This is a genomic window from Streptomyces sp. NPDC019531, from assembly GCF_044903305.1.
Classification (GTDB): domain Bacteria; phylum Actinomycetota; class Actinomycetes; order Streptomycetales; family Streptomycetaceae; genus Streptomyces.
Genome location: NZ_JBJDQL010000035.1, coordinates 1 through 104412, shown reverse-complemented (window position 1 = coordinate 104412; position 104412 = coordinate 1). Strand labels below are relative to the sequence as shown.

93 protein-coding genes and 8 pseudogenes are annotated in these 104412 nt (G+C 70.6%); 43 read left to right on the top strand and 58 right to left on the bottom strand.

The features are described from left to right. Positions 1 to 191 (top strand): formate dehydrogenase accessory sulfurtransferase FdhD (locus ACI2L1_RS32570; protein WP_404742999.1); only part of this gene is annotated, 191 nt, incomplete at its 5' end. On the opposite strand, the gene ACI2L1_RS32565 is transcribed toward ACI2L1_RS32570, so the two are convergent. Both ACI2L1_RS32565 and ACI2L1_RS32560 read right to left on the bottom strand, forming a co-directional pair. After that, complete coding sequence (locus ACI2L1_RS32565) at positions 167 to 694, bottom strand: isochorismatase family protein (protein ID WP_404742998.1); 528 nt, start codon at positions 692 to 694, stop codon at positions 167 to 169. The genes ACI2L1_RS32570 and ACI2L1_RS32565 overlap by 25 nt on opposite strands. Before the next feature lie 19 nt (positions 695 to 713). Beyond that, complete coding sequence (locus tag ACI2L1_RS32560; protein ID WP_404742997.1) at positions 714 to 1151, bottom strand: MarR family winged helix-turn-helix transcriptional regulator; 438 nt, start codon at positions 1149 to 1151, stop codon at positions 714 to 716. An 89-nt stretch (positions 1152 to 1240) separates the two neighbouring features. Here ACI2L1_RS32560 and ACI2L1_RS32555 point away from each other — a divergent pair, with 89 nt between their 5' ends. From ACI2L1_RS32555 to ACI2L1_RS32540, 4 genes are all read left to right on the top strand, one after another. Next, a complete protein-coding gene (locus tag ACI2L1_RS32555; protein WP_404742996.1) occupies positions 1241 to 2158 on the top strand; it encodes a zinc-binding alcohol dehydrogenase family protein in 918 nt (305 codons plus the stop codon). 157 nt (positions 2159 to 2315) lie between these two features. After that, positions 2316 to 2588, top strand: coding sequence for a hypothetical protein (locus ACI2L1_RS32550; protein ID WP_404742995.1), 273 nt, complete (start codon positions 2316 to 2318; stop codon positions 2586 to 2588). Continuing rightward, on the top strand, positions 2585 to 3373 hold the full coding sequence (locus ACI2L1_RS32545) for a collagen-like protein (protein ID WP_404742994.1): 789 nt from the start codon (positions 2585 to 2587) through the stop codon (positions 3371 to 3373). Before ACI2L1_RS32550 ends, ACI2L1_RS32545 begins: the two co-directional genes overlap by 4 nt. Before the next feature lie 480 nt (positions 3374 to 3853). Continuing rightward, the gene (locus ACI2L1_RS32540) at positions 3854 to 5080 is read left to right on the top strand and encodes a DUF4185 domain-containing protein (RefSeq protein ID WP_404742993.1); all 1227 of its coding nucleotides are present in this window, start codon (positions 3854 to 3856) and stop codon (positions 5078 to 5080) included. On the opposite strand, the gene ACI2L1_RS32535 is transcribed toward ACI2L1_RS32540, so the two are convergent. Next, a complete protein-coding gene (locus ACI2L1_RS32535; RefSeq protein WP_404743003.1) occupies positions 5016 to 6032 on the bottom strand; it encodes a bile acid:sodium symporter family protein in 1017 nt (338 codons plus the stop codon). The genes ACI2L1_RS32540 and ACI2L1_RS32535 overlap by 65 nt on opposite strands. Before the next feature lie 184 nt (positions 6033 to 6216). Between ACI2L1_RS32535 and ACI2L1_RS32530 the strand changes: the two genes are divergently transcribed. After that, complete coding sequence (locus ACI2L1_RS32530; RefSeq protein ID WP_404742992.1) at positions 6217 to 7080, top strand: LysR substrate-binding domain-containing protein; 864 nt, start codon at positions 6217 to 6219, stop codon at positions 7078 to 7080. 65 nt (positions 7081 to 7145) lie between these two features. On the opposite strand, the pseudogene ACI2L1_RS32525 reads toward ACI2L1_RS32530, so the two are convergent. Continuing rightward, positions 7146 to 7319 (bottom strand): annotated as a pseudogene (locus tag ACI2L1_RS32525) (AsnC family protein); the annotation flags it as partial. On the opposite strand from ACI2L1_RS32525, the pseudogene ACI2L1_RS32520 reads away from it, so the two are divergent. Both ACI2L1_RS32520 and ACI2L1_RS32515 read left to right on the top strand, forming a co-directional pair. Next, a pseudogene (locus ACI2L1_RS32520) lies at positions 7319 to 7855 on the top strand (MFS transporter); the annotation flags it as partial. The pseudogenes ACI2L1_RS32525 and ACI2L1_RS32520 sit on opposite strands and share 1 nt — an antisense overlap. 247 nt (positions 7856 to 8102) lie before the next feature. Beyond that, positions 8103 to 9929, top strand: a complete 1827-nt coding sequence (locus tag ACI2L1_RS32515; protein ID WP_404742991.1) for an AMP-dependent synthetase/ligase — start codon at positions 8103 to 8105, stop codon at positions 9927 to 9929. A gap of 8 nt (positions 9930 to 9937) precedes the next feature. Here ACI2L1_RS32515 and ACI2L1_RS32510 read toward each other — a convergent pair. Beyond that, positions 9938 to 10066: pseudogene (locus ACI2L1_RS32510) on the bottom strand (Tat pathway signal sequence domain protein); the annotation flags it as partial. A gap of 223 nt (positions 10067 to 10289) precedes the next feature. On the opposite strand from ACI2L1_RS32510, the gene ACI2L1_RS32505 reads away from it, so the two are divergent. Beyond that, the gene (locus ACI2L1_RS32505; RefSeq protein ID WP_404742990.1) at positions 10290 to 11126 is read left to right on the top strand and encodes an aldo/keto reductase; all 837 of its coding nucleotides are present in this window, start codon (positions 10290 to 10292) and stop codon (positions 11124 to 11126) included. 61 nt (positions 11127 to 11187) lie between these two features. On the opposite strand, the gene ACI2L1_RS32500 is transcribed toward ACI2L1_RS32505, so the two are convergent. Continuing rightward, positions 11188 to 11889: an SDR family oxidoreductase gene (locus ACI2L1_RS32500; protein ID WP_404742989.1), complete on the bottom strand. Its 702-nt coding sequence runs from the start codon at positions 11887 to 11889 to the stop codon at positions 11188 to 11190. A 69-nt stretch (positions 11890 to 11958) separates the two neighbouring features. After that, positions 11959 to 15381: a hypothetical protein gene (locus ACI2L1_RS32495; RefSeq protein ID WP_404742988.1), complete on the bottom strand. Its 3423-nt coding sequence runs from the start codon at positions 15379 to 15381 to the stop codon at positions 11959 to 11961. Positions 15382 to 15644: 263 nt separating this feature from the next. Between ACI2L1_RS32495 and ACI2L1_RS32490 the strand changes: the two genes are divergently transcribed. Further along, positions 15645 to 17129: a glycosyltransferase family 39 protein gene (locus ACI2L1_RS32490; RefSeq protein WP_404742987.1), complete on the top strand. Its 1485-nt coding sequence runs from the start codon at positions 15645 to 15647 to the stop codon at positions 17127 to 17129. On the opposite strand, the gene ACI2L1_RS32485 is transcribed toward ACI2L1_RS32490, so the two are convergent. Then, a complete protein-coding gene (locus ACI2L1_RS32485; RefSeq protein WP_404742986.1) occupies positions 17034 to 17909 on the bottom strand; it encodes a class I SAM-dependent methyltransferase in 876 nt (291 codons plus the stop codon). The genes ACI2L1_RS32490 and ACI2L1_RS32485 overlap by 96 nt on opposite strands. Before the next feature lie 112 nt (positions 17910 to 18021). On the opposite strand from ACI2L1_RS32485, the gene ACI2L1_RS32480 reads away from it, so the two are divergent. After that, on the top strand, positions 18022 to 18834 hold the full coding sequence (locus ACI2L1_RS32480) for a phytanoyl-CoA dioxygenase family protein (protein WP_404742985.1): 813 nt from the start codon (positions 18022 to 18024) through the stop codon (positions 18832 to 18834). Between the two features lie 127 nt (positions 18835 to 18961). Here ACI2L1_RS32480 and ACI2L1_RS32475 read toward each other — a convergent pair whose 3' ends face one another. Continuing rightward, entirely contained in the window at positions 18962 to 20680 is a 1719-nt protein-coding gene (locus ACI2L1_RS32475; protein ID WP_404742984.1) for a glycoside hydrolase family 6 protein, read from the bottom strand. An 83-nt stretch (positions 20681 to 20763) separates the two neighbouring features. Further along, positions 20764 to 22179 carry a cellulase family glycosylhydrolase gene (locus ACI2L1_RS32470; protein WP_404742983.1) on the bottom strand — a complete coding sequence of 472 codons (1416 nt, stop codon included), beginning with the start codon at positions 22177 to 22179 and terminating at the stop codon, positions 20764 to 20766. Between the two features lie 408 nt (positions 22180 to 22587). Here ACI2L1_RS32470 and ACI2L1_RS32465 point away from each other — a divergent pair, with 408 nt between their 5' ends. Next, positions 22588 to 25503, top strand: a complete 2916-nt coding sequence (locus ACI2L1_RS32465; protein WP_404742982.1) for a glycoside hydrolase family 48 protein — start codon at positions 22588 to 22590, stop codon at positions 25501 to 25503. 301 nt (positions 25504 to 25804) lie between these two features. Next, entirely contained in the window at positions 25805 to 28474 is a 2670-nt protein-coding gene (locus tag ACI2L1_RS32460) for a cellulose binding domain-containing protein (protein WP_404742981.1), read from the top strand. A 37-nt stretch (positions 28475 to 28511) separates the two neighbouring features. On the opposite strand, the gene ACI2L1_RS32455 is transcribed toward ACI2L1_RS32460, so the two are convergent. The 6 genes from ACI2L1_RS32455 to ACI2L1_RS32430 all read right to left on the bottom strand — a co-directional run bounded on the left by ACI2L1_RS32455 (position 28512) and on the right by ACI2L1_RS32430 (position 33960). Next, the gene (locus ACI2L1_RS32455; protein WP_404742980.1) at positions 28512 to 28862 is read right to left on the bottom strand and encodes a hypothetical protein; all 351 of its coding nucleotides are present in this window, start codon (positions 28860 to 28862) and stop codon (positions 28512 to 28514) included. 1 nt (position 28863) lies between these two features. Beyond that, a complete protein-coding gene (locus tag ACI2L1_RS32450; RefSeq protein WP_404743002.1) occupies positions 28864 to 29412 on the bottom strand; it encodes a DUF6313 family protein in 549 nt (182 codons plus the stop codon). A gap of 275 nt (positions 29413 to 29687) precedes the next feature. After that, positions 29688 to 31583: a rhamnogalacturonan lyase gene (locus ACI2L1_RS32445; RefSeq protein WP_404742979.1), complete on the bottom strand. Its 1896-nt coding sequence runs from the start codon at positions 31581 to 31583 to the stop codon at positions 29688 to 29690. Positions 31584 to 31710: 127 nt separating this feature from the next. Continuing rightward, positions 31711 to 32454 (bottom strand): class I SAM-dependent methyltransferase, encoded by a 744-nt coding sequence (locus tag ACI2L1_RS32440; RefSeq protein ID WP_404742978.1) that lies wholly within the window; start codon positions 32452 to 32454, stop codon positions 31711 to 31713. Between the two features lie 4 nt (positions 32455 to 32458). Then, positions 32459 to 32764, bottom strand: coding sequence for a 4a-hydroxytetrahydrobiopterin dehydratase (locus ACI2L1_RS32435; RefSeq protein ID WP_404742977.1), 306 nt, complete (start codon positions 32762 to 32764; stop codon positions 32459 to 32461). 68 nt (positions 32765 to 32832) lie between these two features. Then, positions 32833 to 33960, bottom strand: a complete 1128-nt coding sequence (locus ACI2L1_RS32430; RefSeq protein WP_404742976.1) for an ADP-ribosylglycohydrolase family protein — start codon at positions 33958 to 33960, stop codon at positions 32833 to 32835. A gap of 29 nt (positions 33961 to 33989) precedes the next feature. Here ACI2L1_RS32430 and ACI2L1_RS32425 point away from each other — a divergent pair, with 29 nt between their 5' ends. Beyond that, complete coding sequence (locus ACI2L1_RS32425; RefSeq protein ID WP_404742975.1) at positions 33990 to 34811, top strand: helix-turn-helix domain-containing protein; 822 nt, start codon at positions 33990 to 33992, stop codon at positions 34809 to 34811. On the opposite strand, the pseudogene ACI2L1_RS32420 reads toward ACI2L1_RS32425, so the two are convergent. Continuing rightward, positions 34793 to 35220, bottom strand: a pseudogene (locus ACI2L1_RS32420) (hypothetical protein). The gene ACI2L1_RS32425 and the pseudogene ACI2L1_RS32420 overlap by 19 nt on opposite strands. A 244-nt stretch (positions 35221 to 35464) precedes the next feature. Between ACI2L1_RS32420 and ACI2L1_RS32415 the strand changes: the two are divergent. The 6 genes and pseudogenes from ACI2L1_RS32415 to ACI2L1_RS32390 all read left to right on the top strand — a co-directional run. Further along, a complete protein-coding gene (locus tag ACI2L1_RS32415) occupies positions 35465 to 36328 on the top strand; it encodes a helix-turn-helix domain-containing protein (RefSeq protein ID WP_404742974.1) in 864 nt (287 codons plus the stop codon). A 36-nt stretch (positions 36329 to 36364) separates the two neighbouring features. Further along, positions 36365 to 37159: an SAM-dependent methyltransferase gene (locus tag ACI2L1_RS32410; RefSeq protein ID WP_404742973.1), complete on the top strand. Its 795-nt coding sequence runs from the start codon at positions 36365 to 36367 to the stop codon at positions 37157 to 37159. 81 nt (positions 37160 to 37240) lie between these two features. After that, positions 37241 to 37807, top strand: a pseudogene (locus tag ACI2L1_RS32405) (nitrate reductase subunit alpha); the annotation flags it as partial. Positions 37808 to 37809: 2 nt separating this feature from the next. Further along, positions 37810 to 38172, top strand: a pseudogene (gene narY, locus ACI2L1_RS32400) (nitrate reductase subunit beta); the annotation flags it as partial. 6 nt (positions 38173 to 38178) lie between these two features. Continuing rightward, positions 38179 to 38664, top strand: coding sequence for a nitrate reductase molybdenum cofactor assembly chaperone (gene narJ / locus ACI2L1_RS32395; RefSeq protein WP_404743001.1), 486 nt, complete (start codon positions 38179 to 38181; stop codon positions 38662 to 38664). 1 nt (position 38665) lies between these two features. Then, positions 38666 to 38884 (top strand): annotated as a pseudogene (locus tag ACI2L1_RS32390) (respiratory nitrate reductase subunit gamma); the annotation flags it as partial. Between the two features lie 50 nt (positions 38885 to 38934). Here ACI2L1_RS32390 and dnaK read toward each other — a convergent pair. The 6 genes from dnaK to ACI2L1_RS32360 all read right to left on the bottom strand — a co-directional run bounded on the left by dnaK (position 38935) and on the right by ACI2L1_RS32360 (position 46160). Then, positions 38935 to 40800, bottom strand: a complete 1866-nt coding sequence (gene dnaK / locus ACI2L1_RS32385; protein WP_404742972.1) for a molecular chaperone DnaK — start codon at positions 40798 to 40800, stop codon at positions 38935 to 38937. Positions 40801 to 40861: 61 nt separating this feature from the next. Further along, entirely contained in the window at positions 40862 to 41620 is a 759-nt protein-coding gene (locus ACI2L1_RS32380; RefSeq protein ID WP_404742971.1) for a glycerophosphodiester phosphodiesterase family protein, read from the bottom strand. Between the two features lie 7 nt (positions 41621 to 41627). Further along, positions 41628 to 42968, bottom strand: coding sequence for a hypothetical protein (locus tag ACI2L1_RS32375; protein WP_404742970.1), 1341 nt, complete (start codon positions 42966 to 42968; stop codon positions 41628 to 41630). A 94-nt stretch (positions 42969 to 43062) separates the two neighbouring features. Continuing rightward, positions 43063 to 43491 (bottom strand): OsmC family protein, encoded by a 429-nt coding sequence (locus ACI2L1_RS32370; protein WP_404742969.1) that lies wholly within the window; start codon positions 43489 to 43491, stop codon positions 43063 to 43065. Positions 43492 to 43609: 118 nt separating this feature from the next. Beyond that, a complete protein-coding gene (locus ACI2L1_RS32365) occupies positions 43610 to 45607 on the bottom strand; it encodes a phage holin family protein (RefSeq protein ID WP_404743000.1) in 1998 nt (665 codons plus the stop codon). A 151-nt stretch (positions 45608 to 45758) separates the two neighbouring features. Then, positions 45759 to 46160, bottom strand: coding sequence for a hypothetical protein (locus tag ACI2L1_RS32360; RefSeq protein ID WP_404742968.1), 402 nt, complete (start codon positions 46158 to 46160; stop codon positions 45759 to 45761). Positions 46161 to 46243: 83 nt separating this feature from the next. On the opposite strand from ACI2L1_RS32360, the gene ACI2L1_RS32355 reads away from it, so the two are divergent. Together ACI2L1_RS32355 and ACI2L1_RS32350 are read left to right on the top strand one after the other, a co-directional pair. Further along, positions 46244 to 47017, top strand: coding sequence for an MBL fold metallo-hydrolase (locus ACI2L1_RS32355; protein WP_404742967.1), 774 nt, complete (start codon positions 46244 to 46246; stop codon positions 47015 to 47017). Beyond that, positions 47014 to 47634: a DedA family protein gene (locus tag ACI2L1_RS32350; RefSeq protein ID WP_404742966.1), complete on the top strand. Its 621-nt coding sequence runs from the start codon at positions 47014 to 47016 to the stop codon at positions 47632 to 47634. The genes ACI2L1_RS32355 and ACI2L1_RS32350 overlap by 4 nt, the downstream gene beginning before the upstream one ends. Positions 47635 to 47708: 74 nt before the next feature. Here the strand turns inward: ACI2L1_RS32350 and ACI2L1_RS32345 are convergent, their stop codons facing one another. The 4 genes from ACI2L1_RS32345 to ACI2L1_RS32330 form a co-directional block, all read right to left on the bottom strand. Beyond that, positions 47709 to 48773: an MBL fold metallo-hydrolase gene (locus ACI2L1_RS32345; protein ID WP_404742965.1), complete on the bottom strand. Its 1065-nt coding sequence runs from the start codon at positions 48771 to 48773 to the stop codon at positions 47709 to 47711. Continuing rightward, positions 48770 to 50014 carry an aminotransferase class I/II-fold pyridoxal phosphate-dependent enzyme gene (locus tag ACI2L1_RS32340; protein WP_404742964.1) on the bottom strand — a complete coding sequence of 415 codons (1245 nt, stop codon included), beginning with the start codon at positions 50012 to 50014 and terminating at the stop codon, positions 48770 to 48772. Before ACI2L1_RS32340 ends, ACI2L1_RS32345 begins: the two co-directional genes overlap by 4 nt. 156 nt (positions 50015 to 50170) lie before the next feature. Further along, a complete protein-coding gene (locus ACI2L1_RS32335; protein ID WP_404742963.1) occupies positions 50171 to 51001 on the bottom strand; it encodes a hypothetical protein in 831 nt (276 codons plus the stop codon). Between the two features lie 849 nt (positions 51002 to 51850). Beyond that, entirely contained in the window at positions 51851 to 52648 is a 798-nt protein-coding gene (locus ACI2L1_RS32330) for an RNA polymerase sigma factor SigF (protein WP_404742962.1), read from the bottom strand. Positions 52649 to 52895: 247 nt separating this feature from the next. Between ACI2L1_RS32330 and ACI2L1_RS32325 the strand changes: the two genes are divergently transcribed. Continuing rightward, positions 52896 to 54692, top strand: a complete 1797-nt coding sequence (locus ACI2L1_RS32325) for a thiamine pyrophosphate-requiring protein (RefSeq protein ID WP_404742961.1) — start codon at positions 52896 to 52898, stop codon at positions 54690 to 54692. Here ACI2L1_RS32325 and ACI2L1_RS32320 read toward each other — a convergent pair. Further along, on the bottom strand, positions 54646 to 54819 hold the full coding sequence (locus tag ACI2L1_RS32320; RefSeq protein WP_404742960.1) for a hypothetical protein: 174 nt from the start codon (positions 54817 to 54819) through the stop codon (positions 54646 to 54648). The genes ACI2L1_RS32325 and ACI2L1_RS32320 overlap by 47 nt on opposite strands. A gap of 149 nt (positions 54820 to 54968) precedes the next feature. On the opposite strand from ACI2L1_RS32320, the gene ACI2L1_RS32315 reads away from it, so the two are divergent. From ACI2L1_RS32315 to ACI2L1_RS32295, 5 genes are read left to right on the top strand one after another with little or no spacing between them, the layout of a single operon-like run. Beyond that, positions 54969 to 55355, top strand: coding sequence for a DUF2795 domain-containing protein (locus ACI2L1_RS32315; protein WP_404742959.1), 387 nt, complete (start codon positions 54969 to 54971; stop codon positions 55353 to 55355). Beyond that, positions 55352 to 55786, top strand: coding sequence for a CBS domain-containing protein (locus ACI2L1_RS32310; RefSeq protein ID WP_404742958.1), 435 nt, complete (start codon positions 55352 to 55354; stop codon positions 55784 to 55786). The genes ACI2L1_RS32315 and ACI2L1_RS32310 overlap by 4 nt, the downstream gene beginning before the upstream one ends. After that, positions 55783 to 56412: a diguanylate cyclase gene (locus ACI2L1_RS32305; RefSeq protein WP_404742957.1), complete on the top strand. Its 630-nt coding sequence runs from the start codon at positions 55783 to 55785 to the stop codon at positions 56410 to 56412. Before ACI2L1_RS32310 ends, ACI2L1_RS32305 begins: the two co-directional genes overlap by 4 nt. A gap of 6 nt (positions 56413 to 56418) precedes the next feature. Beyond that, positions 56419 to 56961 carry a type 1 glutamine amidotransferase domain-containing protein gene (locus ACI2L1_RS32300; protein WP_404742956.1) on the top strand — a complete coding sequence of 181 codons (543 nt, stop codon included), beginning with the start codon at positions 56419 to 56421 and terminating at the stop codon, positions 56959 to 56961. Then, positions 56961 to 59090, top strand: a complete 2130-nt coding sequence (locus tag ACI2L1_RS32295; RefSeq protein ID WP_404742955.1) for a catalase — start codon at positions 56961 to 56963, stop codon at positions 59088 to 59090. The genes ACI2L1_RS32300 and ACI2L1_RS32295 overlap by 1 nt, the downstream gene beginning before the upstream one ends. A 68-nt stretch (positions 59091 to 59158) precedes the next feature. Here the strand turns inward: ACI2L1_RS32295 and ACI2L1_RS32290 are convergent, their stop codons facing one another. After that, positions 59159 to 59440 carry a DUF6158 family protein gene (locus ACI2L1_RS32290; RefSeq protein WP_404742954.1) on the bottom strand — a complete coding sequence of 94 codons (282 nt, stop codon included), beginning with the start codon at positions 59438 to 59440 and terminating at the stop codon, positions 59159 to 59161. A 65-nt stretch (positions 59441 to 59505) separates the two neighbouring features. Between ACI2L1_RS32290 and ACI2L1_RS32285 the strand changes: the two genes are divergently transcribed. After that, on the top strand, positions 59506 to 60612 hold the full coding sequence (locus ACI2L1_RS32285) for a Vms1/Ankzf1 family peptidyl-tRNA hydrolase (protein WP_404742953.1): 1107 nt from the start codon (positions 59506 to 59508) through the stop codon (positions 60610 to 60612). 32 nt (positions 60613 to 60644) lie between these two features. Here the strand turns inward: ACI2L1_RS32285 and ACI2L1_RS32280 are convergent, their stop codons facing one another. After that, the gene (locus ACI2L1_RS32280; RefSeq protein WP_404742952.1) at positions 60645 to 62267 is read right to left on the bottom strand and encodes an ABC-F family ATP-binding cassette domain-containing protein; all 1623 of its coding nucleotides are present in this window, start codon (positions 62265 to 62267) and stop codon (positions 60645 to 60647) included. A gap of 175 nt (positions 62268 to 62442) precedes the next feature. On the opposite strand from ACI2L1_RS32280, the gene ACI2L1_RS32275 reads away from it, so the two are divergent. From ACI2L1_RS32275 to ACI2L1_RS32265, 3 genes are all read left to right on the top strand, one after another. Continuing rightward, the gene (locus tag ACI2L1_RS32275) at positions 62443 to 63930 is read left to right on the top strand and encodes a bifunctional phosphatase PAP2/diacylglycerol kinase family protein (protein WP_404742951.1); all 1488 of its coding nucleotides are present in this window, start codon (positions 62443 to 62445) and stop codon (positions 63928 to 63930) included. 100 nt (positions 63931 to 64030) lie between these two features. Further along, the gene (locus ACI2L1_RS32270; RefSeq protein WP_404742950.1) at positions 64031 to 64864 is read left to right on the top strand and encodes a class I SAM-dependent methyltransferase; all 834 of its coding nucleotides are present in this window, start codon (positions 64031 to 64033) and stop codon (positions 64862 to 64864) included. 41 nt (positions 64865 to 64905) lie between these two features. Then, positions 64906 to 65076 carry a hydrophobic protein gene (locus tag ACI2L1_RS32265; protein ID WP_404742949.1) on the top strand — a complete coding sequence of 57 codons (171 nt, stop codon included), beginning with the start codon at positions 64906 to 64908 and terminating at the stop codon, positions 65074 to 65076. Positions 65077 to 65089: 13 nt separating this feature from the next. Here the strand turns inward: ACI2L1_RS32265 and ACI2L1_RS32260 are convergent, their stop codons facing one another. The 13 genes from ACI2L1_RS32260 to ACI2L1_RS32200 are packed head-to-tail and all read right to left on the bottom strand — an operon-like array spanning position 65090 to position 74942. Beyond that, complete coding sequence (locus ACI2L1_RS32260) at positions 65090 to 65374, bottom strand: gas vesicle protein K (protein WP_306974249.1); 285 nt, start codon at positions 65372 to 65374, stop codon at positions 65090 to 65092. After that, positions 65371 to 65559, bottom strand: coding sequence for a gas vesicle protein (locus tag ACI2L1_RS32255; RefSeq protein ID WP_007385868.1), 189 nt, complete (start codon positions 65557 to 65559; stop codon positions 65371 to 65373). The genes ACI2L1_RS32260 and ACI2L1_RS32255 overlap by 4 nt, the downstream gene beginning before the upstream one ends. Next, positions 65556 to 66356: a GvpL/GvpF family gas vesicle protein gene (locus ACI2L1_RS32250; RefSeq protein ID WP_404742948.1), complete on the bottom strand. Its 801-nt coding sequence runs from the start codon at positions 66354 to 66356 to the stop codon at positions 65556 to 65558. Before ACI2L1_RS32250 ends, ACI2L1_RS32255 begins: the two co-directional genes overlap by 4 nt. Further along, the gene (locus ACI2L1_RS32245; protein WP_404742947.1) at positions 66353 to 66688 is read right to left on the bottom strand and encodes a gas vesicle protein; all 336 of its coding nucleotides are present in this window, start codon (positions 66686 to 66688) and stop codon (positions 66353 to 66355) included. The genes ACI2L1_RS32250 and ACI2L1_RS32245 overlap by 4 nt, the downstream gene beginning before the upstream one ends. Further along, complete coding sequence (locus ACI2L1_RS32240) at positions 66685 to 67803, bottom strand: SRPBCC family protein (protein ID WP_404742946.1); 1119 nt, start codon at positions 67801 to 67803, stop codon at positions 66685 to 66687. Before ACI2L1_RS32240 ends, ACI2L1_RS32245 begins: the two co-directional genes overlap by 4 nt. Then, positions 67800 to 68525 (bottom strand): DNA primase, encoded by a 726-nt coding sequence (locus ACI2L1_RS32235; RefSeq protein WP_404742945.1) that lies wholly within the window; start codon positions 68523 to 68525, stop codon positions 67800 to 67802. Before ACI2L1_RS32235 ends, ACI2L1_RS32240 begins: the two co-directional genes overlap by 4 nt. After that, entirely contained in the window at positions 68522 to 68785 is a 264-nt protein-coding gene (locus tag ACI2L1_RS32230; protein ID WP_404742944.1) for a gas vesicle protein GvpG, read from the bottom strand. Before ACI2L1_RS32230 ends, ACI2L1_RS32235 begins: the two co-directional genes overlap by 4 nt. A gap of 6 nt (positions 68786 to 68791) precedes the next feature. After that, positions 68792 to 69562 carry a GvpL/GvpF family gas vesicle protein gene (locus tag ACI2L1_RS32225; RefSeq protein WP_404742943.1) on the bottom strand — a complete coding sequence of 257 codons (771 nt, stop codon included), beginning with the start codon at positions 69560 to 69562 and terminating at the stop codon, positions 68792 to 68794. Continuing rightward, complete coding sequence (locus ACI2L1_RS32220) at positions 69559 to 69984, bottom strand: gas vesicle structural protein GvpA (RefSeq protein WP_404742942.1); 426 nt, start codon at positions 69982 to 69984, stop codon at positions 69559 to 69561. The genes ACI2L1_RS32225 and ACI2L1_RS32220 overlap by 4 nt, the downstream gene beginning before the upstream one ends. Before the next feature lie 55 nt (positions 69985 to 70039). Next, positions 70040 to 70408, bottom strand: coding sequence for a gas vesicle protein (locus ACI2L1_RS32215; RefSeq protein WP_404742941.1), 369 nt, complete (start codon positions 70406 to 70408; stop codon positions 70040 to 70042). 45 nt (positions 70409 to 70453) lie between these two features. Beyond that, on the bottom strand, positions 70454 to 71386 hold the full coding sequence (gene ligD / locus ACI2L1_RS32210; protein WP_404742940.1) for a non-homologous end-joining DNA ligase: 933 nt from the start codon (positions 71384 to 71386) through the stop codon (positions 70454 to 70456). Then, positions 71383 to 73230: a transketolase gene (locus ACI2L1_RS32205; protein ID WP_404742939.1), complete on the bottom strand. Its 1848-nt coding sequence runs from the start codon at positions 73228 to 73230 to the stop codon at positions 71383 to 71385. Before ACI2L1_RS32205 ends, ligD begins: the two co-directional genes overlap by 4 nt. Beyond that, positions 73227 to 74942, bottom strand: coding sequence for an FAD-dependent oxidoreductase (locus ACI2L1_RS32200; RefSeq protein ID WP_404742938.1), 1716 nt, complete (start codon positions 74940 to 74942; stop codon positions 73227 to 73229). Before ACI2L1_RS32200 ends, ACI2L1_RS32205 begins: the two co-directional genes overlap by 4 nt. A gap of 138 nt (positions 74943 to 75080) precedes the next feature. Between ACI2L1_RS32200 and ACI2L1_RS32195 the strand changes: the two genes are divergently transcribed. Continuing rightward, on the top strand, positions 75081 to 76040 hold the full coding sequence (locus ACI2L1_RS32195; RefSeq protein WP_404742937.1) for an LLM class F420-dependent oxidoreductase: 960 nt from the start codon (positions 75081 to 75083) through the stop codon (positions 76038 to 76040). 3 nt (positions 76041 to 76043) lie between these two features. Then, the gene (locus ACI2L1_RS32190) at positions 76044 to 77135 is read left to right on the top strand and encodes an enolase C-terminal domain-like protein (protein WP_404742936.1); all 1092 of its coding nucleotides are present in this window, start codon (positions 76044 to 76046) and stop codon (positions 77133 to 77135) included. Positions 77136 to 77190: 55 nt separating this feature from the next. Here the strand turns inward: ACI2L1_RS32190 and ACI2L1_RS32185 are convergent, their stop codons facing one another. Both ACI2L1_RS32185 and ACI2L1_RS32180 read right to left on the bottom strand, forming a co-directional pair. Further along, positions 77191 to 78207, bottom strand: coding sequence for an SDR family oxidoreductase (locus ACI2L1_RS32185; RefSeq protein WP_404742935.1), 1017 nt, complete (start codon positions 78205 to 78207; stop codon positions 77191 to 77193). Between the two features lie 33 nt (positions 78208 to 78240). Next, positions 78241 to 78747 carry a phage holin family protein gene (locus tag ACI2L1_RS32180; protein ID WP_404742934.1) on the bottom strand — a complete coding sequence of 169 codons (507 nt, stop codon included), beginning with the start codon at positions 78745 to 78747 and terminating at the stop codon, positions 78241 to 78243. 129 nt (positions 78748 to 78876) lie between these two features. Here ACI2L1_RS32180 and ACI2L1_RS32175 point away from each other — a divergent pair, with 129 nt between their 5' ends. Both ACI2L1_RS32175 and ACI2L1_RS32170 read left to right on the top strand, forming a co-directional pair. Continuing rightward, positions 78877 to 79227: a VOC family protein gene (locus ACI2L1_RS32175; RefSeq protein WP_404742933.1), complete on the top strand. Its 351-nt coding sequence runs from the start codon at positions 78877 to 78879 to the stop codon at positions 79225 to 79227. 212 nt (positions 79228 to 79439) lie between these two features. After that, positions 79440 to 79727 carry a hypothetical protein gene (locus ACI2L1_RS32170; RefSeq protein WP_404742932.1) on the top strand — a complete coding sequence of 96 codons (288 nt, stop codon included), beginning with the start codon at positions 79440 to 79442 and terminating at the stop codon, positions 79725 to 79727. Here the strand turns inward: ACI2L1_RS32170 and ACI2L1_RS32165 are convergent. The 6 genes from ACI2L1_RS32165 to ACI2L1_RS32140 form a co-directional block, all read right to left on the bottom strand. Further along, the gene (locus tag ACI2L1_RS32165; RefSeq protein ID WP_404742931.1) at positions 79699 to 80262 is read right to left on the bottom strand and encodes a GNAT family N-acetyltransferase; all 564 of its coding nucleotides are present in this window, start codon (positions 80260 to 80262) and stop codon (positions 79699 to 79701) included. The genes ACI2L1_RS32170 and ACI2L1_RS32165 overlap by 29 nt on opposite strands. 116 nt (positions 80263 to 80378) lie before the next feature. After that, positions 80379 to 82127 carry a CocE/NonD family hydrolase gene (locus tag ACI2L1_RS32160; RefSeq protein WP_404742930.1) on the bottom strand — a complete coding sequence of 583 codons (1749 nt, stop codon included), beginning with the start codon at positions 82125 to 82127 and terminating at the stop codon, positions 80379 to 80381. Between the two features lie 117 nt (positions 82128 to 82244). Next, on the bottom strand, positions 82245 to 83168 hold the full coding sequence (locus tag ACI2L1_RS32155; RefSeq protein ID WP_404742929.1) for an LD-carboxypeptidase: 924 nt from the start codon (positions 83166 to 83168) through the stop codon (positions 82245 to 82247). Beyond that, positions 83165 to 85114: an LpqB family beta-propeller domain-containing protein gene (locus ACI2L1_RS32150; RefSeq protein ID WP_404742928.1), complete on the bottom strand. Its 1950-nt coding sequence runs from the start codon at positions 85112 to 85114 to the stop codon at positions 83165 to 83167. The genes ACI2L1_RS32155 and ACI2L1_RS32150 overlap by 4 nt, the downstream gene beginning before the upstream one ends. A 16-nt stretch (positions 85115 to 85130) precedes the next feature. Then, entirely contained in the window at positions 85131 to 86435 is a 1305-nt protein-coding gene (locus ACI2L1_RS32145; protein ID WP_404742927.1) for a M20/M25/M40 family metallo-hydrolase, read from the bottom strand. Continuing rightward, positions 86428 to 87261, bottom strand: a complete 834-nt coding sequence (locus ACI2L1_RS32140; RefSeq protein ID WP_404742926.1) for a M55 family metallopeptidase — start codon at positions 87259 to 87261, stop codon at positions 86428 to 86430. The genes ACI2L1_RS32145 and ACI2L1_RS32140 overlap by 8 nt, the downstream gene beginning before the upstream one ends. Positions 87262 to 87407: 146 nt before the next feature. On the opposite strand from ACI2L1_RS32140, the gene ACI2L1_RS32135 reads away from it, so the two are divergent. Further along, the gene (locus ACI2L1_RS32135; RefSeq protein WP_404742925.1) at positions 87408 to 88535 is read left to right on the top strand and encodes an acyltransferase family protein; all 1128 of its coding nucleotides are present in this window, start codon (positions 87408 to 87410) and stop codon (positions 88533 to 88535) included. 6 nt (positions 88536 to 88541) lie between these two features. On the opposite strand, the gene ACI2L1_RS32130 is transcribed toward ACI2L1_RS32135, so the two are convergent. Then, complete coding sequence (locus ACI2L1_RS32130) at positions 88542 to 89597, bottom strand: hemin ABC transporter substrate-binding protein (protein ID WP_404742924.1); 1056 nt, start codon at positions 89595 to 89597, stop codon at positions 88542 to 88544. 126 nt (positions 89598 to 89723) lie between these two features. Here ACI2L1_RS32130 and ACI2L1_RS32125 point away from each other — a divergent pair, with 126 nt between their 5' ends. From ACI2L1_RS32125 to ACI2L1_RS32110, 4 genes are all read left to right on the top strand, one after another. Beyond that, the gene (locus ACI2L1_RS32125) at positions 89724 to 90446 is read left to right on the top strand and encodes an LPXTG cell wall anchor domain-containing protein (protein WP_404742923.1); all 723 of its coding nucleotides are present in this window, start codon (positions 89724 to 89726) and stop codon (positions 90444 to 90446) included. Between the two features lie 28 nt (positions 90447 to 90474). Beyond that, on the top strand, positions 90475 to 91413 hold the full coding sequence (locus ACI2L1_RS32120; RefSeq protein WP_404742922.1) for a hypothetical protein: 939 nt from the start codon (positions 90475 to 90477) through the stop codon (positions 91411 to 91413). Positions 91414 to 91478: 65 nt separating this feature from the next. Further along, positions 91479 to 91997 carry a hypothetical protein gene (locus tag ACI2L1_RS32115; protein ID WP_404742921.1) on the top strand — a complete coding sequence of 173 codons (519 nt, stop codon included), beginning with the start codon at positions 91479 to 91481 and terminating at the stop codon, positions 91995 to 91997. Between the two features lie 80 nt (positions 91998 to 92077). After that, positions 92078 to 94657, top strand: coding sequence for an immunoglobulin I-set domain protein (locus ACI2L1_RS32110; RefSeq protein WP_404742920.1), 2580 nt, complete (start codon positions 92078 to 92080; stop codon positions 94655 to 94657). Between the two features lie 49 nt (positions 94658 to 94706). Here the strand turns inward: ACI2L1_RS32110 and ACI2L1_RS32105 are convergent, their stop codons facing one another. The 5 genes from ACI2L1_RS32105 to ACI2L1_RS32085 all read right to left on the bottom strand — a co-directional run bounded on the left by ACI2L1_RS32105 (position 94707) and on the right by ACI2L1_RS32085 (position 102207). Continuing rightward, positions 94707 to 95663 (bottom strand): SMP-30/gluconolactonase/LRE family protein, encoded by a 957-nt coding sequence (locus tag ACI2L1_RS32105; protein ID WP_404742919.1) that lies wholly within the window; start codon positions 95661 to 95663, stop codon positions 94707 to 94709. Between the two features lie 124 nt (positions 95664 to 95787). Beyond that, positions 95788 to 96513, bottom strand: coding sequence for a class I SAM-dependent methyltransferase (locus ACI2L1_RS32100; RefSeq protein ID WP_404742918.1), 726 nt, complete (start codon positions 96511 to 96513; stop codon positions 95788 to 95790). A 140-nt stretch (positions 96514 to 96653) separates the two neighbouring features. Continuing rightward, positions 96654 to 99122 (bottom strand): SpoIIE family protein phosphatase, encoded by a 2469-nt coding sequence (locus tag ACI2L1_RS32095; RefSeq protein ID WP_404742917.1) that lies wholly within the window; start codon positions 99120 to 99122, stop codon positions 96654 to 96656. Positions 99123 to 99254: 132 nt separating this feature from the next. Next, positions 99255 to 101615, bottom strand: a complete 2361-nt coding sequence (locus ACI2L1_RS32090; protein ID WP_404742916.1) for an MFS transporter — start codon at positions 101613 to 101615, stop codon at positions 99255 to 99257. 148 nt (positions 101616 to 101763) lie between these two features. Further along, positions 101764 to 102207, bottom strand: a complete 444-nt coding sequence (locus ACI2L1_RS32085; RefSeq protein ID WP_266509966.1) for an SRPBCC family protein — start codon at positions 102205 to 102207, stop codon at positions 101764 to 101766. A gap of 134 nt (positions 102208 to 102341) precedes the next feature. Here ACI2L1_RS32085 and ACI2L1_RS32080 point away from each other — a divergent pair. Both ACI2L1_RS32080 and ACI2L1_RS32075 read left to right on the top strand, forming a co-directional pair. Continuing rightward, a pseudogene (locus ACI2L1_RS32080) lies at positions 102342 to 102467 on the top strand (radical SAM protein); the annotation flags it as partial. Between the two features lie 32 nt (positions 102468 to 102499). Next, the gene (locus ACI2L1_RS32075; RefSeq protein ID WP_404742915.1) at positions 102500 to 102706 is read left to right on the top strand and encodes a hypothetical protein; all 207 of its coding nucleotides are present in this window, start codon (positions 102500 to 102502) and stop codon (positions 102704 to 102706) included. A gap of 532 nt (positions 102707 to 103238) precedes the next feature. On the opposite strand, the gene ACI2L1_RS32070 is transcribed toward ACI2L1_RS32075, so the two are convergent. After that, positions 103239 to 103943, bottom strand: a complete 705-nt coding sequence (locus ACI2L1_RS32070) for a PE-PGRS family protein (RefSeq protein WP_404742914.1) — start codon at positions 103941 to 103943, stop codon at positions 103239 to 103241. Between the last annotated feature and the right edge of the window lie 469 nt (positions 103944 to 104412).

Below are 104412 nucleotides of genomic sequence, written 5' to 3'. Positions count from 1 at the left end.
AGAAAGCCGTCATGGCCGGGATTCCGATACTGGCAGCCGTATCCGCACCCTCCTCCCTGGCCGTCGACCTCGCCGCCGAAACCGGCCTCACCCTGGTCGGCTTCCTACGCGGCCACTCCATGAACGTGTACGCGGGGGAGGACCGTATCGCCCTGGAGGCTCCGGCTCAGCCGCTCGTGAAGCGCACCTGATCCACCGTCACCACCGTGCCGAGGCGCGGAAAGTCGAGCCGCGTCGAGGCCTCGTGTTCGGCGATGGTGAGAGCGGCCATGGCGTCCTCGACGAAGACGAGGTCGTAGCCGAGGTCGCCTGCGGCGCGGGCAGTGGACTCGACGCCGAGGTTGGTGGCGATCCCGCCGAACACCAGCGCGGTGACGCCGCGTTCACGTAGCCGCGGGTCCAGGTCGGTGCCCTGGAAGGCGCCGATGGTCCGCTTCACGATCTCGACGTCGCCGTCCCGGGCGAGCCCGGCCACGAGCCCGCTGCCGGGCGGCTGGTCGGTGACGCCGGGCCGTTCGACGCGCACGAGCACGACGGGCGCGCCGGCCGAGCGGAAGGCGGTGGCCAGTTTCTCGGATGCGGCGAGGACTTCGGTGCCTTTGCGGGGTTCCAGGGGCAGCGCGACGATCCGGTCCATCAGATCGACGAGTACGAGGGCGCTGCGGGTGGGATCGAGCGCGAGGGGTGCGGTCATGACGGAACGTTATCCGTCATCAGCCCTCCGTACCGGAGATCCGGATCAACAGGCCCATGAACTGGGCGCGTTCGGCTGCCGAGAGCGGGGCCAGGAGTTCGGCGTTGGCCACCTGGGCCGCTCTTTCGCAGCGCTTCAGCAGTCGCGCTCCCTCGCCGGTGAGGGACACCGCGTTCTTGCGGCGGTCCCTGGGGTCGGGTTCGCGCAGGACGAGGTCCGCGGACTGCAGGTCGTTGAGGATGCCGACCAGGTCCTTGGGGTCGAGGTGCACGCTCCGGCCGAGGTCGGCCTGGGCGACGGGGGCAAGGTCGCGGACGGCGGACAGCACCACGTGGTGCCACATCTTCACACCCTCCGCAGCCAGCGCCTCGGCCACCAGGGCACGGCCGCGGGCGGCGGCGCGGCCGAGAAGCCAGCTGGGGAGGGAGCGGATCGCGGGGAGGGGCGCGTCGGGCATGCGGTCAGCCTAGCGGCTATTCGTTGGACTTCCCAACGATCTACGACCTACCGTTGGGAAGTCCAACGAGTTTTCGGGAGGTCGGGCCGATGCGTCGTGTCCGTTACGAGTCCATGGGTGGACCACTGTTCCTGGAGCAGGCGCCGGTTCCCGAACCGGGTCCGGGCGAGCTCCTCGTGCGCTGCGAAGCGGTCGGCGTGACCCTTCCTGTCGTCCGCAAGGTCACCGAGTCCGCGGAACCCGTGCCGCTCGGGGGAGAACTCGCCGGTGAGGTGGTGTCCGTCGGTGTCGGAGTCAGCCGCTTCCGTCCGGGCGAGCGGGTCACGGGCCTGTGCTTCGGCCATGGTTACGCCGACTTCGCGCTGCTGCACGAGGCCATGGCCTCCCCCGTGCCCGAATGCGCGTCGGCCGTTGACGCGGTCGCACTGGTCCGCAGCGGACTGGTCGCGCTCGGTGCGCTGGAAGCGGCGCGCCCCGAACCGGGGGAGACAGCGCTGGTCACGGCGGCGGCGAGCGGGGTCGGCCACCTCGCCGTGCAGCTGGCGCGGGCCCGGGGCGCGTCCCGGGTGGTGGGCGCGGTCTCCGACGCGGCCAAGGCGGACTTCGTGCGCTCGCTCGGCGCCGACACCATCGCCCTGTACACGGACGGCAGTTGGGGGGACCCCGTCGACTACGCCCTCGACGCGGTCGGCGGCGAGCTGCTCACTCCCTCGGTCGCCGCACTCGTCCCGGGCGGGCGGCTCGTGGCGTACAGCTCGGGCGGCGGGACGATCCGGGCGTACGACCTCCTCGTCGGCGCCAAGTCCGTGACGGGGTTTCAGATGGCGCGGATCGCCCGGGAGCGGCCGGAGTTGTACGAGCGGTGGCGACGGGAGCTGTGGCGGATGTTCACGGACGGCTCTCTCCGGCCTGTGGTGCACGGGGAGTTCGCTCTGGCGGATGCGGCGAAGGCGCATGACGTGATCGAGTCGCGGAGCAACCTCGGGAAGGTCGTGCTGCGACCCTGAGACCCCGCCCCGACCGGGCGTCAGCTCTGGCGCTCCGTCAACACCCATCTGGGGTAGGCAGGGTCGGCCGCACATCCCGACGCACCCCTGGCTCGTTGGTCCGGCCGTGCAGTGGGCCGCGCGAGGTACGGCCCGTCGGCCAGTAGGAGGCAGTCACTTGGATGCCGGGACCACCCTGCTCGGCTCGTTACTCGCCTGCGTCGGCGTACTCGGCGCGGCCGTGGTGGCGTACTTGGGCAAACGGGGGGAGAACGCCGTGAACGGATACGCCGGACTGACCGAGAAGCTCCAGTCGGAGCGTGATCGTCTGGAACGTCAGGTCGCCGAACGGGACACCCGAATCGGCGAGTTGTCCACGTTGCGTGCCGCGGACCAGTCCGAGATCGCGCGGCTGCGGCTCGACAACCACCGGCTGGGAGGTGCGTCGTGACATCCCGCTTCGAGCGGTTGCTGGCGCCGCGGTGGCGCAGTGTCTTCCTCGTCTGCGTGCTGATCGCGCTCTCGGGCGTGGCGGTGATCCTGTGGGCGCGGATCGACGCCGGGGACGATCGTGCCGACCAGATGCGCACCGAGGCCGACCGGCGCGGCAAGGCGCTCTCCACGCTGGCGCAGGACGTCCGGGATCTGCGCGCGCAGGTCGAGGCGCAGGGCGGCACTCCGGCGGCGCCGGACCCCTCCGAGGCGGTGGACAACCTCCTCGACCGCGTCCGGGTGCCCACGTCGCTGCCCGGGGAACGCGGTGAGAAGGGAGAGCGGGGGGCGACCGGAGCGGGCGGGGTGCCCGGCGCGAAGGGCTCGGCCGGCGCGAACGGCGTCAACGGCTCGGAAGGGCCGCCCGGTCCCTCCGGACCGCCGGGGCCGACGGGACCCGAGGGACGGGAGGGTCCGGCGGGCCCCGAGGGATCCCCCGGCCCCTCCGGACCGGCCGGCGACCCGGGACCAGCAGGATCGGACGGCTCGGCGGGTTCGAACGGCCCCGCGGGCCCCTCGGGCAACGAGGGAGTCCAGGGCGCCCAGGGCCCCAAGGGCGACCCCGGCCCGAAGGGCGACCCCGGCCCCACCTGCCCGCAGGGCTACACCCTGCAGGCTCCCGCCGACGACCCGGACGCCCTGATCTGCCGCAGAACGGGAACGACGTCCCCGGCCCCCATTCCGGGCCCCGCCGCCGCACTTCCGGCCCTGCTGTTCCACCGGCACCGCCGAAAGCCCAGCTGACGACTACCGGCCACAGCGCGAAAAGCCGCCGTCCGCCACACGCTCCGTGAGGAACACAAACACGCTTTCGCCCCGAACACCCGCGCCGCAACGGGGATCTGCGCGGGCCCCATCACAACAACCGACGTACCGCGAGCGAGGCGAGCACGCCGCCACGACATGCGCCCGGCACGGCGACCGAGCGCCGTACACGGAGCCAGGACCGCCCCGGACGCTCCGTGAGCGCGGCGAGCCACCCCAGCCGCGTGACAAGCGCTCGACTTCGCATCCGGCATGCGCTCGGGCCACCACGCCCGGCGCCGACAGCCACGAACCGCGGGCCGCGAGAGCCGACGCCGACCAGGCCACCAGGGATGCCACCTCGGTCGACGGCAGCCGCCGCGTCACCGACGGCGGCCGACCGTACCTGGTGCCCCCGACGCACTCCACCCACCCACGCCCCATGGACCCGCGGCTCCCCACCCACTAACGTCCCGACCCGTGCCCGAGGACACGCGAGCGCGCCAGTGGACCGGCACCAGCGTCGGCCTGTTGTTGACGCTGGTGCTCGCGGCCGTTGTGGTGACCGTTCTGCCCGACGGCGGAGAGAGGGACGGCGGGGGCTGCGCACCGCGGACCGTCGGGTCCTGGGCCGAAGACGACCGGCTCACCGCCGAGTTCACCCGCTACGGCGACGACGCCGGCCGGGCCGACGACTGGACCGGCGGTGACGGCACGCACTCGGTGCGGTTGCCGGACGGACGGCTGCTGTGGCTGTTCTCCGACACCTACCTGGGCCAGGTGTACGGCCCGCCCAACCCGGTCGGCGAGTCGTACGCCTGGCGTGACACCACCGCACCCCTGGTGCGCAACTCGGCGGTGCTGATGCGTGACGGCCGCCTGGAGACCACCCTCCCCGCACCGCTGTTCCCCGACCCGGCACCGAACCAGTGGCGCTGGCCGGTCGCGGCCCGCGTCGAGCCCCGCTCCCCCGGCTCCGACGAACAGGTCGTACGCGTGTTGCTGTGGGTGCGGACGGCCGGGCAATACCCCTGGATCTACGGCGTTCCCACCGCGACCGAGGTCGCCACGCTCTCCCTGCCCGACCTGCGCGTCGAGTCGGTCACGAAGGTTCTCGACGAGCAACGGGTCCAGGACCCGTCCCGGCGGGTGCTGTTCGGGACCACGCTGGTCGAGGACGGCGAGTGGACGTACGTCTTCGGGGGCGACGACGGCCAGGCCGCGTCCCGGTCCGCCTCGTCGGCGTACGTGGCCCGGGTGCCGGAGGGCGGACTCGCGGAGCCGGGCGCCTGGGAGTACTGGGACGGCTCGGCGTGGACGACCGGTGCCCGTCCGCGCCCGGTGCTCGGGGACGGGCGGCGCACAGGGGTGGGCAGCGCCTTCTCCGTCGTACGCCGGGACGGGACGTACGTGCTGTTCACCATGGCCGCGGGGGCGAAGGGACTCGCGGCCGTGACCTCGTACTGGGCCTGCTCCCCCACCGGGCCCTGGCACGGCCCGGCGAAGGACTTCACCGCGCCCCTGCCCCAGGGCCAGGTCGCCGCCTACAACCCCCAGGCGCATCCCGAACTCGGCGACGACGGACGGCTGGTGCTCAGCTACGACGTCAACTGGCTGGAGACGGCGGGCGCTTCGACGCAGCTCAACCGGAACGTGTCGCTGTACCGACCGCGGTTCGTGACGCTGCGGCTCGTTCCGGGGCGCTGATCTCTTCCGGGACCGGGTCGTGCGCGCGGCGCTTCGCGATCACCGCGCAGACCATGAGCTGCATCTGGTGGAAGAGCATCAGCGGCAGCACGGCGAGCGAGGCGTGCGCCCCGAACAGGACGCTGGCCATGGGGAGTCCGGAGGCGAGGGACTTCTTGGAGCCCGCGAACTGGATGGCGATGCGGTCCTCGCGGCCGAAGCGGAGCGCCTTGGCGCCGTACCAGGTCAGGGCGAGCATCACGGCCAGCACGACGGCCTCGACGACCAGCAGGCCGGCAAGGCGCAGCGGGCTCACCTGGTGCCAGATGCCCTGGACCATGCCTTCGCTGAACGCGGTGTAGACGACCAGCAGGATCGAGCCGCGGTCGACGAGGCCGAGGACCTTCTTGTGGCGGGTGACGAAGCCGCCGATCCAGCGGCGCAGCAACTGGCCCGCCAGGAACGGCACGAGAAGCTGCAGCACGATCTTCAGGAGCGAGTCGGCCGAGAACCCTCCGCCGCTGTTGCCGAGCAGGGCGGCGGCGAGCAGCGGGGTGAGGACGATGCCGACCAGGGAGGAGAAGGAGCCGGCGCAGATCGCGGCGGGCACGTTGCCGCGGGCGATCGAGGTGAAGGCGATCGAGGACTGGATGGTGGAGGGGACCAGGGTGAGGAAGAGCAGTCCCTGGTAGAGCGGATCCGTCAGGAAGACCGGCACGAGTCCGCGGGCGGCCAGGCCCAGCAGCGGGAAGATCACGAACGTACAGGCGAGGACCGTGACGTGCAGCCGCCAGTGCTTGAGGCCGTCCAGCGCCTCACGGGTGGACAGGCGGGCGCCGTACAGGAAGAAGAGGAAGGCGATCGCCGCCGTGGAGGCTCCGGAGGCCACGTCCGCGGTGGTCCCGCGTGCCGGTACGAGGGCCGCGAGGCCCACCGTGCCGAGCAACAGCAGGATGTACGGGTCGACCGGCATCCAGGCAGGCCACTTCAGGCGCTTCACGGTGCTCCACTTGCTCGTGTCCGACTGCGGATACGACGACATGGCTGTCGCCTACCCCAGGACGGGGGGTCCCCCTCCATCGTCCTCTTCCACGCCTTGATCGGGAATCCCACATACCACTCTGACTGTCATCACGTTCCGCGATAGCCTTGCGCTCATGTACGACCCGTCGCAGTTGCGTACGTTCCTGGCGGTGGCGCAGACGCTGAGCTTCACGCAGGCCGCCCGCCGGCTGGGGCTGCGGCAGTCGACCGTGAGCCAGCACGTACGGCGTCTGGAGGACGCCGCCGGGCGGCAGCTGTTCAGCCGGGACACCCACTCCGTGGAGCTGACGGAGGACGGCGAGGCGATGCTCGGCTTCGCGCGCCGGATCCTGGAGGTGCACGACCAGGCGACGGCGTTCTTCACGGGCACGCGCGTGCGTGGGCGGCTGCGGTTCGGGGCGTCGGAGGACTTCGTGCTGACCCGGCTGCCGGAGATCCTGGAGGGTTTCCGGTACGACCATCCCGAGGTCGACCTCGAACTGACCGTCGAGCTGTCCGGGACGCTGCACGAACAGCTCGCCGCCGGAAAGCTGGATCTGGTGCTGGCCAAGCGGCGACCGGAGGACCCCCGGGGAGAACTGGTCTGGCACGACCGGCTGGTGTGGATCGGGGCGGAGCGGCTCCGTCTGGAGGCGGATCGTCCGGTGCCGTTGATTGTCTATCCGCCGCCGGGGATCACCCGGGCGCTGGCTCTGGAGGCGCTGGAGCGGCAGGGGCGGGAGTGGCGGATCGTGTGCACGAGCGGGAGTCTCAACGGGTTGATCGCGGCGGCTCGTGCGGGGCTGGGGGCGATGGCGCACTCCCGGGGCCTGGTGCCGCCCGGTCTGGTGCGGGTGCCCGAGCGGTTCGGGCTGCCGGAGTTGGGGCGGGTGGACTTCGTGCTGGTGCACGGGCCGCGGCGGACGGCAGCGCAAGGGGCGGCGGATGCGCTTGCCTCGGCGATTCTGGCGGGTGGGGATCGGTTGCATCGGCGGTGACGGTCGTATCGACAGTGCGGGTCGTCTGTGGCTTGTCGCGCAGTTCCCCGCGCCCCCTGGGTGGGTCACCTGTGAGCACGTTGATATGTGAGCTGCTTGACCCGCCGTAGAAACGGTGTCGCCTCCACATGGCGCACGCCCTCCAGCCGGCCCAGCGGACCGCTCAGGTAGGCGTACAGCGCCGCCGTGTCCTTCACCACCGCCGTCACCACGATGTTGGACTCACCGGCCGTAGCACTCCCGGCCGACCATCGGGGGCGGGCTGCTGCTCGTCGGCACCGGCTCCTACTGTCAGGCCGTCCTCGGCGCGGGCTCGACCTGGACGGCCCTGGCCCCGGGGCTGGTTCTGGTCGGGGCGGGCACCGGTCTGGTGGCGCCGGCGATCGCCGGTGCCGCGCTCGCGGCGGTGCCCGCGGAGCGGTCTGGCATGGCGGGCGGGGCGGTGAACACGTTCCGGCAGCTCGGGTACGCGCTCGGGGTCGCGGTCTGCGGCACCCTACTGACGTCTGGGATGCGGGACACACTGCCGCATGACGCGGCGCACACGCTGGCGGGCGGCGGGGCGGCGGCCCTGCGCGGCACGTTCGGGGAGCACGCGCTGCGCTCCGCGTTCGCCTCGGGGCTGAACACGACGTATCTGGTGATGGGGGCGGTCGCAGTCGCCGCGGCGGCGCTGGTGATCGTCCTGGTGCGGACGGACCGGGCGGCTGGGCAAGGAGTGACAAATTCCGAACCGGGCACGCTGAAGGAGGAGAGGACCGCGCCCCGTGCATGACCGTTTCGCCGAGGTCGCGAGCCGTAGTCGGTCGTACAGATTCGGTGGAGATTACGGCTCCGAAGCTTACTCAACCGTCAGTTTTCTGTCCGACCCTTCCCCATGTGAGCGCATTTTCCGGTACTGACCAGGCCATACATGAGCGCCGCTCGGCTTCGACCCCTCTCCCGTCGGATGTCTCGGTGGGGTAGCTTTCACGGCGCTGTGCGGAGCGTCACTGAGCGCCAGGGAGAGCGGGGAGCGGGGTTTGCGCGAGTTCACCAACCCTCCGTTGGCGTTGGCACCCCCGGTGGGCGGACTGGCCGACGTCGTCTTCGAGCATGCCCAGAACGATCCCGTGCACATCGCCCTCGGTCGCAAGGACGAGGGCGGGCAGTGGCGGGACGTGACGTCCGCGGAGTTCAGGGACGAGGTCCTTGCCCTGGCCAAGGGGCTGCTCGCCCAGGGCATCCGTTTCGGCGACCGGGTCGCGATCATGTCCCGCACCCGCTACGAGTGGACGCTGTTCGACTACGCGTTGTGGACGATCGGCGCGCAGGTGGTGCCGGTCTACCCGACCTCCTCCGCCGAGCAGTGCTTCTGGGCGCTCTACGACTCCGAGTGCACGGCCGCGATCGTGGAGCACGAGGACCATGCGATGACGATCGCCACCGTCATCGACCGGCTGCCGCAGCTGCACCGGCTGTGGCAGTTGGACTCCGGCGCGCTGCAGGAGCTGTACGACGCGGGCGCCCCCGTCGAGGACGAGGTGGTGCACCGCCACCGGCAGGCGGTCACCCCGGACTCGGTCGCGACGATCATCTACACCTCGGGCACCACCGGCCGCCCGAAGGGCTGTGTGATCACGCACGGCAACTTCATGTACGAGGCGGACACCGTCATCGACCGCTGGGAGCCGGTGTTCCACTCCAAGAAGGGCGACGAGGCGGCGACCCTGCTGTTCCTGCCGCTCGCGCATGTCTTCGGGCGGATGGTGCAGGTCGCGGCGATCCGTGGCCGGGTCCGCTTCGGTCACCAGCCGCAGATGAACGCGGCCGCCCTGCTGCCGGACCTCGCCGCGTTCAAGCCGACTTTCTTCCTCGGGGTGCCGTACATCTTCGAGAAGGTCTTCAACGCGTCCCGCCGCAAGGCCGAGAAGGAGGGCAAGGCCGGACCGTTCGAGAAGGCGGTCGACGTGGCGGTGAAGTACGCGGACGCCATGGAGGCCAAGGCCTGGGGCATCGGGCCCGGACCGTCGGCGGGGCTGCGGATGCAGCACCAGCTCTTCGACAAACTCGTCTACTCCAAGATGCGGGCCGCGATGGGCGGCCGGATCCGGCACGCGATGACCGGCGGTTCGGCCATGGACCGCAAGCTGGGGCTGTTCTTCGCGGGCGCGGGCGTGCACATCTACGAGGGCTACGGCCTCACCGAGACGACGGCGGCTGCGACCGCCAACCCGCCGGAGCGCACCCGCTACGGCACGGTCGGCCAGCCCATCCCCGGCATGACCGTGCACATCGCGGACGACGGCGAGATCTGGCTGTACGGCGCCAATGTCTTCCAGGGCTATCTCAACAACGAGAAGGCCACCGACGAGACCCTGCACGACGGCTGGCTCGCCACCGGTGACCTCGGCTCCCTCGACGAGGACGGCTATCTCACCATCACCGGCCGCAAGAAGGAGATCCTCGTCACCTCCGGCGGCAAGAGCGTCTCCCCCGGGGTGCTGGAGGAGCGGGTGCGCGACCATCCGCTGGTCGCGCAGTGCATCGTCGTGGGCAACGACCGCCCGTACATCGCCGCCCTGGTCACCCTGGAGCAGGAGGCCGTGGAGCACTGGCTGGCGATGCGGGACAAGCCGCAGATGCCCGCGGCCCAGCTGGTGCGCGACACCGACCTGGAGACCGAGGTGCGGCGCGCGGTGGTCGCCGCCAACACCCTGGTCTCGCAGGCGGAGTCGATCCGCACCTTCCGTATCCTCGCGCAGCCCTTCACCGAGGAGCACGGGCTGCTGACCCCTTCGCTGAAGCTGAAGCGCAAGGCGATCGAGACGGCCTACGCCAACGAGGTCGACGCACTGTACCGGGCCTGAGCCCCGCCTCACCCGAGCCGGCAGCCACGCAGGTTCGTCAGCAGGAGACACGTGTCCTGCACGGAGCCCGAAGTGTCGCCGAAGGAGCGCTGGATGCCCCGCTCGGGGCACACCCGGTCGGCCAGGAAGGTGTCCACGCGTCAGCTTCAGCTAGCTGATGCCGCTCGTGCGCAGTCCGGTGACCTCCTGGCGCCGGCGGTCGGTCGAGGTGTCGCGGTCGGCCTCGATGGTCTCGAAGGCTCCGGGGCCGTATCCGCTCGCGGACGGGGCCGGGCGGATTTTCCGGTCAGGAATGCATCACAGCTCGTGATCGTTGACGATGGAGTACCACCTGACGGCAACCGTAAGGATCAAGAGCTCGTGAGCAGCAAGGTCCCCCCGATCATCCTCAACAACGGCGTCGAGATGCCCCAGCTGGGTTTCGGCGTCTGGCAGATGCCGGACGACGAGGCTGAGCGCGCGGTCGCCACGGCGTTGGAGGCCGGGTACCGCAGCATCGACACAGCGGCGATCTACGGCAATGAAGCGGGCACCGGCAAGGCCATCGCGGCCTCCGATGTGGCCCGCGAGGACATCTTCGTCACCTCCAAGCTCTGGAACGGCGACCAGGGCTACGACTCGACCCTGCGCGGCTTCGACACCTCGCTGGAGAAACTCGGTTTGGAGTACCTGGACCTGTACCTGATCCACTGGCCGGCGCCCGCGCGGGACCTGTACGTCGACTCCTACAAGGCGTTGGAGAAGCTGCACGCCGACGGCCGGATCCGGGCGATCGGTGTCTCCAACTTCGAACCCGAGCACCTGCGGCGGCTGATCGCCGAGACGTCCGTCATCCCGGCCGTCGACCAGATCGAGCTGCACCCGCACCTTCAGCAGCACGCGGCCCGCGAGTACCACGCGGAGCAGGGCATCGCCACCGAGGCATGGTCGCCGCTGGGCTCCGGCAAGGGCCTCCTGGAGGTCCCGGCCATCGTGGCCATCGCCCAGAAGCACGGGCGCACCCCGGCCCAGATCGTGCTGCGCTGGCACCTCCAGCTCGGCAACGTCGTGATTCCCAAGTCCGTGACCCCGTCCCGGATCAGGGAGAACATCGAGGTCTTCGACTTCAGCCTGGACGCCGAGGACCTGGCGGCGATCAGCGCGCTCAACGAGGACCGGCGCCTCGGCCCGGACCCGTCCACCTTCAACGCGGCCTGACAGCACGACAGTTCGGCCGGGGTGAGCCTCTGTCGCGGGGGCTCACCCCGGCCGTCGTGTGTCAGACCGGCTGCCCGATCGGCCGTACGACGACGGTGTTGATGTCGACGCCCTCCGGCTGCCGTACGGCCCACACCACCGAGTCGGCGATCTGGTCGGCGGTGAGGAGATGGCCGGGCGGGAGGCTGCCGCGGCCGTCCCAGAACGGGGTCTCCACTCGGCCGGGAGCGACCAGGGTGACACCCACGCCGAACTCGGTCACCTCGCGGCGGGCGTTCTCGGCGAGCGCGGTCACCGCCCACTTCGTCGCCCCGTAGATGTTGCCGGGCCCATGGATGAACCCGGCGACGCTGCCGATCAGGACGATCCGGCCGCGGGTCTCCTTGAGCGCGTCGATGGAGGCGCGGATGAGGAGGGCGGGGCCCAGGACGTTGGTCAGCACCATCTCGGTCCAGCCGGCCGGATCGCCCCCGGCGACGGTGTCATGGGTGGCGAACCCGGCGTTGGCGACGACGGTGTCCAGCCGGCCGAACTCCTTGAGCGTGCCGTCGACCGCGGCCTTGATGTCGCCGTACTCGGCGGCGTTGCCGACGAAGGTCAACAGCCCGTCCGGGCCGCCGAGTTCCTCGGCGAAGGCACGCAGCCGCGGCTCACCGCGTCCGGTGACCGCCACCCGGTGCCCCGCGTCGAGCAGCTGCCGTGCGACCGCGGCGCCGATACCGCTGCCGCCGCCGGTGATGAGTGCGACCGGTGAGTCGGACATGGCTTCCCCCTGTGTCTGTCTGTCATCCCGTGAACGGCAGGGAGTACATCAGTTGGAGCACTCTCGAAGTCAAGTGCCGCAGGTTCGGCGGTAGTCGGCCGAGGGGAACCAGCGTCGCCACTGTGTCCCGGTGAGACCCGTGGACGTCCGGGCGCACACCGTGCGCGCGGCACTGTCGGGTTCCAACGGGACTGTTCTGTCGGCGAGATGGGGTGTGGCGACACGCAACTCGTCGCCGTCCCGCGTGAATCCCAGAGCGAGTACCGGAGCGTCCCCCACGGGCAGGCTCGCGGCCGGGAGGGCGGGGGCGGCGGTCTCCCAGACGTTCACGGTCCCGTCGGAGTCACTGGCGGCCACCAGCGAGCCGTCGGCGGAGAAGCCGAGCGCCGGATCGTGCGGGTGGGAGCCGCCGCTCCGCAGAACGGCCAGCCTGCGCCAGGTGCGTGCCTCCCAGAGGGTGATGCGGCCCTGCACGTCGGCTGCGGCGAGATACCGGCCGTCGGCGCTGAAGGCCCCCTCGGTGAGGTAGTCCTCCCCCTCGACCCCGGTGACTCCCTTCGGACGCTTGCCCGTCGAGACGTACACGAGCGTGCCCTCCGAGGTCAGCGCAATGCGGCCGGCCGGGTCGACGGTCACGGTCTCCTCGCGGTTCACGATCGGGGGCTTCTTCGCCGAGGTCGGCCTGCCCCGGATGTCGAAGGCCGCGTCCTGGGCCGCCCGGTCCCGCCACGCCTCGCCCGTCAGCCCCTGGAGCGAGAGGGTGTGCACGGAGGCGGTGCGCCCCTGTTCGCGGTAGCGCAGCACGCCCGCGCCGGGATCCAGGCGGAGGTCGCCCACGGCCGAGCTGTCGACGGGGAAGGTCAGCAGCGGTTCCCGGAGGCCGTCGTCCGCGGGGGCGGGCAGGTCGAGGCGCCACAGAGCGAGGGAGCCCGGGGCCCAGGTCACGGCGTGGTCGCCGGCGAACTCGACGCGGAGGGCGCCGGGCAGGGGCAGCCGGGGCCGTTCCCGGCCAGTCCGGATGTCCCACATCACGACGCCCGTGGACGTGGCGCTCGCCACGGCTCGGCTGTCGGCGGTGAAGGTGAGTTCGTCGCCCCCGCACAGGGCCCGCCCGGTGGCGGTCGGCACGGGAGTGTCCACGAGGTGTCCGGCGACCGTGTCGAGGATCCGCGGCTGCCCGCCGGAATCCGTGCACCAGGCGAGGTAGCGGCCGTCGCGGCTCTGCGCGGGCAGCGCACCGTCGCCGGTGCCCCGCTCATAGCGGAACAGCACCCGCAGCCGGCGTACGTCCCACACGGTGAGCGTCGCCCGCTCGTCGCCGCCCGGCACCAACCGCCGTACGAGAAGGGTGCGGCCACCCGGTCCGAACGCGGCGTCGGTGTCGATCCACGAGCCGGTCGGGAGCCGGTGCGCGCTGCCGTCGGCCAGCCCGCCGAGCACCAGGCCCGCGCCGCCCGGCCCTCGGTAGGCGACCCGTCGGCCGTCCTCGCTGACGTCGACCACGGCCTCGGACAGGCCGGGCCAGGTGACGGAACGGATGCGCCGGTGGGATGCCACGTCCCACTGAACGACCTTGTCACGCACGAGAGTTGTCAGAATACGACCGTCCCGGCTGAGCCATGTCGGGGCGTTGAGGGCGCGGCCTCCCTCCTCGGGCGCGGTGAACACGTCCCGCTCGCTCTGCGCTGCGGCCGTCCGCAGCGCCCGGCGCGTCTCGGGAAGGTCGGCGACCCGCCACGCGGCCAGGGCGAGTTGCGCCGCGGCGCGTGGGTCGCTCTGCCTGAGGGTGTCCACCAGCTCGGCCGCGCTGCGGGCCTCGGCCTCGTCCCGCTGTCGTGCGCTCACCCCGCTCTGCCGCCAGGCGGCAGCGCCCGCGACCACGGCCAGCACTAGCAGCACGGCGAGCGCTCCGGTCAGGGCGCGTAGTCGGCGGGCGGCCCGGGTCGCGGCACGGCGGCCGCGTTCGTATGTCTCGACGCTCGCCGCGAGGAAGTCGCTTTCGAGCCGGTTGAGTTCACTTCCGTCTCTACCGCGGTCCGCGCCTCCTTCATGGGCTTCGTCACCGAAGGTCTCGCGGGCCCGTGTCAGTCGCGTACCCCGGTACAGCGCGCCCGCATCCCGCCCCAACTCGTCCCAGGCTTGGGCGGCTTCGGTGAGTGCGCGGTGCAGTCGCAGGCGTTCGCGGTCCTCGTCGAGCCAGGCGCGCAGCCGTGGCCAGGCACCGAGGAGGGCCTCGTGGGCGAGGTCCACGGTGGTGCCGTCGACCGTCAGCAGCCTGCTGCGGACAAGCCGCTCCAGAACATGCGCCGTTGTCCCGTCCGCGTCGAGCTCCGCGCGGTCCACGGGCCGCCGGGTGTCCTCGGTACCGTCACCGGGGTTCACCAGCCGCAGCAGCAGTCGGCGGAGCGCGATGGCCTCGGCGGGGGTGCAGCGGGCGTGCACGGCCTCCGCGGTGTGTGCGACGGCGCCCCTGACGCCTCCGACGGCCTCGTAGGCGGCGAGGGTGAGGGTCTTGCGGGTGCGCCGGCGCCAGACCTCGCGCAACGCGTGGGCCATCAGCGGCAGTCCGCCCGGTTCGCCGGTCACCTCCGCGACGATCCGCGCGGTCAGCGCCCGTTCCGCGACCAGCCTTCGCGCGGCGGCGGGCCGTACCACGGCCTCCCTCAACGCCGTCGGTGACATCGGCCCGACGAGCAGCGCGGAGTCCCTGAGCGCCTCGGCGAGCGGCCCGTGTTCGGCGCACCGGCCGTAGAAGTCGGCCCGCACGGCGATCACCACACGCAGTCCCGACTCCGGGTCGTCGGCCGCGAGCAACTCCCCCAGGAACCGGGTGCGTTCACCGGCGTCGGCGCAGAGCGTGAAGACCTCCTCGAACTGGTCGACGACGATCAGGGTGTCACCGGGGGCGTCGTGCGGGGTGAAGAGGGCCTCGTGGGTGCGGTGGGGGTGGGGGCCGGGGGTGAGGAGGCGGATGGCGGCGAGGCCGGTGCCGCTCGTGGCCGGGGGATTTCGCAGCGCCGGTATCAAACCCGCCCGCAACAGTGACGACTTGCCGCATCCGCTCGCCCCGACCACCGCCGTGAACCTCTTCCTGGCCGTGCGCCCGACGAGTTCGGCGATCAGGTCGTCACGGCCGTGGAAGTGCTCTCCGTCGCCGGTCTCGAAGCGGGCGAGTCCCGGATAGGGGCTGTCCTCGTCCTCGGACTCCTCGGCGACCCGTGCGTCGGCCGACTCGGCGAAGGCCTCCCGCCACCGCCGCTCCCACTCCCCCGGATCACCGTCGCACGCGGTGACATAGGCGAGGAGCACCGGCAGGGTCGGCAGCCGTTCGCCGGCCGCGGCGGCGGAGAGGGTGGGCGCCGAATAGCCCGCACGGGTGGCCAAGGCGCGGTAGGTCGGGGCGCCCGCCTCGTCGCGCAGCTTGCGCATCTCGTACGCGAACCGCTGCACGGTCCCCGCCCCCGGATCGAGCGGCTTCTCCCGGCGCCCCATGCGCGTCTCCCCCTTCGCTCACGGCCGCCCCCACACCGGAGACCGGCCCCGCGAATTGATTGGCCCGCCGATTCGGGGCTGCCCAACAATCCGCCGGCCTCTGAACTCGCAGGTGCACGCCCGCTCACCGGGCCCCGCGCTTCCGCCTCGCACCGGAGTCAGTCATCGCCACCACACACTCAACAGGACCCCTCCTACGGCCGGTCCGGTTGCCACCCGCCCTGCCCACGCCCATCCGCTCCCGCGTCCCGTGGCATGTGGTCGTGCCCGTGGCGCTGTCCCTCGCCGTCGGACTGTGGGGCATCCGGCGCGACGGCAGCATATGGCGGGACGAGGTGGTGACGTACGACATGGCCCGGCGCTCCCTGCCCGACCTGGGGGCGACGTTGGCCCGCGCGGACGCCGTGCACGGCTTGTACTACCTGCTCATGCACGCCCTGTTCCGGGTGTTCGGCGCGGTGGACCCCCTCCTCGTCCTGCGCGTCCCCTCGGCCCTGGCGACCGCGGCGGCGGCCGGAACCCTGGCCCTGCTGGGCCACCGCCTCGCCGGACCGCGCGCCGGCCTGCTCACCGGCGTGACCTTCGCCGTACTCCCGCCGGTCCAGCGGTACGCGCAGGAAGGCCGTTCGTACGCGCTGGTCTGCGCCCTGGTCGTGTGGGCGACGTACCTGTTGCTGCGGGCCGCGGACCGCCGTACGCCGGGGGCTTGGACGGCGTACGGCACGGTCCTGCTCGCCGCGTGTCTGCTGCACGAGTTCGCGGTCCTGACTCTGCTCGCGCACCTGGTGGCCCTGCCGCGTCCAGCGCGCCGAGCCGCCCTCCGCGTGGCCCTGACGGTCTGCGCGGGCCTGGCTCCCCTGGTCGTGCTGAGCGCCCGCCAGTCCGACCAGGTGTCATGGATCGGCGGCCCGGGGGCCGGTGCGCTGCTGGCCTTCACCGGAGTGAGCGCACTGGCACTGACCTGCGCCGCACTGCTCCGCCACGGCCCCCTGCCGCGCCTGGCCCTCCCCCTGGCGGTCCTGCCCGCGCTGACCCTGCTCCTGGTGACCCCGCTGAAGCCCCTCTACGTGGACCGCTATGTCCTCTACGGCCACGCGGGCACGGCCCTCCTGGTCGGCGCGGCCCTCGACCGTCTGGGCCGCATCCGAACGCTCGCCCTCGCGATGGCAGTGCTCGCGCTGCTGCCGGTCACCCTCCAGCTGCGCACCCCGGGGAGCCGTACCGACGATGCCGCGGCCATCGTCCGAGCGGTGAGCACCGCGCAGGCGGATGGCATCCTCTATCTGCCGTCCCGCCGCCGGGTCTGGTCGCTGACGGACCCGAACTCGATCCGGCTGCAGGACCTGGCCCTGGAGCGCAGCCCGACAGCATCGAACACCCTGTACGGCACAGAGGTGTCGGCCCCCGAAATCCGCGCCCGCATGCTGGCGACGGCACGGATAGTCGCCGTCGGAGACCCGGTGGGCCGGCCACTTGACCGGACCCCGGAGGAGACCGTCAAACGCCGGGTACTGGCCGAGTACTTCGTCCCGACCCGAGTCCTTCATGTGCAGGGTGCATTGATCACCGAGTACACCCGCGTCCTGAAGGGGCGCGGGAAACTGCGCGACCGGCCACAGCAAACCCGCGGTCGCCCGACGACACAAGGCGGCTCAGCCGGTCCGCACCGCGGTGTGAACCGTATGCACGGCCAGAACGAACACATCCGCCCGGCGATGCACACTCGCCGCGTCTTCAGGATCCAGTAGCCGATCGAGCGTGTCCCGATCACCGGAATCCAGATGTTCCCCAAACACGTCCCGCAGGCGCCCCAGCGACGCGGCGATGTACGCCCGGGCCCGGTCGGTCGTCGGCGCGGGGAGATCCAGCAAAAAACTACGGGTACCGGTGTGCCGCAACCCGGCGGCGGCCATCAGAGCGGGCCAGTCCTCGACCTCGGCGACGGAGTCGGGCAGCCCCGCCCGCATCTCGGCGAACCACTCCTCCTCCAACGCGTCGAGCCGTGCCTGCAGCCCCGGCCGCCCGATGCCGATGTCCCGTGGCAGGAACCGCGCCGGCAGTCCGCCCTCCATCAACGCCAGCGTGCCGCCACGTGCGAGCCGCGAGGCGAACGCGGCGATTCCGGCCCGCTGGTCCCCGAGGTGGTGCAGGCTCCTGCTCGCCCACAGCAGATCGACGGGGTAGTCCAAGTCGTCCAGTACTACCGGCAGTTCACCGGCGAGCGTGCCGAACCGGTCGGCCACCCCGAGCCGCTCGGCCCGGCCCTGGGCCCTCTCCAGCAGCGGTTGTGACCCGTCGACGGCGACGACCCGGGCCCCCGGGAACGCCTCGGCGAGCAGACAGGACAGCACCCCGGGTCCACTGCCCGCGTCGACGATCAGCCCCGGCTCGGTCTGCTTGTGCCCGAGCCAGGCCAGAGCCCGCTCGTACAGGGGCGTGAACAGCTCCGCCTGGGTCTCCAGGTGCTCGGCCATCCTGGCCCAGTCGATGTCGGTGTGATCGTGATCGTGATGGTGATCGTGCGCCATGGTGTCAGCCTCTCCTCGGGATGCGGCCAGCGTGCGCCGACGCACCGCGAAGAGGCCAGCGATGTTGCCACCACAGCAAAAAACACGGCAAAGCGGACGCAAAGAAAAGGGGATGCGCCCGACGCGACCGGTACTCCACCATGACCCCATGGACGACGAACTGGTGGAGCGCTTCCTCGCAGACGGATTCGTGAAGATCGAGGGCGCCTTCCCGCCGCGCGTCGCCCAGCACTGCGCGTCGCTGCTGTGGCGGGAGACGGGCTACGACCGTGAGGACCCGGCCTCGTGGAAGGACCCGGTGGTGTGGGTGCCCGGGATGGCACAGGGACCGTTCGCGGCGGCCGCCAACTCCCCGGTCCTGCACGAGGCGTTCGACCTGCTGGTGGGCGAGAACCGCTGGCAGCCCCGCTATTCGCTGGGCACCTTCCCGTTGCGGTTTCCGCATGCGGAGGAGCCGCAGGACGCGGGCTGGCACATCGAAGGCAGCTACCTCCCCCAGGACGCTCCGGCCGGGAGTTACCACACCAACCTGCGCTCCAGGGACCGTGCCCTGCTGATGCTGTTCCTGTTCAGCGAGGTCACCGAGACCGACGCCCCGACCCGCATCAGGATCGGTTCCCATCTCGACGTACCGCCGGTCCTGGAGCCGTACGGCGAACAGGGCGCGTCCTTCCTGGAGTTGGGCCCGAAGGTGGACAAGGCCTCGGCACACCGCGAGCTGGCCCACGCGACGGGCAGCCCGGGTGACGTCTACCTCTGCCACCCCTTCCTGGTCCACGCGGCCCAGCCCCACCACGGCAGAACGCCCCGCTTCATGGCCCAACCGCCCCTGCTCCCGGCCGAGCCATACGAGTTGAACCGCACAGACGGCGACTACTCGGCAGTGGAGTTCGCAATCCGCCGGGGCCTGGCAAAAGAGCACTGACCAGACCCCGGCGGCATGCAGCGCTCCCTCAGGGGCGCGGTGCTGTATCAATGAGCGGCTCCGCCGCGCGGGCGCGACCAGCCACAACGGACCGGCACCCGCAATCCCACCGCACCACTCAACGGAACTAGAGTGCCGGGTAAGCGTTCTGCATCAGCTGCTGGAACTGCGCGGAGAACCAGTGCCCCGACAGCGGAGCGTTCGGCAGCGCACCGGACAGGTTGTTCCCGTTGCGCGGATTCCCCGTGTACGTCGGGTCGCACATCTGGTCGAACCCCTTGCCCTCGTCGTTCGGGATCGCGGAGCTGGACCCGTCGGACTCACCCGGCGGCTTCATCCACACGTACGCGTCGATGCCGGCAGCCGGGCTGGCCTGCGGACGCTCGCCGAGACCGGCCCCGGACTGGTTGCACCAGTTGCCGACGTGGATCCGCCGGTCGTAGCGGCCACCGTTGACGTACGTGTCGACGTCGGTCGTCGCCCCCGGTCCACTGGGCCGCGCGCTGCCGCCCCAGCCGTTGCGGGAGGTGTCGATCAGCATGCCGATGTTCGAGTTGAAGCCCGTCGACACCAGCTGGTTGCGGAAGGCCTGGGCGAAGGACAGCTCGTCGACGTACCGGTTCCAGTCCACCCACTTGGACTCGCGGACCGACTTGCCGGCCACGGAGTCGTTGATGGTGAAGTTGTTCTCCTTCAGGGCGCTGTAGTTGGCCGTGTTGGCGATGAACCCGTGGACGTCGTCGACGGTGGCGCCTTCGGCCGTGGCTGCCTGCTTCATGATGGTGGCGCTGGCGGCGAAGTTGTCGTCCCAGCCGATCCAGCCGTGGTGGCCGGCGTCGATGTAGTTGTAGACGTTGGGGATCGCGCCGAGCTTGTTCAGCGCGTAGCCGACGCCCTTCACGTAGTTGCCGTTGGCCAGCATGGTGTCGCAGGCCGCGGTGGCGGTGGGCCTGCTGCCCGTGTTGGTGACGAGGTTGGGCAGCGAGTCGATCTCGATCGTGGTGACGATCCGCAGCGAGCTGTACTTGCTGTCGGCGAGGATCGCGGCGATCGGGTCGATGAACTGGGTCTTGTACTTGTCGATCTCCGTCGGGCCGAGCTCGCCGTTGGAGGCGAGGGCCGCGCAGTCACGGCCGGGCAGGTCGTAGATCACCAGCTGGATGACCTCCTCGCCGGAGCCCTTCTGGGCCAGGGCCGCGTCGAGGTGGGCTCGCAGTCCCATCCCGCTGCCCACGCCGTTGATGGCGGCGATCCGGTCGAGCCAGACACCGGTGGGCTGGTTGGAGATCCTGCTGCCGCCGGTCTCGGCGGCGGCCTTCGCCGACCACTCGGGGTTCACGTACACCTTGGCGCCGCTGTAAGGGTTGTCGACCTTGGTACTGCCACCGGGGTCCGTCGGATCGGTCGGGTCCGTCGGATCGGTGCCGCCGTCGACGTTGCAGGTCACCCCGTCGAGGGTGAAGGTGGCCGGGAGGGCGTTGGTGCCGCTGTAGGTCCCGTTGAAGCCGAAGCTGACCGAACCGCCGTTGGCGAGCGTGCCGTTGTAGGTCTCGTTGGTGGCGGTGACGGCCGTACCGCTCTGGGTGATCTTGGCGTTCCAGCCGCTGGTGACCTTCTGGTTTCCGGCGTACGACCACTTCAGCGACCAACTCGACTTGGCGGCGCTGTTGTTGGTGATCGTGACGGCGGTGGTGAAGCCGGTGTCCCACTGGTTCTGCACCTTGTAGTCCACGGTGCAGGGGATCGCGGCGGTGCCGACGTCCGCCGGGGCGACGGCGAGGGCGGTCCCGGAGGCCCCGGCGACCAGCGCCAGGGCTGCGAGGAGCGCGGTTCTCGTACGACTCATGAGTGCGGGTTCCTTCTCGTTCGCGGGTGTTGTCCGTTGAGCGGGTGCTGCCCGTTGAGCAGGTGCTGTCCGTTGAGCGGGTGCTATCCGTTCAGGGCGCGCAGATGGTCACGCAGCCCGGTGCCGAACGCTGTGGGTGTGCCGTCGTAGCTGCTGATCAGGGACGGTCCGGAGGAGCAGTCCCAGGTGTTCCAGGTCCAGCCGAGATACGACAGACCGCGGTCGTCGAACCACTTCATGACCTGGTCGATGAATCCGTGCGAGCAGGTGTTCTCGCCGATCTCCCCCGCTACCAGGGGGACTTGGGCGGCCACCGGGGCGAGCGTGGAGTTCCAGCAGCTGTCGTTGGCACAGGTGTTGAAGTTGTACACATGCCAGGCGGCGGCGAGATTGCCCGCCGGGTCGCCGGGCTTGTACGTCAGCCACTGGCTGAGGTCGTTCGAGTAGGCGATGCCACCGGCCAGGATGAGGTTGGTGGCGCCGGTGGCCCGGACGCTGTCGACGAGATCCTGCATACCGGCGACCTCGTACCCGATGCCGGGGCAGTTGCCGCCGTCCCGCCAGCACTGCCACGCCTGGGTGGTCGTGGCGGTGGCGCGGTCCGGGTAGGGCTCGTTGAACAGGTCGAAGACGACGGTGGGGTCGCTCTTGAAGGTGTTCGCCACCGAGGCCCAGAAGGAGGGCGTGTACTGCATGTCGGGCATCGGTTTCTGGCAGCTGGCGTGCACGTCGGAGCAGCCGGCGGAGTTGCCGGTGTACTGCCCGTAGGTCCAGTGGAGTTCGACCACGGGTGTCATGCCGTGGGCCTTGACCTTGGAGACCAGGTCCTTGACGGCGTTGACGTAGTTCGCCCCGGCGTAGGCCGGGTTGATGTTGGACAGGCCGAGCCAGCACTCCTCGTTGAGAGGAATGCGGACCGTGTTCGCCTTCCAGTCGGCGATCGCCTGCACGGAGGCGTCGTCGACCGGGCCGTCGAAGATGCCACGGCCCTGGACGCACATGAACTCGCCGCCGGACCGGTTCACCCCGAGCAGTCGGCGTGTTGTGCCGCCCGCGTCCACGAGTTTGTTGCCGGACACGCGCAGCGCGGGGGGTGTGCCGTCACCGGGGTCCGACGGGGGGTCCGTGGGCTCCGGTGTGGGTGCGGTGTCCGTGTTGCAGGCCGTGCCGTTGAGCTTGAACGACGTGGGTACGGCGTTGCTCCCGGACCAGGACGCGATGAATCCGGCGCTGACGCTCGCGCCGCTCGCCAACGAGCCGTTGTAGCTCTCGTTGGAGGCGGTGACCGTCGTACCGGACTGGGACCACTTCGCGTTCCAGCCCTGGGTGAGCTCCTGACCGCCGGCGAAGTCGAAGGCGAGGCTCCAACTACTCACGGCAGCAGCGTTGTTGGTGATTTGCACGGAGCCCTGGAAGCCGCTGTCCCACTGGCTGGTGACGGAGTACTCCACCGAGCACGCGGGGGTGGCACCGGACGCCGTGACCACCGGAACCGTCACGGACCCGATGAGGGCAACCGCTCCGGCGACGACTACTGCTATTCCCCGGGGGACAACCCCCGGACCCCCGGCAGAAGAACGAGCCGGCCGACGTGACCGGTGCGTTCGACGCGAGGCGAACCTGAGTAAAGGTACTGAACGCGGGGGGTGTCGCATGAGCGACTCCTTGCAGATCAGCGCGTCGTTACGGACGCGTCGACTGATGGAATCGCTCCCACTGGTGTCAACGAAGCTAGCGCCAAGTGACGGCAAAGAACAGAGGGGTCACTTGACTTTTCCTCAACCACATCCGTCGAATCTTTTCGACTCTTCAAGCACCTTGACCCTTCGAACCCTCGTCCCCACTATGGGAGCGCTCCCACTGGTTCAAGCCTTGACTTCTCCGAGCCGCACAAGGAGGAACCAGCAATGCCCCCCACGAGGAGACGCCGGGCTGTCCGGCGAATGTGGACCGCTGTCGTGGCGGCCCTGGCACTGCCCTTCGCGATGCTGAGCGCTGGTTCAACTCCCGCACAAGCAGCGGCAGTTCAGTGCAGTGTCGACTACAAGACCAATGACTGGGGCTCCGGTTTCACCGCGGATCTGACGATCACCAACCGCGGCACGGACGCCATCAACGGCTGGACGCTGACGTACGGCTACGCCGGCAACCAGAAGCTGAGCAACGGCTGGAACGGCACCTGGTCGCAGTCCGGACAGGCGGTCACCGTCACCAACGCCACGTACAACGCGAACATCGCCGCGGGCGCCGCCGTCACCACCGGCGCGCAGTTCACCTACAGCGGCAGCAACGCGGCCCCGACGAACTTCGCGATCAACGGCACCAGTTGTGTCGGCGCACACCAACCGCCGATCACCGTACTGACCAGCCCGGCCGCCGGGGCGGTCTACACCCAGGGCACCGCGGTCCCGCTCGCCGCGACGGCCGCCGCCGCGGACAACGCCACCATCAGCAAGATGGAGTTCTACGACAACACCACGCTGCTCGGCACCGACACGACAGCGCCGTACTCGCTCTCGGTCTCAAGTTTGACCGTGGGCAGTCATTCCCTGCTCGCGAAGGCGTACGACAGCCTGGGCGCCTCCGGTGAGTCCACGCCGGTCGGCATCACGGTCGTATCGGGGCCCGCGGTCGTCGCGTCGGCCACCCAACTCGCCGTCCAGCAGGGCAAGACGGGCACCTACACCGTGAAGCTGTCGACACAGCCCTCGGCCAACGTGACCGTCACGACCGCCCGCGCGAGCGGCAACTCGGGGCTGACGGTCACCGGCGGGGCCTCGCTCACCTTCACCCCGTCGAACTGGAACACCGCGCAGACGGTGACCATCACCGGCAACGCCTCCGGCACGGGCGCGGCGACCTTCGAGTCGACGGCGACGGGTCATGCGAAGGCTTCGGTGACGGTCACCCAGATCGCGGCGGCGGGTGAATACGACGCCAGGTTCCTGGAGTTGTACGGCAAGATCACCAACCCGGCGAACGGCTACTTCTCCCCCGAGGGCATCCCCTACCACTCGGTCGAGACGCTGATCGTCGAGGCGCCGGACCAGGGCCACGAGACCACGTCGGAGGCGTACAGCTACCTCCTGTGGCTCCAGGCCATGTACGGCAAGGTGACGGGCGACTGGTCCAAGTTCAACGGCGCCTGGGACATCATGGAGAAGTACATGATCCCCACGCACGCCGACCAGCCGACCAACTCCTTCTACAACGCGTCGAAGCCGGCGACCTACGCGCCCGAGCTGGACACGCCGAACGAGTATCCGGCGAAGCTGGACCCCGGAGTGTCGGTGGGTTCGGATCCGATCGCCGGTGAACTGAAGACCGCATACGGCACGGACGACGTCTACGGTATGCACTGGCTACAGGACGTCGACAACGTCTACGGCTACGGCAACTCGCCCGGCAAGTGTGAGGCGGGACCGACGGACACGGGACCGTCGTACATCAACACCTTCCAGCGCGGTGCGCAGGAGTCGGTGTGGGAGACGGTGCCGCAGCCGACGTGTGACCAGTTCAAGTACGGCGGCACGAACGGGTACCTGGACCTCTTCACCGGTGACGCCTCCTACGCCAAGCAGTGGAAGTTCACCAACGCCCCGGACGCCGACGCACGTGCCGTGCAGGCCGCCTACTGGGCCGACACCTGGGCCAAGGAGCAGGGCAAGGGATCCGATGTCTCCGCGACCGTCGGCAAGGCTGCGAAGATGGGCGACTATCTGCGCTACGCCATGTACGACAAGTACTTCAAGAAGATCGGCAACTGTGTCGGGCCGTCCACCTGTGCGGCCGGTACCGGCAAGGACGCCTCGTCGTACCTGCTGTCCTGGTACTACGCGTGGGGCGGCGCCACCGACACCTCGGCGGGCTGGGCCTGGCGCATCGGCTCCAGCCACATGCACGGCGGCTACCAGAACCCGATGGCCGCGTACGCGCTGAGCTCCTACGCCGATCTGAAGCCCAAGTCGGCGACGGGCGCGGCGGACTGGAACACCTCGCTGACCCGGCAGCTGGAGTTCTACCGCTGGCTGCAGTCCAACGAGGGTGCCATCGCGGGCGGTGCGACGAACAGCTGGGCGGGCCGTTACGCGACTCCCCCGGCCGGTACGTCGACCTTCTACGGCATGTACTACGACCAGCAGCCCGTCTACCACGACCCGCCGTCCAACCAGTGGTTCGGCTTCCAGGCGTGGTCGATGGAGCGGGTGGCCGAGTACTACCAGCAGACGGGGAACGCGCAGGCCAAGGCGGTCCTCGACAAGTGGGTGGACTGGGCGCTGTCCAAGACGACCATCAACCCGGACGGCACGTACCAGATCCCGTCGACGCTTCAGTGGTCGGGCCAGCCCGACACCTGGAACGCGTCAAGTCCCGGTGCCAACAGCGGGCTTCACGTCACGGTCGCCGACTACACGAATGACGTCGGCGTGACGGCCGCGTACGCCAAGACCCTGACGTACTACGCGGACCGCAGTGGTGACACCCAGGCCGCGTCCACGGCCAAGGCGCTGCTGGACGGCATGTGGGACAACTACCAGGACGCCCTGGGCATCGCCGTCCCGGAGAACCGGGCGGACTACAACCGGTTCGACGACTCGGTGTACGTGCCGAGCGGTTGGACCGGGAGCATGCCGAACGGGGACGCGATCAACTCGTCGTCGACCTTCGATTCGATCCGGTCGTTCTATGAGGACGACCCGGCCTGGTCGAAGATCGAGGCGTATCTCGCGGGCGGTGCGGTGCCGTCGTTCACGTATCACCGGTTCTGGGCTCAGGCGGACATCGCCCTGGCCATGGGTTCGTACGCGGAGCTTCTCGAATAACCAGCCCCCGCCGGGCGCTCCGCGGGTTGCGCCGTGTTCGACTGCGGGTCCGTTGTGGCTGGTCGCGCCCGCGCGGCAGCCGCAAATGAACGCAGCCCCGCGCCCCTGAGGGGTGCGCCAGTGCACGGCGTTTCCTCGGAACCGCCTGAAAAGGCTCCGCGCACGAGGCCCCGTCTCCGGACGGCGGGGCCGACCGGCCGGGCGGCCCCCACCCGCACTGGGGGTCGCCCGGCAACTCTCGCACCGCATGGAAAGCGCTTACCCCCACATGCTCCCCTCCCCTTCCGGAAAGGACTCCGCCGTGCGAAGAACCCGCATCCTCACGGCCGTGCTCACGCTCGCGGCCGGGCTGCTCGCCGGTACCCCGCCGGCACTGGCGGCCGACAGCACCGCGAAGGTCTCGCTCGCCGCCGACACGTACACCTGGAAGAACGCCCGGATCGACGGGGGCGGCTTCGTCCCCGGGATCGTGTTCAACCGCAAGGAGAAGAACCTGGCCTACGCCCGTACGGACATCGGCGGGGCCTATCGCTGGCAGGAGTCGTCGAAGACCTGGACGCCGCTGCTGGACTCGGTCGGGTGGGACGACTGGGGGCACACCGGTGTGGTGAGCCTGGCGTCCGACTCGGTTGATCCGAACAAGGTGTACGCGGCCGTCGGGACGTACACCAACAGCTGGGACCCGAAGAACGGCGCGATCCTGCGCTCGTCGGACCGGGGCGCCGGCTGGCAGAAGACCGACCTGCCCTTCAAGCTCGGCGGCAACATGCCGGGGCGGGGCATGGGTGAACGGCTGGCCGTCGACCCGAACAAGAACAGCGTGCTGTATCTGGGCGCGCCCAGCGGCAAGGGGCTGTGGCGGTCGACCGACTCGGGCGTCAGCTGGTCGCAGGTGACGAACTTCCCCAACGTCGGCAACTACCAGCAGGATCCGAGCGACACCAGCGGCTACGCCAGTGACAACCAGGGCATCGTCTGGGTCACCTTCGACGAGTCGACGGGGACGGCCGGGACCGCCACCCGGGCGATCTACGTCGGGGTCGCCGATCTCCAGAACTCGGTGTACCGATCGACGGACGGCGGCGCGACCTGGAGCCGGCTCGCGGGGCAGCCGACGGGGTACCTGGCGCACAAGGGTGTCCTGGACGCGGTGAACGGCTCTCTGTATCTCTCGTACAGCGACAAGAGCGGACCGTACGACGGCGGCAAGGGCCAGTTGTGGCGGTACGCGACGGCGACCGGCACCTGGACGAACATCAGCCCGGTCGCGGAGGCCGACACCTACTACGGGTTCAGCGGTCTGACGGTGGACCGGCAGAAGCCCGGCACGGTCATGGCGACCGCGTACAGCTCCTGGTGGCCGGACACCCAGATCTTCCGCTCCACGGACAGCGGGGCGACCTGGACGCGGGCTTGGGACTACACGTCGTACCCCAACCGCGCGAACCGCTACACGATGGACGTGTCGTCGTCTCCCTGGCTGACGTGGGACGCGAACCTGTCGCCGCCGGAGCAGACGCCGAAGCTCGGGTGGATGACGGAGTCGATGGAGATCGACCCGTTCAACTCGAACCGGATGATGTACGGGACGGGGGCGACGGTCTACGGCACCGAGAACCTCACCAACTGGGACTCCGGCAGCCAGTTCACCATCAAGCCGATGGTGCAGGGCCTGGAGGAGACGGCGGTCAACGACCTCGCCTCGCCGCCCTCGGGTGCCCCATTGCTCAGCGCGCTCGGTGACATCGGCGGGTTCCGGCACACCGACCTCACCAAAGTCCCGTCGATGATGTTCACTTCGCCGAACTTCACCACGACCACCAGCCTCGACTTCGCCGAGACGAACCCGAACACGGTGGTGCGGGTGGGCAATCTGGACTCGGGTCCGCACATCGCGTTCTCGACGGACAACGGGGCCAACTGGTTCGCGGGGACCGACCCTTCGGGCGTGAGCGGCGGCGGGACGGTGGCCGCGGCGTCGGACGGCAGCCGGTTCGTGTGGAGTCCGGCCGGCGCGGGTGTGCAGTACACGACGGGCTTCGGCTCGTCCTGGTCGGCGTCGAGCGGGATCCCGGCGGGCGCGACCGTAGAATCCGACCGGGTGGACCCGAGGACCTTCTACGGCTTCAAGTCGGGGAAGTTCTACGTGAGCACGGACGGCGGAGCGACCTTCACAGCGTCCGCTGCGACCGGCCTCCCGAGCGGTGACAGTGTGCGCTTCAAGGCACTGCCGGGTGCGAAGGGCGATGTGTGGCTGGCCGGCGGGGCGACCGACGGGGCGTACGGCCTGTGGCATTCCACCGACTCCGGCGCGAGCTGGACCAAGCTGTCCAACGTCGAGCAGGCCGACGCGATCGGCTTCGGGAAGGCGGCGACGGGGGCGTCGTACCAGACCCTGTTCACCAGCGCGAAGATCGGCGGTGTCCGGGGCATCTTCCGCTCGACCGACAAGGGCGCGACCTGGACCCGTGTCAACGACGATGCCCACCAGTGGGGTTGGACCGGAGCGGCCATCACCGGTGACCCTCGCGTGTACGGGCGGGTGTACGTCTCTACCAACGGCCGGGGCGTGATCTACGGCGACACCTCCGACACGAGCGGCGGAGGTGACGGCGGGGGCGGCACCGACCCGACGGAGCCAACCCCGACGGGTGCGTGCACGGTTACCTACAAGATCACCAACCAGTGGTCGGGTGGCTTCCAGGCGGACGTCCAGCTCACCAACACGGGCACCACGGCCTGGTCCGGCTGGTCCCTCATCTGGACCTTCCCCAACGGCCAGACGATCTCTCAGATCTGGAACGCGGAGTCCACCCTGTCGGGTTCGACGGTCACGGCCAAGAACGTCGGCTGGAACGCCAATGTGGCCTCCGGCTCGTCCGTGAGCTTCGGCTTCACGGGCAACTGGTCGGGCACGAACGGCAAACCGACGGCGTTCAAGGCGGGCGACCAGAGCTGCACGGTGGTGTGACGCAGGCCCTCGGGTGCCGTCGACCGACGGCACCCGATCAGTCCCGTCGCCGCCGTGCGTTCTCGTCGTCGGGGTTCGGCGGCCTGCGCAGGAAGGGGAACCGGTCCTGGGCCTGATCCGGCCTCGACCACGTGCGGTAGTCGGCCGGCCGCACCATCTCGATTCGCCGGAGATCAGCCGGCTGGAAGTCGGCGAAGTTGAAACCGCTCAGCTGCATGAGGTCTTCCAGCATGCGTTGCGACAGCTCTGGAGTGAGTTCCTCAGCGGCACCCTCCGCACCCCATCGAACCACGTGCTCGGCGGCCCTGGTCAGCCCGTCGGCTGACGCTCCCGGGAAGGCCAGGGCCAGGGAGGTCCGGACGATCTCGATCGCGTCTTCGGAGCGCATGTCACCGCCGCCTTTCGCACACGAGGCACAGCCCCACCTGTGCCGTCATCAGCAGGGCGAGGCGACTGGAGCCCTGGGCCTGTCTGAGGCACTCATGACGGTCCAGATCAGCGTACTGCTGGGTCGAGACCATGTCCCGGACGAAGACTTCCCAATGATCCTGGGCGCGGTCCCAGTCATTGCGGTGAGCGACTCGTACCCAGGCGTCCACGAAGTCCTGCTGGGCGATCGGGCCGTGGAAGTATCCGCGCAGGTCGTCGATGAGTCCCGGGGGTTTCAGCCGCTGCCCCCACCGCCTTTGGCGAAACAGCGTCTCGGTGGAGATCGACTTTGTGCTGCCGATCCGGGTCGCGATCACATGTCCGGCGAACCCGCCGATGATGGCGGGGACAAGCAACCAGCCGAGGAGGGACGGTGCCCAGAGGATGTCGGTGCTGGGCGGGTCCATGAGAGTGAACGCGTGGTACACCTCGCTGGGCGAGGTGGAGTTGGCGGCGTAGACATAGAGCGCGATCGCTCCGGCTAGCATGGGGACACCCCAGTCGATCATCCACTGGGTGACGCCTTTCAGGGCCTTGCGAGAGCGCCAGACCCGTCGCAACCGCCGTCGGGTTCCGAATTTCACCGGTGCCAGTTTCAGGTCAGGCGGAATCGGGATAGGGCCAGTGAGCAATGAACTCCCCCGTACTTATGCGCAGTTCGTATGCATGGCCGCCTGTGTCCCCCAAGTGACCATTCGGAGGCTGATTGTGCATCACATGGTGCCGAGTCGGCCACCGATTCCCGTGGGCGCGCACCTGTCGAGGCACGCACCCACGGTTGTGCTCACGGTGTGTACACCACCGGCCTGGGTGCCGTGGCCATCCCGTTGCCGATGAAGAAGCTCGGGTGCGGGGGCTGGTTGTAAGCGGTGTTCTGCCAGGCCAGGCCTGTGCGGTACATCGTGTCGTGGAGGAGGGTCGTGATCTTCGTCGTCGTCTCGTACGGCGTCGAGTAGATCCGCAGGGCCGTGTTGTCCGAGGTCGGCCAGACGACCTCCTCTCGCCAGTCGCCCAGGACGTCGCCGGAGAGGGACGGTGTCGCCTTCGTGCTGTTGTTGGAGTGGACCGACGCGCCGGTCAGCAGGCGGGTGTCCGACGAGGTGCCGTACTTGTCGATGTGGGTGCCGTCGAGCAGTTCGCGGATCGTGTCGCCGTCCCACCAGGAAAGGAAGTTGACGGAGGACGGCTCGCGGCCCTTCGTGGCGCCCGCCTCGTCGCGGACGGCGGAGTCGGAGGCCGACCATACCTCCGCGCCGTCGTTGCCGGCCCAGATGTCACCGGCGACTCCGCGGCCGTTGTCGCAGCACGCGGCCAGGCTCCAGTTGACCGTGCCGTTGGCCGGGTTGATGTAGAGCTCGGCGGGCTGGGAAGTCGACTCCGAGACCTTGAAGTACTCCAGGCCCGCGTGGGACGGGTCCAGGTCGCCCAGGTGCTGGGCGTCGCCGTGGCCCGTCTTCGTGGTCCACAGCCCGTTGCCGTTGTCGTCGACCGCCATGGCGCCGTACACGATCTCGTCCTTGCCGTCACCGTCCACGTCCCCGACGGACAGACTGTGCGAGCCCTGACCGTCGTAGCCCTTGCCGGTGTTGGTCGAGGAGTTGGTGTCGAAGGTCCAGCGGCGGGTGAAGGTTCCGCCCCGCCAGTCCCAGGCCGCGATCACCGTACGGGTGTAGTAGCCGCGCGCCATGATGAGCGACGGGCGGGCGCCGTCCAGGTACGCCGTTCCCGCGAGGAAGCGGTCCACCCGGTTGCCGTAGGAGTCGCCCCACGACGACACCGTGCCGCGCGCCGGGACGTAGTCGACGGTCTGCATCGCCTTGCCGGTCTGGCCGTTGAACATGGTCAGGTACTCGGGGCCGGACAGGACATAGCCGCTGGAGTTGCGGTAGTCGGCCGAGGAACTGCCGATCACCGCGCCGGTCCCGTCGACCGTGCCGTCCGCCGTCTTCATGGCGACCTCGGCCTTGCCGTCGCCGTCGTAGTCGTACGCCTGGAACTGCGTGTAGTGCGCGCCGGAGCGGATGTTGCGGCCCAGGTCGATGCGCCAGAGGCGGGTGCCGTCGAGCTTGACGCCGTCGAGGATCGTGTTGCCGGTGTAGCCGGACTGGGAGTTGTCCTTGGCGTTGGTCGGCTGCCACTTGAGGACGAAGTCCAGTGCCCCGTCGCCGTCGAGGTCGGCGACGGAGGCGTCGTTCGCCTCGTAGGTGTACGCCACCCCGTCCGGGGTCGTTCCGCCGGCGGGCGGGCTGATGGGAACGTCCTTGTATCCGGTGCGGAGTTGGACAGCGTGGACCGAGTCGGCCTGCTCCACACCGCCGACGATCGCGCGGACCGTGTAGTCGGCCTGGGAGGGCGCGCCGGAGTGGAAGTAGTTCGTGGAGCCGGTGATCGGGGTCGAGTTGACCTTCGTACCGGCGCGGTAGACGTTGAAGGAGACGTCGTTCGGGTCGGTGCCGAGCCAGCGCCAGCTGACCAGGTTGCCGGCGTCGGTGTGGACGCTGACGACGCCCCGGTCGAGCTTCTCGACCTGGCGGGCGGTGGCGGCCTCGGCGGTGCCGGGCGACAGCGCGGTCAGGCCGGCGGCCACGAGAGCCACGGCGGCGGTCGTCGCCGAGAGCAGGGCTCGGCGTCTGCGATGCAGATGCGAGTGCGAGTGCGGGTGCGGGTGCGGGTGCTGCACGGGGTGAACCTCCGAAGCAGTGAGGACGGACGGGTTCCGCACACTCAGTCGCCGCACAGGGAAGGCGAGTTGCCGTATCTTTCGGCCAGTTCGGCGATCGTTCGGGCCATGCGTGCGCGCAGCAACTTCAGTCGGCCTTCCGGAACGCACGGAGGCTGAACACCGGGTCGGCGCGCGGGAGTTCCTGGTCCGGGAGTGTCTCAAGGCGGGCGGCGAACCGTTCGGTGAGCGGATCGCCGGGCGGCAGCCGGGTGAACCAGCCGCGCCGCAGATCGGCGGCCGTACGCCGGGGGCTGCGGCCCTGACCGCGGCCGGGGAAGCGGGCCTGGCCGACCGGGTGCAGCAGGTGCACGGCGGCGTACGACGTCACGAGCGGCGCCGCGTCCGGGGCCGGGCGGCGCGGGCGCGGGGCGAGGACGGCGTCGATGTCGCTGCCGACGTCGTGGGCGGCGGCCTTGTCGACGGTGGTGACGTACACCCCGCCGGGGCTCAGGACCCGGGCGCACTCGGCGACCACCGCGCGGGCGTCCTCGGGGCGGTCAAAGAGGTGCAGCAGCCACACGCTGGTGACGGCGTCGAAGGCCCCGTCGGGGAACGGCAGCGCGCGGCCATCGGCGAGGACGATCGCGCCCGGCAGCCGTACGGCGGCCATACGGGCCATGCCGTACGTCAGGTCGGCGCCCGTCACCCGGGTCGCGGGCCGTGCGGCGGCGAGCCTGCGGGTGACGATGCCGGTGCCACAGGCCACGTCGAGGAGCCGGCGGGTGTCGGACGGGATCAGGCCGAGTACGGCGTCGGCGGCCGCGGCGGCCCTGGGCTCACCGCCGCGGGTGGCGTCGTAGGCGTCGGCCTCCTTGTCGTAGTCGAGCACGGCCTCACTGGGCCCCGTGACCGGGGGCGAGCGCCTCCACCCGCTGCGCGAGCTCGAAGTCCTTCTCCGTGACGGCGCCGCCCGCGCTGTGCGTGTGCACGGACAGCGAGACCGTGTTGTAGCCGAGGGTGAGGTCGGAGTGGTGGTCGAGCTCCTCCTGGACCTGGGCGATGTGCACGACCATCGCGGTCGCGGCGAAGTGCGTGCCGAGCCGGTACGCGCGGGTGAGGCGGCCGTCGGCGGCGGACCAGCCGGGCAGTTCCGCGAGCCGGTCCTCGATCTCCTTCTGCGACAGGGGTTCGACGGGCATGACCTCGCTCCTTCCTGGATGTCGGGGTATGTGTCCAGGCTGCCACAGCCGTCCCGCGACGGCTTCGCTCACGCGGGCCCGAGGAGCCACCCGCGCACCCGCACGGCCGCGAGGTCGTCGGCGAGTACGGCGGTCCTGGCGCGGCCCTCGACCCGCTGGACCCACTCGTGCGGCAGGGTGTGGTCGCCGTACCGGGCGCCGAGGAGATTGCCGCAGATGGCGCCGGTGGAGTCGCTGTCACCGGAGTGGTTGACGGACATCAGCAGCTTGGTCTCGACGCGGCCCGGATACAGCGCGCAGAAGACGGCGATGGCCAGCGCCTCCTCGGCGACCCAGCCCGCGCCGAGCCGCTGGACCCGCTCAGGCGGTGCGACCGAGCGGTCCCCCGCTTCGGTGACGGCCTGCTCCAGGGCGGCGGTGGTCTCCTCGTGGCCGGGGTAGCGGGACAGCAGGCGCATGGCGCGCAGCACCGCGCCCTCCATGGAGTCCCCGGCGACCAGGTTGGCGATGATCGCGGCGAAGGCGCCCGCCGCGTAGTAGCCGGTGGGGTGGCCGTGGGTGATCTGGGCGGCGCGGGCGGCCATCTGGAAGGCGACGTGGTCGTACTCGGCGATGAGACCGAAGGGTGCCGAACGCATCACCGCGCCGCAGCCCTTGGAGTCGGGGTTGACCTCGCCGGGCTTGCCGTCGAGGGGGCGCCACCGGTCGGGCGCGTGGCCCTGGGCGACGCCGGACAGACAGGCGTTGCCCGGTGCCCGGCGGGCGTACAGCCAGTCCTCGGTGACCAGGCCGTCCGCGGGGCCGGTCGACGGGGGTGCGGTCCCCGGGCCGGCCAGGGACTGGGTCCGCAGCCAGCGCTCGTAGGCGTGGAGCATCATCTCGGGCCAGCGGTCGGAGATGTCCCCCGCCCTTCTGCGGTCGGAGCGGTCGCCCTTCCTTTCGAAGGCGTACGCCTCGATCAGGGCCTCGGCGGTGAACAGGGTCATCTGGGTGTCGTCGCTGATCCGGCCCACCGCGCCGTGCGGGCCCGGCACCAGGTCGGTCACCCCGTGGGGTCCGTGGATGTGGCGGATCCGCTCGATGTCCGCGAACTCGACCGGAAGGCCGAGCGCGTCGCCGATCGCCCCGCCCAGCAGGCTGCCCCGCACCCTGGCGCGGTACAGCGCCGCCCCGTCCTTCATCCACGGCCCGTCCATGCGTCCACTCCTCGGCTACGGTCGTACGTATGACCATTGTCCACTCCGGTACGACCACCCCTTCCGACCAGGGTGTCGGTCCGCTCCTGCGGGCCTGGCGGGAGCAACGACGGGTCAGCCAGCTGGAGTTGGCGCTACGGGCGGACTCCAGCGCCCGGCACATCAGCTTCGTCGAGACGGGACGCTCACGGCCGAGCGAGGAGATGGTGCTGCGGCTGGCCGAGCATCTGGAGGTGCCGGTGCGGGAGCGCAACGCGCTGCTGCTGGCGGCGGGTTACGCCCCGCGCTTCCCGGAGACCCCCCTGGACGACCCGGCGCTGGACGCCGTGCGCGAGGGGATCGAGCGGCTGATCCAGGGCTACGAGCCCTATCCCGCGCTGGTGTTCGACGCCTCGTACCATGTCGTGGCCGCCAACCGGGGCATCACGATGCTCCTCGGCGGTATCCCGGAGTCCCTGCTCCGGCCCCCGCTGAACACCATGCGGCTCACCCTGCACCCGCAGGGTCTCGCCCCGCGCATCCTCAACCTGCGGGAGTGGCGCGGACATCTGCTGGACCAGATGCGCCGCCAGATCGCCCTGCGCCGCTCCGAGCAACTGCGTGAGCTGTACGAGGAGGTGGCGGCCTATCCGGTGCCTGAGCCCGAGGGCGACGACTCCCAACAGAGCGAACCCGCACCGTACTTCGCGCTGCCGATGCGGATCGAGCACGAGGGCAGGACGCTGTCGTTCATCTCGTCCACCTCGACCTTCAACACCCCCATGGACGTGACCGTGGCCGAACTGGCCATCGAGACGTTCCTCCCGGCCGACCCGGCGACGGTCAAGTACCTTCAGACACTGATGCTCTGACGGAGCTTCAGCGCGGCGTACTGGAGCAGCGCGAACCCGGCGACGGTGACCGCCTGGAGCACGGTCCACACCGCACCGGCCGTGCTCGGCGACAGCCACAGTCCGAGGGCGGCACAGCTCAGAGCGGCCCACAGGAGATTTTCGCCTCGACGACAGCGCGCACGGCGAGCGCGGGCGGGCGGCCGCGCAAGGCGAGCAGGCCCACGACGGCGCCGTACGCCACGAGAAGGGCCCCGAGTCCGAGCAGCAACCCGGAGCCGACGCCGAGGAACCGGGCGACCGGCCCGTACAGGACGAGATACACGAGACCGTTCGCGCCGGTCACCATCGCGTCCAGAGCGAGGAAGCGACGCAGCACGGTGTGCGGGTCGGTGGTGCGGGCGAGCGCGGCGAGCTGGGTCGCGGACATGACGAGTAACCCTCCGTCGAGTTCGAAAGCAAGGGGTCGGCAGCAAGGGGTCGGAACGAGGCAGCGGTGCGGCGGATCCCGGGCCGGAGTGCGCCGGCCCGGAACCCTTGGCCACCACCCTCCCGCGCGCTCGCGCACCCGTCGATTACGCGGGAGGTAATGAAGGAAGCGCTCGTGACCGGTGAGACTGACACGGGAACATGACACACTGCACGCGAACTTCGACGCGTAGGGGAGGCGTGGCGTGAGTGAGCGGCGGCCTGCGCCGACCGTGGGTCAGGTGGTGCTCGGCAGACGGCTTCAGGAACTGCGGGAGGCGGCCGGCCTCAAGCGCGAGGAGGCCGCGCAGGTGCTGCGGGTGGCCCCCGCGACCGTGCGGCGGATGGAAATGGCCGAGGTCGCCCTGAAGATCCCTTATGTCCAGGTACTCCTGGAGACCTACGGTGTTCCGGAGGAACAGTCCGAGGCCTTCGTGCAGCTGGCCGAGGAGGCGAACAAGCCGGGCTGGTGGCAGCGGTTCCACGACGTGCTGCCGGAGTGGTTCAGCCTGTACGTGAGCCTGGAGGGAGCGGCCCGGATCATCCGTTCCTACGAACCGCACTTCGTGCCCGGACTGCTGCAGACGGAGGGCTACGCGCGTGCCGTCATGGAGGCCGGGACGATCCGACAGGCCGGCCCCGACGCGCTGGAGCGGCACGTGTCACTGCGGATCGAACGGCAGCGGCTGCTGGAACGCCCCAACCCGCCCCACTTGTGGGCGATCATGGACGAGACGGTGCTGCGCCGCCCGGTGAGCATCCGCGCCGAGGTGATGCGTGAACAGCTCGACAAACTCCTGGAGTTCGCGGAGCGCGACCGGGTCACACTCCAGGTGTGCGAGTTCGAGGAGGGGCCGCACCCGGGGACGTACGCGCCCTTCTCGCTGTTCCGCTTCGCCGAGCCGGAGCTGCCCGACATGGTCTTCACCGAGTACCTGACCGGTGCGCTGTACCTCGACTCCCGCCAGGAGGTCGCCACGCACCTGGAGGTCCTGGACCATATGTCGGCGCGGGCCGCGTCGGCGGAACGGACCAAGAAGCTGCTGCGGGAGTGCCGTGAGGACTTCTGAGCGGGCAGCACGACATCACAGGGGAGAAGACACCGCATGACCGGATCCGACGCGCCCGGAATCGACACGAGCCGCCCGCACCCGGCGCGGGTGTACGACTGGTGGCTGGGCGGCAAGGACAACTACCCGGTGGACGAGGCACTGGCCCGCCGGATCCTCGCCGTGGACGGCACGGTGGTGCGCGGGGCGCGCGCCAACCGCCGTTTCATGCAGCGGGCGGTGCGGACGGCCGCCGAGGCCGGGATCCGCCAGTTCCTGGACATCGGCACCGGTATCCCCACCGAGCCCAATCTGCACCAGGTCGCCCAGGGCGTGGCCCCGGAGTCGAAGGTGGTGTACGCGGACAACGACCCGATCGTGCTCCGGCACGCGCAGGCCCTGCTGCACAGCGCCCCCGAGGGGTCCACGAACTATGTGCAGGCCGACGTCCGCGAGCCGGACACCATCCTGCGGCCGGCCGCCGAGACCCTGGACTTCTCACAGCCCGTGGCGCTGTCCCTGGTGGCGCTCACCCACTACCTGGACGACGACGCGTACGGCCTGGTCGAACGGTACGTCGGCGAGCTCACCCCGGGCAGCTTTCTGATCCTCTCGCAGGTCACGCCCGATCTGAACCCCGTCGCCATCGAGAAGGCCGCCGAGCAGTTCCGCCGCAGCGGCACGCCCTTCCACCCCCGCTCGCTCGCCGAGTTCTCCCGCTTCTTCGACGGTCTGGAGCTCCTTGGCCCCGGCGTGATCCCGGTGTCCGGCTGGCGTCCGGAGCCGGTGGACGTGGCGGTCCAGGCGGAGGGCATCGTGCCGGTGTACGCGGGGGTCGCACGCAAGGTCTGACCCGTACGGGCGCCGCCGACGGGTGCGCTCTTCTGCCCGGCCCTAGGTTCGAAGGAGCCGCGGGCAAGCAAGGGAGCGCATGTGACCGACACCGGCATACCGCCGAGGGAGCCCGGCGCGGCGCTGCTGCGGGCGGGGCGGTTCTTCCGTCCCGGCAAGGCGGCCCCCGACCTGCACAGCATCGGGCTGACCGGCGGCCGGGAGGCGGACGCCTGCTACCGGGACCGCTGGAGCCACGACAAGGTCGTGAACTCCAGGCACGGCGTGAACTGCACGGGTTCGTACCGCTGGAAGGTGTACGTCAAGGACGGCATCATCACCTGGGAGACCCAGCAGACGGACTTTCCGTCGGTGGGCCCCGACCGCCCCGAGTACGAGCCCCGCGGATGCCCCCGCGGCGCCGCCTTCTCCTGGTACACCTACTCCCCCACCCGGGTCCGCTCCACGTACGTCCGCGGTGTCCTCCTCGACCTGTACCGCGAGGCCATCGCGCGTACCGGCGGCCCGGCCCTGGCCTGGGCGGACCTCCAGGCCGACCCCGAGCGCCGGAGCCGCTACCAGCGGGCCCGCGGCAAGGGCGGACTGGTCCGGGCGACCTGGGACGAGGCGGTCGAGACCGTCACCGCCGCCCACGTCCACACCATCAAGGAGAAAAGCTGGCCGCGATGCGCGCCCATATGCGGGCGATCAACTTCGGTGAGGAGCCGGACGCCGCGGTCGCCAGGGCGGTCGGCATGAAGCCCGACGAGATCGAGGAGATGTACCGGCTGCTGGCGATCGCCAAGTACGAGGACCGGTACGTGATTCCGACGGCGGCGGTCGGGGACGCGCGACGGCTTGAGGAGTCGGCGCTGCCGGACGGATGCAGCCTCGACTACGCGGACGGACCCGGCATGGGCGGCGACGGGCCGTTCGGCCAGGACTCGGGGCAGGGACGCAGACAGCTGCCGCTGGTGTCGGTGGAGAACTTCCACGCGCTGCGCCGACGGCAGACCACCGACGACGCTGAGGAGGCCCAGATGCCCTCGGATGCGGTGCTGTACCAGGCGGCGGCGCTCTGCCTGACGTATCCCGACGCTGACTTCCGCGCGCGGCTGCCCCTGCTGCGCGAAGCGGCCCCGCAACTGCGGGAGTTCGTCGACCACGCGGCGGTGACGCCCGCGCAGGTACTGGAGGCGCACTACGTCCAGGTCTTCGACTTCAAGAACCGGCACAGTCTGTATCTGAGCTGGTGGCAGGACGGGGACACCCGGCGCCGCGGGATGTCGCTGGTCCGCTTCAAGGACCTCTACCGGGCGGCCGGACTGGAGTTCACCGGCGAGGAGTTGCCCGACTTCCTGCCGGCGGTACTGGAGTTCACGGCCCGCACCGGCGACACCGGTCTGCTCACCGAGCACCGCGACGGCCTGGAGCAACTCCGCTCCCGGCTCACCGACTTCGGCACGCCGTACGCCTCCGTCCTGGACGCCGTGTGCGCCGCACTGCCGAACGGGATGCGCTCATGACATGACCACACTTCTCTGGGCCGTCCTGCCGTATCTCACGCTCGCCCTGCTCGTCGCCGGCCTGCTCCGGCGCCACCGCTACGACAAGTACGGCTGGACGACCCGCTCCTCCCAGATCTACGAGTCGCGACTCCTGAACGTGGCCTCCAACGCCTTCCACCTCTTCTCGCTGTGCGGCGGAACGGCGTCGTGTACCGCAGCCGCGACCCCAGGCAGTTGGGGTCGCGGCCGGAGCGGCGGGGGTGGGAGAAGACGGAGGTCTGACGGGTCTCAGGCGGCTCCGCCCTTCTGGTCCCGCTCGTCGTCCACGATCTCCGCGTCGACCACGCCTTCTTCCTCCTGGGGTGCGGCGGACCCGTCCTCGGTCGGGGGCTGCTGCTGGGCCTGGGCCTGGGCGTACATCGCCTGGCCCATCTTCTGGCTGACGGAGGCCAGCTTCTCCACGCCGTCACGGAGGGCGCTGGTGTCGGCGTTCTCCTCCAGGAGACGTTTCAGGTCCGCGACCGCCGACTCGACCTCCGTCTTCGTGTCGGCGGGGACCTTGTCGCCGTTCTCGCGGACGAACTTCTCGGTCTGGTAGACGAGTTGCTCGGCCTGGTTGCGGGTCTCTGCGGCCTCCCGGCGGTTGCGGTCCTCCTCGGCGTACTGTTCGGCCTCGCGCATCATGCGGTCGATGTCGTCCTTGGGGAGCGCCGAGCCGCCGGTCACCGTCATCTTCTGTTCGCGTCCGGTCGCCAGGTCCTTCGCCGAGACGTGCATGATCCCGTTCGCGTCGATGTCGAAGGCGACCTCGATCTGCGGGACGCCCCGCGGCGCGGGCGGCAGGCCGGTGAGGTCGAAGACGCCGAGCTTCTTGTTGTACGCGGCGATCTCGCGCTCGCCCTGGTACACCTGGATGCCGACGGAGGGCTGGTTGTCGGTCGCGGTGGTGAAGATCTCCGAACGGCGGGTGGGGATCGTGGTGTTGCGTTCGATGAGCTTCGTCATGATGCCGCCCTTGGTCTCGATGCCCAGGGACAGCGGGGTGACATCGAGGAGGAGCACGTCCTTCACGTCGCCGCGGATGACGCCCGCCTGGAGCGCCGCGCCGACCGCCACGACCTCGTCCGGGTTGACCCCCTTGTGCGGGTCCTTGCCGGTGAGTTCCTTGACGAGGTCGGTCACCGCGGGCATCCGCGTCGAGCCGCCGACGAGGATCACGTGGTCGATCGCGGCGAGCTTGATGCCGGCGTCCTTGACCGCCTGGTGGAAGGGGGTCTTGCAGCGGTCGAGGAGATCGGCGGTGAGCTCCTGGAACTGGGCGCGGGTCAGCTTCTCGTCGAGATGCAGGGGGCCCTCGGCGGAGGCGGTGATGTAGGGCAGGTTGATCGTGGTCTCCGAGGACGAGGACAGCTCGATCTTCGCCTTCTCGGCCCCCTCGCGCAGCCGCTGCAGCGCCATCTTGTCCTTGCCGAGGTCGATGCCGTACTGCCCCTGGAACTTCTTCACGAGATGCTCGACGACCCGCTGGTCCCAGTCGTCGCCGCCGAGGTGTGTGTCGCCGTTGGTCGCCTTGACCTCGATGACCCCGTCACCGATCTCCAGCAGGGACACGTCGAAGGTGCCGCCGCCGAGGTCGAAGACCAGGACCGTCTGTTCCTCGCCCCGGTCGAGGCCGTACGCCAGCGCCGCCGCCGTGGGCTCGTTGATGATCCTCAGGACCTTCAGGCCCGCGATCTCCCCGGCCTCCTTGGTGGCCTGCCGCTGGGCGTCGTCGAAGTAGGCGGGCACGGTGATCACGGCGTCGGTGACGTCCTCGCCGAGGTAGGACTCCGCATCCCGCTTCAGTTTCTGCAGGACCCGCGCGGACAGCTCCTGCGCCCGGTACCGGGTGCCGTCGATGTCGCCCTGGTCCGGGAAACGCCAGCTCCCGTCGCCCATGTACCGCTTCACGGAGCGCGCGGTGCGCTCGACGTTCGTCACGGCCTGCCGTTTGGCGACCTCGCCCACCAGCACCTCGCCGTTCTTGGCGAAGGCCACGACCGACGGTGTGGTCCTGGCCCCCTCCGCGTTGGCGACGACAGTGGGTTCACCGCCCTCCAGCACGGCCACCACCGAGTTCGTGGTTCCCAGATCGATCCCGACCGCACGTCCCATCACTGTCCCCTTCCGCCAGGGAGCTTCCCGCACTCCAGCACAAAACTTGAGTGCGGATCTGTCAATGGGACGGGTACCCCAGGGAGCGCTCCTCGCTCGGCTCTCCCCGCAGCGCGACGGCCCGCCGCGGCCGGTCGGTGATCAGGACGTCCACCCGGGGGTGGCCGAGGAAGGCCCGCATCAGGGTGTCGTCGTTGACGGTCCAGACCATGGTGAACAGGTCGTGCCGGACCGCCTCGCGCAGCACGTTGGCCCGGGCCAGCCGCTGGTGCACGGCCACCCCGCTCGCGCCGCAGGCGCGCACCCGGCGCATCGGCAGGAGCTCGCTCAGCCGGACGCCGGCCAGCCGGGAGCGGGCGATCTCCTTGCCGTCCCGTCCCAGCGACAGCGCCGTGCGAACCCGGGGGAAGGCCCGCGCGATGGCCGCTACGGAACGGTCCTCCAGCGTGGTGGCGACGAAGCCGTCCTCGCCCAGCAGTGCGACCGCCCGGTCGATCAGCTCACGCTCGTAGCCGGTCTCCTTGAGGTCCAGGTGGCCGGCCATCCGCCCCGCGATCAGGGCCATGACCTCGTCGACGACCGGCACGGGATATCCGGCCCGCTCGCTGAGCTCGGCATACGGGATCCCGGACAGCGGCGGCCCGCCCGGCCCCACCCGGGGATCGTGGTAGACGACGAGGACCCCGTCGGCCGTACGCCGGATGTCGAACTCGACGTACTCGGCTCCGGAGCGGATCGCGTCCTCGTACGCCTCCCAGGTCGCGGCACCGGCATGCTCGGAACCGCCTCGGTGGGCGGAGACGGCGGGTCGTCGGGACATACGGCGGTCAGCTTCCGGACGGTGGGCGCTGGGCGGGGATCGGGGCGGTCGGGGTCAGCAGGGGGCCGGAGCGTCTGCCGGTGCGGATGATCCGGACGTATCCGATCACGGCGAGCACGAGGAAGGGGACCCAGGCCAGGAGGTACGCCGGGAGGTACCGCGCGTCGAAGATGGAGAGGTGGGAGTTCACGGTCTTGGCGTTGACGCCGAAGAACGCGAGCAGCAGCGTCGGCGGCAGGGCGATCAGCGTGGCGATCGCGACCAGCACGGACACCGTGCGGTCCCGGCGGTCGTCGCGCTCCGAGAGTTCGGCGTCCAGGGCCGCGGAGCGGGCACTGATCACCGAGGTCAGCCGCTCCACCATGCGGGCCGAGTTGTCCAGGCTATCCCGGATGCCGAGCGCGTCACGCAGGGAGGACTGGAAGGCCTCCATGACCATCTCCGGGATCAGCAGACTGTCGACGTACGCCTCCACACCGAAGGCCAGGTCCAGCTGGAGCTCGTTGACCCCCGCGGACAGCTGCGAGATCAGCGAACGGATCTCGTACGGCGAACTCGCCGAGGCCTGCTGGTTCGCGCGCATGGCCTCGAACGCGGCCAGCCGCGTGCGCTGGAGGACGGCGAGCGCGGAGACCATGCCGATGGCGACCAGGGTCAGACCGTTCTCCACGTGCTCGGCCCAGCCGGCGTGGACGGAGACACCGCGGCCGTGCGCGGAGAGGGTGGTGCCGTGGTTCCTGAGATTGGGCGCCTGAGACGTGGCCATCCTGCCGCGGTAGACGATCTCGTTCAGCACTACCGACTGCCCGGCCGCGTCGGCGCCGAGCAGCTCCTCACGCAACTCTCCGCCGGGGAAGACGAGTTGGTGGACGTTCTGACCGAAGGCGAGCGGCTCCCGGGGCGCGAGGCGCTGCCCCAGCACCTCGAGCAGGGGCCGGGCGCCGAGCGCGATCAGGTCCCGGTCGAAGCAGGTGTCGGCGAGCCACGCGGCAAGGGCGTCGGGGGGCGTCGGACCGGTGAACTCGCAGTCCAGGACGAGGGTGATGTCACCGCGCGGGGTGGCGAGAACGGCGAACTCGGCCGACGCCAGGGCGAGTCCGTGGTCTCCGTGGGGCAGCCGTAGCTCCCCGGGCGCCACGTCCTCCACAAGCACCGGCACGGGAAGCACCGCCTCGCTGGACTTCAGGTGCAGGGCGAAGCGGCCGAAGTCGAACCGGTCGACGAGGCTGCCGAGCGAAGGTCTCTGCTGGTCCAGGCTGCCGCTGAGGCTGAACAGCACCAGGACCCGGGTGAGTTGACGGGTCCCGGAGTCGAGTCCCGCCGTGCCGCTGGACGTTGCCGGAATCATCGCGCCCCTTCCCACACCCTGGATTTCGTACCCGGGCCAGGCAGCGCGCAGACCGCCCCGGACAGGCGGCCTGCGCGACCTGGTGCCCTAGGGTTCAGGCGAGCTTCGCGTCCAGAGTGATCGGCACGCTCTTCAGGGCCTGGCTGACCGGGCAGTTGGTCTTGGCGTCGCCCGCGGCGGCGGCGAAGCCCTCCTCGTCCAGGCCCGGCACGGTGCCCTCGACGGTGAGGTGGATGCCCGTGATGCCCTCACCCGGCTGGAAGGTGACGTCGGCCGAGGTGACGAGCTTGGTGGGCGGGGTGCCCGCGCCGTTCAGGGCGTGCGACAGCGCCATGGAGAAGCAGCTGGAGTGTGCGGCGGCGATCAGCTCCTCGGGGCTGGTCTTGCCGTTCGCGTCCTCGGAGCGCGAGGCCCAAGTGACCGGCTGTGCCTCGATGGCACCGGAGGAGTCGAAGTTGACGACACCGCTCCCCTCAAGGAGGTTGCCTTCCCAGACGGTGTGTGCGGAGCGCGTGGTAGCCACGATCAGTCCTTTCCTGTGGTCCCGCTGACGGGGAGTTCGGGAACCATCCGATCACACTACGGCTCAGCTCACGCGAACGACCGGCCCACGTGCGGTGAACGGCTTCAGCGCAGACGGGCTATGCGGCCTTCTTCTGCGCCCTCGCCAACGGCACCTGGGGGCCTCCCGCTTCGTCGAGCCACCCGCGCAACACCTGGTGCATGCGCTCGGCCCCGGCGAGTTCCTCCGGCGGAGCGGACAGGGCGAGCGGTGACAACAGGAAGGGTTTGGCCTGCGCGCCCCCCAGACCACCGTGCGAGCCGATCTGCTCCTCGAAGGCGAGCACCTCCCCCTCCGCCGGGTCGTACCAGGAGTTGACCATGATGTCGGCGGTGTGCGGAAAGGTGTGCGTACGCCGTACCGCCTCGACCGCACCGGGCCCGAAGTCGGCCAACGGGCCGGGCCTCCCATCGAGTTGGTCGAGCGGGATCTCCGTGCCGAACGGCCCGAGCACCACCCCGCCGTGCTCCTCACTGCGCACCAGGAGGAACCCGATCCCGGGATGGTTGGCGAGGGTGGTCAACAGAGCGGGGTGCCGCGCGTCGATCTCCTCCTTGCTCATCCGGTGGTGCACGTCCGGGAAGGACACGAGCCCGAGGTTCCCGGAGGCGAGCACGATCGGCTCGGAGCCACGCGCGGGCCGGTACTCCTCGCGCCCCTCCTTGCCCGGCCGCCGCAGCGCGGCACGGACGGCGGCGCGCGCCTCCGCCCCGCTGTGGGTGCGCTCGGCCTTGCGCGGCACGGGCAGCCCGCAGCCCGCCCGGACCAGGTCGCCGAGGGTGAGCCCGTAGCGGGTGCGGAAGGTCTCGCCGGGGCTCTGGCCATGGTCGGAGAGGACGACGATCCGGTACGGCCGCGGGGCGTGCTCGGCGACGTTCTCGATCAGCGCGAGCGAGCGGTCCAGGCGCTCCAGGACCTTCGCGGCGTCACGGCCGGTCGGTCCGGAGTGGTGGGCGACCTCGTCGTAGGCGACGAGGTCGGCGTAGACGGCCGTACGCCCCGCGAGTATGTCACCCATGACGGCGGCGACCACCACGTCCCGCTCGACGACGGTCGCGAAGGCGCGGACGAAGGGGTACAGGCCCCCGCGGCCCACCCGCGGGCGTTCCTTGCGGGCCCGGGCGCGGGTCGACTGGCCGATCTCACGGCCGACCTCGGCGACGAAGGACATGGCGGTGCGGACCGCGTTGGCGGGGTCGGAGAAGTAGGCGAAGTAGCCCGCCCGGGAGCGGGTCTCGCGGCTGCGGCGGCGGGTGGCGATGGACAGGACGAGGGCCTGCTCCTCGGCGCCGCCGGAGAAGAGGTTGCCGCGGCTGGCGCCGTCGACGGCGAGCAGTCCGCCGTGTCCCGCCTGCTCCACGGCCCGGCGCTGGAGTTCGACGGCGCCGGTCGGGCGGTTGCAGACCATCACCTCGCCGCGGTCCTTCTCGTACCAGCGGAAGGCGGGGACGTCGTGGTTGCTGCCGTGCAGGATGCCGAGCTGGCTGGCGCCGGTCTGGCTGGACCAGTCGGTGCGCCAGGAGGTGAGCCGGTGGGTGGGGCGTGCCCGGCGGCCGGGGGTGGCGACCTGGCCCGTCCAGCGGGCGATCGTCGGCATCAGGCCCTTGCCGACAGCGGCCAGCAGGACGTCGTGGCCGACGCCGTCGAGCTGGAGGAAGACCGTGCCGGGGGTGGCCGGGCCCAACGGGCGGCCCCTGCGGCGGCGGTCGGCGAGCCGGTAGAGGCGGCGCCGGTAGGCGTCGTCGTCCCGCACGGCGAGGGCACCGCCGGTGGCGGAGGCGACGGCGGACATCACGGCGGCGACCACGACCGCGGTCTCCGGGGCGGCGTCACCGCGCTCGGCGGGGTTCAGACGCAGGGCGAGCAGCAGCAGGGCGCCGTTGAGGAAGAAGACGAGGAGCCCGAGCACCAGGGTCGGCACGAGCAGGAACAGCCGTACGAGGAGAGGCCATACGACGGCCGACAGGACACCGAAGGCCCCGGCGCCGAACGCGGCGGTGACGGCGATCCGGGTCGCGCTGTCACCGGTCGGGGACTGGAGCCTGAAGTCCGGCAGGATGCCGGCCAGCACGAGCATCGTGAGCGTCGAGACGGCCCACACCGTGACGCTCCGCCCGACCTGACTGGCGACCCGCCGCCACCGCCCTGCAAGCACTCCCCGCCCACCTCACGTCCCGGCCCGTCGTCGCTGCGGGCGCTGGGACCAGCGTGTCACACGGGTCGGACAGTCAGCGTCCGTCGTAGCCCGCCGTGGGCATCGACAGCCTGCGGTGCACCCGGGCCTTCATCTGGGCGTCGTACAGGGGCTCCGCGAAGCCCACGGTCTCGACCCGGACCCCGCGCCGGGCGCACTCGGCGGTGAACTCCTCGACCGAGGACAGGGCGCTCTCCAGAACCCGTCGGCTGGGGGCGACGAAGACGTCGGTACCGGCCCGCACCCCGTCCCACAGCACACAGTGGTCAGCCCTGAGCCCCCGCACCAGCAGTTCCCGCCGCACGGTGTACCCCCGCTCCGCTGCCCAGCGCGCGCACATCGCGTGCTGACTGCGGGAGTCCACCAGGAAGGGGTCGGCGTCCAGTTCCTCAAGCGGCGTCAGACTCGCGATCGCCGTGACACGGACCGGTCCCATGGTGTCCCCCTCACCTCCGGGTTTCGCCGCCGACCCTACTCCAGCCCGTAGGCTTCGGGGAGTCGCACGAAGGAGGCAAAGAGGTGCCGGTGGAGATCACCTGGTGGGGTCACGCCACGTGCACGGTCACGGATTCAGACGTACGCGTGCTCACCGACCCTCTGTTCGCCCGCCGGCTAGCGCATCTGCGCCGGCGGCGCGGAGCGGTACCGCCGCCCGGCGCCTGGCGTGCCGACGTCGCGCTCGTCTCCCACCTGCACGCCGACCACCTACACGTTCCCTCGCTGGCCCGTCTCGGTCCGGGCACGCACCTGCTCGTGCCCCGGGGCGCACCACGCCAGGTGCCGGGGCTGCGCCGGCTCACCCACCTCCGGGTGCAGGAGATGGCGCCCGGGGACGAGACACGCGTGGGTGACCTGGTCATACGTGCCGTACCCGCGCTGCACGACGGGCGGCGGCTGCCGGTCGGGCCGCACCGGTCGCCCGCGCTCGGCTATGTCGTCGAGGGCTCGGCGCGTACCTACTTCGCCGGTGACACCGGGCTGTTCGACGACATGGCCAAGGAGGTCGGGCCGGTCGACGTGGCACTGCTGCCGGTCGGCGGGTGGGGGCCGTATCTCGGAGAGGGGCACCTCGACGCGGGACGCGCGGCCCGGGCGCTGGCGCAGCTCGCGCCGCGCAGCGCGGTGCCCGTGCACTACGGGACGTACTGGCCGATCGGGATGGACGCGGTGCGGCCGCATGAATTCCACGCGCCGGGCCCGGAGTTCGTGCGACTGGCGGGCGCGTTCGCGCCCGAGGTGGATGTGCACCGGCTGGAACACGGGGAGAGTGTGCGGCTGGAGGTCGCGCGGTGACGGTGCTTGCAGCGGCCTCTACGGGGGTGACGCCGGGGTCCGCCCAGCAGGCGATCGGGTATCCGACCTTGTTCCTGCTGGTGTTTCTGGGGGCGTTGGTGCCGGTGGTGCCCACGGGGGCGTTGGTGAGTTCGGCCGCCGTCGTCGCGTTTCATCAGGCATTGCCCTTTGCCCTGCTGTATGTGTTCGCGACGGCCTCGCTCGCCGCGTTCCTCGGGGACATCGCGCTGTACTGGCTGGGGCGGCGCGGGATGAGGTCGAAGAACGGGTCGCGGTGGCTGGAGGCGATCCGGTCCCGGGCGCCGGAGGAGCGGCTTTCGCAGGCGCAGGGGAAGTTGGCGGACCACGGGGTGGCCGTGCTGGTGTTGTCGCGGCTGGTGCCGGCCGGGCGGATTCCGGTGATGCTGGCCTGTCTGATGGCCGAGTGGCCGCTCAGGAGGTTTGTCCGCGGGAATCTGCCGGCCTGTCTGGCGTGGGCCGTGACATACCAGTTGATCGGGATTCTTGGGGGCTCGTTGTTCAAGGAGCCCTGGGAGGGTGTGGTGGCGGCGGTCGCGCTGACCGTGGCGATCAGCGCGGCGCCGAGTGTGTGGAAGCGGATTCGGGCTGCCGGATGAGGTGTCGTTGCGGGGTGAGTGGGGGCCTGTCGCGCCCACGCGGCGGAGCCGCAGATCGATACAGCCCCGCGCTCCTATGGGCGCTCCAGGATCCGTGAGCTTCCAATGGGAAGGTCCCACAGATCCTCGCGGGCCAGGCCCGCCTTCTCCCAGGCCTTTCGCACCCTCGTCAGCGGTTCCAGTACCGGTTCCGCCGACAGCACGAACGTCGCCCAGTGCATCGGGGCCATCCTGGCCGCGCCGAGGTCCACGGCCGCCCGCACCGCCTCCTCCGGGTCGCAGTGGACGTCGCTGAGCCACCAGCGGGGGTCGTAGGCGCCGATGGGGAGAAGGGCCAGATCGATGCCGGGGTAGCGGTCACCGATGTGGGAGAACCAGTGGCCGTAGCCGGTGTCGCCGGCGAAGTAGACGCGTTGGCCGTCCTGAGCCGTGAGGATCCAGCCGCCCCAGAGGGTGCGACAGGTGTCCATCAGCGTTCGCTTGGACCAGTGGTGGGCGGGGACGAAGTCGAAGCGGACGCCGTTCAGTTCGGCCGCCTCCCACCAGTCCAGTTCGGTCACCGCGGTGAAGCGGCGGCGGTGGAACCAGCGGGCCAGGCCGGCCGGGACGAAGACCGGGGTGTCGCGCGGGAGGCGGCGCAGGGTCGGGGCGTCGAGGTGGTCGTAGTGGTTGTGGCTGATGACGACGGCGTCGACGCGCGGCAGGGCCTTCCAGTCGATGCCGACCGGGGTGATGCGGGCCGGGGTGCCCAGGATGCGGCGGGACCAGACGGGGTCGGTGAGGATCGTGAGGCCGCCGATCCGGACCACCCAACTGGCGTGTCCCGCCCAGGAGACGGCGATCGTGCGGGCGTCGACGGCGGGGAGCGGGCCGGGTTCGTAGGGCAGCTTCGGGATGTCGGCGAGGCCCTCGGGGCCGGGGCGTACGGCGCCCTCGCGGGCGAAGCGGGCCATGGCCTTCAGACCGGGCAGGGGGGCGGTCAGACGGTCGTGGAAGGACCGCGGCCACGCTCTGCGCTCCCCCGGCGGGCGGGGTGCGGCGAGCGGCGGGGACGGGGGCGCGAAGGAGGACGGGGAGGACGGGGCCGGGGGCTCGTCGGCCACTCGGGTGCTGGTGGTCGACTCGGACTGCTGCGTCATCGAGGAGGCTCCCATCGCTGAGCGTCGTCGCGGAGGTCGTCGAAGACCGACTTCAAGCTGATCAACGCGCGTTGCACGTGTGGCAGTTCCAACGGATTGGGTGACGTGAGACATTCCGCGCGTTCCTCGTCCGTGGCGCCGAGCAGCGGGCCGGTGGCCAGCCGGACGCGCAGCGCGCCGAGGTCGTCGCCGAAGCGGTGGCCGCCGGGTGTGGGCATGCCGAGCCGGGCGGCGAGGAAGTCCTCCAGGTCCTGGGCGTCGCCGACACCCTGGGCGGTGAGGGCGGGGCGAAGGGGGCCGAGGTCGACGTAGAGGTGGCGGCCGGCCTGCGGGGGCCTGCAGAGAGCGCCCGCGCCGGTGACGACGGCGTGCGCGGCGGCGGCCACGCGCGCGTGAAGGTGTCCTACGACGGTGCGATGGGCTGTGATCGGCTCGGGCTCGGTGAGGGCGTGCGCGGCGGCCGCGGCGACGGGGGCCGCGACGCGGGCGTCGAGGGCGGTCAGTACGTCCAGCACGCGCGCGCGGAGGCCGTCGCCGCTGCCGTTCGCCGGGAAGCGGGCGATGGCGGCCGGCCAGCCGGTCGGGAGCAGGCTGCCGGCCAGATCGGTGACGACGGTGACCCGGTCGGGAAGCATCTCGGCGGGGCTGAGCAGGACCGTCTTGTGCGGGGCGTGCAGGGTGTCGCGCCACGTCTCGTCGCTGACCAGGTGCAGGCCCTCCCCGGCGGCGGCCTCGACGGTCTCGTGCAACACCTCGGGCGGTGCGACGGTGGCGGTGGGATCGTCGGCCACGGACAGCACCAGCAGCCGCGGGTCACCGCCCTCGGCACGCATCCGGCGCACGGTCTCCAGAAGGGCGTACGGATCCGGGACACCGCCGCACTCGGCCGGTGTCGCCACATGGAAGACGGGTCTTCCCAACAGGCGTGCGTACGGCCCCCACCAGGCGGCACAGGGGCGGGGCACCAGGACGTCGCCGCCGAGCGCCGCGGTCAGAGCCAGCAGGAGGGAGGGGGCGCCGGGGGCGGCGGCCATGTGGTCGGTCCTCGCGGGCAGGCCGCGGCGGGCGCCGTAGTCACAGGCGGCGGCCAGGAGCGAGAGACCGCCGCCGACGGGTTCGGCGTGTCGGCGCGCGGCCGCGGCGGCGAGGACGGCGGTGAGTTCGGGGAGCACGGGCAGTCCGTCGTCGGGCGGCGGGGGGCCGTAGCGGACGGGGCCGCGGCCCTCCGGATCGGTCCGCATGGTCACCTCCCGTATGCCGCCCTGCGGGGGCTCGCCGGGTCCGCCGTCTCGTCCTGTCGCGCCTGGCGCGCTCCTCGCGCTCTAAGTACCCACGGTGCCACCGGCCCATGGGCGCCCGTGCGGGTTGCACCCGTCACACGGGGCTGACGTTTCGTGTCAGACGTCCGCCGCGGGAGCCCTGCGGCGCAGGCGGTAGACGGCGCCGGCCGCGGCGCCCGCGATCAGCAGCCCTCCGGTGACGAGGGCGGGCACGCTGTCGGTGAAGCTGCCGCCCTGGCCGGCGCGGACGGGGCGCTGGATGACCGCGGTGTCACAGGCCGTGGTGGGCGGTTCGGCTCGCGGTTCGGTGTGCGGTTCGGTGCACGGGCGGTCGCCGCCGCTTTCGGTGCTTTCGGTGCTGCCGGTGCTGTCAGTGCTGTAGGTGCCGCCATTGCTGTCGGTGCTGTAGGTGCTGTCGGTGTCGGTGCTGCCGGTGCTGCCGGAGCTGCCGGAGCTGTCAGTGCTGCCGGTGCTGTCGGTGTCGGAGCTGCCGGAGCTGTAAGTGCTGTAGGTGCTGTCGTTGCTGACGTTGAAGGTGGCGCTCCATGCCTTGCCCTGTGCGCGGTCCGCGGTGGGGCAGGTGCCGTCGACGGTCCACGCGGAGTCCGTGCCGTCACCGCTCTCACCGCCTTGGAGCTCCTGGTCGGCGGCGATGCGTGCGATGCCGCTGTAGGCGGGGCCGGAAACCCCGTCGTCGTTGCCGGGCACCAGCTGCAGCAGGACGGTCTCCGTGTCGAAGGCCTGCGAGGTGGCGTCGAGGGTGGCGGGCGGCGTACCGGTGTCGGGGTCGCAGGAGACGGACACGGTGACGCTGCCGCCGGGGGTCACACTGCTGGGGCTGACTTCCGCGGCCGGGTCCGCGAAGGCGTTCGGCGCGGCGACGCCGAGGGTGATTCCGAGTGCGGGAAGGACGACGGACAGGGCCCGGAGACGGGCGGTGCGGCGCATGGGGCGGACTCCTTCGGCCGACGGCTGCGGGGCCCGTCGTCGGGCGTCGGAGGTACGACGACTGGACCTGGGGGCACGGCGGTCGTACCCATGGCCATCACAGCCCGCCGGGCCCCGCCCCGCGCGCGGCCGGACGCCATTGGCGGGACGGGCAGGGCCGAGTGGGTGACCCCCGCACACCGACGGTGACATCGAAGGCACGGCTTCCTTCAGAACCGCCGCGCTTGGAGCCTTGCCGCTTCAGTCCCCGAGCACCTCAGACCCGTCCTGTCTGGGGCCCCGACCGCATGGACCCCGGCGGCTCCAAGCCCGTCCCGCCCGGAGCTCCGACCATGGACCCCAGCCGCTTCAAACCCGTCCCGCTTGAACCCCGGCCACTCCGGCCCCGTCCCACCCGGAGCCCGTCGGCATGGACCCCAGCCCGCTCCAGACCCGCCCCACCCGAGGACCCGACCGCATGGGCCCTGGACACCCCAGACCCGCCCCGCCCAGAGCTCCGACGGCATGGACCCCAGCCACTCCAGACCCGCCCCGCCCAGGGCCCCTCCACATGGACCCCAGCCCCGCTCCAAGCCCTTCCCGCCTGAGGGCCCGCTCCTTTGAACCCCGGCCACTCCACACCCGCCCCGCCCGGAGCCTCGTCCGCACGAATCCGGCCACTCCAGACCCGCCCCGCCCAGGGCCCCTCCACATGGACCCCAGCCCGCTCCAAACCCGCCCCACCCGAGAACCCGACCGCATGGGCCCTGGCCACCCCAGACCCGCCCCACCCGAGGGCCAAGGCCGCGTGCGCCCCGCCGGGTTTCGGCTCGGGCCGCTTCGGTCCGGCCCGGTCAATCCGCCGCCCCGTCAGGCCGCCGCGTCCCGCATGATCTGCTCGCGCAGGCGTCCGCAGCAGCGGCTGATCAACCGGGACACGTGCATCTGGGAGATGCCCAGCTGCTCGGCGATCCGGCTCTGCGTCATGTCGCCGAAGAACCGCATGTAGAGGATGGCGCGCTCCCGCTCGGGCAGTGCGGCCAGCCGGGGCTTGACGGCCTCGCGGTCGACGACCGTGTCCAGTGCGGGGTCGGGCGAGCCGAGCGCGTCGGCGAGCGAGTAGCCGTCCTCGCTGCCGGGCAGTTCGGCGTCGAGGGAGAGCGCGGTGAAGCTCTCCAGGGCCTCCAGGCCGACCAGGACGTCCTCCTCGCTCATGCTCGCGTGCGCGGCGATCTCGGCGACGGTGGGCCGGCGGCCGGGGATGGTCTGGGAGAGGTCCTGGGAGGCAAGGCGGACGCGGTTGCGCAGGTCCTGGACCCGGCGCGGTACATGCAGAGTCCACATGTGGTCGCGGAAGTGCCGCTTGATCTCGCCGGTGATGGTGGGGACGGCGTAGCTCTCGAAGGCGCTGCCGCGCGCGGGGTCGTAGCGGTCGACGGCCTTGACCAGACCGAGGGCCGCGACCTGACGCAGGTCGTCGAAGCTCTCACCGCGGCTGCGGAAGCGGCCGGCGAGCCGGTCGGCCATGGGCAGCCAGGCCTCCACGACCTGTCCGCGCAGGGTGTCGCGCTCGGCGCCCGGGGGCAGCTCGGCGAGCCTGCGGAAGGCGTCGGCCGTGTCGGGTGCGTCATCGTGCGGGTGGTGCTTCGCGCTCACTGAAGTGGGCATGTGCGTCGCAACTCCCTAGATCGTGCTCTGGGTTGGACGATCGGAGTGGGAGCGCGTCCGCGAAGGGGACCGGGCAGACGCGACCGTGGCGGCAGGGGGCCGCTCCCACAGACGTGCCTCCGGTCCGAAGCACTGAGACTGCGCCTGCCCCCGGCCCCCGGCGGCAAACCCGGGGTGCAGGTTTTCCGGGAGCGCGCAGGGTGACTCGTAAGGCTGCCTGTGCCATCTATGTCCGGGAGGTCAGCCCATGAGCACCAAGGTGTCCGATCACATCCTCGAGCGGCTGCGCGAATGGGGTGTGGACCATGTCTTCGGCTATCCGGGCGACGGCATCAACGGCCTGCTGGCGGCCTGGGGGCGGGCCGACAACCAGCCGCGGTTCGTGCAGTCCCGGCACGAGGAGATGTCCGCGTTCGAGGCGGTCGGTTACGCCAAGTTCAGCGGCCGCATCGGAGTGTGCGCGGCGACGTCCGGGCCCGGCGCGATCCACCTGCTCAACGGCCTGTACGACGCCAAGCTGGACCATGTGCCGGTGCTGGCGATCGTCGGACAGACGCACCGCACCGCGATGGGCGGTTCGTACCAGCAGGAGGTGGACCTGCACACCCTGTTCAAGGACGTCGCCTCGGAGTTCGTGGAGACGGTGACGGTCCCCGAGCAGCTGCCGAACGTCCTGGACCGGGCGATCCGCACCGCGTACGCCCGCCGCTGTCCGACGGCGATCATCATTCCCGGGGACGTGCAGGAGCTCGACTACTCGGCGCCCACGCACGAGTTCAAGATGGTGCCGTCCAGCCTGGACCGCAGCGACTGGACGGCGGTGCCCTCCCAGGAGGCCCTGGAGAGGGCCGCGGAGATCCTCAACTCCGGTGACAAGCCCGCGATCCTGATCGGTCAGGGCGCGGCCGGAGCACGCGCTGAGGTGGAGCGGATCGCCGAACTGCTCGGCGCGGGCGTCGCCAAGGCGCTGCTCGGCAAGGACGCCCTGAGCGACGAACTCCCTTACGTCACCGGCTCGATCGGCCTGCTGGGTACCCGGCCGTCGTACGAACTCATGCGGGACTGCGACACCCTGCTGACCATCGGGTCGTCGTTCCCGTACACGCAGTTCATGCCGGAGTTCGGCAAGGCGCGCGGTGTGCAGATCGACATCGACCCGCACATGGTCGGGATGCGTTATCCGTACGAGGTGAATCTCGTCGGCGACGCGAAGGCCACACTCCAGCGGCTGATCCCGATGCTGGACACGGAGCGCGGTGGGCGCGAGTGGTACGACACGGTGTGCGACAACGTCACTCGCTGGCGTGAGGTGATGGACCGGAGGGCACAGCAGTCGGCCGATCCGATCAATCCGGAGTTCGTGGCCCGCGCCCTGGACCCGCTGCTGCCCGACAACGCGATCGTCACCTCGGACTCCGGCTCCACAGCCAACTGGTACGCCCGGCACCTGACCATGCGGCCGGGCATGCGCTCGTCGCTGTCCGGCACGCTGGCCACGATGGGGCCCGGGGTGCCGTACGCCATAGGCGCGAAGTTCGCGCACCCGGACCGGCCGGCGATCGCGCTGGTCGGGGACGGGGCGATGCAGATGAACGGGCTCGCGGAGCTCATCACGGCGGCGAAGTACCGCGATCTGTGGGAGGACCCGAGGCTGGTCATCGCCGTGTGGAACAACCACGACCTCAACCAGGTCACCTGGGAGATGCGGGCCATGGAGGGCGCCCCCTCGTTCCTGCCCTCGCAGGAGCTCCCGGACGTGCAGTACGCCGCGTTCGCCCGCTCCCTCGGGCTGACCGGCATCAGGGTCGAGAAGCCCGAGGACGTCGAGGCGGCCTGGCGGGCCGGTCTGCAGGCGGACGGGCCCGCCGTCCTGGAGTTCCTCACCGACCCCGCCGTGCCGCCGATCCCGCCGCATGCCACGTGGGAGCAGATGGAGGCCACGGCGGCCTCGATCCTCAAGGGCGACGCGGACCGGGCGTCCATGGTGAAGCAGGGCTTCAAGGCGAAGGTGCAGGAGTTCCTGCCGGGGCGGGAGAAGAAGTAGCCGGTGGGTGGGCGGCCGGTTCGAGCCGGTCGCCCTTCTCATCGGGCAGCAGCAGTTCCTCGTAGCGGCCCAGTGCGAGCACCACGCCGAGCATGAGGAGCGGTATGAGCGCGGCGAGGAACACCATCGCCTGTCCTTCCCGAGGGAGGTGCGCGGGGGGTCCAGGCCGGGTCTCCCGGCTTCGGCGAAGCAAACCCCGTCTTCGGTGCCGCAAACCCTGTGTCGGCCTCCGGTGCACGGGTACGCGGTGCGGACCCCGAAGATCTGGAGGGAGACATGCAGCGAGGCAGCGACCGGCTGAGCCGCCACCGCGACGACGAGATGAAGCACGAACTCCAGGGTCTGCTCCGCTCCGGGCATCCCACCCGGAGCGAGGAGTGGAACGATCCGGAGCCGACCGCCGACGACGATCCGCAGGTCTGGGGCGGCCCCGTCGCACCGGGCCGGGCCGGGGCGTCGCTGGAGACCGTCCGACTGGAACTGGCCCGGATCCTGGGCCGCAGTTCGTTCCCCGCCACTCCCGTGGAGCTGGGGCGGGTCCTGCGCCGCAAGAACGCCCCCGACATCCTCGCCGATGCGGTGGAGGGGCTGCCACGCAAGGAGAACTACGGCAATGTGCAGGAGCTCGCTCGGGCGCTGACCCGGACGGAGGGCACTCCGTGACGGCCGAGCTCGTGCGGGACGTGATGACGCCCGGTGTGGTGGCCGTACGCCCGGACGCCTCGCTGGTCGAGGCGGCGCGGCTGATGCGCGCCCAGGACATCGGCGATGTGCTGGTCGCCGATGGTCAGCGGGTCGTGGGCCTGCTCACCGACCGGGACATCACGGTCCGGGCCGTCGCCGACGGTGTCGACCCGCTGACGGTGAGCGCCCAGTCGGTGTGCACACCCGATCCGCTGACGGTCGCTCCCGGGGACCCGGTGACCCAGGCGGCCGCGCTGATGCGCGCGCACGCGGTACGACGGCTGCCGGTGATCGAGAACGGGATGCCGGTCGGCATGGTGAGCCTCGGGGACCTCGCCGAGGCACGGGACCCGGGCTCGGCACTCGCCGACATCAGCCGCGCTGATCCGGAAGACGGAGCGCCCGTATGAACCGGGGACGGGCCGCGGAGATCAGCGCCACCGGTGCCACGGTCGACGTCGGGGACGTGACCACTCGGTATCTCCTCTACGGGCTGCTGCCCAGCTGGTTCGTGCCGGGCCTCGCCGACTGGGTGATGCACCGGCGCACCAGGATCGAGGAGACCGCCGGGACGAAGGAGTCCCTCATCCACTCGCTGATGATGGCCGAGGTCGGCATCCCCATCGCGCTGACCCTGCGCTACGAGGTCAACCCCCTGCTGCTGACCGTGCAGTTGGGCGGCGCCGCGGTGCACGAGGCGACCGCGCTGTGGGACGTGAAGACAGCCGTCGACAGCGACCGCGAGGTCAAGCCGGTCGAGCAGCACATCCACAGCTTTCTGGAGTCGCTGCCGTTCGGCGCACTGGCCGCCCTGATGTGTCTGCACGCCGACCAGGTCCGGGCACTGGCGCGGGGCGGACGAGGCCACAAGGACGCCTGGCGGCTGGTGCCACGGCGGCGGCCGCCGTCCCTGGGTTACCTCGCGGGCATCGGCGCCGCGATCGGCACGTGTGTGCTGCTGCCGTACGGGGAGGAGCTGTTGCGCTGCGTGCGCACGGCCCGTGCAAGGAAAAAGCTTTCCAGGAAAGGTCGTTGAACCATCATGCGCATCGCGTTTCTGACCGCGCCCGAGGGCGTGGAGCAGATCGAGCTCACCGATCCGTGGCAGGCGGCGGTGGACGCGGGCCACGAGCCCGTGCTCGTCTCGACGAAGCCCGGGAAGATCCAGGCCTTCAACCACCTCGACAAGGCGGACACGTTCCCCGTGCAGGAGGTCGTGGGCGAGACGTCCGCGGACTCCTTCGGCGGGCTGGTGCTGCCCGGCGGGGTGGCCAACCCCGACTTCCTCCGCATGGACGAGAAGGCGGTGTCGTTCGTCGCGGACTTCTTCGCACAGAAGAAGCCCGTGGCCGCGATCTGCCACGCCCCGTGGACGCTCGTCGAGGCGGACGTCGTACGGGGCCGGGTGCTCACCTCCTGGCCGAGCCTTCGGACCGACATCCGCAACGCGGGCGGCACCTGGGTGGACGAGCAGGTCAAGGTCTGCGACCACGGCGACAACAAGCTGGTCACCAGCCGCAAGCCGGACGACCTCAAGGCGTTCTGCGAAGCGTTCCTCGACGTGTTCCAGAAGGAGGCCGCCTGATGGACCGCGACCACACCGACATGGACACCTCGGCGTCCGGCGACCGCAAGCAGCGACAGCGCGAGAGCTTCCACGCGGACGACCCGGCCACCGGGCCGCTCACCACCGACCAGGGAGTCGAGGTCGACCACACCGACGACTCGCTCGCCGCCGGTGAGCGCGGTCCGACGCTGATGGAGGACTTCCACTTCAGGGAGAAGCTCACCCACTTCGACCACGAGCGGATCCCGGAGCGGGTGGTGCACGCGCGGGGCGCGGGAGCGTACGGCTACTTCGAACCGTACGAGTCCTGCGCCGAGTTCACCCGTGCCGCCTTCCTCCAGGACCCCGCGGTCCGCACGCCCGTCTTCGTACGGTTCTCCACCGTGCAGGGGCCGAGGGGCTCGGCGGACACCGTGCGGGACGTGCGCGGTTTCGCCACCAAGTTCTATACGTCCGAGGGCAATTACGACCTGGTCGGGAACAACTTCCCGGTCTTCTTCATCCAGGACGGCATCAAGTTCCCCGACTTCGTGCACGCGGTGAAGCCGGAGCCGCACAACGACATCCCCACGGGCGCTTCCGCGCACGACACCCTGTGGGACTTCGTGTCGCTCCAGCCGGAGACGCTGCACGCGATCATGTGGCTGATGTCGGACCGGGCGATCCCGCGCAGCTACCGCATGATGCAGGGCTTCGGTGTGCACACCTTCCGGTTCGTGAACGCCGAGGGACGCGGCACCTTCGTGAAGTTCCACTGGAAGCCGAAGCTGGGCGCGCACTCCCTGGTGTGGGACGAGGCGCAGGAGTGCCAGGGCCGCAACCCGGACTTCAACCGGGGCGACCTGTGGGACGCCATCGAGGCCGGCGAGTACCCGGAGTGGGAGCTGGGCGTGCAACTGGTGCCGGAGGAGGACGAGTTCGCGTTCGACTTCGATCTTCTCGACGCGACGAAGCTCATCCCGGAGGAGCAGGTCCCGGTGCGGCCGATCGGCCGGATGGTGCTCGACCGCAACCCGGAGAATTTCTTCGCCGAGACCGAGCAGGTCGCCTTCCACACCGCCAACGTCGTGCCCGGGATCGACTTCACCAACGATCCGCTGCTCCAGGCCCGCAACTTCTCCTACCTGGACACCCAGTTGATCCGGCTCGGCGGCCCCAACTTCGCCCAGCTGCCGGTGAACCGGCCGGTGGCTCCGGTGCGCACGAACCAGCGCGACGGCTATCACCAGAGCGCGATCCACCGGGGCACGAACTACTTCCCGAACTCCCTCGGCGGGGGCTGCCCGGCCCACGCCGGAGTCGACGGGAAAGCGTTCACCCACTACGCGGAACGCGTGGACGGGCACAAGATCCGGCGGCGCAGCCCGAGCTTCCAGGACCACTACAGCCAGCCGGCGCTGTTCTGGAACAGCATGACCGACTGGGAGAAGCAGCACATCGTCGCGGCCTTCCGGTTCGAGCTCGGCAAGGTCGACGCGATGACGGTACGGTCCCGCACGGTCGATCAACTGGCCAAGGTGGACGACGAGTTGGCCGCCCAGGTGGCACGCGGTGTCGGTGTGCCGGCGCCGTCCGGGCCCGAGACGTCGTACAAGCAGGCCTCCCCCGCGCTCAGTCTGGAGTCGTTGCACGGCGACGGCTCCATCCGCACCCGGCAGATCGCGGTCCTCGTCACCGACGGGATCGACGCCGAGCAGGTGACCTCGGTGCGGGAGCGGCTGGCCGCCGAGGGCGCGATCGTGGAGGCGCTGGCTCCGGCGGACGGGGTGGTGCGGGGCGCCGACGGCGAGCTGTACACCGTCGACCGTGCGCTGCCGACGGTCGCCTCCGTGCTGTACGACGCCGTCCTGCTGCCCGGCGGTCCCGTGGGCACCCCGCCGGCGGCCGCCGACCAGGACGCGATGCGGTTCGTGCGGGACGCCTACCGGCACGGCAAGCCGATCGGGGCGCTCGGCTCGGGCGTCGGGATCCTGTCGTCCCTCGAACCGGAGGGGCTCAGGCTGTCCACCGAGTTCCATCGCGTGGAGGCCGACCAGGGCGTGGTGACGGAGACGTCCCCTGGTCCGGCGGGCGAGGAGTTCCTGAACGCGTTCGTGGCCGCGATCGCCGCGCACCGGCACTGGGACCGGCTGCCGATGCGCCACTGAGCCCTTCGGGCACACCATCGGTGACCTGCTGATCACGTGATCGGCAGGTCACCGCCTGTTGAAGGCCGTCAGTCCAGTGCCGGCGTCGCCGACTCCCCCTGGCCCCGGTCCCGGGCGCCCTCCCTGGTGCGGCCCGCGGACACCATCCGGTGCGGGTTGCGGCGCAGGTACTCGCCCTCCAGGCGGGCCATGCGCTCGTTGTGCACCCTGAGCGCGTCGTTCGAGCCGTAGAGCAGCGTGTCGTGCCGCGTGCGGTGGATCGTCTCCAGCTCTTTCATCAGCTGCTGGTCGTCCAACCGGCTGGGGTCGACTCCGGTCATGGTGGTACCCCGCTCGTCGTGTTCGTCCATGCGCTTCGGGTACCCGCCCGGCAAGCACTACCGCAATGCCCCCGAGCGGCATCCGGGAGGGAACCATGGATCTCGCTTTTCTGCATCCACTCTACGAACATCCGGGCCCTTGGGCCTCCGTGTACGTCGACACCTCCCGCCACACGGCGGACACCCCCCACGAGCGCCATCTCGCCGCGGTCGCGGTCGCCCGCGAACTGTCCGCACAGGGCGCCGACGACGACACCTGCGTGGCCGCACGAGAGGCCCTGGAGGAGCTACGGCACTCGTCCGAACCGCACGGCCGGGCCGTCTTCGCGCGGGCCGGCCAGGTGGTCCTGGACCCGCCGCTGACCCGGGCCCCCGACGGCAGCCTGGTCCGCTGGGCCCCGCTGCCGCACACCGCGCCGCTGCTTGAGCTGGCCGGCGAGGACCCGGTGTGCGTGGTGGCGTACGTCGACCGCAAGGGCGCCGACTTCGAGCTGCGAGGAGCCCTCGGGCGCCGGGGCGCCGGGTCGGTCACCGGAAAGCAGTGGCCCGTGCACCGTACGAGTACCTCCGACTGGTCGGAGCGGCACTTCCAGCTGCGGGTGGAGAACACCTGGGAGCACAACGCGGCCGAGATCGCCGACGCGCTCGCGGTGTGCCAGGAGGAGACCGGCGCCGACCTGCTGATCCTGGTCGGTGACGAGCGCGAGAAGCGGTCCGTGCACGAGCGGCTGCCGAAGCGGCTGCACGGTCTGGTGGTCGAGGCCGAGCACGGCGCCGGCAGCAGGCTGCTCGACGAGGACGTGCAGCAGGCCCGCACCGCGCATGTACGGCAGCGGGCGGAGCGGGAGCTGGAGCGGTTCCTCGCGGCCCGGGCGCCGGGGGACGACGGGCGTCCCGGGGCCGTGGAGGGCGTGCCCGCGCTGGTCGAGGCGGCACGTGAGCACCGTATCCACGAACTGCTGGTCCGCCCGGACGGCTCCGACGCGCACCGCGAGGTGTGGATCGGCGAGGACCCGGACCAGGTGGCGGTCCGCCGCACGGATCTGAAGGTCCTCGGCGAACAGAACTCCTGGTCGGCCCGGGCGGACGACGCGCTGATCAGGTCGGCGGTCGCGACGGGCGCCCCGGCGCTCTCGGTGACGCCGGCACCCGAGGAAGAGGTCCCGGTGGGTGGACTGGGCGCGCTGCTGCGGTGGACGTGACCGCTCGCCCTCGGGCCCGGTGACCTGCGCGGTTACCGGGCCCGCTCCACGCGCCGCTCGTCCCACACCGGCTCCGCCGTCTCCCGCACTCGGCCGTCCGAGCCGAACACCAGGTACCGGTCGAAGGAGCGGGCGAACGAGCGGTCGTGGGTGACCGCGAGGACCGTGCCCTCGAAGGCCTCCAGGCCCTCCTGGAGGGCCTCGGCGGACTCCAGGTCAAGGTTGTCCGTGGGCTCGTCCAGGAGAAGCGCGGTGACCCCCTGGAGCTCCAGGAGGAGGATCTGGAAGCGGGCCTGCTGGCCGCCGGAGAGCCGGTCGAAGCTCTGCTCGGCCTGGCCGGTCAGCTCGTAGCGGCGCAGCCGGGACATCGCGGGGCCTCGGTCCTGGGCGTGCTCCTTCCAGAGGATGTCGAGCAGCGTGCGGCCGAAGAGCTCGGGGTGGGCGTGAGTCTGCGCGAAGTGCCCGGGCACGACCCGCGCCCCGAGCTTCCACTCCCCGGTGTGCGCCACGGTCGAGTCCCCCGCCAGCAGCCGCAGGAAGTGCGACTTGCCGGAGCCGTTGGAGCCGAGGACGGCGACGCGTTCGCCGTAGAAGACCTCCAGGTCGAACGGCTTCATCAGGCCGGTGAGCTCAAGTCCCTTGCAGGTGACGGCCCTTACACCGGTACGGCCGCCCTTGAGCCGCATCTTGATGTCCTGCTCGCGCGGCGGCTCGGGCGGTGGTCCGGCCTCCTCGAACTTGCGCAGCCGGGTCTGGGCCGCTGAGTACCGAGAGGCCATCGCCGGGCTGTTCTCGGCTGCCTGACGGAGCGTCAGCACGAGCTTCTTCAGCTGCGCGTGCTTCTCGTCCCACCGCCTGCGCAGTTCGTCGAAGCGGGCGAAGCGCGCCGTGCGGGCCTCGTGGTAGGTGGCGAAGCCGCCGCCGTGCACCCACGCGTCCGCCCCGGCGGGTGAGGGCTCGACGGAGACGATCTTCTTGGCGGACCGGGAGAGCAGCTCCCGGTCGTGGGAGACGAAGAGAACCGTCTTGCGGGTCTCCTCCAGCCGCTCCTCCAGCCAGCGCTTGCCGGGCACGTCGAGGTAGTTGTCCGGCTCGTCGAGCAGCAGCACCTGGTCCGGGCCGCGCAGCAGCGCCTCAAGGACCAGCCGCTTCTGCTCACCGCCGGACAGGGTGCGCACCTGCCGGAACTGCGCCTTGTCGTACGGCACCCCGAGCGCGGCCGTGGTGCACATGTCCCACAGCGTCTCGGACTCGTACCCGCGCACCTCGGCCCAGTCGGACAGGGCCTGCGCGTACGTCAGTTGGGCGGCCTCGTCGTCGACGGTCATGATCAGATGCTCGGCCTTGTCGACAGCCTGCGCGGCCTCCCGGATGCGGGGCGGCGCGACCGACACGAGCAGATCCCGTACGGTCGTCTCGTCCCGTACGGACCCCACGAACTGGCGCATCACCCCCAGTCCGCCACTCACGGTGACCGTCCCGCCGTGCGGTTTCAGCTCCCCGGAGATCAGCCGCAGCAGCGTCGTCTTCCCTGCGCCGTTGGGCCCGACCAGAGCCACGACGGCCCCTTCCCCCACCCGGAAGGACACATCGCCGAGGAGCGCCCTCCCGTCGGGGAGGTAGTACTCCAGGTGCGCGGCTTCCAGATGTCCCATGGGCGGCATTGTCGGTGGGAGGAGAAGACCTGGGCAAATGCATATCTCACGGTGCAGAGACCCACCCAGGGGCGGTGCTGTATCGGTTGCGGCTCCGCCGCGTGGGCGCGACCGGCAACGACGAACCCGCACCCGGCACCGAACAAGGACCTCGACGACGGGTACCCGCAAGGACATGAGCCCAGACGTAGACCTCACCGCCCGCCGCATCGGCCCCCTGCGCGATCGCCTGCTCGCCCTGGACTCCCGTCTCTTCGAGTTCGCGGCCAACCGGAACTGGCCCGCGGCCGAGCCGGTCCTCCCCCGCCTGAGCAGGAGCGCCAACCACGGCGTCCTCTGGTTCGGCACCGCCGCCGCGATGGCCGCGAGCCGCACCCCCCGGGCCCGCCGCGCCGCCGCCCGGGGTCTCGCCTCACTGACCCTCGCCTCCCTGACCATCAACACCCTCGGCAAGCGCTCCGTCCGCCGCACCCGCCCCGTCCTGGACCCGGTCCCCCTGGTCCGGCAACTGAAGCGCCAGCCGATCACGACCTCGTTCCCCTCCGGCCACTCCGCGTCGGCGGCGGCCTTCGCGACCGGTGTCGCCCTTGAGTCCCCGGCCTGGGGTGCTGTCGTGGCCCCGATCGCCTGGTCGGTCGCGCTGTCCCGGGTCTACACGGGCGTGCACTTCCCGAGCGATGTCCTGGCGGGTGCCGCCCTGGGCGCGGGCGCCGCGTTCGCCGTACGGGGTCTGGTACCGACGCGTGCCCAGGTCGTGCCGCCGGCCCGGCCCCGCGCGGAGGTTCCGGCGCTGCCGGACGGCGAGGGTCTGGTGATGGTGGCGAACACCGCCTCGGGCACCGCCGAGCGGGTGCGGGCCCTGCACGACGGGTTGCCGCTCGCCGAGATCGTGGAGTGCGAACCGGCCGATGTGCGGGCCGAGTTGGAGAAGGCGGCGGCGCGGGCCACGGTGCTCGGCGTGTGCGGCGGCGACGGCACGGTCAACGCGGCCGCCGAGATCGCCCTGCGCCACGGCGTGCCCCTCGCGGTGCTGCCCGGCGGCACCCTGAACCACTTCGCCTACGACCTCGGCGTGGAGGGGGCGCGCGATCTCACGCGGGCCGTCCAGCAGGGGGAGGCCGTGCGCGTGGACGCGGGCCGGTTCACCTCCGACGGCCGGGAGGGTGTCTTCGTCAACGCGTGCAGCCTGGGCGTGTATCCGGAGCTGGTGCGCGAGCGGGAGCGCTGGTCGAAGCGGATCGGCGGCTGGCCTGCCGGGGTGCTGGGGGCGCTGCGGGTACTGCGGGCCGACCGGCATCCGCTGGAGGCCGAGTTCCGTGGCCGGGCCCGGCCGCTGTGGCTGCTGTTCGTCGGCAACGGCACCTACCACCGGATGGGGCTCACCCCCGGCCGCCGCACCGACCTGGCCGACGGACAGTTCGACGTGCGGGTCGTGCACGGCGGCCGTCGGCCCGCGCTGCGGCTGCTCGCCGCCGCGCTCGCGGGCCCACTGACCCGGTCCCCCGCTCACGCCGCCGTCCAGGTGGGACGGCTGCACCTGTCGGGCGTCGCTCCGGGCACCCTCCTCGCCTACGACGGTGAGGTGACCGACGTGGAGGGCGAGGTGACGCTGGAGAAGCTGCCCGAGGCGCTCACCGTGTACCGCCCGCTCAGCCGGAACTGATCACCTGTCAGTCCACATCGCAATACGGGGGTCTCACCATTCGACATGCGGGCGTACGGTTCTTCGTACCGACGGACCTGTCGAAAAGGGGAGTTCAGTCATGCCGACGTCACAGGAGAAACCGCAGGAGACCGCCGTCTACACACACGGGCACCACGAGTCCGTGCTGCGCTCGCACACCTGGCGTACAGCCGCCAACTCCGCGGCCTACCTGCTCGGTTCACTGAAGCCCCACATGAAGATCCTGGACATCGGCTGCGGCCCGGGCACGATCACCGCCGACCTGGCCGCGCTGGTCCCGGACGGGCGCGTCACCGCCGTCGACCAGGCGCCCGGCATCCTGGAGCAGGCCAGGGCCACGGCCACCGAGCGAGGCCTGACGAACGTCGACTTCGCGGTCGCGGACGTGCACGCCCTGGACTACCCGGACGACACCTTCTGCGTGGTCCACGCCCACCAGGTGCTCCAGCACGTCGGGGACCCGGTGCGGGCACTGCGCGAGATGAGGCGGGTCACCAAACCGGGCGGGTACATCGCGGTCCGCGACTCGGACTACGCGGCCATGACCTGGTACCCGGCGTCCCGGGGGATGGACGACTGGGCGGACCTGTACCACCGGGTGGCCCGGGCCAACGGCGGGGAGCCGAACGCCGGGCGGCGTCTGAAGTCCTGGGCGCTGCGGGCGGGCCTGACCGACATCACGGCCACCTCAGGCACCTGGACCTACTCCACCGCCGAGGAGCGGGAGTGGTGGAGTGGACTGTGGGCGGACCGCACGCTGGCCTCGGCGTACGCGAAGCGGGCCACCGAGGGCGGCCACGCCACCGCGGAGCAGCTGCGGGCCGTGTCGGACGCCTGGCGGGAGTGGGGCAAGCAGGAGGACGGCTGGTTCTGTGTGCTGCACGGAGAAATTCTGTGCCGAAAGGAAGCCTGAAACGCGGATTCCTGGAAACACGGATTCCAGGAGGTCACATTATGGTTCCCATCCTGCTCGTGCTGCTTCTGGTGTTGATTCTCTTCGGTGCCGGATTCGCAGTGAAGATTCTCTGGTGGATTGCGCTGGCCGTACTGGTGCTGTGGCTGCTGGGGTTCCTGATGCGCGGGACGACCACAGCCGGAGGCAGGGGTCGTTGGTATAGGTGGTGACGTTCCCGGGAATTCATTCCCGGGGAAGCAACGGTCCCAGCGGCCCGAGGTCCAGATTCAGGTCCTCGGGCCGCAGTCCGTACCGCTCGCGCAGTTCGGTCATACGGTCGTCGAGGAGCATGAGGGTGAGCCCGATACGTTCCTCCTGCTCCTCGCTCAGATCGCCCTCGTCGAAGCGGCGCAGCGCCTGCCGCTCCATGAGCTGGCGCAGCAGTTCCACGACGGTCAGGACGAGTTTGACCAGGTCCCGCTCGACGGTGTCGGGTTCGAGGTCGAGCCTGTTTCGTCGGGCTGTCACAGCAACTCCTCCCAGGGTGAGGGCACCTGCGCGTTGACCGAGCTGATCAGTGCGTTGAGGTCGATACGGACGAGATCGACGTCCGCGATGCGCAGGGTGATGTCCCCCGTGATGACGACCCCGCCGGCCAGCAGCCGGTCGAGGAGGTCGACGAGCGCCACCTCACGCCGTTCGATCACGGTCACGAGTGCCGCTCCTCTTCCGTTTCCGGGGTTTCCGTCGTTTCCGTCGTTTCCGTCGTTTCCGTGAAGGAGTAGGCGGCCCAGGGTCCTGTGAGTTCCACCCGCATTCCCGGGGCGTCGTCCTTTGTCCGGTCCACCAGTTCCACGAATTCCTCGGAATCCGTGCGCGGCACCAGATAGGCCGCGTTGAGTATGTTCTTTCCGGCGGCGCCGGAAAGCGTCGCGTTCTGCGGGGCATGCAGCCTGGAGTCCTCGGCGCGCAGGGAAAGCGTCCGATGGAGGTGGTCGGAGAACGCCTCCGCCTTCTGCCACCTGTCCTCGGTCGCCTTGTTCCGCAGTTGTCGCTGCCGCAGGTAATCACGGCCCGAGACCGGCTGGGCCGGCCTTTCCACCGCTCGCGGTTCCTCTTCGGCGTACACCTTGACGCCCCATTCGACCCGGCCCTCCAGCCGGTCGAGGGTGCGCAGGAAGTCCTCCTCGCGCGCCTCCATCATCGTCCGTACGCCGCTGTCGTCCCGGAAGACGGTACCGAGCCGGAGCGGCAGCGGAGTGGTGACGGCGGTGAGCGCGTCGATCACGCACTGGTGGGCCCGGACGGTGGCGGTCAGCCACTCCAGGTCCTCCAGATGGGCGCGGAGCGGGCCTTCGGCGAAGTCCCGCTCCGGCACATGGCTGACCACGGCGATCAGGCCACGGTGGGTGAGCAGTCGCGGCGGATCGCCTCCCACTCCCGTCAGCTGGGACTGGAGGGCGGCCCCGAAGGGACGGCAGACGGCGTAGACATAGCGCAGTCCGGTCATGAGCCCTCCTCCTGTGCGCGAGCGGGCGCCAGTTCCTCAAGCCTGGCCAGCCGCTCGCGCAACTCGGCGTTCTCGCGGGACAGTTCGTCACGGCGTGCCCGTGTGGACAGTGCCGGGTCGTCCTCCCACCAGTCGATGCCCATCTCCTTGGCCTTGTCGACCGAGGCGACGATGAGCCGCAGTTTGATGGTGAGCAGCTCTATGTCGAGCAGGTTGATGCGGATGTCACCCGCGATGACGATGCCCTTGTCCAGCACTCGCTCCAGGATGTCCGCCAGGTTGGCGCCGCTTCCCTGGCCGTAGGGGTCCGGGAGCCGGCTGGGCATGCTCATTGTCGACTCCCGCCCTCGGCGTACTCGTACTCGTCCTCAGGCGCCTCTTCCTCTTCCTCTTCCTCCTCCAGCGCGCCTTCCTCGTCCTCGGGGCCCTCTTCCTCGGGCTCCTCCTCGTCGTACTCCTCGTACTCGTCCTCAGCTTCCTCGTCCGGCTCGGCGTCCTCGGCGTCCTCGGTCTCGGAACGCTCGTCGGTCTCGGCGCCCTCCTCGTCGTAGGCGCCCTCTTCCTCTTCCTCCGCCACCGCGTCCTCGTGGCTCTTGACGACCTCGCTGTCGCGGATCTCGCCGCGCCAGCCGTCCTCCGCCTCGCCCTTGAGGGTGATGAAGCGGGCGTAGTGCTTGAGGTCGAGCCGGGCCCGGCGGCCCTGGGCCCGCCAGATGTTGCCGGTCTTCTCGAACAGGCCCTGGGGGTAGTACTCGATCACCAGCAGGACCCGGGTGAGGTTGTCGGCGAGCCGATGGAAGGAGACGACCCCCCTGGTCGTGCCCTTGGCGCCCTCGGAGGCCCACTGGATCCGGTCGTCCGGGAGCTGCTCGGTGGTCGTCGCCTTCCAGCTGCGGTTGGACCAGAAGATCTTCATCTGCCAGTCGGAGTGGGTGTCGTCGGCGCGGCTCGCGCTCTTGACGCCCTTCGCGAAGGTCGAGAAGTCCTGGTACTGGGTCCACTGGTCGTAGGCCGTGCGCAGATCCACGCCGACATCGATGAACTCGATGATCACCGTGGGCTTCTGGCCCACCCCGCCCTTCCGCTTGCCCTTGCCCTTGCCGCCGCCGAGGTTCTTGAAGGCGCCGACCACGTTGTCCTTGGCCCGCGAGAAACCGAGCTCCACCGCGCTGCGCATCGGCCCCTTGCCCTCGGCGAGCTTTCGGCCGCCGTCGAGGGCGAGCTTGGCGAAGCCGGGGCTGTTGCCCTCGGCGATGTCGTTGAGCTTGCCGGTGGTCTCGCCGAGCTTGTGGCCGACGCCGACCAGCATCCGCTGGACCTGCGCGGAGAGGTACTCCTGCACCTCGGCCTTGAGCCGGTCGGCGGCCTCGCTGTGGGCCACGTCGGTGAGCGGGTTGTTCTTCGCCTTGTCGGTGACGTTGCGGGCGGATCCGAGTGTCTCGGTCATCGCTCACCGTCTCCCTTCGGCAGCCGGGCCGGGGCGCCACGTCCCGCACCCCTGGCCGTGGTCGCCTTCTTGGCAGCCGTCTTCTTCGCCGTGGCCTTCTTCGCCGCGGCCTTCTTGCCGCCCGTGCGGCTCTGCGCCGTCTTCTTGGCGGGCGGCTTCCCGGGCGCCTTCTTCGCCGCCGCCTTCTTGGCGGGGGCCTTCTTCGCGGCCCTCTTCGCCCGGGCCGGAGCGGGGGACTCATCGGATTCGGACGCGGACTCGTCGTCGTCCTCGTCCTCGTCCGAGGGCTCCTCGTCGGCCTCGGCCTGTGTGGTTCCAGTCTCCTCCTGGTCCTGCTCCTCGTCCCCTTCGGACGCGTCGTCCTCGTCGTCCTCGTCCTCGAAGAGGCCCGGCACCTCCGGCGCCACGCCCGAGAGCTGGTCGCGGACCTGGGCGGTACGGCCGTGCAGCCGGTCGGCGATCGTGTCGATCTGCCGCTCCACCATGGCGCCCGAGGCCGCCTTGCCGACTCCGCGCAGATCCTGGCGCAGCTGGTCCCCGATCTCCTTGAACTGCGGGTTCTTCAGCAGTTGCTGGGACACCAGGTCCGCGAGCGCCCGCGGGCTCAGATGCATCCGCTTGCCGGCCACGAGCGTGCCGACGGCGAACGCCATCTTCAGTTTCTTCGTACGTCCGAGGACGTATCCGGCCCCTACCGCGAGGCCCAGTCCCACTCGGTTCATAGTGTCGTCCCGTCGCCAGTCCCCGCGCCCCCGCGCAGGCCGATCTCCAGTCGTTCGAGGAGTTCGTCCTCCTGCCGGTCGAATTCCTCGTCGTCGATCTCGCCCGCCTCGAGACGCTCCTCGAGCCGGGCGAGTTCGGCCCGGACCGTCGCCGGGTCGTAGTAGAGGCGCTCCGCTTCGCTCAGCACCTGTCTGATCACCCAGGCGCTGCCGCGCACCGGGGCGAACGGCAGCAGCAACACCTCTGAGATGAGACCCACCGTCGCTCACTCCTCCGCATGGTCGATGCCGACCGTGGTGCCCGCGGGCTCTGCCGGACCCGGGTCGACGAAGCTGTACGGCGGCAGCGGGCCGTTGACCCGCACGTCGAGGTGCGGATGGCTCTTGCGGAGCTGGTCCACCACGGCCAGGAAGGACGCGGCCGAGTCGCGCCCCACGAGGAACGACACGTTGGCGAGCCAGCCGGAGGACTCGGGTCCCACGCTCATCGCCTCGGCGACCGGTTCCAGGGCCTGCTGCACCTCGGAGGCGTCCTCGGCCTCACGGGCCTTGACCGCGGCCACGACCATCTCGCCGAGCCTCAGACGCTGCTCATAACTGCCGCCGCCGGCCTGCCGGTTGGCCTCGGTCACCGCGCGGACCTCCGGGTTTTCGGACATCACGCGGTGCAGCACGGCCTCTTCGTCGTGCGTGGCCTTGACGTTGTACTCGACCTTGCCGTCCAGGGTGCCGAGACGCTCCTTGTAGTGCTCGGAGCGCTCCGCGAGCACCCCGGTGACGGTGCCGTCGTCGGGCGCGACGCTGCCGAACCTCATGGGCAGGACGCAGCCGTCCGCGCCCGCCTCGCTCAGCACGTTCTGGTGCGCGAGCAGGTCACGGCGCTTGGGCTTGAGGCCCTCGGGCGCGTCACTGACGATGGCCGCCAGATCGCCCTCCTTCAGCACCCGCACGGGGAGCGCGGGGTCGCCGACCCCGCCCATGCCCTCGGGCAGTGAAGGGTGGGAGGCAGCGGTGATGCCGTACACATACGTGCTCACTCCTGTTCCTCCTTCCTGCGCGCGGTGGTGGACTTGCGGGCCCGCGGCCTGGACTCGGTCTGGCCGTCCCCCTCACGCGCCTGCTTGAAGGCGTCGGAGATGGTCTCCGCGGCGCCGGACAGCGCGCCCTTGGACTTGCCGCGCGCGCCGGACTCGGTGATCTCGCCGACGAGGTCGGGAAGACCGGGGTCGCGGTGCGGGCCGGCCTCCAGGTCGAGCCGGTTGCATGCCTCCGCGAAGCGGAGATAGGTGTCGACGCTGGCCACCACGACCCGTACGTCGATCTTCAGGATTTCGATGCCGACCAGGGATACCCGTACGAACGCGTCGATGACGAGCCCCCTGTCGAGGACCAGTTCCAGAACGTCGTAGAGACCACTGGAGCCGCCTCCACCGCCCTGCTGTGCCGGGACAACGGTCATGCCGACCGTACCTCCTTGTCTGTCGTGTCGTGTGCGGATGTCCGAGGTGGGCGGCCTAGCGGCCGCCTGGCCGGTGTGCGTCGGCCCGCCCGCGCTCGTAACGGCGAACGCGCCGATAGCCGGTGAGCTGACCTTCGGGGTCGAGTTCGACCTGGTAGCTCGCCATCAGGCTCATCGTGTCGGGCACGCGGGAGAGTTCGAGGACCTCGACCTCCAACGACCAGCCGTCCTCGGTCTGTTCGAAGGAAGAGACGTTCTCGGCGGTCATGCCGGTCAGCTCCGAGAGCTGGGCGCGCGCCTGGCGCAGCACCTCCATCGGATTGGGCCGCCGTTCGTTCGCCACGTTCTCTTCCGTGTCCTTTTCTTTCCCTCTGGGGGAATTCCGTGGAGCTTGTGTTTCTGGTGAGTTTTTTGTGTTCGCCATGGCCACCTCTCACCCCGGGTGGCCGCTCGTTCGTTCGCCAAACCTTCAGGAGGGCATCAACGCGTTCAGCCTGCGCCGGGCCGGTCCGAGCGCCCGGCCCTTGGCGAGCACTCCGGCCCAGGGATGGGTGCGGGCCTGTTCGACCACGTCGGCGATGGTCCACCGGCGGGCGTCCAGGTCCGGGTCGTCCAGCTGGGTCCAGGCCATCGGGGTGGCCACGGGAGCTCCCGGTTTCGCCCGTACGGTGAAGGGTGTGACGGCGGTCTGCGCGTAGGCGTTGCGCTGTACGTCGAGGTAGAGCCGGTCTCCGCGCTCCTTCTTGCGGGCGGCGGTGGTGAGACGGTCGGGGTGGCCCGCGACCAGGGTGTCGGCGACGTCCCTGGCGAACGCGCGCACCTCGTCGAAGTGGTGCCTGCCGTTGAGGGGCACGATCACATGCAGTCCGCGTGAGCCGGTGGTCATCAGCGCCGAGGGCAGCTTCAGCTCGTCGAGCAGTTCTCCGAGCAGCCAGGCCGCCTCGTGCACCGCCGCGAAGTCGTCGTCGCCGGCCGGATCGAGGTCGAAGACCATCCGGTCGGGCCGCTTTACGCTTCCGGCCCGGGAAAGCCAGCGATGCAGGGTGAGGGAGGCCTGGTCGGCGAGGTAGAGCAGGGTGGCGGTGTCGTCGCACACGGTGTGGCAGACGGTGCCGCCCTCCTTCGTCACCTCGACCCGGCTGATCCACTCCGGGTAGCTGTCAGGGGTGTTCTTCTGCATGAACCGGGGGCCGCCGACGCCGTCCGGATACCGCTCCAGCATCAGCGGACGGCCGCGCAGATGCGGCAGCATGAAGGGCGCGACGGCCCGGTAGTAGTCGACGAGATCGCTCTTGGTGTACTCCTTGGCGCCGTCGCCGCCGGGGAAGAGCACCTTGTCCGGTCGGTGCACCTCCACGGTGTGTTTCCCTGCGCGTACGGTCCGTACGTCGCCCCTGCTCACGACGCGATCGCCTGCTCCACCAGCAGCCGTCCGGCGGCCGCGATCGACTCGGCGTCGATGCCCGCGGCGTGCAGCTGCTCCTCGGGCGAGGCCGAGCCCGGCATCGTACGGACCGCGAGGCGCACCAGGCGCGGCACCGGCCTGCCGTCGGCGAAGGCGTCGAGGACGGCGTCGCCGAGGCCGCCCTCCTCGCGGTGATCCTCGACGGTCAGGAGGCAGCCGGTGTCCTCGGCGGCCTGTCGGAGGGTGGGCCGGTCGACGGGCTTGACCGAGTACAGGTCGATCACCCGGATCCGGATGCCCTCCTGGTCGAGGGCGTCGGCGGCCTTCAGCGCCTCGGGCACGGTGACGCCCGCCGCGACGACCGTCATCCGGTCGCTTTCGGAGGACCGCAGCACCTTGCTGCCGCCGATCGGGAACTCCTCCCCGGGGCCGTAGATCACCGGGCTCTCGCCGCGGTTGGTGCGCAGATAGCGGACACCGTCCAGGTCCGCCATCGCGGCGACCAGGTGGGCGGTCTGGTTGGCGTCGCACGGGTACAGCACGGTCGAGTCATGGATCGCCCGCATCATCGCCAGGTCCTCAAGACCCATCTGGCTGGGCCCGTCCTGTCCGATGGCCACGCCCGCGTGCGAGCCGACGAGGTTGATGCCGGCCCCGCTGATGGAGGCCATGCGGACGAAGTCGTAGGCGCGGGTGAGGAAGGCCGCGAACGTGCCGGCGTACGGCACCCAGCCGCGCGCGGCGAGTCCGACGGCGGCCGCGACCATCTGCTGCTCGGCGATGTAGCACTCGAAGTAGCGGTCGGCGTGTTCCTTGGCGAAGAACTCGGTACGGGTGGAGTCGCCGACCTCGCCGTCGAGGGCGACGACGTCACCGCGTCCGGTACCGAGGGCGGTGAGGGCCTGCCCGTAGGCGTCTCGGGTCGCGACCTCATCTCCCTTGTCCCACCTGGGCAGTTCGAGGTGTCCGGTGTGTACGGCGTGCAGCAGGCGGGCGGCCGGCGGTTCGTGCACCTGGACGCGCAGGTCGCGTACGCCGCCGAGTTCCTCGATCGCGTCGTCGGAGTTCTTCAGCGGCTTTCCGTGCAGCCCCTCGCGGTCCTCGACGTCGGCGACGCCCTTGCCCTTGAGGGTGCGGGCGAGGATGGCGGTGGGCTGGCCCTTGGTGGACTCGGCCTCGCCGTACGCGCGGTCGATCGCGTCCACGTCGTGCCCGTCGACCTCCACGGTGTGCCAGCCGAAGGCCTGGAAGCGGCGGGCGTAGGCGTCGAGGTCGTGGCCGTGCCGGGTGGGTCCGCGCTGGCCCAGACGGTTGACGTCGACGATCGCGGTGAGGTTGTCGAGGTGCTCGTGACCGGCGTGCTCGGCGGCCTCCCAGATCGACCCCTCGGCGAGCTCGCTGTCCCCGCAGAGCACCCACACGCGGTACCCGGTGCGGTCCAGCCGCTTGCCGGACAGTGCGATGCCGACGCCCACGGGGAGTCCTTGACCGAGGGAACCGGTGGCGGTCTCGACCCACTTGAGCTTGCGCGGGGTGGGATGTCCTTCGAGCCGGCTGCCGTCCTTGCGGAAGGTCAGCAGCTCCTCGTCGTCGACGGCGCCGGCGGCCTTGTAGGCGGAGTACAGCAGCGGCGAGGCATGGCCCTTGGACAGCACGAAGCGGTCGTTGCCGGGGTGTTCGGGACGGTCGAAGTCGTAGCGGAGGTGGTGGGCGAGGAGTACGGCCATCAGGTCGGCGGCGGACATCGAGGAGGTCGGGTGCCCGGAGCCCGCGGCCCCTGCGGCGCGCACACTGTCCACGCGCAACTGCTGGGCGAGTTCGACGAGTTCACCGGTGTTCATGAGTCTCCTTCCGCGGAATCCGCGTCGGTGCGCTTGACGGGGCCGGGGGCTTTCCCCGACTCACCGCCTGAGTTCTCGGTGGGTTCGGGGGCGGGTTGCTGCTGGGCGGGTTCAGGGGCGGGCTGATTCCTCGCCGGCAAACCACCGGGCCGGTTCCCCGCAGGGGCGGGTCGGCGCCTGGTGGGGCCGGGGTTCTTTCGTTCCGCCGCCTCGCGGGCCTTCGCCTCCGCGATCACCGCCTCGCCGGCGCTCGCCCCGGCGATCGTCGGCTCCCGTGGGTCGGTCTGCTCGGCCGCGGTGTCTCCCGGAACGGCCGGTCGCTCGGTCGGCCTTCGTCCCGGTCCCGTCTCCTCCTCGGTCGCGGCCCCGGGCCCGGAGCGCGCGTCGGTCTCCTGGCGTGCCTCCGGCCGCCCGGGCACCCGGGCAAGCTCCGGTGACGACGATTCCAGCGGTACCGACCAGGACCGTACGAGGCCCAACTGGACGGCCTGGCGCGGGAGTACGGCGTCCAGCAGCCAGTCGGCGGCGACGCGGACGCGGTTGCCGGGCATCGCTGCGAGGTGGTAGCCGCGTGTGACGGCACCGGCAGCGAACCCGGAGAGGGGGATGTGCAGCGGGTTGGCGGCGGCCTTCGCGCCACCGAGGTCCACGACGAAGCCCAGGTCCTTGTGCCGGTAGGGCCGTCGCTCACCGTCCCCGAACGAGGCGGCGATGTTCCGCGCCACCGTCTTCCCGTGCCGCCAGGCGTGCTGTGCGGTCATCGGCGTGAAGCCGCCGGGGTTGTCCAGGTCCGGCACCGCGGCCGCGTCACCGCAGGCGAACACCTCGGGGCGGCCCGGGAGTTGGAGATACGGGTCGACGACGAGCCGCCCGCGTTCGAGAGGCTGCCCGGTGGACTCGACGAGCGGGTCGGGCCGTACGCCGACACACCACACAAGGGTCCGGGTCTCGACGAACTCACCGTCCGTCAGCAGCACCCCGTTCGGCGTGGCCTCCTTCACGGACGTCCCCATGCGCACCTCGACACCCCTCTCCCGCAGGGTGTGGTCGGCGGTCGTGGAGAGGTGCTCGTCGAGCTCGGGCAGCACCCGGTCCGCGACGTCGAGGAGTATCCAGCGGGGCCGTATGTCCTCCCGGAGCGGATGCCCGCGGACCTGTGCGTCGGTGTAGAGCTGCCCGTGCGCGGCGACCTCTGTGCCGGTGTATCCGGCGCCGACCACCACGAAGGTGCAGCGGGCCTGGCAGTTCTTGTGGTCGTCGGCCGCGGCCGCGAGTTCCACCTGCCGGGTGACGTGGTCCCGCAGGTACAGCGCCTCGGGCAGGCCACGGAAGCCGTGCGCGTACTCGGCGACGCCGGGGATGGGGAGCAGTTTGTTGACGCTGCCGACGGCCAGCACGAGCCGGTCGTAGGACAGGGTGCCTCCGTCGCCCTCCGGGTCGGTGTAGTGGACGGTCCGCGTGTCCATGTCGATGCCGTCGGCCTCGCCGAGCACAAGGCGCACCCGGGGCAGGGTGCCGGACAGGGAGACGGTCACCCGGCGGGGTTCCAGGATGCCGGCGGCGACCTGGGGCAGCAGGGGCAGATACAGGAAGTAGTCGGTCGGGTTCAGCAGGGTGATGTCGGCCTTGCCGCGGGCTTCTCGGGACAGTTCCTTGGCCGTCCGGTACCCGGCGAAGCCGGCACCGACGATCACGATGCGCGGTCGACTCACGGTTCGCCTCCGGGGCTGTCGCGTACCTCGGGAGCCTTCCGCGTCCCCCTGGCCAGGGCACCCAAACGCCGGTTTCCGCACGGGCCGCCGGGTACTCGGGCAAAGCCCACTGCTCAAGGAGCCGCCGGAGGTACCCCCATGCCCGAATACGGCTATTTCCTGTCCTGCGAGGAGTTCGGTCCCGCGGAGCTGGTCGAACAGGCGCGGATGGCCGAGCAGGCCGGTTTCCGCGCGCTGTGGATCTCCGACCACTACCACCCGTGGAACGACGCGCAGGGCCAGAGCCCCTTCGTCTGGTCGGTGATCGGCGCGCTGTCGGAGGCGGTGTCACTGCCCATCGAGACGGCCGTGACCTGCCCGACCGTGCGGATCCACCCGGCGGTGGTGGCACAGGCCGCGGCGACCTCGGCGGTGATGACGAACGGCCGCTTCCGGCTGGGCGTGGGCTCCGGCGAGGCCCTGAACGAGCATGTCCTCGGCCATGTCTGGCCGCCCGCGCACATCCGCCTGGAGATGCTGGAGGAGTCGATCCAGGTGATGCGCCGCCTTTTCACGGGCGAGGAGGTCAACCACCACGGCACGCACTACACGGTCGAGAACGCCCGCCTCTACACGGTCCCCGACGAGCCGGTCCCCATCGACATCTCCGGCTTCGGCCCGTCGGCCACGGCACTCGCGTCCCGGGTCGGCGACGGGTACATCACGATGATGCCCGAGGAGTCGATGGTCGAGCAGTTCCGCAAGGGCGGCGGCGCCGGGAAGCCCGTGAGCGGGGGCACCAAGGTCTGCTACGGCACGGACCGCGAGGAATGCGTCCGTACGGTCCGCAAGCTGTGGTTCAACCAGTTCCTGCCCGGCGAGATGGCCCAGATCCTGCCGTCGCCCAGCCACTTCGAGCAGCTGGCGCCACTGGTCACGGAGGAGATGGTGACCGAGAAGTCGGTGTGCGGGGACGACGTGGACGAGCACGTCGCCGCGCTCAGCGCCTTCGCCGACGCGGGCTTCGACCTGGTCTACGTCAACCAGATCGGTCCAGACCAGCGCGGCTTCTTCGACTTCTACCGTACGAAGGTGCTGCCCCAGCTCCAGCAAGGGTGAACGATGAACCTTCTCAGGCCGGTCGTCTCGGTGTACACGGTGCCGACCGACGCCCCCGAGGCCGACGGCACGCTCGCGTGGGACACCACGACCATGGTGATCGCCGAGGTGACGACGGGCGACGAGACCGGCACGGGCTGGACCTACGGCCCGGCCGCGGTCGGCGACTTCCTCACCGAGCACCTCGGGCCCCTGGTCGAGGGCCGCAGCGCGCTGGACATCCCGGCGCTGCACGAGACGATGTGCCGCTCGGTCCGGAACGCGGGCCGCCCGGGTATCGCGGCGTGCGCCATCTCGGCCCTCGACATCGCCCTGTGGGACCTGAAGGCCCGTCTCGTGGAACTCCCCCTGGCCCGGCTGCTCGGCGTGGCCCGCGAACGCGTCCCCGTCTACGGCAGCGGCGGCTTCACCACGTACCACGACACGCATCTGGCCGCGCAGCTCAACGGCTGGGTGCACGGCCAGGGCATCCCCCGCGTCAAGCTGAAGATCGGCGAGAGCTGGGGCCGGGCGGTCTCCCGCGACCTCTCCCGGGTCCGGACGGCCCGCGAAGTCATCGGCCCCGACGCCGAGTTGTACGTCGACGCGAACGGCGCGTACACCCGCAAGCAGGCGGTCCGGGTGGGCAACGCCCTGGTGGAGCACGGCGTCGGCTGGTTCGAGGAGCCGGTCTCCTCTGACGACCTGACCGGCCTCCGCCTGGTCCGCGACGCGCTCGTCTGCGATGTCACGGCGGGCGAATACGGTTACGACCTCCCGTACTTCGCCCGCATGATCTCGGCGGGCGCGGTCGACTGCCTCCAGATCGACGCGACCCGCTGCGGCGGCCTCACGGAGTTCCTGCGCGCCGCGGCCCTGGCCCAGTCCCACGGCCTGGAGGTCTCGACACACTGCGCCCCGCACGCCCACGCGGCGGCGGCCGCCGCGATCCCCAACATCCGTCACATGGAGTGGTTCCACGACCACGTCCGCATCGAGGACATGTTCTTCGACGGCGCGCTGGATCCGACGGGAGGCACGGTTCGCCCGCTGGCGGGGGTGGGCCACGGTCTGACGCTGCGGACGGACGAGGTGGAGGAGTACCGGGTGGCGTGAACGACGGTGAGCGGCGGGGCCGATGGCTCCCGCCGCTCACCGTGTGCCGTGGTGTTCAGCCCCGACGGCGGATCCCGGCGGTCACCGCGGCGCCCAGCCCTCCGGCCACGGCCGCCACGAGCCCCATGCCCATCCGGGCGCGGTTGCGGGAGAGCCAGTCCTGCCGGCTGCCGGCCACGGCCTCCTCGTCGAAGCGGCCGTGCGCCCCGAAGTCCCGCCCGTGCGGTCCGTCCGCGGGCGCCCACAGGTTCCCGGGACCGCCGTGCTCCCCCTCTTCCTGCTGCGCCTCGAAGTTGGTGCGGGCGAGGTAACGGTCCAGTACCCCCGGCACGACCGCGTTGGCGATGAGCGTGGCCACCGTGGACCCGCCGACCCAGTACTCCCGCCGCCGCGCGTGAAAGGCCGCGTGCACGACCGCGCGAGCGGCGACCTCCGGCTGGTACACCGGCGCCACCGGACGAGCCCGTCCGGGCATCCGGTTCAACACCCAGTCGAACTGGGGTGTGTTGACGCCCGGCAGCTGCACCATCGTCGTACGGACGCCGCTGCCCTCATGGAGCAACTCGCACCGCAGGGACTCGTTGAACCCCTGGATCGCGTGCTTGGCCCCGCAGTACGCCGACTGCAGCGGAATCCCCCGGTAGGCCAGCGCGGACCCCACCTGCACGATCGTGCCCCGGTTCCGCGGCAGCATGTGACGAAGCGCGGCACGCGTGCCGAACACATAGCCCAGGTACGTCACTTCGGTCACCCTCCGGAACTCGTCCGGCGTGATCTCGGTGAACGGCGCGAAGACTCCGGAGAAGGCGTTGTTGACCCAGACGTCGATGTGCCCGTAGGCGTCGACGACCTTCTGGGCCGCGTCGTCGACGGCCTTGGCGTCGGCCATGTCGACGCTCACGACGAGGGCCTCACCGCCGGCCTGCTGCACTTCGTCGGCGGCCGCCGCGAGGCCTTCGCGGCCCCGGGCCAGCAGGGCGATCCGGGCGCCTCGTTCGGCGAAGGCACGGACCGTCGCGCGCCCCACGCCGCCGCTGGCGCCGGTCACCACCACCACCTTGCCGTGCTTCACGCGCGATCCCTTCCCTGTGTCGCGCACCACGCGTCATGCCCGGTGGTGCGGCTGCTCGGGGTCGATGTCGTCCTGGCGCGGCGCGGTGCCGGGTTCCGGCGTCCCCGGTGCCCCGGGGGCGACCGGCGGCATGGGCGGATACGGCGTCCCGAGCCCGCTCGGCGGCGCGGCCACCGGTGCCGTACCACCGGCGACGCGGTCGCGCCCGGCGCTCATGTCGGCCTCGTGCGCGGCCGTCGGCCGGGACGCGGCGGGCCTCGCCGCGCCGCGCAGCACATAGGCCACGGCGCCCAGGATCGCGGCGGTGATCAGCGCGGCGGCCCAGTCGGGCAGCCCGAGTGCGAGTGCGAGGCCCACGGCGAGTGCCAGGGCCGCGCCCGCGTAGAGGGCGACGGCGCCGGACGCGGCGTACAGCATGGCCGTACGGCGCTGCTTGCGCGTCTGCTCGCGCAGCTCTTCCCGTACGGTCTCGCGTGCCACCTGCGCCAGCTCATCGACCAGGTGTTTGTCCAGATGCTCCAGATGATCCAAGCGCTCCATGGCCGCCGGGTACCCGCACTGCCGTACGCATAACGCCACCCCGGGCCACTGTGCGGCACCGGCGGCCGGCTCGGGAGGATCGCGTGAAACGATCTCCTCGGCCCGGTCGCCGCAACTAGGCTCGTCCGCATGGACATTCTGGGAACCACGCTGCGTGTCTGTGTCGACGACCTGGAGGCCGCGGTCGTCTTCTACGAGCGGCTTGCGGGCGCCAAAGCCCTCCGTTTCGAGCGCGGCGGCGTCCAGGTGGCCGCGGTCGGCTGCTTCCTGCTGATGAGCGGCCCCGAAGCCGAACTGGAAGTGCTGCGCAAGGTCGCGGCGACCATCGCGGTGAAGGACGTCGACGAGGCCCATGACGTGCTCAGCGAGCTGGGTGCCCGCATCATCGCGGGCCCGGTGCCGACGCCGGTGGGCCGCAATCTGATCGTGATGCATCCGGACGGGGTGGTGTACGAGTACGTGGACCGCAACGTCACCTAGAGCGGTTCCTGTTCCGTCGTAGTGCGGAGGAAGCGGTTCGCCGCTGATCCGGCTCCAGAGTCGGCCGATCGCCTCGGCTCCCTCCCGCAGATCGGCCACCTCGAAGCCCCCGTCGAAGACGGCCCGCGAGACAGCGCAGCAACGGCCATACGGACGGGGTCAGTTCGAGCCCCCCGCTCCCAACTGCGCACCGCCTGCGCCCGGTCACCGGAGTGCCACTGGGCGACACCCGGGTGGTACTCGGCGAGCGGGGTGGAGCGCGGTCTCCGGCATGTGCCGCCAGTGAGGGCGACCGGTGTCTCGCCAGTCGCAGCGCGGCGGCACCACCACCCTGCTCTCCAGAGCGTGCACGATATTCCGCATGCGTGGTGGTGTCGGACGCGGCGGACCGCGCGGAGACGGCGCTGCGGGGCCTGGGCCACGGCTTTCGCGAGCGGAAGTCGACGGTCACGGACCTCGACACCATGAAGATCAACCGGAGGCCAGCATCTCGGCGGTGATCGCCCAGCGCTCGTGGTCCCGCCACGCCCCGTCGATGTAGATCATCTTCGGGGAGAACCCTTCCAGCCGGAAGCCGCAGCTGCGGGCCAGGGCGATGGAGGCGGAGTTCCGGGGCTGCGCGTTGATCTCCAGACGGTGCAGCCGCATCGGTCCGAAGGCGTACCCCACCACCAGGTCGAGACCCTCGCGCATCAGCCCGCGCCCGGCTGCGTGCGCGAACGCGCCGTAGCCCAGGGCCCCGCACTGGAAGCCGCCCTCGACGATGTTGTTGATGTTGATGTACCCGGCGATGGCCCCGTCGCCCCGTTCGCCGTCCTTCTCGCAGACGAGGAACCCCGCCTTGGTCCGGTCCTCGATCAGCCGGCCCGCGTAGGCGAGATAGGCGCTCTCGCCGTCGGGCGGGAACAGCCACGGCTGATGGAGTTCCTTGCTCTCCCGGGCCCGGGCGGTGAACTCGGCACCGTCCTCGTAGGTGAAGTGGCGTATGCCCACGCGGGGGCCTTCGGCGAGGTACCGGGAAGCGGTGTGCGGCATCCCGCCACCTTACGGCGTCCCAGCTGCGCCGTTTCATGAACACCCTGGCCGGTGCTCATGCGACCAGGGTGAGCCCGAAGCCCGTCGTGCATGGTGAGCGCTGCTCTCCGGGTGACTCATACGACGGGCAGCTCCAGCACGCCCGATTTCCCGGGTGCGCTCACCACGGTCACCGGCTTGATCCCCCGGTTCCCGAAATACGCGTCGTCGCTCGCCGCGATCACGAACTGCAGACGGTGCCCCTTCTCGTACCGGTGGACGACCCCCGGCAGCGTCACCGTGAACGGCTTTGTCACGTCGGGCACCCGGACCGGCGCGACCAGCCGGTGGGCGAGGGTCTTCGTGCCGTCGGGCGCGATGTCGTAGATCTTGGCGAACAGGACGAGCTTGTCGGCCGCGTCGCCGGAGCGCTGGGTGCGCTCGGCCTCCGGCGAACTCACCTTGAGGGTGACCTTCGGCGCGCCGACGACGTCGAGGGTCCGGGCCAGCGGCGCACTGGTCCACCCGGCGTAGGTGCCGGCCGTGTCGTACGGCGCCGGGTCCGGGATGCCCACGACACCGGCCAGCGAACTCTCCGAATGGCTCGTGGGAACAAGCCAGTTGCTGTACGACCGGCTCCCCCGCGCCACCTTCCTGCTGCTGTCGACGAGCTTGCCGTCGCCGGAGAGGTAGAGCTTCTGACTGAGTGCGGGGAGGCGGGCGGCGGTGGCGTAGGTGCCGTTCGGGTCGGTGATCCAGTCCCGGTAGTAGGCGAAGGCCGGTCCGGTGTCGACGCCCTTCTGCTTGTGCAGGTACCGGTCGAACCAGGCGAGGATCCGCCGGCCGACATAGCTGGTCTCCAGGTTGCCCTGGGCGAGGTTGAGTTCACCGGCGGCCGGAGAGGTCATCCCGCCACTGTGTCCCCAGGACTGCCAGATCATCTTGGCGGTCGTGCCCTGCGCCTTGAGCGTCTTGTACGTCGCTGTCGCCTCGTTGAGATTGAAGAGACTGTCGGCCTGCCCCTGGACCAGCAGGGCGGGCGCCTTGACGCGGCTCAGGTACGACACCGGGGACACACTGTGCGAGTAGTCGAGCAGCTCGGCCGTGCGGTCCGCCGGATAGCTGCCGGAGTTGAGGGTGCGGACGGTGTCGCAGGCCTTGGTGACGAAGTGCAGACAGCCGAGGGAGTTGATCCGGGACGGGTCGAGGTTGGCGGTGGTGAGCGGCTGGCTCTCGCCGATGAGGTAGAAACCGTTGGTCCACTGCCACTTGAAGGAGCCGGGGACGCTTCCACCGGCCCTCACGTTGTTGGGATCCAGGGAGTACGCCAGGTCGTTCCAGGTGATCATCGGCACGAGCGCGTCCACACGGTGGTCCACAGCGGCGGTCGCCAGTTGGACCGCACCTCCGTAGGAGCCGCCGATCATGCCGACGCGCGGGTCACCGGGACCGTCGAGGGTGACGAAGTCGGCCTTCGTGCCGTCGTCGGCGGCGCGTTTCCCGCCCAGGAAGTCGATGAGAGCCGAGGCGGCCACACCGTCGATACGTGGATCGTCGAGGGCGATCAGACAGCCCGACTTGCCGAAGCCGAGCCCGGAGTAGGCCAGCGAGACATATCCGCGCTGGGCGAAGGCCTTGGCGGTGGCGTCCGTGGAACCGTCGGACTTGCTCCCGCCGAAGCCGTTGGTGGTGAGGACGGCGGGTGCCCGGTCCACGCCTGAAGGGCGGTACAGGTCGGCGTCGACCGTGCAGGTGCGGCCGCCCGCCTGGATGGTGAACTTCAGTGCGGTGGCGGTGTATTGGGCGGTTGCGGTGGCGGGAGCGGTGAGTGTGGCGCCGAGCAGGAGAGCGAGGGGGACGCAGGATCCGAGCACACGACGGGACACAAGACCTCCACACTGAGGACAACCCGACTTACCGACCAGTAAGTACCGGTCGGTAGTCATGGTGTGACACGTGTCAGGCAAGGTCAATCGCTGTGACGGGTGTTTCTTGACGGAGGTTCAGTGAAGGGCTGGTGCGTCGAGCGCCAACGTGCCCGCGTCGGCGTCCAGTTCGGCCGCCACCCCGAAGGGCACGGTCAACGCCCCTTCACAGTGCCCGAATCCGAACTCCTCGACGACGGGGACACCGAGTCCGCCGAGCCGGTCGACGAGGACCGCTCGCAGCACACCGTAAGGACCGCACCCCGCCCAGGAGCCGAGGACGATGCCGCTGACGCCGTCGAGCCAACCGCCGCGCAGGAGTTGGGTCAGCATGCGGTCGACGCGGTACGCCTGCTCCCCCACGTCCTCGATCAGCAGCAGTCCGCCCCGCGCCCCGGGCCGGGCGTACCGGGTGCCGAGGTCGGTGGCGAGCAGGCTGAGACAGCCGCCCAGCGTGACGCCGCGGGCCCGACCGGGGGCCAGGGTGCCGCCCCGGGACACGAGTGTGCGGACCGTCTCCGGGGCGAAGAGGGTGGCCTTCAGATGGTCCTGTGCGACGGCGTTCTTCACGAAGTCGACCCCGGCGGCGGCCGGACCGTACAGCGTGACCAGCCCCAAGCGGGTGGCGAACGCCTGGTGCAGCGTCGTGACGTCGCTGAAGCCCACGAACACCTTGGGCCCGGCCGCCCGCATCGCCTCCCAGTCGAGCAGGTCGACCATCCGCTGAGCGCCATAGCCGCCCCGCGCACACAGCACCGCGTCGACGGAAGGGTCGCACCACGCCTGCTGGAGGTCCGCGGCGCGGTCGGCGTCGGATCCGGCCAGGTAGGCCAATTCGTCGTGCGTGTTCAGCACATGAGAGGCGACCACCGGGTCGAGGTCCCAGCCGCGCAGAATGTCGAGCCCGGCCTGGAGCCGCTCCTCCACTACGGGTCCGCTCGGCGCGACCACGGCCACGCGGGCGCCGGGTCCGAGCCTGGACGGCCGTACGAGTTCTGTCACTTGGTGAGCTCCAATGTCGGGACACCGGGCGGGTTGAGCCCGAACACCTGGGCATACAGGGAGAGTTCTGATTCGAGCACCCGGATCATCGTCTCCGCCCGCCGGAACCCGTGCCCCTCCCCCTCGAAGGCGATGTAGGCGTGCGGCACCCGTCGCCCCGCGATCCGCGCCAGGAACCGTTCGCACTGCGCGGGCGGGCAGATCACGTCGTCCAGGCCCTGGAGCAGCAGGAAGGGCACGGTGACCCGGTCGGCGTGCTCGACGGGCGAGCGTTCCGCGTACCGTCCCGGGACCTCGGCCAGCGGTCCGACCAGGCTCTCCAGGTACTGCGACTCGAAGTCGTGGGTCTCCCCGGTGCCCCAGCCGGTCAGGTCGAGGATCGGGTAGACGATCGTGCCGCAGGCGTAGACGTCGGTCGTGGTGAGCGAGGCGGCCGCGGTCCAGCCTCCGGCGCTGCCGCCTCGGATGGCGAGCCGGTCGCGGTCGGCGGTGCCCTCGTCGGCGAGGGCGAGCGCGACGGCCGCGCAGTCCTCGACGTCGACCACGCCCCACTGCTCGCGCAGCCGGTTGCGGTACTCCCTGCCGTAGGCCGTCGAGCCACCGTAGTTGACCTCTGCGACGCCGATGCCCCGCGAGGTGAAGTAGGCGATCGCCAGGTCCAGCACGAGGGGCGCGTGGCCGGTCGGTCCGCCGTGCGCCCAGACGACGTAGGGCGGCAGCTCGTCGCCGGGCGCCATGTACCCGGGGTGGTGGGGCGGGTAGACGTGGGCGTGGATGTCGCGGCCGTCCGGTCCGGTGAAGGTGCGGATCAGCGGTTCGGGGTAGTGGGCGGGGTCGACCGGGTCGTCGTGCTCGGCACCGATCACCCGGGCTCTGCCGGTGCGGGTGTCCAGCTCGACCACCTCGTAGGCGGTGCGCGGACTGGCGCCCACGGCGACGACCCGGTCACCGTGCACCGCGAGGGTGGGCGCGAACTCGGTCCAGGGCCCTGCCGCGTCGACGAGTTCGCCGGTGTCGGGGTCCAGAATCCCGAGCGCGGTCGAGCCGCTGCCGTGCACGACGGCGACGAGGCCGTTGTCCAGCGGGGCGAACCAGCGGTGGCCGAGCTTCCAGAGAGCGCCGCCGAACTCCTCCTCGCGCGGGCAGAGTTGCTCTCCGTCGCGGTAGAGGTTCCACCATCCGGTGCGGTCACTCGCGTACAGGAGACGGCCGTCGGGCGACCAGTCGACCTGGGCGATGGACTCCTCGGGGCCGCCGGCGACCGTGCGGGGCTCCCCGAGCATGCCGCCGCTGACCTCGGCGACGATCAGCTCCGTGCCGTCCCAGGGCATGCGCGGGTGGTCCCAGGCGAGCCAGGCCGCGCGCGAGCCGTCGGGCGAGATACGGGGTCCGGTGACGAACCGGTGCCGGTCGTCGGTGAGTTCACGCACCGCGTCCCGGTCCTGAGCGGCCGAGCCGTCGAGCGGGACGGCGGCGAGGACCCGGCGTACGTCGGTGGGCCCGTCGCCGGTGAACTCCTCCAGGACGCACCACACTTCACCGAGGTCGAGTCTCAACCGCGGTTCGACCCAGCGCAGTCCGCCGCCCACCGGGGAGACGGGCGTGAGGGGGCGCGGCTCGCTCCCGGGTTCGTACCGGTACAGCCGCTGGTCGGCGAAGTGCACGAACACGACCAGCGGCTCACCGGCCACCACCGCACCGGCCCAGGGGTGGCCGCCGTACTCGATGACCCGGCTGCGCACGTTCCACGGCGCGGGCAGCACCGACTCCTCCCGGCCGTCGGCCCGTCCGCGCACCAGGGTGCGGCGGCCGCCCTCGGCGGGCCGGGGTTCGGTCCACCACACCTCGTCCCCGACGAAGCCCAGCCATTCGGGGTGTCCGTCGTGCGCGGCCGCGAGTGCCGCGTCGATGGGCGAGGGCCAGGAACCGTATGGCGACGTCTGCACGTTCTCCCCCACTTGCTCAGGCTGTCCGCAGGAACCGGTCGAGTACCCGGACGCCGAAGTGCAGTGCCTCGACGGGGACGCGTTCGTCGACCCCGTGGAAGAGGGCCTGGTAGTCGAGGCCCTCCGGGAGCTTCAGGGGCGCGAACCCGTACCCCGTGATGCCCAGCCGGGAGAACTGCTTGGCGTCGGTGCCGCCGGACATGCAGTACGGCACCACGTACCCCTCGGGCGCGAACTCCTCGACGACGGCCCGCATGTTGGCGTACGTCGGTGAGTCGACCGGGGCCTGGAGGGCGACCTCGCGATGGCTGAACTCCCAGTCCACGTCGGGCCCGGTGAGCTCGTCGAGGGTGGTACGGAACTCGTCCTCGCCGCCGGGCAGATAGCGGCCGTCGACGTAGGCCACGGCCTCCCCCGGGATGACGTTGAGCTTGTAACCGGCTTCCAGCATGGTCGGGTTGGCGCTGTTGCGTACGGTCGCCTCGACCAGCTTGGCGGCGGGGCCCAGCTTCTCCAGCAGCCCGTCCACGTCGGAGAGGTCGGTCTCGATGCCGTAGAGCGCGGCGAGTTCGGTGAGGGCCGCGCGGACGGTCGGGGTGAGCCTGAGCGGCCACTCGTGCTCGCCGATGCGGGTCACGGCGGCGGCGAGCCGCGTGACCGCGTTCTCCTTGTTGACCTTGGAACCGTGCCCGGCCCGGCCGCGCGCGGTGAGCTTGAGCCAGCCCGTGCCGCGCTCCCCTGCCGCGACGGGGTAGATCTGCCGCCCGGCGCCGTCGTGGAAGGTGAACGCGCCGGACTCGCTGATCCCCTCCGTGCATCCCTCGAAGAGCTCCGGGTGCTCGTCGGCGAGGAACCCGGAGCCGTCCACGGCGCTGGCCTCCTCGTCGGCGGTGAACGCGACGACCAGGTCCCGCCGGGGCCGTACGCCCTGCCGGGCCCAGATCCGAAGGACGGCCAGGATCATCGCGTCCATGTTCTTCATGTCGACCGCGCCGCGCCCCCAGACGACCCCGTCGCGGATCTCCCCGGAGAAGGGGGGCACGCTCCAGTCGGCGGCCTCGGCGGGCACGACGTCCAGATGACCGTGGACGAGCAGCGCGTCCGCCGACGGGTCGGTGCCCTCGATCCGGGCGACGACGTTCGTACGGCCCTTGGTGCGCTCCAGCATCAGGGGCTCAAGGCCCGCTCCGGCCAGTTGCTCGGCCGCGTACTCGGCGGCGGGGCGCTCCTGGCAGTCGCCGCCACCCCGGTTGGTGGTGTCGATGCGGATGAGGTCGGAGGTGAACCGGACGACCTCGTCCAGTGCCTGCTGGTCAGCCATACGCTTCCTCCACGGCGGCCGAGACGATGGTGGTGACCGCCTTGAAGGTACGGATTCCCTCGTACATGGTCCCGTTGGTGTACGCCACCTTCCGGGCTCCGATCCGCTCCACGCCCGGCACGACGGTGGCGGCCATCGCGAGGTGCTCGGCGTCGAACTCGACTGCGATCGTGAACGGCCCTGCCTGCACCGGTTCCTGACGGACCGCCAGCTGGGTGGCCTCCTTGGCCGCGGCCCGGATGTCGGCTGCGGTGCGGGCCGGGGTGCGGCACACGGCGGCGTAGCGCGAGACATGGTCCTTGACGGCGACCTTCAGCGCCTCCGGTGCGTAGCCGAGGGCGTCCTCGCACGCGACGTCGTCCCCGGTGACGAGGATGACCGGGACGCCGTACTCGGCCACCACATACGCGTTGAGGTACCCCTCGCTCGCGGGTACGTCGTTCAGCCACACCCCGGTGATGGAGTTGGCGAGGTAGGTGTGGGCGAGGACGCCCTCCTGGCCCGCGCCCGCGTGGTAGCCGAGGAAGGCGATGCCGTCGACGTCGCCGTGCTGGACGCCCTCGATCATGGAGAGGTCCTTGTGCCGCCCGGTCAGCATCTGCGCTCGCTCGTCGAGTTGTTCGAGGAGCAGGTTGCGCATCGTCGAGTGCGCCTCGTTGATGAGGACCTCGTCGGCGCCGCCGTCGAGGAAGCCGAGCACAGCGGCGTTGACGTCCGAGGTGAACATCGACCGGCACCGCACCCACTGCGGTGTGCCCGGCAGCACGTCGTCCGGCCACGTGACACCCGTGGCGCCCTCCATGTCGGCGCTGATGAGGATCTTCATGGTCCGCCACGTTACGCGCCGGGGAGGTTTACGTCGCCCGTAAGTGGTGAGGCGTGCCGAATGCCGCTCACCCCCACCTCACAGCCAACTCCTGGAAGACGCGTATCCTCCCCCGCGGGTTCCACAGGAAACGGTCAAGGAGAAGAGTGAGCGACACCGCACAATCCGTACAGTCGGCACGACGGACAGCGGCGACCACCGCGCCGGCCACCGCGCCGGGGAACCCGCCCGGACGCCCGAAGCAACGCGACGCGTTCTTCGACAACGCCAAGTACCTGGCGATCGTGCTGGTCGCGATGGGGCACGCCTGGGAACCCCTGCGCTCCGACAGCCGTGCCGTCACGGCGCTGTACACGATCGTCTACGCCTTCCACATGCCGGCGTTCATCATCGTCTCCGGCTACTTCTCGCGGACCTTCGACGCGAGCCCGCAGAAGATCAGGCGCCTGGTCACCGGGGTCGTCGTCCCCTATGTCGCGTTCGAGACGGCGTACACCTATTTCACCCGGTGGTCGGACGGCGTCCCGGACCGCGAGATCAGCCTGCTGGACCCGCTGTATCTGACGTGGTTCCTGGCCGCGCTGTTCATCTGGCGGCTGACCACGCCGATCTGGCGGAGCGTGCGGTGGCCGCTGCCGATCGCCCTCGCGATCGCCGCGCTCGCCACCCTGACCCCGTCCCTCGGCAACGACCTCGATCTGCAGCGCACCCTGCAGTTCCTGCCGTACTTCGTGCTCGGCCTGTGTCTGCGCCCCGAGCACTTCTCGCTGGTACGGCAGTGGCGGGTACGCCTGCTCGCGGTGCCGGTGTTCGCGGCCGCGGTCGTCTTCTCGTACTGGGCGGTGCCGCGCATGGACTACGCGTGGTTCTTCCACCGCGACGCCGCCGAGCACTTCGGTGTGCCCGCCTGGTGCGGGCCGCTGATGACCCTGGCCCTCTTCGGCTGCTCGCTCGTCCTGGTCGCGTGTTTCCTGTCCTGGGTGCCGGGCCGCCGGATGTGGTTCACGACCCTGGGCGCGGGCACGCTCTACGGCTATCTGCTGCACGGTTTCGTCGTCCAGGCCGGCAACCACGTCGACTGGGCCGGGTACCGCTGGCCGCACACCCCGCTCGGTGAGATCGCCGTCACGCTGGTCGCCGGTGTGGTGGTGACCGCGCTGTGCACCGCGCCCGTGCGACGGGTCTTCCGGTGTGTGATGGAGCCGAGGATGGAGTGGGCGTTCCGGAGGACCGCACCGGTCAGGGGCGGGGTGCCCGCTCAGGTGCGCCGGTAAGGGGGTTCAGGTCCGGTGGATGCGGTCGACCAGGATGTCGATGACCAGCGGGGTGCGCGGGCCGAAGCTGAGCAGCACCCCGTCCTCCAGGGTGACGACCCTGCGGTCCAGGCCGGCCGGGGTCTCCCGGATGCCCGGGATGTCGACCAGACCGTCGATCCCGCCGACCGACTCCAGGCCTTTGTCCATCATCAGGATCACGTCCGGCTGGGCCTTGACGAGGGCCTCGCTGGTGAGCGGGGTGAACGGCTTGTCCAGGCCGGCCTCGCCACCCGCGTCCACCGCGCCCGCGGCCTCGATGAGTGAGTCGGCACCCGAGCCCCTGCCCCCCATGAGGTACACGGCGGCGCTGCCGCGCATGTAGAGGAAGGCCACCTTGGGCCTGCTGCCCTCGGGCACCGCGGCGCGGGCCTTCCTGAGGTCCTCGGCGATCCGGGCGTTCAGGGCTTTGCCCGCCGCGGGGACGCCGAGCGCCTCGGCGATACGGGTGGTGCGGGTGGAGACGTCGGCCAGTTTCGTCGCCGGGTCGAGGACGACGACCGGGATGCCGGCGTCACGGATCTGGTCGATCGCCTCCTGCGGGCCGGTGTCGGTGTCGGCGAGCACCACGGTCGGCCGCAGCGACAGCACGCTCTCCGCGCTCACATCGTGCGCCTTGGTGACCTGCGGGAGCTTCTTCGCCTCCGCGAAGGTGGCCGTGATGTCCCGGCCGACGACCCGGCCGCCGAGCCCGAGCGTGAACACGATCTCCGCGACACCACCGTTGAGCGGCAGGATCCGCGAGGCGTCCGCGACGGTGACTTTCCGACCGTCCGAGGAGTCGACGGTGACGGGCAACTCCGGTGTGGGCGCCTTGCCTTCGAGCGGCACGAGGGTGTTCTTCGCGAGTTGCTTCCCGGCCACGGCCGCGCGTGCGCTCGCGGACGCCGGGGAGGCGTCCGTCGCGGAGGAGGACGCCGAGGAGCCGCTCCCGCACCCCGCCGTCAGCAGGGCGAGCGCCAGTCCGGCAGCCGCGAGGCCTCGGCGCGTCGGGGAGGTTCGGGATCTTCCGGGCATCCGCATCGCTTGCCCCTTTCCTGTCTCACGGGTGACCTACAGTTGATCGCCAGCTTAGGTTAGGTTTACCTTATTAACCACTGGTGGGGGTGTGACGTGAAAAGACCAAGTAGCCTGCGAGGCAAGCGAGTTGTGGGATTCTCCGCGATCGCCCTGGCTCTCGCGGTCGCATCGCCCGCGGCCGCCGCGGGGACCTCGGCGACCGGACCCGAGGGGCAGAAACTCACCGCCTCCAAGTCCTCCGGCCTCGATCCGGCGGGCGAGACGGTGACCGTTTCCGGCTCCGGCTACAACACCGAGAAGGGCATCTACGTCGCCTTCTGCGTGGACAACGGGGCCGGCAGGACACCTACTCCGTGCATCGGCGGTGTCGACATGTCCGGCGAGTCCGGGGCGTCGCAGTGGGTCTCGTCCAACCCGCCGTCGTACGGCGAGGGACTGGCGAAACCGTACGGAGGCAGCGGGCACAAGGGCACGTTCAGCGTGCGGCTGACGGTCCGGGCGAAGGACGCGAACACCGACTGCACCAAGTCCGGTGTGAAATGCGCCGTGATCACCCGCAACGACCACACACGCGGCGGGGACCAGACCCAGACCGTGCGGATTCCGGTGACGTTCGGGGGGAGCGGCGCTACGTCGGGCAGCGCTTCGTCATCGCCGAGTGCCACCGCCGAGGCGAGCACGACGGGCGGCTCCGACTCCGGCGCAGGCTCCGACTCCGGCGCCGAACCGAAAGCGAGCGGCCCGCTGGCGAGCACCGGCTCCGCGGCCCTGACCGTCGGGCTCACCGCGGCCGGGCTGGTCGCGGCCGGCACCGGGACCTGGTACTGGGCGCGGCGGCGCCGAGCGGCCTGAACCTCATTTCCCGTAGGGAGAACCGAAGATGGCGAAAAGACCCGGCGCCGCCGCTCTGGCCTGCGGCGCACTGCTCGCACTGCTGCACCCGTCCACGGCGGTCGCGCAGGACGGCGAGACCTACGCCCGTGAGATCTCCGGCGGCTACGCGAGCTGGACCACGGCCGCCGCCCTCACGCTCGACGTCACCGAACCCGCCGTACAGGGAGCGGCGAACCGCGCGTGGTTCCCGGCCACGGACGGCGGCACGAATCCGGAAACCGGAGACATGGAGGTCGAGTTGGGGGGTGTCGCCCAACTCGGCGGCCCCTCTGAGCCGTTGACGTTCGGCGGGCTGCGGCTGGAGTTGGGGGGCGGCTCCGGCAACCTCTACGTCCGTACGGCCACCGACGGCCAGGCCCGTGAACTGGCTCTCGCCGACGTGTCATCAGGCGGCGCCGACCCCGTCGTACGAACAGCCGGGGTGACATGGACCGGGCTACGGGCGTCCCTCACCGAGGAGGGCGCGAAACTGCTCACCGAGTGGAGCGGGCAGGAGTTCACGCGAGGGGGCGACCTGGGGCTGCTCGACGTCGCGGTGGGAACGGGGTCGTCCGTCGAGGCCGAGCCGGAGCCCGAGGAAACTGCGGAGCCGTCACCGAGCCCCACCACGGCGAAGAAGAAACCCTCCGCGTCCGTTACCCGCACCGCCATGCCCGCAGGCGCCGAACAGCAGGTCACCGGCGCCGGTTTCGAGCCCGGCGAGATCATCCTCGTCGCGATCGACGCGGACACCCGGTACCAGGCGGTGGCCGACGCGCAGGGCCGCCTCTCCCAAGCCTTCCCGGTGTATTCGACGGCCGCCGAAGGCGTGCACGCGGTGGAGCTCCACACCGTTTCCGGCGCACGGAAAGCCGCCACGCAGTTCGAGGTCGTTCTGCCAACAGAGGCCGCTTTGCGGGCAGTTGACAAACCTCGAACCCCTTGACTTAGGTTTGCCTTACCTAACTCCGACCGGAGTGGGCACACCCCCAGAAAGGTGAAACGCTCACCATGAGACCCGTTCGCACCGTCCTCGCCGTCGCCGCCTCCGCCGCCCTCACCCTGGGCCTCGCGACCTCGGCCTCCGCGGCCACCTCGACCCGCACGATCGTCGACGGCAGCACCACGTACAACCTGTCGGTGACCGCCCCGGACACCGCCGCCGCGGCCGGCCAGGTCATCAATGTCACCGGCTCCGGCTTCAACGCGAGCCAGGGCATCTACGTCGGCCTGTGCGTGGTCGAGGGCAACCCCGGCGACACCAAGCCCACCCCGTGCCTGGGCGGTCAGGACGAGAGCGGCTCCACCGGTGCCTCGCACTGGGTCAACAACACCTTCGGCGGCCTGTTCGCCAACAGCTCCAAGTTCGGCACGGGCGGCACCTTCAACGTGAACGTCTACGTCCAGGCGACCCTCGACGACGGCAGCGTCTGCGGCCAGGACGTGGAGTGCGCGGTCGTGACGCGCGCCGACCACTTCGACACGAACGACCGCAAGTACGACGTCCACGTGCCGATCACCTTCCAGTAGGGGCCGGTCGCTCCCCCTGGCCCTCGGGCCGGCCGTCCGGCCGGCCCGTTCCGGCACTCCCCCTCTCCCGAGGAACCTCGATGACAGACGACACATCCGACCGGCGTTCCGTACGCCGGCTCAGACGCCCCGCGGCCCTCCTCGGCGCTGTCGCCCTGGTGGCCGCCGGAGCCACGGCCGTGACGTTCGGCTCACCCGCGCAGGCCGCCGACACCCCGAGGACGGCGCTCGGCAAGGACGGCCAGAAGCTCACGGTCTCCTCCTCCGCGAACCTCGCCCAGGACGGTGAGACCCTGCGGGTCACGGGCGAGGGCTACGACGACACCAAGGGCATCTACGTCGCCGTCTGCAAGGACAACGGCGACAACCGCGTTCCCACCCCGTGCCTCGGCGGCGCCGACCAGAGCGGCAGCAGCGGCTCCTCGGTGTGGATCATCCCGAGAGACGCCTCGGACGAAGGCGCCGGCACGGTCGCCGAACGGTGGGGCGAGGGCGGCACCTTCGACATCGACCTGAACGTGAAGGCGCGGGACACCGGGCTCGACTGTCTTCAGGTCGCCTGCTCGGTCGTCACCCGCGTCGACCACAACGCCGCCGGTGACCGCTCCCAGGACGTCCGTGTCCCGATCACCTTCGAGGGCCAGGACCCGGGTGACGAAGACGGCGACGGTGTGGACGTGCCGGCCGGCACGGTCAGCTACGTCCGGTCCGCCGAGCTCACCACCGTGGGCCGTCCCCTGGACCTGCTGCTGCACCCCGACTCCGGGAAGCTGTACGTCGGTTCGGACAACATCCCCGACACCGCCGACGTCTTGGAACAGGGCCTGTACGTCGTCGACCCCGAGGACGGCAAGGTGCTCGGCCACATCGCCCAGGCCCCCGGCCTGAACGGCGCGATGGCCCCCCGTGTGGTCCGCCGGATCGCCGGCCCGCTGCCGGGCGACGGTGTGGCCTTCATGTACCCGCTGCGCGGGATCGGCACGGCCAAGGACGGCGACACGGTCGCGCAGGGCCACTGGTACAACGGTGCCTCCTTCACCGACGTCGGGCAGGACGCCGACACCTCCTCCGTGCTGGTCGCGGCCGGTGCCGAACTGCGCCGCGTCGACCTCGCCACCGGCACCGTGAAGAACACGGTCACGCTGGAGGGGGCGAGCCGGCTCGGTGTGGACGCCGCCCGGGGCGTGACCTGGTCCATCGGCACGGCGGAGGGCAAGACCGTGCTGCGCCGGGTGGACACCTCGACCTTCCAGGTCAGCGCCGCGGCCGAAGTCCCCGCCGACTCCTACTACTTCGTCGAGACGGACCCGGCCACCGGCAACGTCTGGCTGGGCAACAGCACGTCGGTGCTCGTCCTCGACAAGGACGGCAAGCAGCTGACCACCCTGACGGGCACCGACCGGGCCATGGCGGCGGCCTTCGACCAGGTCACCGGGCGGGTCTTCGTGCTGCGCGAGGACCCCGCCGACGGCGGGGACGGCAACGGGTCCGTGGAGATCCTGGACAGCACGAATTTCCGACAGGCGGCCGAGCCGGTCGCCATGGCGGGCAGTGAGGCGGGCGTCCACGCGGGCATCGCCGTCGCTCCCGGCGCCACGTCCGTGTACGTCACCAAGTACGCGGAGAGCAAGGTCGTCGAGCTCGACGTCCGTGTCTCCCCCAAGGTCACCCAGTCCCCCACCGACCAGACCGTGACCCCCGGCGACGAGGTCACGTTCGTCGCCGCGGCCGAGGGCACGCCGGAACCGGCCGTGCGCTGGCAGGTCAGCCCGGACGGCGGCCAGACCTGGTCCACGATCGAGGGCGCGACCGCGAACGCGCACTCCTTCACCGCCAAGGCCGGCCAGGACGGCTACGAGTACCGCGCCGAGTTCACCAACTCCGTCGGCACGACCCGCACTTCACCGGTCACGCTCACCGTGCGGGAGGCGTCCGGCGACGGCGGGACCGGGGACGGGGACAGCGAGGAGGACACCGAGCCTTCGGGCACGAAAACCGTCACCGGCCCCGAGGGCCAGAAGCTCACCGTCACCCCGGTCAACAACCTGTCCGTCACGGACCAGCAGCTGAAGGTCACCGGCTCCGGGTACGACGTCGACAAGGGCATCTACGTCGCCCTGTGCGTCGACAACGGGGACGGCGAGCTGCCCACCCCGTGCATCGGTGGCGTCGACATGAGCGGCGAGTCCCACTCCTCGGCGTGGATCTCCTCCAACCCGCCGGACTACGGCGAGGAGTTGGCGACCCCGTACGACGAGGGCGGCTCCTTCGAGGTCGAGCTCACCGTGGCCGCCAAGGACGATTTCACCGACTGCTACAAGGCCAAGTGCGTCCTCGCCACCAGGGCCGACCACACCCTGTCCGGCGACCGCTCGCAGGACGTGAAGGTGCCGGTGAGCTTCGTGGGCCAGGACCCGGTGGACACGGACCCCGAGTCGGGTGACAGCGGCGGCTCCTCCGACGGCGGGTCGAGCACCACAGGCGGAACGTCCGACGGCAGCACCACCGGCTCCACCACGGGCGGCTCCGGCACCTCCACCGCGGGCGGCAGCCTCGCCTCCACCGGCGTCACGGTGGTCTCCGTGGCCGCGCTCGCCACCGCGCTGGTGGCCGCGGGCTGGGTGGTTCACCGTCGCGGCCGGACCGCCGCCGAGCGGTAGCCGACGACGGACGGGGCGCCCTCCGGGTCGGAGGGCGCCCCACCGTGGGTCAGATCGACACCGCGACGGCGTTGTACGTCGTCTCGGGCGTCGGAGTCGTCGTAAAGCGGGCGTTGACCAGGTAGAGCCGGTCACCGAAGCGGGCGGCCGTGGTGGGGACGTCGAAGCGCGGGTCGGTGATCGTGGTGCGCAGGGTCGCGGTGGTGACCTTGGCGTCGAGATCCCAGACACTGATCAGGTTCAGGCGGTTCTGTACGACGTACAGCGTGCGCCCGATGCGCCAGAGGCCGTCGCCGTTGACGACGGTGTCCTGGCCGACGAGCGTGATCTTCTTGGCGTACCCGGTCCTGGTGTCGACGTGGTAGAGCTCGCCCGGCGTGCTCTTGACGACGATCAGCCCACGGCCGTCGGGGGTGCCGACGACTCCGTTGGCGTTGTTGACGTCCGGCAGCTGTACCCAGTCGCCGGTCAGCGGCAGGGTGCGGATCGCGCCCTCCTTGCCGCCGCGGGGAACGCCGTACAGCGCCGCGGCGCGTGAGTCGGTGAACCAGGCGCGGTCGCCGAGCAGGGTGACGTCGTTGATGAAGTGGCCGGTGGCCTCGGTCAGTTGGTGGCTGACCAGGACGTCGCCGGTGCGGGAGTCGTGCACGCGCGCGGCGCCGGTGTTCCCTGCGACGTACAGCAGTCCGTCACGGTCGGTCTTCAGACCGACGGCGACGAGACCGGTGGCACCGGCGAAGAGTACCTTGCCCTCGCCGGTGCGCAGGTCGGTGCGGTAGATCGCGCCGTTGGCACGCGATCCCATGTAGGCGTAGGGCTTGCTGCCTATGGCGATGCCTTCGGGCAGCCAGCCGTTGGGGAGGGGGAACTCCGTGGGCCAGGCGGCCCCGGAGGAGGACGGGGCGGCCTGTGCCGTACCGGCGCCGGCCGTCACCGTGAGAGCGGCGAGAGCGGCTGCACCGCCCAGCACGGCACGCCGGGTCGGCTGGGGGTGATGTCGAGTCATGCTTGGGGCCTCCATGAGGACTCATTGAGCTTGACTTGGCCGAAATTTCGAATTCTGTTCGTGTCAAACGAACCGGTCGTCACGGGAGTTCCCCCAGCCCCACCCCTACACCCAACGGGGCCCGTCAGACCGCGCGGCCCACCATCCACCACTTCGACGGCAGTTCGATCCGGGTGCCGTCGGCCCGGTACTCCGTGGTGACGAGCGGCAGTTCACCGCTCGCCACGATCGTGAGCCCGGCCGCCCCGAGGTACACGGGCACCGCGTCGTCGGCGACCTCACCGGGCGCGATGCCGTGCCGGAAGATGGGGGCGAGCTTGGCGGGTGGCCCTTCAGGGCTCTGCGCGAGGCCCACGAGGATCGGCTTGGCGGCCTCGGAGAGCTCCACGAGGAAGCCGCGGCCGCGCTCCCCGACGAGCGCGGCGATCCCGTCGACCATCTGCTGCCGGTCCTCGGGCGCGGCCTGGTGCAGCACGCCCCGCATATAGACGTTGGCGTCCCCGAGTTCGGCGTGCAGCGTCTCGTGCTCGCCCTTGTCGGAGGCGTCCAGCAACCGGTACGTGGCCTGTCCGTCGGGATCCGCGGCACGGGCGTGCTCAAGCGCCGCCCCGGACAGGTCGGTTCCGACGACATGGGTGAAGTGGGCGGCGAGGAACCGGGTCTGGGTGCCGTTCCCGCAGCCCAGGTCCACGAGGGGCAGCCCGGGATCGATCAACAGCGGTTCGAAGTGGGCGAGATGGACCCCTGAGGTCAACACCGGTTCCGCATCCCAGAAGACGGCCCCCTGCCGCCCCGGAGCGTCCCGCCAGAACCCCTCCCAGGACTCCCGGTACCGACTCGTCACGCTCATGCCCAACTCCCCAGGATGCGAACACAACCCGCCAAAGTTGACAGGCCAGTACGGTGTATCGCGCCGGGGTCACACGGACAAGCGCATGGCGCGTTCCTTCACTGCCAGTTCGAGAAACGCGCTCCCGCGAGAGCGCGAGGTCAGCGTCGCGGCAAGGTCAGTTCGAACCAGACGGTCTTCCCCGCCTTGGTACGGCTCGCACCCCACTCACGCGCAAGCGTACTGACCACCCTGAGCCCTCGCCCGTGCTCATCCGTGGGCCCGGCACTCAGCAGCGACGGCAGCTCATGGTCGTCGTCGTCCACCTCGCACAACAAGGTGTCCCCCCGCACCAGCCGCAGCTCGACGGGCCGATGGTGCGAGTGCCGTACGGCATTGGTGACGAGCTCGCTGACCAGGAGCTCGGCCGAGTCGACGAGCTTCGCCAGACCCCACTCATGAAGCTGTTCCCGCACCACGGCCCGGGCCCGCCCCACCTCGACCGGATCGAGCGAAACCCGCCACTCGGCCACGTCGTCCGGCTCGATGCCGTTGAGCCGGGCCATCAGCAGTGCGACGTCGTCCTTGCGCCCACCCCGCGTGTTGAGCGCACGAATGATCGCGTCGCAGGCGTCGTCCATGGACGCGGCCGGATGCGCGGCCGACTCGGTGAGCGTCGCGAGCCCCACCCCGATGTCCTCGCCCCGCACCTCCACGAGCCCGTCGGTGCACATCAAGAGCCGGTCACCGGGCTCCACACGTACGCGTACGGCTTCGAAGGGCACCCCGCCGACGCCGATCACGGCACCGGTGGGCAGGTCGAGCAACTCACTGCGCCCGTCCCGGGCCCGCACGATCACCGGCGGAATGTGCCCCGCGTTGGCGATGTGGAGCTCGCTCGCGATCGGGTCGTAGACGGCGTAGAGACAGGTCGCGAGGTAGGTGTCGCCGAGCCGCTGGGCGAGGTCGTCGAGGTTGCGCAGCAACTGGGCCGGCGGCAGGTCGAGTGCCGCCATGGTCTGAACGGCCGTACGCAACTGGCCCATCATGGCGGCCGAGTTGAGCCCGTGTCCCATGACGTCGCCGACCACCAGGGCCGTCCGCGCACCGGGCAGCTTGACCGAGTCGAACCAGTCGCCGCCGACCCGTCCGAGCAGCGTGCCGGGCAGATAGCGGGTGGCGATGTCGCAGCCCGCCATGCGCGGCGGGATGTGCGGCAGCATGCTGTCCTGGAGGGTCTCGGCGACGGACTCCTGGAAGGTGTACATGCGCGCGTTGTCGAGCACGAGGCCCGCGCGGGCGGCGAGTTCGGCGCCGGTGACCCGGTCCATGTCATTGAACTCGACGCGCTCGGGGTGCCGTAGCAGGATCATGAACCCGAGGACCACATTGCGGGCCTTGAGGGGGACGACCAGCATGGAGCGGCCGGTGATCAGCGGCCGGATGTCGCGCTTCTCGAACTGCGAGGCGATGGCGTGGCCCATCTGCTCGCTGATGCGCGGCACCAGGACGGGCTCGCCGGTGGTCATGCACTGGAAGAACGGCGTGTGCGCGGGGAACGGCATGGCCTCGCCGACCGGCACGACGTCGTCCCAGCGGCCGGGTTCGTCGGTGTGTTCGAGGGCGACCCGGTGCCACATGGTGGTGGTGTCCGGCACACCGTCCGGGAATCCCTCGCCGGCGACGACCTGCTCGCGCAGATAGGTGCCGGCGACGTCGGTGAAGCGGGGTACGACGGCCCTGCTGACCTCGACGATGGTCCGGGACAGGTCGAGGGAGGTACCGATCGCTCCGCTGACCTCGTTGAGGAACTCCAGGCGCTCGCGTACGGCGACGTATTCGAGGTCCTCGCCCTCGTCCAGGTCGGCCTGCGGCACGGGCAGTCCCTCGGCGGCCGCCCTGGCCATCCGCTCGCGCCGCGCCTTGCGCTCGGCACGCCGGGGCACTCCCCAGTCGGGGGTGACGGGCACCCGGTCGTTCTGGCTGAACTCCAGGACGGGATAGCCCAGTTCGAGGATCTGCGAGACGATGCGGGCACCCTCACCGACGCCCATGCTGGGCAGGATCTCGGGGAGCCTGCGCGCGAGTTCGTCGGCGCCCGGGAAGTCGGTGTGCAGGGCGAAGGCGGGCGCGATCCGCTCGACGGCCATGGCGGAGTCGTCCGGGTCGAGGTCCTGGTGCAGCCCGTCCGCGTCGGCGGCGAGGACCAGCAGGCGCTCCTGGCCCGGGCCCACCAGTGGGTAGGCCCACCACAGGACGTCGACGCGGTCCGCTCCGGGCACGGTGAGACGGGCGCGGCCGGCGGCCGGGTAGGACAGCCCGCCGTCCAGGGACGACTCCAGGTCGGGTCCGAGGCCGTCATAGGCGGCGTAGACGTCGTACGGAGGGGTGTCCTCAGGGTCGGGGAGGGTTCCGGAGACGGGCAGCAGGTCGGCGGCCGGGCGGCCGATGGCCTGCTCCTTGGGGACGCCGAACAAACGGCGCGCGCCCCGGCTCCAGTGGGACACCAGGCCGTCGCGGTCCACCACGACCACGGCCAGCGGGACACGCCCGGCCGCGGCGTGTCCGTCCGCCGCGTCGTTCCCAGCTCCGCGGCTGGGAGGTGCGCCCCGCTCGGTGCCACGGTCCATGGCCCAGGCCCTCTCTCCGCAAGATCTGTGCCGCCTGCTCCACCGTACGACTCCGGCCGGTCACGGTGTGCGGCAATGCGGGAATTGGCCCGGACCGGCTCGCCCCGGCGCGCGCCCGGCGCTGACGCACTGTCAGTCCTCGTGCCCGAGCTGCAGATCCCGTTCCGTGCGGCCGCCTCCGGCCATCCGGAGCACGGTGGCGACCGGTGGGTAGCCGGCGGCGATGACGGTGTACTCGCCGGAGGCGAGATCGACGAAGCGGAAGGTGCCGTCCAGGCCGGTGGTGAGGGTGTCGACGACGTTGCCTGCGACGTCCAGGAGCGTCACGCGCGCGTCCTCGACGGGACGTCCGCCACCGGCCCGCACGGTGCCGCGCAGCACCGCGCCGCTCGCGAGCTCGACGTCCTGGCGGGTCTCCCGGGAGGCCTGGACGGTGACGGGAAGCGCGGTGGGCCGGAACGCGGGCGCACTGGTGGCGAGGGTGTACTCCCCCGCCACCAGCTCGGTGATGACGTAGGCGCCCTCGCGTCCGCTGCGGGCGGTGGCCACGACCTCGCCGTGCACATTGGTGAGGGTGACGGTGGCGTCCCGCACGGGAGTGCCGTCGGCGGTCCGCACGCTGCCCGCGAGCCGTCCGGCGCCGCCGAGCACGATGTCGAGTTCGACCGGACGCCCGCCGACGGTCACGGAGACCGCCTGCGGCTGGTGCCCGCCCGCGGCGGCGATCAGGACGTACGACCCCGGTCCTGGCGTCGACAGCGCGTAACGCCCGTCCTCGCCGCTGGCGCTGCGCCCGATCTGTGCTCCGGCCACGTCGATGAGGGTGAGCGCGGTCCGGGGCACGACGGTCCCGTCGGAGTGCTGCACCGTGCCGCCCACGGGGATTCCGGCGGTGTACGGCGTACGGGCCTGTGGGATCGGGGCGGTCTCCGTCTCGGGGGCGTTGTGGGACACCAGCGGTTTCTCCTTGAGGAAGAAGGCGATGAGCAGACCGAGGGCGAGCACCGGCACGAGGTAGAGGAAGATCCTCGGCATGGCGTCGGCATAGGCCCGGACGTAGGCGTCGCGCAGCGCCGGAGGCAGGGCGTGGACGAGCTGCGGGGTGATGGACTCGGGGTCGGGCAGCCCGGCGCCCGCGTGCGACGGCAGGCGCTCTCGGAGCGTGTCCGCGAGCCGGTCGGCGAAGAGTGTGCCGAAGATCGCCGCTCCGACGCTGCCGCCGATCTGCCGGAAGTAGTTGTTGGCGCTGGTGGCTGTGCCGAGGTCGGCCGGGCGGACGGAGTTCTGCACGGCGAGGATCAGCACCGGCATCACCATGCCGATCCCGGCGCCGAGGACGGCCATCCAGATGCTGTAGTGCAGCCGGGGTGTGTCGGCTTCGAGGCGGGACAGCAGCCACATGCCGAGGACGGAGAGGGCGCTGCCGAGGACGGGCCAGATCCGGTAGCGCCCGGTGTGGCTGATGAGCTGTCCGGCGAGGACGGAGGCGCCGACGATGCCGGCCATCATGGGCAGCATCAGCAGCCCCGACTCGGTGGCGCTCGCGCCGTCGACCATCTGCAGGAAGGTCGGCAGATAGCTCGCCGCCCCGAAGAGCGCGACGCCGATCACCAGCCCCACCAGGCCGGTGACGTTGAAGACGGAGTCCCTGAACAGCCGTAGCGGGATGAGGGGTTCGGCGGCGAAGTGCTCGGCCACGAGGAAGAGCACGACGGAGGCGGCCGCTCCGACGCCGAGACCCAGGACGACCCGGGAGTCCCAGGCGTATTCGGTGCCGCCCCAACTGGTCAGCAGCACCAGGCAGGTGGAGGCCGTGGCGATGAGGAGTGCGCCGAGGACGTCGAAGCGGGGCTTGACCCGCGGCTTGGGAAGTTTCAGTACGGCGGTGACGACGGCGAGGGTGACGAGTCCGAAGGGCACGTTGACGTAGAAGCACCATCGCCAGGAGAGGTGGTCCGTGAAGTAGCCGCCGAGCAGCGGGCCGGCGACGGAGGCGAGTCCGAAGGCGGCGCCGATCAGGCCCATGAAGCGGCCGCGCTGCCGGGGCGGCACGATGTCGGCGATGATCGCCTGCACGCCGGTCATGAGGCCGCCCGCGCCGACGCCCTGGACCGCGCGAAAGGCGATCAACTGGTCCATGGTCGCGGCCCGTCCGGCGAGCGCGGAGCCGATGACGAAGACGACGATCGCGAACTGGAAGACGCCCTTGCGACCGAGCAGGTCGCCGAGCTTCCCGTAGACCGGCAGGCCGATCGTGGCGGTGAGCAGGTAGGCGGTGATCGCCCAGGACATCCGGTCCAGGCCGTGCAGATCGCCGACGATCTTCGGGAGGGCGGTGGCGACGATCATCTGCTCCAGCGCGGCGAGAAGCAGCGCGAGCATGAGCCCGAGGAAGACCAACCGCACCCGGCGCGGGCCGAGTTCGACAGCCTGTGCGGGATTCTCCGGGGGCGCTTCGACCCGTTCCTCGTGCGCAAGAGTCGTCACGCCCACGTACCGCTCCCCTCGTCACGCCTGCCACGCATTTCCCGCATGAGGCGACAACTACGAGCAAGCGTGACGAGTCACGGCGTACCAGGGGGTCGTACGGAGATCCACTCGATCCGGTGACCGAGATCAACATCCGCCGAGCGCCGGGGACTTACTTCTCGACCTCGGTGGCGAGCCTGCCGAGGAGGGCGTCGTAGATCCGGCCGAGGCCCTTGGGGGCGAAGGTCTTCTCGAAGAAGCCGCCGATACCGCCGGCGCCGTCCCAGGTGGTGGTCACGACGACGCGGGACTTGCCCTCGCCGGCCGGGGTGACCCGCCAGGTGGTGACCATGGAGGAGTTGCGGTCCTTCTCGACGAGCTCGCCGTCGGTGGGCTCGGTGACCTCCAGGAGACAGTCGCGCACGCGCTTGCTGGTGGCCTGGAGCTTCCAGTGGACGAGGGTGCCCTCGCCGTCGCCGCCCTCGCGCACCTCGTACTCGCTGAACTGCTCGGGCAGCACCTTGCCGCGGGTGCCGCTGTAGTCGGCGACGGCGTCGAACACCTTCTCCGCGTCCGCCGCGACGATCCGCTCCGTAGTGGCCTCGACCTGCGCCATCGACTTCCTCCAGGACTTCAAGTTCTCGGGGTCGGGGCAAGCCAACCACCCCCGCCCACGGGCACCCAAATCGGGGTTGCACAAGAAATCGAACAAGTGTTTCACTCGAAGGGCAGTGCTACCGAGGAGGCCTCATGCGCTGGGAGAACCTCACCGAGTCCGCCGAGCACGGACGGGCCGACGCCGCCCTGTTCGGCGCCGACGCGGTGGTCAGCCGTACCTTCGACACGCCCGGCTGCACACACGCGTGCGCGTACTGCACTCGTAACCCCATTTAGGCCTAGGAGGGCCGATGCTCAGCACTCCGAACGCGGACAAGGCCTGGAAGGGCATGACGAGCTCCTTCCCGACCCCGGAAGCACCAGGCCAGTATGCAGCGCCGAACAAGGCGGAAAGGACGGCTTACGCCGTGCTGCTGCACGCACCGGCCGCGCGCTCAGGCGACGCCGACGCGAGTCAGTGGCTGCTGCTGCGCGCCCGCACAGCGAAGCGCCTGTAACCGAGGCACCAGCAGCCGTCGCACTTCAGGGATGCTTCTCGGAAGTTGCGTCTGAGCTGCTCCTCTGACGGAGTGGCAATCGGGTAGGAGGGCCGGGCGACCCGGCCCTCCTACCCGATTGATACGTCGGTGTCTCGTCATGGGCATCCCCGGGTTCCGGTGGTGTCCCTGAGGAGACTCTTGTCGCCACCGGCAGGACGCGACAACGACGCTGACCGCCCAAGCCCGCAGACAAGACACCAACGAGCCCCGTCAATGCACCAGCCGGGACACGCATAGGCCTCCACCAAGACCCTTGACGGCCTCTCACAAGTACGCCCAGTGCCCGGCGCTGAACAGAGGGTAGGCCGGTTCGCCACCACTGCCTCGATCACCCGGCGGGGGGGGAGGTTCGCACGACAACCGTGCTGACGTTCTCGGGCGTCTCGCCACCTGCTCACTGGCGCCGCGCTGGTGGCGGAACGCGCCGCCGCGGCTTGGGGGCGTGAGTGTGGGGCTCTTCGCAAGGATTGCGCCTCATGCCGAGCGCAGCTCACTGCAGGAAGGCTGCGACGGACGCGGGGAGAAGATCCCGAAGATCGGTGATCTGAACGTGGGAGGCATGGGTCGCGGTGAACTGGGCGACGGACATGCTCGGTGTGCCGAAGGCGGTGGTGAAGGTCCGCAGTGCCCCTGGGCTGCGGCCGAGGGCCCAATCCGCGGTTGAGGTGCTGGTGGTCAGGAAGCGGCTGGGCTCGGGGCCGATCACGAACAGTTCTGCCCGGCGGCCGGACGTGTCGGCGGCGAGCATCACGAGGTCCTTGAAGGTCTGGCGCTTGCGCATGGCGTCCGCGCCGCGCCAACGAGCGAGCTTGAACTCCGCGATGCGCTGATCTGTCTCCAGGTCGTACGGGCGGCTCGGGTCGTTGCCGGCGCCCAGGGAGGGGCGGACCGTGATGCGCTCTCCTTCCCCAAGGATATGAGGCAGGACGAGGAGGATGCCGCAGGCGTGGATCAAGTCGTTTATCCGGCCCAGGCTCTCGCGGACCGTGAGCGCTGAGACAAGCAGCTCCGGCACGACGTGGCCGTCCTCCGCGATCCGCATGACACTCATCCCGTCGGCGCCCTCCAATCGGTGCTCCAGCGAGGCCAGGGCCTGGGTGAGCGGCTGGCGGCTCAGGAAGTCGGCGAGGACCCCCACGGCGGTGCTCAGCCGCTCTGCTTCTTCACGGTCCTGGTGGCCTGAGGAAGTGTCCATAGCGGACAGTCTGGCTCTGCTTCCCGCCGGTGGGCGTTGGGGCGGCTCTCGCCCAGAGCCTCGGGCGGTGCAGCGCGGCTGCGGACATCGCTCTGCCGGCAGAGCTGGGGGTTGGTGGGCAAGGGCGTCCAGTGGCAGGACTGGGTGAAGCTGCGCCCCGATTTCCTCCTGCAGCCATGGAAGCCGGGCGAGTCCCTCGAAGGCGGTCCCCCTCGCCTGCAAGGGAACCCACACGAAGGGCTGTTTAACCATCCGTCTCACAGGTGTGCGGTTGAGCTTGATCCGCTTTGACGGACATCCGAGATCAGGGGCCCTGCCCCGGAAGGATGTCCATCATGGAGAGCATGGGGAAGAAGAAGCCACGCCCTCGCCGCTCGTTCACGCCGGAGTTCAAGGCCGAGATCGTCGAGCTGTGCCGGCGTGGTGACCGCTCGGTCGGCCAGATCGCCAAGGACTTCGACCTGACCGA

Excerpts from the sequence above, each read along its gene's own strand:
- ACI2L1_RS32565 (WP_404742998.1), bottom strand. The coding sequence starts at position 694 with ATGACCGCACCCCTCGCGCTCGATCCCACCCGCAGCGCCCTCGTACTC.
- ACI2L1_RS32560 (WP_404742997.1), bottom strand. The coding sequence starts at position 1,151 with ATGCCCGACGCGCCCCTCCCCGCGATCCGCTCCCTCCCCAGCTGGCTT.
- ACI2L1_RS32555 (WP_404742996.1), top strand. The coding sequence starts at position 1,241 with ATGCGTCGTGTCCGTTACGAGTCCATGGGTGGACCACTGTTCCTGGAG.
- ACI2L1_RS32535 (WP_404743003.1), bottom strand. The coding sequence starts at position 6,032 with ATGCCGGTCGACCCGTACATCCTGCTGTTGCTCGGCACGGTGGGCCTC.
- ACI2L1_RS32530 (WP_404742992.1), top strand. The coding sequence starts at position 6,217 with ATGTACGACCCGTCGCAGTTGCGTACGTTCCTGGCGGTGGCGCAGACG.
- ACI2L1_RS32500 (WP_404742989.1), bottom strand. The coding sequence starts at position 11,889 with ATGTCCGACTCACCGGTCGCACTCATCACCGGCGGCGGCAGCGGTATC.
- ACI2L1_RS32495 (WP_404742988.1), bottom strand. The coding sequence starts at position 15,381 with ATGGGGCGCCGGGAGAAGCCGCTCGATCCGGGGGCGGGGACCGTGCAG.
- ACI2L1_RS32485 (WP_404742986.1), bottom strand. The coding sequence starts at position 17,909 with ATGGCGCACGATCACCATCACGATCACGATCACACCGACATCGACTGG.
- ACI2L1_RS32480 (WP_404742985.1), top strand. The coding sequence starts at position 18,022 with ATGCGCCCGACGCGACCGGTACTCCACCATGACCCCATGGACGACGAA.
- ACI2L1_RS32475 (WP_404742984.1), bottom strand. The coding sequence starts at position 20,680 with ATGAGTCGTACGAGAACCGCGCTCCTCGCAGCCCTGGCGCTGGTCGCC.
- ACI2L1_RS32465 (WP_404742982.1), top strand. The coding sequence starts at position 22,588 with ATGCCCCCCACGAGGAGACGCCGGGCTGTCCGGCGAATGTGGACCGCT.
- ACI2L1_RS32455 (WP_404742980.1), bottom strand. The coding sequence starts at position 28,862 with ATGCGCTCCGAAGACGCGATCGAGATCGTCCGGACCTCCCTGGCCCTG.
- ACI2L1_RS32450 (WP_404743002.1), bottom strand. The coding sequence starts at position 29,412 with ATGATCGACTGGGGTGTCCCCATGCTAGCCGGAGCGATCGCGCTCTAT.
- ACI2L1_RS32435 (WP_404742977.1), bottom strand. The coding sequence starts at position 32,764 with ATGCCCGTCGAACCCCTGTCGCAGAAGGAGATCGAGGACCGGCTCGCG.
- ACI2L1_RS32430 (WP_404742976.1), bottom strand. The coding sequence starts at position 33,960 with ATGGACGGGCCGTGGATGAAGGACGGGGCGGCGCTGTACCGCGCCAGG.
- ACI2L1_RS32425 (WP_404742975.1), top strand. The coding sequence starts at position 33,990 with ATGACCATTGTCCACTCCGGTACGACCACCCCTTCCGACCAGGGTGTC.
- ACI2L1_RS32410 (WP_404742973.1), top strand. The coding sequence starts at position 36,365 with ATGACCGGATCCGACGCGCCCGGAATCGACACGAGCCGCCCGCACCCG.
- narJ (WP_404743001.1), top strand. The coding sequence starts at position 38,179 with ATGCCCTCGGATGCGGTGCTGTACCAGGCGGCGGCGCTCTGCCTGACG.
- dnaK (WP_404742972.1), bottom strand. The coding sequence starts at position 40,800 with ATGGGACGTGCGGTCGGGATCGATCTGGGAACCACGAACTCGGTGGTG.
- ACI2L1_RS32380 (WP_404742971.1), bottom strand. The coding sequence starts at position 41,620 with ATGTCCCGACGACCCGCCGTCTCCGCCCACCGAGGCGGTTCCGAGCAT.
- ACI2L1_RS32375 (WP_404742970.1), bottom strand. The coding sequence starts at position 42,968 with ATGATTCCGGCAACGTCCAGCGGCACGGCGGGACTCGACTCCGGGACC.
- ACI2L1_RS32365 (WP_404743000.1), bottom strand. The coding sequence starts at position 45,607 with ATGCTCGTGCTGGCCGGCATCCTGCCGGACTTCAGGCTCCAGTCCCCG.
- ACI2L1_RS32360 (WP_404742968.1), bottom strand. The coding sequence starts at position 46,160 with ATGGGACCGGTCCGTGTCACGGCGATCGCGAGTCTGACGCCGCTTGAG.
- ACI2L1_RS32345 (WP_404742965.1), bottom strand. The coding sequence starts at position 48,773 with ATGACGCAGCAGTCCGAGTCGACCACCAGCACCCGAGTGGCCGACGAG.
- ACI2L1_RS32340 (WP_404742964.1), bottom strand. The coding sequence starts at position 50,014 with ATGCGGACCGATCCGGAGGGCCGCGGCCCCGTCCGCTACGGCCCCCCG.
- ACI2L1_RS32335 (WP_404742963.1), bottom strand. The coding sequence starts at position 51,001 with ATGCGCCGCACCGCCCGTCTCCGGGCCCTGTCCGTCGTCCTTCCCGCA.
- ACI2L1_RS32330 (WP_404742962.1), bottom strand. The coding sequence starts at position 52,648 with ATGCCCACTTCAGTGAGCGCGAAGCACCACCCGCACGATGACGCACCC.
- ACI2L1_RS32325 (WP_404742961.1), top strand. The coding sequence starts at position 52,896 with ATGAGCACCAAGGTGTCCGATCACATCCTCGAGCGGCTGCGCGAATGG.
- ACI2L1_RS32320 (WP_404742960.1), bottom strand. The coding sequence starts at position 54,819 with ATGGTGTTCCTCGCCGCGCTCATACCGCTCCTCATGCTCGGCGTGGTG.
- ACI2L1_RS32315 (WP_404742959.1), top strand. The coding sequence starts at position 54,969 with ATGCAGCGAGGCAGCGACCGGCTGAGCCGCCACCGCGACGACGAGATG.
- ACI2L1_RS32305 (WP_404742957.1), top strand. The coding sequence starts at position 55,783 with ATGAACCGGGGACGGGCCGCGGAGATCAGCGCCACCGGTGCCACGGTC.
- ACI2L1_RS32300 (WP_404742956.1), top strand. The coding sequence starts at position 56,419 with ATGCGCATCGCGTTTCTGACCGCGCCCGAGGGCGTGGAGCAGATCGAG.
- ACI2L1_RS32295 (WP_404742955.1), top strand. The coding sequence starts at position 56,961 with ATGGACCGCGACCACACCGACATGGACACCTCGGCGTCCGGCGACCGC.
- ACI2L1_RS32290 (WP_404742954.1), bottom strand. The coding sequence starts at position 59,440 with ATGGACGAACACGACGAGCGGGGTACCACCATGACCGGAGTCGACCCC.
- ACI2L1_RS32285 (WP_404742953.1), top strand. The coding sequence starts at position 59,506 with ATGGATCTCGCTTTTCTGCATCCACTCTACGAACATCCGGGCCCTTGG.
- ACI2L1_RS32280 (WP_404742952.1), bottom strand. The coding sequence starts at position 62,267 with ATGGGACATCTGGAAGCCGCGCACCTGGAGTACTACCTCCCCGACGGG.
- ACI2L1_RS32275 (WP_404742951.1), top strand. The coding sequence starts at position 62,443 with ATGAGCCCAGACGTAGACCTCACCGCCCGCCGCATCGGCCCCCTGCGC.
- ACI2L1_RS32270 (WP_404742950.1), top strand. The coding sequence starts at position 64,031 with ATGCCGACGTCACAGGAGAAACCGCAGGAGACCGCCGTCTACACACAC.
- ACI2L1_RS32265 (WP_404742949.1), top strand. The coding sequence starts at position 64,906 with ATGGTTCCCATCCTGCTCGTGCTGCTTCTGGTGTTGATTCTCTTCGGT.
- ACI2L1_RS32250 (WP_404742948.1), bottom strand. The coding sequence starts at position 66,356 with ATGACCGGACTGCGCTATGTCTACGCCGTCTGCCGTCCCTTCGGGGCC.
- ACI2L1_RS32245 (WP_404742947.1), bottom strand. The coding sequence starts at position 66,688 with ATGAGCATGCCCAGCCGGCTCCCGGACCCCTACGGCCAGGGAAGCGGC.
- ACI2L1_RS32240 (WP_404742946.1), bottom strand. The coding sequence starts at position 67,803 with ATGACCGAGACACTCGGATCCGCCCGCAACGTCACCGACAAGGCGAAG.
- ACI2L1_RS32235 (WP_404742945.1), bottom strand. The coding sequence starts at position 68,525 with ATGAACCGAGTGGGACTGGGCCTCGCGGTAGGGGCCGGATACGTCCTC.
- ACI2L1_RS32220 (WP_404742942.1), bottom strand. The coding sequence starts at position 69,984 with ATGACCGTTGTCCCGGCACAGCAGGGCGGTGGAGGCGGCTCCAGTGGT.
- ACI2L1_RS32215 (WP_404742941.1), bottom strand. The coding sequence starts at position 70,408 with ATGGCGAACACAAAAAACTCACCAGAAACACAAGCTCCACGGAATTCC.
- ACI2L1_RS32205 (WP_404742939.1), bottom strand. The coding sequence starts at position 73,230 with ATGAACACCGGTGAACTCGTCGAACTCGCCCAGCAGTTGCGCGTGGAC.
- ACI2L1_RS32195 (WP_404742937.1), top strand. The coding sequence starts at position 75,081 with ATGCCCGAATACGGCTATTTCCTGTCCTGCGAGGAGTTCGGTCCCGCG.
- ACI2L1_RS32190 (WP_404742936.1), top strand. The coding sequence starts at position 76,044 with ATGAACCTTCTCAGGCCGGTCGTCTCGGTGTACACGGTGCCGACCGAC.
- ACI2L1_RS32180 (WP_404742934.1), bottom strand. The coding sequence starts at position 78,747 with ATGGAGCGCTTGGATCATCTGGAGCATCTGGACAAACACCTGGTCGAT.
- ACI2L1_RS32175 (WP_404742933.1), top strand. The coding sequence starts at position 78,877 with ATGGACATTCTGGGAACCACGCTGCGTGTCTGTGTCGACGACCTGGAG.
- ACI2L1_RS32165 (WP_404742931.1), bottom strand. The coding sequence starts at position 80,262 with ATGCCGCACACCGCTTCCCGGTACCTCGCCGAAGGCCCCCGCGTGGGC.
- ACI2L1_RS32145 (WP_404742927.1), bottom strand. The coding sequence starts at position 86,435 with ATGGCTGACCAGCAGGCACTGGACGAGGTCGTCCGGTTCACCTCCGAC.
- ACI2L1_RS32140 (WP_404742926.1), bottom strand. The coding sequence starts at position 87,261 with ATGAAGATCCTCATCAGCGCCGACATGGAGGGCGCCACGGGTGTCACG.
- ACI2L1_RS32130 (WP_404742924.1), bottom strand. The coding sequence starts at position 89,597 with ATGCGGATGCCCGGAAGATCCCGAACCTCCCCGACGCGCCGAGGCCTC.
- ACI2L1_RS32120 (WP_404742922.1), top strand. The coding sequence starts at position 90,475 with ATGGCGAAAAGACCCGGCGCCGCCGCTCTGGCCTGCGGCGCACTGCTC.
- ACI2L1_RS32115 (WP_404742921.1), top strand. The coding sequence starts at position 91,479 with ATGAGACCCGTTCGCACCGTCCTCGCCGTCGCCGCCTCCGCCGCCCTC.
- ACI2L1_RS32110 (WP_404742920.1), top strand. The coding sequence starts at position 92,078 with ATGACAGACGACACATCCGACCGGCGTTCCGTACGCCGGCTCAGACGC.
- ACI2L1_RS32105 (WP_404742919.1), bottom strand. The coding sequence starts at position 95,663 with ATGACTCGACATCACCCCCAGCCGACCCGGCGTGCCGTGCTGGGCGGT.
- ACI2L1_RS32100 (WP_404742918.1), bottom strand. The coding sequence starts at position 96,513 with ATGAGCGTGACGAGTCGGTACCGGGAGTCCTGGGAGGGGTTCTGGCGG.
- ACI2L1_RS32095 (WP_404742917.1), bottom strand. The coding sequence starts at position 99,122 with ATGGACCGTGGCACCGAGCGGGGCGCACCTCCCAGCCGCGGAGCTGGG.
- ACI2L1_RS32085 (WP_266509966.1), bottom strand. The coding sequence starts at position 102,207 with ATGGCGCAGGTCGAGGCCACTACGGAGCGGATCGTCGCGGCGGACGCG.
- ACI2L1_RS32075 (WP_404742915.1), top strand. The coding sequence starts at position 102,500 with ATGCTCAGCACTCCGAACGCGGACAAGGCCTGGAAGGGCATGACGAGC.
- ACI2L1_RS32070 (WP_404742914.1), bottom strand. The coding sequence starts at position 103,943 with ATGGACACTTCCTCAGGCCACCAGGACCGTGAAGAAGCAGAGCGGCTG.